This is a genomic window from Weissella paramesenteroides (assembly GCF_051903945.1).
Classification (GTDB): Bacteria; Bacillota; Bacilli; order Lactobacillales; family Lactobacillaceae; genus Weissella; species Weissella paramesenteroides_A.
Genome location: NZ_CP192268.1, coordinates 170443 through 285785 on the forward strand (window position 1 = coordinate 170443; position 115343 = coordinate 285785).

Here is a 115343-nt window from a genome sequence, read left to right on the forward strand (position 1 = left end):
CTTTATTCATATTCTAAATTAATTTTGGTGCCACGCTTGGGTTTTCATTATTAAATAATTCGTCCTAGCATGGTCATCCATGTTGGTAGTATAAAGTTAATACAGCTAATCAATGATAAATTACGTAGGATTATTCGCCAATTTTTTGGTTGCACTGTTTCAACTGTCGTTTTAATGAGTCGCTGGCCAATCGTACTTGATGTTAATGCAGGTATCATTCCCCATATCAGTAAATTGGCGAAAAAATTAATGGTTGCTAAGTGATTTGGGAAAATACTATGTAGCAAGATGCAAATAAGGACGTTCAATATGATATTGAGTGTAAAAGATAGTACCTGATGAACAAAGGTCATACGATCTTTGTTACTGATAACTAAACGTTCCATTCGCTCACGGGAAGGAATTAATTTATCAAGTATTGGTACAAAGATCCAACCGAGCATACCACCTAGGGTGTTTAAAATTAAATCATCAACATCGAATAAGCGATATGGACGAGCATAGATATGATATAAGCCAGTTAGTTGAGTTATTTCAAAGAAAGAGGTTAGCAAGATAGTGAGCAGTAATGTGGTTTTAAATGATTTTTTGTAGTAAAAGCGTAGATAAATACCAAATGGAACGGTTAGAAAAATATTGAGAACAACTTGACTAACAGTAGCATCACGCAGACCGGCAACTAAACTACCGCCATGCATGATCGGATTACTTGAAATAAATGACTTAATTATCTTTAGTGGGTCAAGATTCATGGTTGGGTAGTTAATAGCGATTAAATGTTGGATATATCGTTCAGAAGGTAACGGTAGGTTAACGACGAAAAAAGCGCTTGTTAAGTAGAAAATAAAGCTAAATGTCATAATAGTATGCCAAATCGTCACACGCTCATATCTACGATATTGATAAAACATAAATGGTAGATATAATATTAGGCAGATAATTGGGAAAACGATAATGGCATCTAAAATTGGTTGTTCAAACACGCTCATAAGCAGGGACCTCCTTGTTCAATTTTTTAAGTAATGATTGGTGAGTTATTTTAGTCGCTAAACTTAAAAAATAAATTAAGAAAGTTGATTATGTCAGTGTATGCAGCATTTTTTAAATGAGCTAAAAGAAAGATTATTAGAATAAGATTAAAATAAAGTGTTGACATTCAAATTTTTAGGTGCATAATAAAGAACATCAAATAAAAACGGAGATAAATCGTATGACAAAGACAATGATGAACAACACAAACAATGCGTTATTACGCGGCTTAATTTTAGACTTGATTATTATCAGCTAAAAGGGTCGTGCAATTTGTGTCGGCCTTAAAAGAGGCCGACTAGTTTATCACTGGATTGTTATTCGTGAACCGCTAGTTAGGATTTTTCTAACTAGCGGTTTTTTGTATCTTCAATCCCAAAAGAAAAAGGAGCAGGTATTATGGTGCAAGGACAAGAGCAAGAAAAGAAATTGACAACCAAGGATTATGTTTTCCTTGTTTCACAAGGTGTTTCAAATACGGTGTTGGTATTTTTAGGAATTGGCCTGTTAGTTAATACAGTTGGTACAACCATTCATTGGGACGCACTGGTACAAGTTGGGAATATTGCACAGAAGTTATTAGCACCTGCTTTGGGGATGGCTATTGCGGTGATGATGCGCACGTCAACATTGGTTATTGGGGCAACAATGATTGCTTCTACTGTTGGTGCGAACAGTGTTTACTTTACATCGGGTGTCGCAACTCATACGATGACAGCTACTGGCTGGGTTGCAACACAAGCTGCTGGTTCACAAATTATGACGTCAGGGCAACCAGTATCAGCTGTGTTAGCAGGTGTCATTGCAGCAATGTTGGGAAAATGGATGACTGGGAAGACACCATTGGATATGGTTTTGGTACCATTTGCAGTAACTATGGTTGGTTCAATTGCTGGTTTGGCATTGGCATCTGTGACAACACCAGCACTAAATTGGGTGAGTGGTGCACTAGGACATACCATGCAAGTTAATCCAGTTCTTGGATCATTAGTTGTTTCATTTGCTTGGTTCGTTTTCTTGATGACTCCGGCTTCATCAGCTGCTTTGGCAATCGCCGTTCAGTTGGATCCAATGTCATCCGGTGCGGCACTGATTGGAACGACCGTCGCCTTTGTTTCATTCACAGCCATGTCATATAACCAAAACACAATTGGTGGTAATATTGCGCAAGGCTTGGTAACGCCTAAGGTACAGTTTGCTAATTTGCTAAAGCGTCCGATTCTAGCAGTTGGTCCAGCAGCAATTGCGATGGTGACGGCAGTGATTGCAGTTGTTGGATTTGGGTTTAAAGTACCATATGCTTTGGCTGGATTGGGATTAAATTCATTGATTGCACCACTTTGGTTGGCAGCACATAATGTGCAAGGGTTGATTTTGTTGATTGTCTTCGGGGTTGCGATTCCAGCGGTGCTCGCTTGGTTCTATTACCGTTTTCTACGTGTTATTGGGCAAACACGAGTACAAGACCTGCAGTTGCGTGAGGTTTAGTGATTTAAATTGGTTGCGAATTAGGGGTTAATCGTTCATACTCAAAGAAGCTATCATTGACTAATGAATAGATAGTTGATATTCTTACTATAAATAAGTGAAAGAGAGCATGAACATGGAATTTTATCAACCAGAGTTAAATGATGATGAAACAATTCGCCAAGAAATCGCAAAGCCTGGTAAGCAAGTGATGTTCTTGCAAGCTGATTGGTGTGGTGACTGCAAAGCTATCAAGCCGTTCGTTAAAGATATTAAAAAAAGTGTCACTTCTGCAGGCATTAACTGGTTTGATGCCGACCGTGATGCAAACCTAGCCATTGCACAAGAACAAGGATTGATGGGTATTCCTGCTTTTGTTCTTTTTGAGGATGGCAAACAAGTTGACCATATTGGTAATGGTGAGCGTTTGAATCCACAACAAGTAATGGATTGGCTAGCACAGTCTGTATAAAATTAAAGAATTCTCATAAAATGATTGACAAGTAGTCAGGTACTTTATATGATATTGTCAATTGAATTTTTAAAATTCTATGATGAGAAGAGTAATGTTATTTGACCAATATAGAAAGCACTTGGCTGATGGAAAAGTGTTTGGTAAGTGACATGAAGATGAACTCTGAGAATGATGATCAGTGAAAGCTGTTATCACGGTAGGAACCGTTATCTTCCCAGTTTTAATCAAACGGCAGAGGTCTATTTGGTATCAGATAGATGAAATTGGGTGGTAACACGAGACATCGTCCCTAATAAGAACAAGAGTTCTTATTAGGGACTTTTTTAATTTGGAGGATAAAGATATGACAGAACAAACAACAGCAACACCATTACTTTCACAGTTATTGACATCGTGGATTACAGGTGAGGAATCTGAAGGATTTCCGCTAGCAAATTTGGCGAATGCTGCAGCGATTTTATATGAAAACTTAGCTACCGTAAATTGGGCGGGATTTTACTTATATGATCATGAACAGGATGAACTTATCTTAGGACCATTCCTAGGAAAACCAGCAGTTGTTCGCATTAAACCAGGTTCAGGTGTTGTGGGACAAGCGTATGAAAGTCAAGAAACAATTGTTGTTGATGATGTACATCAACATGCAGGGCATATTGCTTGTGATTCAGCATCAAATGCGGAAATTGTTGTACCATTAACACGAGAAAATGGTGAAAAAATCGGCGTGATTGATATTGATTCCATAACGTTTAATCGATTTACTGACCAAGATAAAGTTGACTTGGAACACTTTGCCCAAACATTATTACCCTACATCTAATAAAAATTTGCGATAATAGTATCGAATAATGTTTTATGAAGGGATGGTATGAAACCAGTGAGTGAAACAAAACAGTATGATGTTGCAATTATTGGTGCGGGTCCTGCGGGATTAGCAGCTGCTCATCAATTACACGATGCGGGTAAACAAGTTGTCGTCATTGAAAAATACCTTTGGGGTGGGACATGTCCAAATTATGGTTGTGATCCCAAGAAAATTTTATTGGGAGCGGTTGAAGCGAAGGAATCAACTGAATTTTTGTCTGGTTCAGGAATTGATGGTCAAGTTAATATTAACTGGCCAGATTTAATGGCTCGTAAGAATCAGTATACAAAGGGAATTTCGACAGGGACTGAGCAATCATTAACGGCAAGTGATATTGATCATATTGCTGGAGAAGCGACATTTATCGATGAACAAACAGCAATAATTAACCAGAATGGCCAAGGGGATGTGACGGTCTCGGCAACAGATTGGATTATTGCTGTAGGACAACGCCCAGCAAAGTTATCATTTCCGGGTTCTGAATTAACAATCGACTCTGAAAAATTTTTAAGCTTACCAGAATTACCAGATGAAGTTGTCATCATTGGTGGTGGTTTTGTTGCGATTGAGTTTGCTTCTATCGCTGCTGCAGCTGGTGCAAAGGTCAGTTTGATTGTTCGTGGTGAGCGATTGCTTAAATCATTCGATGAAACCATGGTTGATTCTTTGATGGATCAACTAGATGATCGTGGTGTACAAATGTATTTTGGTACGGAAGTTACTGAAATTACATCAACTGATAATGGATTAGAAGCAACGCTAAGTTTTGGTAATACATTGTCGGCTGGACTAATTGTTCGAGCAGCTGGTCGTGTTGGTAATCATGATACGTTAGATTTAGATAAGGCACATGTACAATTTTCAGAGAAGGGTGTTTTAGTTGATCAGCACTTACGTACAAGCAATGCGCATATCTATGCAGTCGGGGATGTTGCTAACTCACCCGTTCCTAAAATTACACCACTTGCGTCATTTGAATCGAAGCATGCAACTAATGAAATTTTAGGTCAGTCACAACCTATTACTTATCCGGCGGTGCCAGTCGTTGTATACGGTACACCAAAATTAGCACAAACAGGTGTGACAACTGAAACAGCCAGCCAGGATGGTTATACCGTGCATGATTTGGACATTTCTAGTTGGTACACATCATATCGAACAGGTGAACCTGCAGCACGCGTGAAAACTGTTTTGAATCATGACGGGCAACTTATTGGTGCATCTGTATTAAGTAGTCATGCTGATGAATTAATTAACTACCTAACTTTAGCAATTAACCAAGGCCTAACGAAGGAGACGGTATCCAAGCAATTGTATGCTTATCCATCAGTCGCTTCAGATTTATCTTATTTCTTTTAACAAAAAATAAAGACGGTTACCCAAATCAATTGAGTAGCCGTCTTTTTGTGATTCTTAGTAAATTCAAAATATGCTTAATAAACAGTTTGCTTTGTCGCGTTGACTTTATTTAACATAATCGTTGAAATTAAGGCAAATGCGGTGAAAATTGCGCCACCAATACCAACATTATTGAGGCCGAAGTTTGAAACAACCAGACCACCAGCTGCGGATCCCAATGAGATACCTAAATTTGAGAAAATTGAATTGATTGAAGAAGCTAATACTAATGAGTGTGGATAATCACTTTCAGCCACGCCCATAATATGCAATTGTAAGGGTGAATTAACAAGATACATCAAGACACCAACTAACATAATATCAATAGTGCCGAACCAGACATTACCAAGAAGCATCGGCATGGTGATGAGGACGATAAATTCAATCAGGTAAAGTACTGGCATCAAACGTAGCCCTTTGTTATCAGCAATACGACCACTAGCCTGGTTACTGATTAGAGACATAACACCAAAAATGGTTAGTAAGATAGTAATCAAACCAGGATCAAACGATAATGTTTTTGAAAAAATTGGTCGTAGGTAAGTATAAAAAACATACACACCTGCTAAACTACATGTTTGAATGAAAACACTTAGATAAATTCTCGGATCCCTAAACATAACAAACTGTTGCAGAATATGTCCTTGTTTCTTCTGCATCAAATTATGAGGTAGTGTTTTGATAATTAATAATACGGTAATAATGCTTAGTAGGGTAATGGTAATAAAAGTCAAACGCCAGCCGAACGTTGTACTGATCCATGTTCCTAAGGGGACACCAAAAACAGATGCGACGCTAAACCCAGAAAAAATCCAACTGACTAACCAGGCTCGTTTTGCCATAGGCGCAATAACGGTTGCAAAGGTCATTGATAATGACACGAGTGCCCCAGAAACAATGGCGACAATAATCCGTGAAATGACGAGTACCGTATAATTTGGAGCTATGATTGTTAGAGCATTCCCAAATGTAAAGACCAGCGCCAAAACAAGCATGGCATGATACAGGTTACTCCGTAAGGTAGACGTAATAATGGGTGTACTTATAGCATAAACCAAGGCGAAAATTGTCACTAGATAGCCCGTTGTGGCGACACTCACCGAAAACTCCCTTGATAAATCATCAAGGATACCAATAATAATAAATTCACTAAAACCTAAAATAAAAGAGATTAAAATCAGCACAAAACTTTGAATCTTAAATTCTTTCACACGCATCCTCCTTAATTGTTAGACAACAATGAAACCCACAATATATTTCCACTCACGCTAAAATATAAAACATTCCCCCACATTGTCAATGCTTTTTACTGATAAAATATAAGAAATCTAAACGAAGTGTCTATTTTGTCAAACTTTGATATGTGCAAAAACCAGCTAATGACGAATATTATTGTTTTCAAATGGTAGAATGTCTGTTATATTTAAGTACATAATAATTAAAACGTAATCACTGTCGGTATAATTGTTGGAGAATGGCCAACGAGTTCCTACCCTTCTCCCAAGAGATGGACTACCGATAGTGTTTTGATATTTTGATGCACCCATTCTGCATGCTTTTTGCGTGTTAGGGTGTTTTTTTATTGCCAAATATCTATAGGGATAGTGGTTACGTGTGTTTCTATATTGGAGGAGAGTTTAGTTATGGAGTCGAGCACACGAACATCGACAGGACGTTTTGGTAAATTACGTAATCTTATTTTAGGATTACAACATGTTCTGGCAATGTATTCTGGTGGTATTTTAGTGCCATTGTTAATTGGAGCAGCATTACATTTTAATGCCCAACAAATGGCTTATTTAATTTCAGCTGATATTTTTATGACAGCGATTGGAACGTTATTCCAAATCAAAGGCACACGGTATACAGGAATTGCGATGCCGGTTGTGATTGGATCAGCTGTACAGACAGTTTCACCCTTAATCAATATCGGTAGTACATTAGGTATTGGTGCCATGTATGGTGCTACGATTGCTGCAGGTGTTTTTGTCTTTCTAATCAGTGGTTTGTTCGCACGTCTGCGTGAATTTTTCCCACCAGTTGTGACAGGCTCATTAATTACAGTTATCGGATTTACTCTAATTCCAGTAGGTTTCCAAAATTGGGGTGGCGGAGATACTGCTGCGAAAAGTTTTGGAAGTTTAACTAATCTATCAATTGGATTAGTAACCATTCTTATTATTTTATTATTTACTATTTTTGCTAAGGGATTCATAAAGTCCATTGCTATTTTACTAGGTATTATTCTTGGAACAATTTTTGCGGGACTATTAGGACAGGTATCGTTGCAACCAGTTGCTGAGGCATCTTGGTTCCATATGCCAACGCCATTTTTCCTAGCAACACCAACCTTCCACTGGTCAGCAATGATTACGATGATGATTGTTGCTTTGACATCAATGATGGAATCAACAGGTGTGTACTTCGCACTAGCTGATTTAACTGGTCGTAAACTAACGAATGAAGATATGGCTAAAGGATATCGTGCTGAAGGATTGGCCGTTATTTTGTCAGGCTTGTTTAATACTTTCCCATATTCAACATTCTCACAAAATGTTGGTGTTGTACGTTTGTCAGGTGTCAAGACGCGCCAACCAATCTATTATGCGGTATTAATTTTGCTATTGATTGGTTTGTTACCAAAGTTTGGCGCCTTGGCAACAATTATTCCATCATCTGTTTTGGGTGGTGCAATGATTATTCTATTTGGTACAATCGGTGTGCAGGGGATTACTATTCTGAAACAAGTTGATTTTAATGCTGAACGAAACTTGATGATTGCTGGAATTTCAATCGGTGCAGCCATTGGTGTTACGGTTTATCCACAAATTTTTCAACACTTACCAGAGATAGTAAAATTAGTTATTCAAAATTCAGTTGTTATAACGTCAGTGTTAGCAGTGTTGTTAAACATTTTGCTACCAGGACGTGAGAAAGAGGTTAATTAGCAGACATGAAAATTTTAGAAGATCGCATCAAGCAAGACGGCCGTGTTTTAGGTGAAGACGTATTAAAGGTTGATAATTTCTTGAACCATCAAGTTGATCCTGAGTTAATGCAAGCTTTGGGTGAAGAATTTGCCCGCTTATTTGCTGATGAAAAGGTAGATAAGGTATTAACTGTTGAGTCATCAGGTATTGCACCAGCTGTTTTTGCAGCATTAGCACTACATGTACCGATGGTTTTTGCACGTAAGAAGAAGTCAATTACGTTATCAGCCGAATCATATGTTGCTGATGTTTACTCATTTACAAAGCAAGAAACAAATCACGTGATGATCGATAAGCGTTTCTTACACGAAGGTGAGCGAGTTCTTCTAATAGATGATTTCTTGGCAAACGGACAGGCAGTGACTGGTTTGATGGAAATTGCTGAAGCTGCTCAAGCAGAAGTAGTTGGTGTCGGTATTGTCGTTGAAAAGACATTCCAAAAGGGTCGCGCGATGTTAGATGATCAAGGTGTTCATGTTGAGTCATTAGCACGCATTGCTGCTTTTGAAAATGGTCAAGTTGTATTTGCGGATTAACTTTTTGAGAGCGAGACAAAAGTTGTTTTGAAGCTGGTATGTAACGTGATTTGCGTAATTTTTGGCCGTAGCAAAGCGAATGACAGGGATTGCGTAAATTGCGTTACATTGAGGCTTCAGACCTTTGGAACGCGTTTATGCTGTAAAATTTACATGCTTATAATTAAAATATTATGGGTTAAAGGGGTTGGAACATTTTCTTTTGTGCCAATCTCTTTTTTTATAGTATATAAATATTTTTAGTAATAGCCTTTTTATTTTTTAAGTCAGTCAAGGTAAAATAGAAGCAATATAACAAACAGGGGGCGTTTGAGATGAAAATTGGCTTTATCGGTACAGGTGTCATGGGAAGTGGCATTATCAATAATTTATTGCAAGCAAACTATGAAGTCTATGTTTATAACCGTACGAAGGCACATGCACAAACAGTAATTGATCATGGTGCAATTTGGCAAGATTCACCACGTCAAATTGCTCAAGTTGCAGACGTTGTTATGATAATGGTTGGCTATCCCAAAGATGTTGAAAGTCAATTTTATGGTGAGAATGGTATTTTTGCAGGTGCCCATGCTGGTCAAATCGTTGTCGACATGACAACTTCAACACCCACTTTGGCCACAGAACTTGCTAAAGCAGGTGTCAAGCAACAGGTAACGGTCCTGGATGCACCTGTTTCGGGTGGGGATACTGGCGCGAAAAATGGCACCTTAACAATCATGGTTGGTGGCGAAAAATCAGCCTTTGATGAGTTGCAATCAATCTTCCAAGTTATCTCAAAAGCCGCTACATTATTTGGTAGTGCTGGTCGTGGCCAACATGCAAAAATGGCTAATCAAATTATGGTGGCGGGGACAATGTTAGGAATGGCGGAAACTATGAGTTATGCTCGGGCGGCGGATCTTGATGTTGAACAAGTCTTGCAAACGCTAGGTGGTGGTGCTGCACAAAATTGGTCGTTAGATAACTACGGGCCACGTATTTTGGCTGGTGATTATGCCCCAGGATTTTATGTGAAACATTTTATTAAGGATTTACGCATTGCACTAGATGAGGCGCAAAAAATGCAGCTCGATCTACCAATGACAACATTAGCTGAGCAGCTCTATTCCAAGTTGGCAGATGAAAATAAGTCAGCCGATGCTGGTACACAAGCCATTGTGCGATTGTGGTCACAGTTTGCGTAATGAATAAATGAAGGAGAGCGAGACAAAAGTTGTTTGGAAGCCGGTGTGACAAGTGGTTTGCGCTATTTTTAGCCCTAGCAGAGGACGCCCATGGCGTAAATTGCGTTACGTTACATTGAGACTTCAGACTTTTGGAACGCGTTTATGCTATCAAACTGACATGCTTTTAATTAAGATATTTTTAGCAAAAAAGGTTGGAACATTTTCTTTTGTCCCAACTTCTGAAAGGCGAAACAAATGAATTTTTTTATTAATGCAACCATGCCGAAACAAAAGTCAGGTATTGAGCATGCTGAATTGAAACGATTGGATTTATTTAATAAAAATAAAGAACCAGTCATGGTGGTCTTACGTGATTGGGATCCGAATGCACATATTAATGCTAATAATGCAGGCATTGCTGACGATCAGTTGATTAATATGTTTGATTATTTTCAAGAGGCAACGCAAATTGCAGCGAAAAAAGTACAAGTACAAGATATCGAGTTTGGTGTTTTAAATATCAAAATGACTGATGATGCAGAAAAGTCACGTTACTTAGTGCAATCAAATGAACAATTAGTCGCACGTGTGAACTATAATGTTGACGCTGATCGTCAAGTGAAATCTGTTGAGTGGTTTGACGGTTTTAATAATCTTTATCGTGTTGACCATTATGATTCACGAGGATTTATTTCGCTACAACAATGGTATACACCAGATAATAAAATAGGTACTGAAACTTGGCAAACGCCATCTGGTCGTACAGTAATAGAAGCATTTCATAAAAAGACTATGCGTGGTGAAATCATTAAAACAGGATGGCGATTGATTGATCGTAATGACCAAGTTTACCAATTTGATACTTTAGCAGAATTAACGAAGTATTTCTTTGACTGCCTGAATGATGATTATTGGTCACTTGATCAGCCGAATGTTTTCATTGCAGATCGTGCACACTTAGGAGACTGGGGACTACTGCATCTTAAAAAGCCAGCGTATACAGTATTTCATTTGCATAATGCTCATACCGCAGATGCACAAAATCCGGCGGCACCATTATTGAATAACAATTACGAGTTCTCATTAAATAACATTGATGGATATGATGCAGTTGTGTCAGCTACATACAAGCAAACGGCTGATGTTCGAGCACGTTTTCAGCCGAAGACAAAGTTGTTTACCATTCCAGTTGGCATTGTACCTGAACGCCTGTTGCGTGCTCCACGAGTACCAATTGCAGAACGACAATTCGGTAAAATGGTTGTCTTTGCACGGATTGCTTGGGAAAAGCATTTAGACGATTTAGTACGCGCAGTTGGCATCGTGCATCAAGAATTTCCACAAGTCACTTTAGACTTATATGGTTATCCCGATCCGAATGATAATTACAAGGCACGTCGTGAAGTGGAACAAGTGGTTGAAGAATATCATTTGTCAGATGTCGTCTCCCTAAAAGGATACACAACAGATATTGATCAGGTTCAGAATAATGCTATGATGTATGGTTTGACTTCGCGCATGGAAGGTTTTAATTTGGCGATCATGGAGGCGATTTCGCATGGTTTAATTGCGTTTTCATATGATGTTAATTATGGGCCAAATGAAATAGTTGAAGATGGTGTTAACGGTTCAGTTGTGCCATATGGTGATTATCAGTCATTGGCTCAAGCGATTTTACAAGTGCTTCGTGATCCGAAGTTAGCTGATAAATATATGACGGGTGCCTACGACTCAGCAGAACGATATTCAGAAGCATCTGTTTGGGCAGCATGGCAATCATTATTGGCAGATGCTAAAGAAAGTTGGCCAGTGAAACTTGCAGCAATGCCAGGTTATCAGGGAGGACAACAATAATGTATTACTTTGTTAGTGAAAATATATTTGCCTATAATTCAGGAACTGAACATGCACAAGCGCAACGTGTGAAGTTTTTTAATCGAATAACGCAACAAGGTATGTTGGGTAAGGCAGCTTATGTTACGCGAGACTATAATCGCTTTTTAAGTCGTGATGCGAACACTGTCGGATTGCATGCGACTGAAGTATTAAACATGTATGATTATTTTCAAGGGACAACAGATGTACCACGACAAGAACAGCCACTGCGTTTATTAGCACAAATTCCACTTGATAAGTACCATATTGTTGGTCATGGCCCAAACTATTCAACCCTTGAAGATGCTGGTCGTGTCGTGGCAAAAATAAATGTGATGCCAGCGACAGTCGGATTAGTTAATGATATTTTGTACTATGATCGCGCTGATAACTTAACGGTGCGGGAAAACTTTGATTGGCGTGGTTTTAAGTCATCAGTTGATTACTTTCATCCAGATGGTCAATTAGCAGTGCAAAAATTTTTGAATTTGGCTGGTGAATCAGTTCTTGAGATTACCCACATGAATATAAATGGTCAATTATTACCAAGCATGTATAAATTGATTAATTATTTAGGTCATGATTATCGTTTTAATACAGAAGAACAACTATTCTTATTCTTTTTAAACGAAATTACTCGTCAACAATCAGAGACAACGTTAATTTCAGACCGACGGGGCCTAGATCATGTTATTGCTGGTGTTCAGGGAACAAATCACAAATTTGCCTATTTACATGATATTCATACCAATGATACGAAACATCCAGTACGAGGCAAATTATATCCGGCGTATCTTAATGTCTTAGAACGATATGGTCAAGCATTTACAGCCATTTTGGTACCCACGATGGCACAGCAAAGAGATTTGCAGACTCGTTATCCGCAACTAAATATTAAAGTTGCCCCGGATGTTGTTGTTGACGAAAAAACATTAGCACAACCGCGTGTCACGTTGTCTGAGCGTCAGCCGCATCAATTGCTTTATGTTGGTCGTTTATCTCCTGAAAAGCGTCCAGAACAGGCAATACGAGTTTTAGCGCGTGTTGTTAAAACTGTACCAGATGCCACATTGACTTATTACGGATATGCAGCAACACAAGAAATTATGCATGAGCTACAAGATCTAGCAACCAAGTTAAATGTTGCTGATCAGGTTACTTTTGGTGGTTATGTGTCAGAACCAGCTTTGCAAAATGCTTACCAACAGGCCCAAGTGATTTTACAAACATCGGTTGGTGAAGGCTTGGGGATGAATTTGGTTGAAGCAATGAGTTATGGTGTACCAAGTGTTAGTTTTGATGTGCCATATGGTGCGCATGCGTTGATTGAAGATAGTGTTAATGGCTACATTGTACCAGATGGTTCAAATCTTACGATGGCTCAAAAAGTTACGGAATTATTGCTTGATGATGATGAATGGACGCAAATGTCTGTTGCAGCATATGATAAAGCCAAAGCATTTTCGGATGAAAAAATGGCAACCATTTGGCAACAAGTGCTAAATTCATGATAGATAAAACAAAAAGGACAAATTGACGCGACACTGTCAATTTGTCCTTTTCTATAAGGTAGTGGCGGGAATCGAACCCGTGATGACGGTTTTGCAGACCGTTGCCTTACCACTTGGCTACACTACCATTTTGTATGTTATGTATTAATATAATTACCACCACGATTACATATTATAGGGGAAATGACGCAAAGTTGCAATTACCTAATTGATTTGTGTGTTAAGTTATAGAAATTTCGTTGGAAAGAGGACATAAGTAGTTGTCACACTCTCTCAAATATATAAGCTTTTCATCTAAAAATATGTTAGATAGTATATTTAATTAAAATCATATGCGGTTTAGGGTTGCAAAGGTTGAAAAATATCGGTATAATAATTTCTGTTGTTGAGTTTATAGCAACAGAAAATGGACGTTTAGCTCAGCTGGGAGAGCACCTGCCTTACAAGCAGGGGGTCACAGGTTCGATCCCTGTAACGTCCATTGGTCGCATGGTCTAGTTGGTTATGACGTTCGCCTGTCACGCGAAAGATCACGGGTTCGAATCCCGTTGTGACCGTTTATAATGGCGCGGTAGCTCAGTTGGTAGAGCATACGATTGAAGCTCGTAGTGTCGACGGTTCGATTCCGCCCCGCGCCATTTGATAATACATCGTATTATCAATAATAACCATCTCAAAATAGGGGTATAGTTTAATGGTAGAACAACGGTCTCCAAAACCGTCGGTGGGGGTTCGACTCCCTCTACCCCTGTTTATCTGATGATGGCGGTAGTGGTGAAGTGGTTAACACACCGGTTTGTGGTTCCGGCACGCGTGGGTTCGATCCCCATCTACCGCCCTTAGAGTGAGAATAATTCACTTTTTATATAATAATAATTAAATATGCCGTTGTGGCGGAATTGGCAGACGCGCTGGACTCAAAATCCAGTTCTCGCAAGGGAGTATGGGTTCGACCCCCATCGACGGCATTCGGTTATACCGCTTATTAGACTTATTTAATTATTACATGCCGTTGTGGCGGAATTGGCAGACGCGCTGGACTCAAAATCCAGTTCCCGCAAGGGAGTATGGGTTCGACCCCCATCGACGGCATATTTTAGGTTCTATAGACTTAGTAAAAGCTAGGTTTATAGAATTTTTTTTATGTGACTGAAATTTAAGATTAAGAGAACTTATTGCAATTCGCTTAAGAAAATTATTTGAAAGCGGTTACCTTGAATGAAATAATAGGTAATGGTTTGAATTTCATTAACTTTATTAGATACTAGGGTAGAGGACATTACCAACAAGACATTATGGGAGAAAAGGACTGATGGTAGAGAGAACGACGACACCAGAATCAGATAATCAAAGCCTTGCTGAAATCAATGGTTCTGTTGAGGTGCCAACAACAGGTGGATTTTTACGTAAATTAATGGCTTGGAGTGGACCAGGAGCACTTGTTGCGGTTGGTTACATGGATCCAGGAAATTGGATTACGTCAATTGTCGGTGGTGCACAATACCACTACTTATTGTTATCAGTTGTTTTGATTTCAAGTTTAATTGCGATGCTGTTGCAATACATGGCTGCTAAGTTAGGGATTGTGGCGCAAAAAGATTTGGCGCAAATGACTAGAGATAGTACGAACAAAGCGGTGGGGTGGTTGCTTTGGATCATGACTGAGTTGGCCATTATGGCAACTGATATGGCTGAAGTAATTGGTGCAGCCATTGCCATTCATTTATTATTTGGTTTACCACTGTTGTGGGGTGTTTTGATTACCGCAGCAGATGTATTGCTGTTGCTATTATTAATGAAGCTAGGCTTCCGTAAAATTGAGGCAATTGTCGCCACATTGATTCTGGTTATTTTGGGAATCTTTTTGTACATGGCGATTTTGGCAAAGCCTGATATGGGTGCAGCAGCAATCAACTTAGTACCACACAAGGAAGTGTTGCATCATAGTCAATTGATGTTAGCGCTAGGGATTGTCGGCGCCACAGTTATGCCACACAACCTTTATTTACACTCATCAATTTCACAAACACGTCAAGTAAAGCGTGATAAGAAGAGTATTAAGGAAGCATTGAAATTTACGGCTTGGGATTCAAACATTCAATTGACAGGTGCCTTTGTTGTTAATGCTCTGTTGTTGATTGTTGGAGCGGCACTTTTCTTCGGTCATGGTTCTGATTTAGAAGCCTTTGGTGATTTGTTCAATGCTCTTAACAATCGCGAGATTGTCGGTGCGATTGCTAGTCCATTTTTGAGTATGTTGTTTGCCATTGCTTTGCTAGCATCAGGACAAAATTCAACAATCACAGGAACTTTGACAGCACAGATTATCATGGAAGGTTATACAACTTTGCGGATGCCAATGTGGTTACAACGTTTAGTAACTCGTGGTTTAGCTTTGGTTCCTATTATCATCTTCACGATTATCTTTGGGGCAACTGAAGGTGCATTAGATCAACTACTGGTTTATTCACAGGTCTTCTTGTCAGTGGCCTTGCCATTTTCAATGTTCCCACTGATCTACTTCACATCTTCAGCAAAGTTTATGGGTGAATTTAAGAACAATGCTTGGGCTAAGTGGACAGGTTATACAGTTGCGATTGTATTGACTATTTTGAATATCAAATTAATTATTGATACGTTAGCACCATTATTTTAAGTGCTTGACAGTAGTATCGTGATACAGGTACACTGGTGTCAATAAATCTAGTGGAGGGTCATTATGAATCAAACAATGCTGAATTTAACGGTTTGTTTTTGTCGAACAACGCGCTTAATGCGATGTTCGGCCGATTAGTATTGGGCAATTTTTGAGGAATAATCACCTTAAGAAGTTCGATACCCACTTGGCTGGGGTTGAACTGCGGGCGCGAAGTCTCTGATGAAAATCAGAATTTCGCGCTCTTTTTTATTAGATAAAATGAGATATTAATAAACAGGGGTAAGAATAATGGAATTTGATACAAAGTTAATTCATGGTGGTATTAGTGAAGATAAGTTTACTGGGGCAACATCGATACCGATTTATATGGCATCTACTTTTCATCAAAAGAAAATTGGCGAGAGTAAATATGAATACTCACGTTCTGGGAATCCAACACGTGAAGCAGTTGAAAGACTAATTGCTGATTTGGAGGGTGGTACAGCTGGCTTTGCATTTGCTTCAGGATCGGCGGCTATTAACACAGTGTTTTCACTTTTTTCAGCAGGTGATCACTTCATTGTTGGTAACGATGTTTACGGGGGAACATTTCGTTTGATTGATGCGGTATTAAAGCGTTTTGGTATGACATTTACCATCGTTGATACACGTGATTTAGAAGCTGTTAAACACGCAATAACGCCGCAGACCAAGGCGATTTATCTGGAAACGCCAACTAATCCGTTACTACGTGTGACGGACATTGCAGCAGTTGCTGATATCGCAAAACAGTATCATGTGTTAAGTATTATTGACAATACGTTTGCATCTCCATATGTCCAGCGCCCACTTGAACTAGGTGTTGATATTGTGTTGCATAGTGCTTCGAAATATTTAGGTGGTCATAGCGATGTCATTGCTGGTTTGGTAGTAACTAAAGATCCTGATTTGGGGCAAAAAATCGGCTATTTGCAAAATGCAATTGGTGGTATTTTAGCACCACAAGAAAGTTGGTTGCTACAACGAGGAATGAAAACATTATCGTTACGTATGCAGGCACACTTAAAGAATGCACAGACAATTTTTGAGTACTTAAATAGCCAGCCAATGGTAAGCAAAATTTATTATCCAGGCGATCCGGAAAATCCGGACTATGAAGTTGCTAAGAAACAAATGCATGGCTTTGGTGCCATGATTTCTTTCGAATTACAACCGGGATTAAATGCGAAAGCATTTGTTGAACAACTACGCGTCATTACATTGGCTGAAAGTCTAGGGGCTCTTGAAAGTTTAATTGAAGTACCAGCAATTATGACACATGGCGCAATTCCTCGCGACATTCGTTTGCAAAATGGTATTAAAGATGAATTGATTCGTTTGTCAGTTGGTGTTGAAGATCAAGTGGACTTATTAGCAGATTTGGCTCGTGGTTTTCAATATTTAGCAGATTAAATATGCAATGGTGTCGAAACCAAAACCAGGGTAAAAATGATAAGAGTGATATAATTAGTATATGTTGAATGTTGTCGGATATATCTATCCGTAAGTATGAAATTGGGGGATTTTATATGTCAATTAAGAACGTTACTATCGCTGGTGGTGGTGTCTTAGGAAGTCAAATTGCATTTCAAACAGCATTTACAGGGTTTAATGTCACACTTTATGACATCAACGATGAGGCCATAGACCATGTAAAGCAATTACTCGCAAGTTATGTACCTGAATATGAAGCATTTTATGATGACGGTGATAAAGCTGCATCAGTAATTGATCATATGTCATTCAGTACAAGCTTGGCAGAAGCGGTTGCTGATGCAGACTTAGTCATTGAAGCCATTCCAGAGAGTGTCAAAATTAAGGTGAGCTACTATCAAGAATTGTCATCAGTAGCACCTGAAAAGACGATTTTTGCAACAAATTCATCGACATTTGTGCCATCACAGTTTGCTGAATATGTTGATCGACCTGAAAAATTCTTAGCAATTCATTTTGCTAATCAAATTTGGAAGAATAATAATGCTGAGATTATGGGTCATCCAGGAACTGAGGGGAAGTACTTGGATGAAGTTGTTCAATTTGCTAAGGACATTCGAATGGTACCATTCCGCTTGTATAAGGAACAACATGGTTATATCCTAAATTCATTGCTAGTGCCCCTACTAGATGCTGCGCAAAAGCTCTGGGTCAATGGGGTTGCTGATCCCGAAACAATTGACAAGTCATGGATGATTGCTACTGGTGCACCACAAGGTCCGTTCGCGATTTTAGATGTGGTTGGTCTAAATACACCTTACAATCTATCGTTGGCACAAGCTGAAACTGATGCAGAAGCTGCAGAAATTGCCAAGGCATTAAAGGCAATGATTGATGCAGGAAAGACGGGAGCTGCTTCAGGTGAAGGATTCTATAAGTATCCAAATCCAGCATTTTTGGATCCAAATTTCTTGAAATAAAACATAAAAATTTTTAGTATGGAAGAGGTTGGGACAAAAGAAAATGTTCCAATCTCTTCTTGCTATAATAGTATCAATTATCAACATGTAAGCTTGATAGCATAAACGCGTTCCAAAAGTCTGAAGCCTCAATGTAACGCAATTTACGCCATTCCTGTCCTTCGCTTTGCTACGGTCAAAAATGACGCAAACCACGTGTCACATCGGCTTCAAAACGACTTTTGTCTCGCTTTCTTTTAAGAGATCATGAAAAATTTTGGAGAAAGTGAATGACGAAATATAAAAATATCTTGGTGACAGGTGGTGCTGGCTTTATTGGCACTAATTTTGTTCGCTACGTAGTCACTGAACATCCAGATGTAAAATTAACGGTGTTAGACAAATTAACATATGCAGGCAATTCTGAAAATTTAGCTGATTTACCAAATGATCGTGTGACATTGGTTGTTGGGGATATCAATGATGCACAGTTGGTAGATAAATTGATGCGAGAGACTGATGCTGTCGTTCATTTTGCAGCGGAAAGTCATAATGATAATTCACTAACTGACCCATCCCCGTTTATGCAAACGAATTTAATGGGTACTTTTACGCTTATTGAGGCGGCTCGGCGCTATGATGTCCGCTTCCATCACGTCTCAACGGATGAGGTTTATGGGGATTTGCCATTAGATGAAACTAGTCGAGATGAAAAGTTTACGCCAGTGTCTAGGTATAATCCATCTTCACCATATTCAGCAACGAAGGCTGGATCAGATTTACTGGTTCGGGCGTGGGTGCGTTCTTTTGGATTAAAAGCAACCATTTCTAATACATCGAATAATTATGGTCCCTATCAACATATTGAAAAATTTATACCACGCCAAATTACTAATGTGATGAGTGACATTAAACCAAAAATATATGGCGATGGGCGTAATGTTCGAGATTGGATTCATGTTACTGATCATGTCACTGGTATTTGGAAAATTTTAATGCACGGTACTATCGGTGAGACCTATCTTCTTGGTGCAAACGGTGAACAAGATAATCTCACTGTTTTAAAGAAAATTTTACAGGCAATGGGAAAACCTGTAGATGATTTTGAATTTGTTAAGGATCGTGCCGGTCATGATTTGCGATACGCAATTGATGCAACGAGAACGCAGGAAACGTTAAATTGGCAACCAAAGTATCTGGATTTTGATGCGGGGTTAAAGCAAACCATTGACTGGTATCAGCAAAATCAAGCATGGTGGGAAAAAGACAAAGCAAAAATTGAAGCCAATTATGCGAAAAATAAACAATAAATCAAACAAAATTTATTCATAATGTCAACACTGTTTCTCAGTAGAAAAAAGTGTAAAATGTACCCTGGAAAGGGAGGAATGCAAAATATGTCACAAATTAATTTAGGTGGTTCTGGTTTGATGGTACCAACGGTTGCGTTGGGTGCCATGCGCATGGGGGATAAAACAGATGCGCAAGCACAAGAAGTCGTGGAGACAGTACTATCAAAAGGTGTTAATTTTTTTGATACAGCTGATATTTATGGTAATGGTCAATCAACTTCAAAGTTGGCGGATGCACTAAAAGCAGCTGGCGTTCAACGTGAAGATATCATTCTACAATCAAAGGGTGGTATTTTATCGGATAAAGGACCAGTTGCCGAAGATGGTATTTTGGGACCACGGTACGAATTTTCTAAGGAGCATCTGATTGCCTCAGTTGATGCAGAATTATCACGCTTAAAGACAGATTATTTGGATGTTTTTTTATTACATCGACCAGATGTCTTAATGCAACCTGAAGAAATTGCGGGGGCGTTTGACGCATTATCAGCAGCAGGTAAAGTGAAGCACTTTGGTGTTTCAAACATGAATCCTTGGCAAATTGAATTGTTACAATCAGTTTTGGATCAAAAATTGGTTGCTAATCAACTGCAATTTGGTGTGATGCATACGGGGATGGTTGATGCAGGTTTGCACGTTAACATGGCAGACAGTCGTTCAATCGATCATGATGGTGGTATCTTACCATATTCACAATTAAAGAATATGACAATTCAAGCATGGTCACCATTCCAATATGGGATGTTTGAAGGTCACTTTATTGACAATGATAAGTTCCCAGAGTTGAATGAGAAGTTACAAGAAATTGCCGACAAGCACCATTCAACGAAGAATGGGATTGCAGTCGCATTCATTCTGACACATCCAGCAAATATGCAGGTCATCCTTGGTTCAATGACGCCAAGTCGTTTGACTGAGATGATTGATGGCCGTGATGTGCAGTTATCACATCAGGAATGGTACGACATTTATTTTGCGGCAGGTAATGATTTACCATAACAATACGAATTATGAAAAATGGTTGACTGCTAATAAAAGCAGCCAACCATTTTTATTGATGTGTTACCTAGTCGTGGTTTGTTAAGTAAATTGGTTATTAAAATTATTCACTATAATCAATTGCTTGTATTCAGCTTATTAAAACGGCTCTTTTGTAAATCCATAATGTAGGCTTTTAACTGTTGCCAATCACATTTTTTAGGCATTGCAGGCCAAATGATTTGTTGTTTAGTGTACGACGGATTAAAAGTATCGGTTAAATAGATATCCGTCAGTTTGCTAAGGTGCTGATCGATTTTAATATTTAAACCAGTAATACTTTGAAGTCCGCTAGTAATATAATCATTGAATAAATTGCCTTCAGAAAAATCAACGACAATATGAATTGGCAAAATTAGATTGTAAATTGATAATTTAGGTAAAATAATCAGGGCGTAATCTTTTTGTATTTGAGCAATTTCTTGTTTATTGAAAGGAGTAGAATTAACGCTACCAATTAAGGTAGTAAATTCATCGATCAAGTTCTCAACGGCACCATTCCGCAATAAATTGGCATAATACCAGTGTTGTTCCGTGAAAAATAAATTAGTTTTAAAGAAAGGGCTTAGTATTCTGGCATTCGCTTTTAATAATTTATTCTGACAATCTATTATGTCAGTATCAACCAGTGATGTGCCAGCTAAATCTTTAATAATGTCTATTTGTTGATTTGTTACAGATTGAATTTCACCAAAATTCTTTAAAAATCCTAACTGCGATACAGGTAAATTATTGGTGCTAATAAGAAAAGTTAGCGCATAGCGAGTAACTAATAAAGCATTTTTTTCAAGCATGTACCAGTCTTTAGATAAGTGTTTCATGAACAATAACACTTGTTCCTGCGAAAGTACTTCTACTAAATATTTATTGTCGTTTTCGGGGATATGATGTTGATTTTTCGATCGTAAGATACCGATAGTGACAAAATAATTAATTTGCTTTCGTTGGCTTTCAGTTGGTGTAATTTTCCAGATTAATGTGCAGTAAGCAATGGAATTTTTCATTTTAATAAATTTTTTATTGTCTTTTATGCATTTTGGAAAATAGTCAAAATATGAAAAATAAACTAGCACTTGATAAATATAGTATCGTGCAAAAACCTCACTCTTTCTCATGCATTCAATTTTACTTGAACCAATATCCTGTGAAAGTCCTTTTTTTAAACGAAAGTAAGTGGATGGACTAATCCCGACATTGCGCTGAAACTCTGTGTCAGACTCACTGTAAATGTTTAAGGTCGTGTGCAAAAATATGCGGAAACGCAGCGATTTATGAGCCTCAAAATCAATGATTTTATTTAATAAGGAGTTGTTGATATTAAAGGCAGATAAAATATCATTCTCAAATGTTAGTTTGAAGGTTGGAAAATCTTTTGAAAGGCTAATAGCATCATGAATAGTTATTTTCACTCGATATTGACTAACTTGTAGAGCTTCCTGGATTTCAAAAAATGTATGAACTGTCTTTTTTTGTGATGCTAGAAACTCAAACAGTTGAATAGTGAGGTAACGGTCTTTATCGATAAATGGAATAAATTCTTTTAGCATTTTAAATACCTCACATTAATTACATGGTTGATTGTTTAAGTTATGCTTAAGCAAATATATATCGATAATCATAGTTCGAAATTTATGTTAAATTTCTTAAAAAAAGAAGGCGAATTATCAAATTTTTGTGAATTTTTGAAAAATATGATAATTTTTTGACAAAGAAATTATGATTTGTTTTTGACAGTATTGACTCTAAAGTGAATTAACCTGTGTATCCTATATCCATAAATTTCAGCCACTCGATTGTAGAAATTTTTATTTCCTAATCAATAATTTCGAAACAAAATAGTAGTAAATGCTCATTCATAATTATAGGCGCACTATAATTTCAACTAAGATTGATAGTATAAATAAAAGCCATCCGTTTTGAGGCGTACCCAAAAAGTTAAAGTAAAATATTTTAGCTGATTAAGCGGCCATTTGTCGGTATTCTACCGGTGAGTGGCCGTTTAATTTTACTTGAATTCGTGTGTTGTTGTAATACAGTATCCAATTGTTAATTGCGTCAATCAACTCTTTTGCCGATGAATAATTGTTCAATGGGCCAATTTCGACCTTCAATTTATTAAAGAAACTTTCCATAACCGCATTGTCTAGAGCGGTCGCGCGACGCGACATGCTTTGGATGATGCGGTTTTTCTTCAGCGTCTTACGCCATGATCTGTGCCGATATTGCCAACCTTGATCAGTGTGAATGGTTGTTCGATAAGAAAGTTCTGGCATTCGCTCTACGAGCTGATTAAGCGGTTGTAGGGTAAATTCGAGATTCGGACGGGTGCTAATTGAATGTGTAAGAATCTCGTTGTTGTACATATCTAGGATTGGTTCTAAATATACTTTTTCTCCAGTGGCCGGAACTTTAAACTCCGTGACGTCACTAGATAGTTTTTGTAATGGTCGATCAGTCTTGAAACGACGGTGAATCTTGTTCTTCACTCGTTTCCCTTCAGGACCCTTAGATGAATCATACTTACGCGATTGCTTGTTATACCCAACGCCTTTTAACCCCATCTCATGCATGTGTCGTTGGATCTTCTTGTGATTTACCTTTGCGAACTCAGGTTGCTTTCGCAACTCTAAATAAACTCGACGCACACCATAGTGATTATCCGCTTCCCAAATCGTCCTGATAGCCACGCGAAGTGGCTCATCGGGGTCTTCCTTTTTAAACTTTCGTTTCCAGTAGTGTACTGTACTTTCTGCAATCGGAAGAACCTTTAGAATATCTACTAGTTTAAATTGCGCCTCGAGTCGGCAAGCTACTTCTGAGATTTGTCGGTTCGTTGCTGAATCGAGGCTAATAATTTTAACGCTTCATTTTCAATCTTCAATCGAAGAACTTCGTCTTCGAGTTGAGCGAGTTGATTTTCTTGATCCGTCAACGGTTTATCTGACTTAGGCTTCTTGTTAGGCATTTTAGGTTTTCGTCCTTTTTGTATAGACAATAACCCATTTGGCCCAAGTTTGGAATATATCTCTTTCCACTTTACTATTTGAGCGGTGCCTACATAGCCAAATTTAGCTGCAACTTCAGTATTCGAAGCGTTATTTCTGATTGCCCACGAAGCTAATTCAACTCGAAATTTTCCAGTTGGTTTTGGAGGATTAAATAACACGTCAGATCCGTGTGTTTTATACGCCTCTAACAGCATCTTGAAACTCGTATAGTGTATGCCATAACGTTTAGCAACTTCTTGTTTACTTTTGTTCCCTGAAAAATATTCCAGGATTGCCTCAAGTTTTGTTTGTTTTGATATCTTAGTCATAAAGAAAAACCCCGAAAGTTACTTTAACTTTCGGGGTACGCCTCATTTGACGGGTGGTTTTTATTTATGATTAAATGTCACATTTTTATACATAACAAAAAATATTGATATTTTTTTGAATAAATTAAAAATTTCACCTTACACAATTAGTCTATTGTATTAAATGTAACTTAAAGTAGAAAAAAGCAGGAGGGGAGAAGGTATGTGTTAACAAAAAAATGGCATTGGGTAATGGCACTTCTTATGGGAATATTTGCTATGGTATTCATGATCAATCATGTATATGCAGCGGATAACTCGTTATTAAATTACACAAATGATAGTAACGGCATTTATCCAACAGCAAGTTGGCAACCAACGGGACAAACGACGGTTATTAACCACCAAGGTGGCTTTGGTACACAAGTTGATGGTAATAAGTCGTGGAGTGGTGATCCGTCAGATACCAAAAATTCTTATTTAAAATTTGGCGCTGATCAAAATAAACCAGATTATGCAATTCGTAAATATGCTAAGGAAACCAGCACACAAGGTTTATATGATGTTTATTTGAATGTTAAGGGTTCTGCACAACAGGATATAAAACCAGTTGATATTGTTTTGGTTGTTGATATGTCTGGTTCGATGGAACAAGGAACTGGTCGAGCAGAAGCCGTTCGACAAGGTGTAAAAAATTTCATGTCGTCAATTAGCCAAGCTGGCGTGGGAAAGTACGTCAACGTTGGTTTAGTTGGCTATTCGAGTCCTGGCCGCGGATATCGAAATGAAGAAGTTGGTATGGCATCGCTTTCAGATGCTCATCAAAATCAAATAAATAATGCCCTGTCAGGTGCATTTAATGGTGGGACATATACACAGGACGGTATTCAACGCGGGGCCAACATGTTATCTAGTGATAATAGTGGCAACAGGAAAATGATGATTTTGCTGACTGATGGTGTGCCAACATTTTCTAATAAGGTCACATCAGCAACAACGATTGATGGCACTATATATGCAACTGGTTTTTCTACCGCAATGGATCAACCAGGAAATACTTCTAAGTTACAACGTAGTTATACTGTAGGTTCTGGTCAAAATAGGTTAACAATCAGTGATACTTTTCCAGCGACATTGGGGCAAGCAAAAATTGCCAAAGATAATGGGGCTGAAATTCATACATTAGGTATTCAATTATCCAATGATGGCAACTATCTTACAGCTGCTGAAGTTCGAAACCGTATTAGTAAAACTGCATCACCAGGCATGTATCAAGATGCCAATTCTGCAGATGATATCGTTACTTATTTAAAATCACAATCAGATAATATTATCAATAATTTTAATAATGTTGCTAATGGATCAATTGCGGATCCTCTGGGAAAACAATTCATATATGCTAATCCAAGTTCGGTTGATGTAACCAGTGTTGGTTCTAAATCAATTGATAATGATCATTTGCCTAAGGCTGTTATCTCAGGTAATCAATTGAATGTCTCAAATATCACTTTAGGTGATGATCAAGAAATTCAAGTACATTATCAAGTGCATATTAATACCGAAACGAATGATTTTAAACCGGATTATTGGTATCAAATGAATGGTAATACGACCTTTAAGCCCAAGGGTGATGAGGATACGACTGTTCAATTTGGAATTCCTTCAGCGAAGGCACCAAGTACAACATTAAATGTTAAAAAAGAATGGCATATATTAGGTGATGAAAAAGTACCTGATAGTATTACTTACACTGTTAGTCGTGATTCAGTAACTGATGCTAATAATTGGACGACTGCCACTGGCACGTTAACAAAGGCGGGCAATTGGCAACAAGAAAAAATTGATCATCTATCGGTCAATAATCAACAAGTTGCTCTACCAAAGTTTAACAATGCAGGTCAAAATTTCAACTATCAAGTAAAGTCAGAAGTAGATGTACCTGGTTTCGTATCAACTATCGATGGTCAAGATAATACGTATACGATTACCAATACTAATTTAGGTGTAACAGTTAAAAAATTTGCTGCAAATAGTCAAAATTCATTATCGGGGGCTAATTTTAAATTGACACGGTACACCGATAAATGGGCAGCAGTCGATACAAGTTTTACGCCAGTTGATTTTAATGGTATTGATACATTGAAATCAATTAAACCTGGTTACTATGAAGTTATTGAGGACAAGGCACCACAAGGTTATGACCTTAAAACTTCAAAAATTCGTTTCCAGATAACTGCTGATGGTAAATTTTTGAATGAAAATGATCAGGAAATAACAGCAACAACAACGCCGAATAATGATGGTTTTTATGTTTATAAAGATAAAAGTGGTGTACCAGTATTAACAATTGTGCAATATGATGCGTTGAAACTATTTGATTTATCAGTTGTGAAGGTAGATGCAAGTAGTGGTAAGCATTTAGCTAATGCTGAATTTCGTTTAACTGGTGATAATAACGTGAATGTTACTGGTAAGTCAGATGATGATGGTCACTTGACCTTCACCGATTTGCAGCCGGGCCAGTATGTTCTAGAAGAGACTAAGGCGCCGAGCGGATACCATATTATGGCTAAAAAGTTGAATATAACGATTGATAGTCAAGGAAAGGTATCATTCTCTGATAGTACTGTCGCAAATGAAGTAACGCTTTCACAAGATGACAAGCACAATCAAATTACTGTAACGATTAAAAATAGTGAGAATGGTGTATTACCTAAGACTGGCGGTACAGGCATTTGGCCATATATTCTAACTGGCATGATTGTTTTGCTTAGTTCATTAGCATTCGGTTACTATGGCTATCGTCATGTTGATGGGGAGGTGTAAATATGAAATTACGATTCTTATTTACATCATTCTTGTTAGTTATTGTTGGATTATTCGTAGAATCGTCGCCAACCGTTAATGCACAAGAAATTGTGCCAACTACCACTCAGCTGGTCATTCACAATGGGCAGTTGTTGGATATGGACGGTAGGACTGATGGTAAAGATACAACGTTCCAAGTTTATGATTTATCAAATCAATATCAAATTTCATCTGATCCAACTAGCTTGAAGCAACATTTAGCAGGTAAAGATGCCATGCAGATACAGTCTTATATTGGGGCAAATCATTTGTCATTGATAACAACTGTAAAAACAAATAATAATGGTCAAGCACCAAATGTTGTGCTGAATCAGGATGTCATAGCTGTTTTAATTGTGCAAACAGGTGATAGTTATAATCAGAATGGGGACAAGGTATTTGCGCAACCGACAGTTATTAATTTACCCGTTAAAGATGATACGGGTCATCAACAAGGGGTGGTCAATATCTTTATTAAAGCGACTGTTTTACCAGGTGATGTGTCACCGATTGTACCATCTCATCCTGAACAACCAGCAACTGTTACGCCATCTAAGAGTGGGTCAACAACATCAAGTAATCAACCACATAGTTGGTTACCTACAACCGGGCAAATGAAACGTCAGACGTTTTGGATTGGTATTTTTGTAATGCTAATCAGCGGTGTAATAATTATTTATCTCAGAAGGGAAAAGAAGACGAATGAAAACTAGGAGTGGGTTTTTCCATATTTTAGCAAGCATCATTTTAGTGGTACCGTTGGTATTTCAACTATTTGCTAGTGTGCAAACAGTTAACGCAGATACGACAAGTGATGCATTTAATGTGACATTACACAAACGTGTGTTTGATGAAGGGCAAGTACCTGCAGACAAGCAAAATACAGGTGATGTGATGAGTGATTTTGGTGGTACTGGATTAAACGGGGTCACATTTACCGTCTATGATGTCACTGATCATTACTTAAGTTTACGTGCTGCCGGTGATACAGCCGAACAAGCAACGACAGCTGTCCAAAAGGATGCTGTTGATGCTGCACCAGCTTACGCTAACAAAGTAGCAGATCAACTAACGACAACGACAAATCAGGAAGATGGTGTTGCAACATTTAGTAATTTGCCAATGAAAGATAGCAAGGGAAACTATAAGACATATTTATTTGTCGAAACAGATTCTCCTTCAAATATCACACAAAAGGCTGCACCCATTGTTTTGACTTTGCCAATTTTTAAGTCAGGATCAAATACGGAAATTAATAATGACGTACAAATTTATCCTAAGGATGAGCAGACAGAAGCAATCACAAAGGATTTAAATGATGATTCAAAGAAATCATTAGAAGTTACTTTACCTAATGGTGATAAGGTTTACAACGCGGAATATGGACAGACATTTGGGTACAACATTACTGTGGCTGTTCCTTGGAACATCAAAGATAAAGCAACTTTTGAAGTAGTGGATACACCTAACAAAGGTATCAAAGCTGATGTCAATAGTGTTGCCGTTACTGGGTTAACAAAAGGTACTGACTATACAGTTACTGCTAATGGTGATGGGTTTAAGGTAACGTTTGATACATCAAAGGCAGCTGTTCAAGCAGCAGCTGGCAAGAAGTTAGTTGTTAATTATGATGTGACATTGACTAATGATGCTGTGCCAGATGTTGCTATTGGGAACAAGGCAGAATTGACCATTGGTAATGGTAGTGATGTCACAACCACACCTGCAGAGGGTCCTAAGATTTATACTGGTGGTGCTAAATTTATTAAGCAAGATAAGGACAGCCACAAGACGTTGGCCAATGCTGAATTCCAATTAGTTAAGGTTGATAATTCAGGAAAGGTTGTTTCTTATGCAAATCAAGCTGCCGATGGCAAGTATACTTGGTCAGGTACGGATACTAATGCAACAACTTACACTTCAAATGCAACTGGTTTAGTTGAAGTAAAGGGTCTTCCTTATTCAAGTAAGTTAGAAGAAGGTCAAAGTTATGCTTTGATTGAAACAAAGGCACCTGAAGGTTATGCAAAGTTAACTGCTCCAGTTAAGTTTGTTGTAACACAAGGTTCTTATGCTGATGCACAAAAGGTTGAAATTGATAATATTACTAAGGGATTGTTACCTTCAACTGGTGGTAATGGTATTTATATTTACATTGCTGCAGGACTTGTTGTTGTTGTACTAGCAGCAATTGGTTACCGTATTGCAAAGCGTCGTGAAGAAGTCTAATTTTTGATTTCATAAATGAGGAGTTGACTTTAAACAAAGTCAGCCCCTTTTTTAATACATATCAATTTAATAAAGGAAATAAGATTATGCGTAGAAAAAGACCACGTCATTTTAATAAGTTATTACAAATATTGATGGTTATTATGGTGTTTATTGGACTGGGCATTGCGCTCTATCCATTTTATGTGAATGCTGCAAATAGTTTTATTGATGATTTTCGTCTTGCTCATTTAACGGGTATTAACAATCAGACTGCTGATAAGATGCGTAAGGAGAATGCGAGATTAGCTGGAGTGGGTATGACAGCTGGAAAAGATCCATTTTCAGGTAGTTCTAAAACTGAGCGAATTAACATTGATAAGCATTTAATTGGGAGTGTTTCAATTCCAAAAATTAAAGTAAATGTACCACTTTTTGATAAAACAACCCCACTGTTGTTAAATTATGGCGCAACTGTTGTTCAAGGGACTTCATATCCTGTAGGCGGTAAAAATACGCATACTGTCATTTCAGCACACCGTGGTTTAGCAAGCCGTAAATTATTTACTGATTTAAATCATGTCAAAAAAGGAAACGTTTTTGTACTGACAGTTAATCATAAAAAGATGGCATATAAGGTGTATAAAATTCAGGTTGTTAAACCAACAAATACGGCTGTCCTTAAAATCACAGCAAATCAGGATTTAGCAACGTTATTAACTTGTACACCATATATGATCAATACCGATCGCTTATTGGTCACAGGACATCGAGTGCCATACACGAAAGGAATTGCTAAACAAATTAAGCGAGCTAATCAACAAAATATAATTAATCAATTATTGATTTTAGTAGCAATTGCTGTATTGGCAATATCATTGTTAATCCTACTAGCGAGATTGATTCATAGGTATCTATTAAAGGGCTATTCTTACGATTTTATCTTTAAAGTAGTTGACCAAAGTAATCAACCAGTATCTGGTGTGCAATACCAGCTATATAACCAGAATGGAAGAAAGAAAATTTTTAGACACCAAGAACCATATATTGTTATGACAGATAAAGAAGGGTTAGCACAATTCAATGACTTACCAGGAGGTTTGTATTGTATGAAAACAATGGATCCGATACAGAATATGTCAATTTTATTTGGTACAAAGAAAATCAAACAACTGTATATGAAGAGTTATCCATCAAGGAAGACAACGATAATGAATGAGGATAATGGTCAGTGGTCAGTAAAAATTTAATATGAAAAAAGCAAAAATATTATTGCAGATCCTTTTATCTATTATCATTTTATGTAGCATTAGTTACATTTGCTACCAACAAAATTGGTTTGATGTTCATAATAAAATCGTGCAAGAAATACGTTCACATAGGATCGTAGTTGATGATAACAAGAAGATGAGTTTGGTTGATCGTAATAGAATTAGACAACGCCTAATGCGTGAAACGCAAACTGGTCTAAAAAAGCAAGGATTTGTTAGTATACCTGTTGTGGGTATTCTTGAGCCTATTTTTAATGATGCTTATTCAGAAAAAGGTCTGCAAGCAGGTGCAAATTATGCAAATCGTAGCTCGGTAGATCCAACTGGTAAGCAAGTACCAGTAATGGGGCAAGGTAATTATGGACTGGCTAGTCATAATTTTGATGATGGTTTAACGGGGTTTAGTGGTTTGCAGCAAAATTATCAAAAGGATTCACCTTACCTTGTGAATGGGCAGAGACAAAAAAGTAATTGGTTGAATAATCAAGCCATTTACCTAGCTAATAGTGACGGTATTTTTGAATATCGTATTAAACAACAACGGCTGGTTAAGGCTGATGACGTGAGTGTGCTTGATCCCAGTCAAAATGCACAGGTAACAATTATTACTTGTTTATTTCCAAGTACAGCATATCGTATTACAACAATTGGGCAGTTGAAGAAAAGCTATACGTGGGCCAAAGCACCTGGTCCTATTATTAACTATTTTGATTTAACGAAACAAAAAACGAATGCTCACGTCGATTGGTATAACCCAGGTGTAGAAGAGGGAGTTAACGGTGATGCTGGTGGTACAAAGACTGTAAAATAATGAAACTATGTACACCTTCAACTAATTTTTTCAACACTTACAACTTAACAACAACAAAGTAAATATGTTATGGTGTGGATATGGTAGATGATAGGTCTACTAACCACGGGAGGTTATTAACAATGAAAAAGAAAGTTGCAGTTCTTGTTACTGATTTTGTAGAAGATGTTGAGTATACTGATCCGGTTAAAGCAATTGAAGATGCTGGTCATGAGGTGACCACAATTGGTTTTGAAAAAGGAACCGTCACAGGAAAACATGGGACAAAGATTACCATTGACCAGGCGATTTCTGAAGTAAAGCCAGAGGACTTTGATGCATTATTTATTCCTGGTGGCTTCTCACCTGATCAACTACGTGCTGATCAACGATTTGTTGATTTCGTTAAATATTTCTTGGCAAAGAACAAGTTAACAGCAAGTATTTGCCATGGTCCACAACTGATGATTCAAACGGGCTTGGTTCATGGACGCACGATGACATCTTATCTGACGGTCCAGCCTGATTTGTATTATGCTGGGGCACGTATTGAAGATAAGCCGGTTGTAATTGATGGTAATTTAATTACAAGTCGCGAACCTAAGGATTTGCCAGTGTTTAACGATGCAGTCGTTGCGGCGCTGGGTTAATTGCTATTAAGACGTTTTGCTTTTTATTACGAATTCGTTCTGTTAGAATGACGTCATAGCCTACAAGGATTGATTAGTTTTATTCACCAAGGAGGGGTTTATTTAATGACTGAAAAAGATAACAAACCAGAAGAAGTAGAAAAAGATTCTCAAGAAGAGGAATCAACTCCATTTAGTCCACAAAAAGAAGTTAAGGGTAGACCAGCACCGGCCGATTATAAAAAGGCTGATTAACGGTCTGATAATCAATTTTGAATAAAGTAATTTAAATTTTGTTCTGGAAGGAATCATGAAAACGATTCTTTCCAGAACTTTTTTGTTTGTCGTTTTAAATGAAAATAAAATAAGTGGGTCAAAGTTGTTAGTAATTTCAAATAATTTATTAAAAACTAGTTTGTGAAAAAAAGTTTTTTAAAATTTTATTTGTTAATGACTTTCATTATACAAAATACATAAACGATAAAAATGTAAAACAATTTCACACGTCAGTATAATGAATGTTCAATGGCATGCGTCATAACAATGATTTACTTGTTTAATTGTGAAATGTATTCAAGAATTAATTGATAAATTACTGCTTTGTGAATTTTTTAATGATTTAAATTGAATTAAAAATGAACATTGTGAAATTTATTGTTTCGTTGTACGCTGGATGAGTTGTTAGAAAACGCTTACACCATCAATGACATGAAAAGTCGTCTGTGTGGTTGAGTCATCCAATGGGGGTATTAATATGCAAAAGTATGTACTATCAATTGACGAGGGGACAACAAGCACTCGTGCCGTGATTTATGATAAGCAAGGCAAGATTATTGCATCAGCACAACGTGAAATCACAATGTTCTATCCAGAACCAGGATGGGTTGAGCAAGATGCTAATGAAATCTGGATTGCTGTTCAAGCAGTAATTGCTACAGCCCTGATTCAATCAGGGATTCATCCTAATGATATTGCGGGAGTTGGTATTACTAACCAACGAGAGACGACCATTGTCTGGGATAAGGAAACCGGATTACCAATTTACAATGCAGTGGTTTGGCAATCACGTCAAACGGCACCGATTGCTGAAAAATTGATTGCTGATGGTTACCAAGAAATGATTCAAGAGAAAACAGGATTGGTGCCAGATGCTTATTTCTCGGCAACTAAGATTCGTTTTATTTTGGACCAAGTCAGTGGTGCTCAAAGTCGAGCAGAACATGGCGAATTATTGTTTGGTACGATCGATACTTGGTTGGTATGGAAATTAACGGGTGGTAAGGTGCACATTACTGACTACACCAATGCTTCCCGTACCATGATGTTTGATATTAAAAACTTAAAATGGGATCAAGAATTATTAGACTTGTTGAATATTCCAGCGAAGATGTTGCCAGAAGTTCGCCAGTCTTCAGAAGTTTATGGGACAGCCATTCCGGTCCACTTCTTTGGTGCTGAGGTACCAATTGCGGGGATTGCAGGTGATCAACAGGCATCATTGTTTGGTCAACTGGCTCTTAATAAGGGGGATGTTAAGAATACATACGGTACCGGAGCTTTCGTTGTCATGAATACAGGTGCTGAAGCAAAGATTTCAAAGAATGGGTTATTAACAACAATTGCCTACGGTATTGACGGTAAGGTAACTTACGCGCTTGAAGGTTCAGTCTTTGTTGCTGGCTCAGCATTGCAGTGGTTACGTGATGGAATGCGAGTGATTAAGCAAAGTCCTGAAAGTGAAGATATGGCCAATGTTTCAGCTGATGAAGATGAAGTTTATGTTGTACCAGCCTTTACAGGATTTGGTGCACCTTATTGGGATTCAGAGGCTCGTGGTTCAGTCTTTGGTTTGACTCGTGGAACGACGCGTGAAGATTTTGTGAAGGCAACCTTGCAATCATTGGCTTACCAAAGTCGTGACGTTGTTGATGTTATGCGTAAGGATACTGGTCTGGATATTGCTAAGTTGCACGTTGACGGTGGTGCATCGATGAATAATTACCTCATGCAATTCCAATCAGATTTGTTACAAACAGAAGTATCACGTCCTGCCAATGTTGAAACAACTGCCATGGGATCAGCATTCTTAGCTGGTTTAGCTGTTGGTTTCTGGAAAGACATTGATGAATTAAAGACCATGACCCAACAAGCAACGGAATTTAAACCAGAAATGTCCGTAGAAGATGCTGAAGAACTGTATGAAGGATGGCAATTGGCTGTTAAAGCTACGCGGGTCTTCAAACCTAAGAAGCGAGGCACAAAATAATGCGATTTAAGAGTGAACAACGTATCGCAGCCATTCAAAAATTAAAAGATGAAGATTTTGATGTCATCATTATTGGTGCTGGTATTACAGGTGCTGGTATTGCGCTTCAAGTAGCTGCGTCAGGATTACGCACAGCAATTATTGATATGCAAGATTTTGCTGAAGGAACAAGTAGTCGTTCAACAAAACTTGTGCATGGTGGGATTCGTTACCTAAAGACATTTGATGTTGATGTGGTTGCTGATACCGTTTCAGAACGTGCCCGGGTGCAACAAGTGGCACCACATATTCCACGTCCATCACATATGTTAATGCCACTTTATGATGAACCTGAAGCAACGTTCACACCGATGGGTGCTGAAATTGCCATGGAAATTTATGATAAGTTGGCCAATGTACCTAATGATAGTCCGTATGTTCATCAGTTGTTGTCAGCTGAAGAAGCCCATGACTATTTACCAATGTTGGATAATGAAAACTTGGTTGGATTAGCAATTTACCTTGATTATCAGAATAATGATGCACGCTTAACCATTGAAAATATTAAACAAGCTGTGAGCGATGGTGCTGTCGCAGTTAGTCATTTAAAAGCTACCGCGGTTGTGGCTGATGGAACAGAAAAACGAATTAGTGTGGTAGATACTTTTACCAAAGAATTATTTGATATTAAAGGAAAAGTTGTGGTGAATGCGGCAGGTCCTTGGCATGATACGATTACAAAATTTGCGGATGAAACCACCAGTGATGCGATTCGTCCGACAAAGGGTGTTCATTTAGTTATTAATCAGGATCGTTTACCAGTGCCGAATACGGTGTACTTTGATTCTGGTTTCCATGATGGTCGAATGTTATTCGTTATTCCACGCGCTAATAAGACCTACTTTGGAACAACTGATACTGATTATACTGGGGATTATATGCATCCAAAGGTAGAAAAAGCAGATGTTGCTTACCTATTAACGGCAATCAATCGTCGGTTCCCTAATGCGCATATTACCATTGATGATGTGCAAGCAAGTTGGGCTGGTTTGCGCCCGTTGATCAGTGGTGTTGGTGATTATAACGGCAATACTGCCAAGAAGGTGGCATCGGATGAAAGTTTGCATGCCTTAGATGAAAAGCTTGATCAGTATTTTAATCATGAAGTTGAACGTCAGGTAGTAGATGAACAATTAGATCATTTGACAGGCTTTAAAAAGAGTACATCAAGTGTTTCACGTGGTTTTCAAATTAATGTAGAGAACGGTATTGTTAATGTATCAGGTGGTAAATTAACGGATTATCGGTTGATGGCAACAGAAACAATGACTGAATTAACAAAAATCTTTACTGACAAATTTGCTAAAACAGTGACACCAATTGATTCAACCAAATATCCAGTATCAGGTGGTCATTTTGATCCAAATGATGTTGCGGGTGAACTTGCGAAGTATGCGGAAGAATTAGAAAAGCATGATGTGAATGAAGTGAAGGCGATGGAGATTGCTAATTTGTATGGATCTAATACGCCTGAAATCATAGCATACATTAAATCAGGTGTTTCAGCACCTAAATTATCTGTCGCTGAAACAAGTATGCTGCATTATGCCATAGATAAAGAATTTGTCCTGCGACCAATTGATTATTTCTTGCGTCGTACGAACTACCTATTGTTTAAATCAGAAGACTTAGTGCGCATTGAAGAACCTGTAATTGATGAAATGGCTAAGATATTGGATTGGTCTGATGAGACAAAGCAAGCTATGACAGCAGAATATGTACATTTACGTGATGAAGCGCAATTAAAAGCGCTAAAAGAGGAGTTAAATTAATGACAGGGAGAGTTCCTTTAATTGTTGCAAATTGGAAGACCAACAAAAAGGTTGCTGAAGTTTATGATTTTCTACAAGAAATCCAAGGAAAACTGCCAGATCCTAAAAGAGTAAGGGTGGGGATTGCAGCACAAGATATTTATTTACATGAAATGGTTAAACAGAGTCAAGAGCTGGACATACCAGTCGCTGTGATTTCTGAAAATTTGCACTGGGCTGATGAAGGTTCATATACCGGTGAAACATCACCGGCTGCCTTGGCTGATATTGGTGTGTCAGGATCGATTGTTGGTCACTATGAGCGACGTAAAATGTTTAAGGAAACCAATGGATCAGTGGGACTAAAGGTTACCGCAGCATTACGTAACGAGTTGATACCAATTGTTGCGATTGCTGAAGATACGACACGCTACAACCCAGACGATGAGGATATGGCGCCGTTGACAGAGATTGCAGTGGGGTTAGCAGGTGTTGATAAACAAAGAGCAGAAAATATTGTGATTGCTTATGAGCCAGCTTGGGCGATTGGCGCAAGTGAGACGCCATCACTAGAAGTCATCGAACATTCTGCCAAGGTCATTCGTCAATCATTAGCCATCTTGTTTACACAAGAAGTCGCTGATAAAATTCGCATCCAATATGGTGGGTCAGCCACGCCAGAAAATTCGAAAGAAATTCTTGGTTTAGCAGATATTGATGGGTTGTTAATTGGTCGCGCATCACTAGAACCAGCTGCATTCTTGCAGATGGTCAATGATGCAATTGAGGGGTAAAAAAGTGAAAAAGAAGATTTTTGGGGAAGTTTTTGGAACAGCATTGTTAGTGTTTTTCGGACCTGCTTTAGTCGTTATGGGTGGATATAATGACTTATTAGGACCTTCAATTGGTTGGGGTGTTTCACTAGCTGTCTTGGTTTATGCTTTTGGACCATTGTCTGGCGCACACTTTAATCCAGCTGTGACATTGATGATGTTTTTAACAAAGCAAATGAAGGCAGCTGAAGCAGTTGTCTATGTTATTGCACAATTAGTCGGTGGTCTTATTGGTGGATTGTTTTTGACTTTAACTTACAAAGCTTATCTCAAAGGGGCTGGCTTAAGTTGGACAACAGAAGTAGCTAAGAATAATCTGAATGGTACGGTATTTCCTAATATATCTGCCGGTATGGCTTTTCTGGTCGAAGTAGTTTTGACCACAGTATTGTTAGTTGTTATCTTGGTATTGAACAATGAGAAGACGAAATCATATAACTTGCAAGCACCAATTGCAGTGGGGCTAACAATTGCTATTTTGGTCTTTGCTGCGGGTAACTTAACTGGCGCATCAATGAATCCAGTTCGTTCGTTATACCCAGCGTTATTTGCTGGTGGTTTGCCAATGCAAGATTTATGGGTCTACCTTACAGCGCCATTTGTCGGATCAATTGTTGGGGCGTTGATTGATCGGTTTATTATGAACGACTAGTGGATTGTGTTTTGAAGTATTAAAAAATTAGATATTTAAATATATTTTGCTTATTAAAAGCCTGTTTCTGATTTGTACTCGGAAACAGGCTTTTTAGTTAGTGTTTGATTAGAATCTATAATGGAAAATATTATCATTAATAATGTACATGATGTTGAGGTGTACATATAAAGAGCGTAGGCAGTAAAGTAATCAAAAGAATGAAAAATGAGCGCCATGAAATCGTCTTCTTTAGATGCTTTTTTTTTCTGACATAAAAGTACCCTTTAAGGATTGGATTATCAAACATGTGGCCACATAAAAAGTTCAAAATCCCTAAGATCTAAAATATAAAATGATATATACGTTCAAGGCATGATCTCAAACAAATTGTTAGTACTAATCATTTGTACCTTTCCATAAGAGTTCATATGCTACTTGTTGGGTTTCATTTTCAGTATACTTTGATTTAAATACAAAGCCATTCTGCTTATAAAATCTCACTGCTTTTTGGTTTTTTTCGTAAACCGACAAGATCAATTCATTCTTTTCTTTTTTGGCCCTATCTAATAACTCTTTACCGACGCCATTATTACGTGCTTTTTTCTTTACAAAAATACCTGCAATATAACTTTTATCTAGGCCTAAAAAACCAATTATTTCACTTTTTTGATAGGAAACATAAATGTCGGCTTTAGGTAAGGTATTTTTAACGAAATCATAGTTATTCAACCAGTAATTTCTGGAAATAAAATTATGAGCTTCAATATTACTATTCAACCAAATATCTAGTATTTGATCCAATTGTTGCTTATTTATCTTGGTTAATTTTTTAATCAATTTAATACTATTCCTCTCAATTAAGGTTAAACAGTTTAAATCATTATAATTTAAAAAATAACTTTCTTAAATATTTAAAAAAGATTGCTTCCATTTTTTTGATAAAACAATAAAAAAGCTAATGATAATTTATTCGATGGATTGTATTAATGCGTAACAAAAACGTTGTCTATTATGTAACAGACAACGTGTAGGGCTGAGTAATAAATTATGACTTTATATTGTTAGTATTATTTTTTTGGTGCTTTTAAAGGATACTAATCCAGAAACAATTGCAATTCCACCGAACAGAATGCTAATGAAATTAAGCCAAAAGTCTATAGAATTTGGTGAAAAGTTAAAAGAAACAATTGCAGGAATTACTAACCTAGCCCAATTAATAAAGAGAAAGTGCCACTAAATATCTTGTAACTTTTTTTCTTTTTTTCATAATAGAACCTCAATTAATGAATGCAGCGTAAGTATGTTTTATATTACATAAGAAACGTACTCGTGTAAGAAATTAAATTATTAATAATATGTATTACTATTGTTAATGATAATATTCCGGTTTTTTTATAAGTAAATGATAGAATTATTCCAAAAAAACGTAATATAATAATTCAATAAAATTACCAGAAGCATGAAGCAAACCAAAGAATAAGCCACTAGTTATAATAGGCGCCCAGAAGGTATTTCGTTCGAAGAGCATATTAATAAATAGACCTCGACAGATTAATTCTTCTATTATGGGACCAATAATAATAAATAGTAATGCGCCCATAACAATAGTTTTATTATTAATTAAGCTTATTATTATGTTTTGATTTTTTGTAGTGGGAAAAATGCAATCAAATAAGGTGTTATAAAGTAACATCATGGCAAATGAATATGTTATTAATTTCCAATTACAATCTTTTTTAAAGAATTGTTTTTTGTATAGATTTTTATTAAAAATATTATAAGCAGTCCACCAAATATCAATATATACATGCTTCCCAATATTATAAATATTAAAGATTTGCTTTCTATATAATTATTTAAAGTAATTGGTAATTGAATAAATGAATACCATATAAGGGAAAATATAAGTGTAAATATTGCTATAGGGAGTTGGTCTATTTTTAAAAATTTTGATAAATACACGACATTTCCTCTCAAGTAGCGAGGCAAGCTATTATATGATTAATAGCTTGCCTCTTATACAAACATTTTATTAATTATAGTTCATATGTTGTTAGTGCTTATAATATCTGCTGACTTTCTTTTTTCTCACCAGTAATTGTTTTCAACATTTAATTGTTAATAGCAGAAAAAATGGCATTCATATTTTTTAATCCATCAGAATTTTGTATGTATGTCATAAAAAATCGTCTCTATAGTCCAGTTGAATCATAATCATTTTAGGGTAATTATAATTTTTTGCAGTATCAGAACCAAGGTGAATCAACAGCCCTTTGAAGATTTAGGGGACCATACTTTGGTTCTATCTGAGCTTGTGTAGTATCTAATCCGGTAATTTTCCGAAATTCATTTTCGAAAGTAATTGAATCGGCCAATTTATCTTCGGTAGGGTTGATTGTTACCAAATAATGACAACTATCGGTGTTAGACCAAATTCCCATGAACTGTACTTTATCTAAATTAAGCACTTCTTCTGACGAAAGAGTTATTTTGTACTGGCGTTGATGTAAATTGTAAGCGTTTACTTTAAAAAGTTCAATAATCGTCTATTGCTCATTATTGTAATATCTACAAGGAGTTGAGTGTTCAAATATTATTTAGTAAACTATGCTACTGTTAAGAAGTTTTGATACACATATATATAATAATTTTGAGATTATACTTTATGAAAAATTGGTAACCTTTATTTCTGGTCTTATCTGTACTTTAAATTACTATTCATTCTTAAATATTTGGCCCTTAACATAGTTACGACTCTCCCAGAACCGTATTTAATTGAGACTTCAGTCATACCATATAAAACCATCCGTTAAACGGGTGGTTTTTATTTATCACGGTTCTATCAAGTGCATTTTATGATGTAAATTCAAATTAAATTAGTCAAAAAATTAAAAATGTTGTTATATGTTTACATTTATCATTAATAATGTTAATTTATAATAAACAATATTTAAAAAGGAGGGAGAGAGTATGAATTGGTTTTTAGCATTAGATCAAGTTGACCAAGAGTTTGTTAAACAGTTCGTGCATGCTTCGGGGTCTCTAAAACAATTAGCAAAGGTGTATCAAGTAAGCTATCCGACTGTCAGAATGCGTTTGAATAAAATTATTCAAAAAATTGATTTAATTGAACAAAATGATAAAAGTACCTTTGAAACCAAAATCATGCAATTGGTGATCGATGAAAAATTATCGTTAGATTTAGCAAAACAAATTATTAGAGATTTTAAGGAGGAAAAACATGAGTGATTTTAAAGGAGTTTTAATGGGTATGTTGGTTGTGGCAATCCTTTATGTTTTAGATAGGTATTTACCAAAATGGTTTGGAGCAATTCCAGGAATTGCTTTCCTGTTATTGATGGTTTATATCATTTTCACTAAAGATCAATCATTACTAACAAAACTAACAGTGTTGATTGTGGGGGAAGCAATTTTAAACAGTATTTGGTTTGAGACACTGGAAGGGCGGAAAAAGAAAGCTAGTAAAGAAATTGAAAAAATGAAAGCTAAAGATTTGTCATGAAAATAATAACCCATTTAAGGGGGCAATCTAAAATCATAAATTGAATATAATGCAAAAACTCCCAAAGAAGTGGTGTTCTTAGGGAGTGATTTTTAGATAATAGGTCTATTTTAAATAGATACTCATTGCTTGTTCCTTGATTTCTCCTAGCTTTGACTTATCTATTCTAGGATTTCCAATTGTTTTGAATCTCATTTTTTCATAGAAGCATATAGCGGGCATATTATTATAAAGCACCCATAGAAAAACAGAATGGTAACCATATTGCCTTAAGTTATTTAATGCCTGTTTTAGAAGTTGTGAACCAGCTCCTATATGTTGGTATTCAGGATCGATATATATTGAATATACCTCACCGTAGTTCGAGAACATATCGGATCTTGATGGTCCAAAGCTACAAACACCAATTATCTTTAAATCGTTTTCTGCAATAAGGGTATTTTGCCATCTTGTTTGTGGTGACCAAGTATGTTCGTTTAATTGCGTAAGTAAATTTTGTGGCAATAAATTTTTATAAGCACTTTTCCAAGTTTTTAAATATAGCTTGGAAATTTCAGAAAAGTTTTCGTTTTTTCGACATGGTCTAATAGTTATGCTTTTAGTCATTGAAACTCACCTCATTCGCCATAAAAACACAGCTAATTTGTTTTCAGAATAATTTTATCTATTGTTTTTTGAGTCAATTAAATTCATGATCAAGCTCATCATTGCGGCTATGAAAATGGCTACGGCACCAGTAACAATGAAAGACGTATAATTAACATAGCTACCATCAAAGAACATTTCAACTGAAAGATAGGTAAATATTACTAGAAAGGCTGCAAAAAATCTGACATACTTAGAGTGAAATAACTTGGTTATTATCCAAGAAATCAAGTAGAATCCGGCAACAAAAAATACTGAATCAATGTCATTAAATATTGGATGATGTTGAATGACATTTAGAAGTATTTTAAACAGAGCTATCAAAACTGTTATAAAAATTAAAAAATACGAGGGATTATTTTTCAATAAATCATCAAATTTTTTCATTCATGTTCACCCTCTTTCCACGTTTTAACATAATTACTTTGATATTAAGTATCATAAAAAATGACTAATTATGCAAAGAATGTGTTTGTGTGGGATACTGGTGAGATTTAGAAACCAGTATCCGTTTATTGGAACAACGGTTAATAAAATTTGTTATTAATCTTGATAACAAACAAATTCACCCATTAACTTCTGTATGGTTAATGGGTGAATTTTTATCAAGGATTGAAAAGGTCAAGTACTAGTTAACCCAATCCATGTATAACTTGCTATGAAACTACTTTGCAATGACTATGATTGACGAGATAATCCCCACCAATTTGGTATTAATTTTTCTAAAGTAGTGGTCTCTTTATTTTCATAATCGACTAATATTTCAGTGTCTTTATTTTTTGAATCCAGTTGCATTAGAAATTCGCGACATGCGCCACAAGGTAAGCTGTTATTTTCATCTGCAACCGGTGCCTCATCTCTAAAAGCGATTAGGCGTTTGATATGAGTTTGGCCACTGTTAGTGTACATATTAAGTGCTGCTACTCGTTCTGCACATAAGTTACATACACCACTACAACTTTCGATACAAAAGCCGGTAAAAATTTGACCATTTTCGGCTTCAATGGCACTAACAACGTTATGTGCGTAAATAAAGGGTGTGACATCCTCTGGATGGTATTCTTTCTTTGCTGCTGTATACATTTGTTCCCATATATCCATTACTATTTCCCCACGACATTAAAATATTTCTAACAACTCAAATGATTCTTTTATCATGTTAGTTAACCATGATTTTATCATAATAAAAAATATATAGTTCCACATGGTATCAATACTAAGAAATTTTTTGCCTGCATAATCTTTCTTAGTTAATCATTCGGTTATAAAGGTAACCAAGCAAAAACTTTTTTAATTTCATCATCCCAGAAAAACCAATCATGATCGCCAAGTGTGACTGAATATGTTTCATTGATGTCTAATGAATTCATGAAATTAGTGAAATCATCATTGGCAGCACGCATAAAATCTTGATCACCAATTGATCGATACCACTGCATCGCTTGTAATTGCTCTTTTGGTGCAGCCAGTGCTAAATCTTCTAGATAGCTTTCCGGTAATTTTGGACCAAACACACGTGAAATATCAGACATAATCGGAATGATATCACGCAAATTAACAGCAGGAGATAGTGCTGCAACTGCACTAAACCACTCGGGATGACTGAAAGCCATCTTTAATGCGCCAAAACCACCCATAGAATTTCCCACCACAAAGTTTTGCTTGCGTGAAGTGCTTAGTGGGAACATATGCCGTATTTCCGGCATAAATTCTTCAGTTAAATAAGTCCAATATGGTAAACCATTGGCTTCATCCATGTAAAAACTACGATTAACATTTGGCATAATCACCGCCACTTGATATTGCATGGCGAGATTTTCAATACTTGTAAAACGTTCCCAACACGTACCGTTTTCCCCTAGTCCATGTAGTAACCAAATGGTAGGTAATGGCTTGTTCGGTAAGACATCTGGCAAGATAACGCTAGCCTTTAAGTGTTCTTGTAAAGTTGTTGAAAAGTGTGTGATGTGAATTAAAGTCATTATTTCCCCCCTAAAATACTTTAATTATATTTAAAAATAAATGATAGTTCGATTTACTCAGAATAATAGACGTTAGCTTTGATATTTTGACGATGATTACCAAAGTGTTCACCGAAAAGGGTTAAACCACCATAAGTATCTTTTTCGATTGGCAAAACGGACATTTTTAAAGCTAGTCGATTACTGTCAGATAAATGTAAATCACTGATTTTAACATCTGAAATACTCTTACTGTCAACAGAAGTATCTAGTTCGCCAATCCGAAGATGTTTGAGTAGGCCATACTGACTAAATTTTTCTGGCCACCAGTCAGGCGTGTAGTTTCCTTGCACATCAGAATAATTACCCGGCAACTCAGTCTCACCAACAAAGGTATCGTTAATCCAAAATCCGATTTTCGAATGCCAATTATTATTAGATAGTGGGAATTCACTCGCCATTTCTAACTCAAATTCAATCATCTCAATTTTACCGTCCGCAGGTAACTCGTTTGGAATGATATATTCAATTGTTCCTTGTGTGAACCACAAGATTTGTGAACGAAAGCGTTCGACTGAAAAAAAGGCATTAACGTCATCCATGCTCGCAATCAGTGCGTTTTCAGATGCTAAACCACAAGAGGGCATGACTTGGTTAATGGCAAAGTAATTACCAATAGGAATATCATAAGTTTTTTTATAATACTCAGGGAATATTTTTTGTGGAAAATGAATATTAATCTGATCAATGTTCATAGTTGGGTAGCTTTTTCGATTATCAGCATCCTTCTTAAAGCTAATAATATTGGCTTTTTCTAAAATATGTAAATTTTTAGAGATAGCCGCTTTACTGATGTTCATTCTTTGAGCTAATTCTGTAGCGGTAATTGTTTCGCTAGAAATGATTTCGAGAATTTCTAGTCTGACCTCAGAATCTAAGGCTTGATATACACGCAAAGAATTTGGACTAATATCGATGTCCATGTAATTACCTCCGTTATAAAATCCGTTAACTTTTGCGTTAATTATTATAAAGCCGATTATCCGTCTAAAGGTGATAGTTGTCAATATAATTAACCGCTTTCAATACTGTTTCAATAGCATTGACAGCGCTTTCATAAAGAGTGATAATTCAGTCATTGGGATGGTTAATAATAATGTTAATCATTTAACAATGTAGATTTATTAAGAGGGGTTATTTATGAAAAAGGCACAAATTTTTGGGGCAACAATTGCGTCATTTTGCCTATCATTTGGGCTAACAGAAGTGTTTAATCCAGTAATTCATGCAGATTCCAACAAAGAAATTGTTTTTTGGAATCCATTCACTGGGCCGGATGGTACAAGTATGCAAAAGTTAGTGAATCAATATAATAAGACGAATCCTGAGTATAAAGTGAAGAATGTTTCACTGACTGAGTCAGATATGTATTCAAAGATTCCTACTATTGTTAATTCTAAGAAGGGGGTTCCCGATTTACAAATTGTGCACGTAGAGCGTATTAAGGATTATGTGCATAATGGGTTACTCGATGACTACAATCCTTACTTAGGTGATTTTTCTGATATTAATAAATCAAATTATGTACCTGAAGCGTGGAAAAACGGTGCCTACCAAGGCAAACGATATGGCGTACCACTAGACATACATACAACCTTCATGTATTACAACAAAAGTTTAGTTAAAAAGTATGCACCACATGCACTTGATGACAATATTGTGACTTTTGATGAAATTAAAGTGGCTGGTGAGAAGTCACAAAAAGATGGCATCACTGGTCTGGGGTTAACATGGTGGAAGCCAAGTTTCTTATCATTGTACGGGCAGTTAGGTGGTGAACTAACAAAGGATGGCAAGAATCCAAATTTAGATAATAAAAAGTCTCGACAGGTTATCCAATTATACAAGGGGTTACATGATCAAAAAGTGACATCTCAAGACGGTCAAGATCCAATGCAATTGTTCTTAACGAATAAAGAAATCTTTTTCCCAGAAGGTATTTGGATGAATAATCAAATTAAAGAATCTGATGTCAAATACGGGGTAACGAATGCACCACAATTATCAGATGATCCTGACAAAATGGTCAACTGGTCATCAAGTCACCAATTTGTGTTATTAAAGCAACCTAAGCGTGATAAAGCAAAGACTGAAGCAACGTTACAGTTTATTAGCTGGGTGCGTACACATTCATTAGAGTGGGCAAAGGCTGGACAAAATCCAGCAACATTGGCCATTACTAAGGATAAAGAATATCAAAAGATGCAACAATCATTCTTGTTGACTGATAAGACTGAACAAAAATCATTACGGATATTTAATTATCGTTATAACGGTTACTTAGCTGATTACTTAGATCGATATGCCTATGATGCAGTCTTTGGCAAGACAAGTATTTCAAGTTATTTGAATAAGCTACAAAATACTGTACAAGACGAAGTTGATGCACAAATGGCAGATTAGTCAAAATATATTGATAGGAGTGAAACACAAATGGCAGATATTCCTTTTAAGTCGGGAAGTACTAGTACGGATCGAAAAAAGTCGCGGCGCTCTCATGGGAAAAGCCTTCCGATATTGTATTTGCTACCGCATTTAGTTATTTTCACAATATTCTTTTTTGTTCCACTGATTTTTGGAATCTACGTTGCGTTTACAAAATGGGACTTGGTTCGGGCACCTGTATTTGTCGGTTTTGATAATTTCAAAACGATATTGTTCTCAAATTCAATATTTCATGACCAATTAACTAGTGGTTTATGGCACACGATATTGTTCGTGTTGATTTCGGTCCCATTCTGTATTTTAGTACCACTGCTATTGGCGGTTGTGCTAAATACAAAACCAGCGTTCGCAAAATTTTTCCAAGGATTGTTCTACTTACCAAGTCTATTTTCAATCTCAGCGGTTGTGATTGTTTGGTCACTAATCTTCAACCCTAACTATGGTCCATTGAATACATTATTCCATTTGAATCAAGTTTGGACAGGAACGCAACCATGGGCATGGATGACGATTGTTATTTTGACCGTTTGGTGGACAATTGGTGGCAATATGATTATCTACCAAGCGGCCTTAAATGGTATTCCACAAGACTACTACGAAGCAGCAGATATTGATGGTGCTTCACGTTGGAAGAAATTTATTCACATTACGTTACCAAGTATTCGTGGACAATTGTTATTTACGATTGTGACAACGACTATTGCGCAATTTAACATTTATGGACAACCACTAATGATGACAAATGGTGGACCAAACGGATCAACGACTGTATTGATGATGAATGTGCAACAAAACGCCTTTGGATCTGGACAATCGTTGGCTGGTATCTCATCAGCGATGGCGGTCATCTTAGGTATCTGTATAACAATCGTTTCAATGGTTCAATTATTTCTTCTAAGAAATAAAGATTAATGCGGGAAGGTGAGAAGATCATGAAAAATAAGAAACAAGGGTCAGTTCAGTGGTTATCGCTCATTTTCCTAATTGTATTAGGAATTGTTTGGGTGACACCATTATTGTATGGTGTCATGTCATCATTCAAGAGTAACCTTGAAATGCAATCAGTTGGGTTTAAGTTCTTACCTATTCATTGGATATTTACTAATTACACACGTTTACTAGAAAACACGGCTAATACACCAGTCTTTCGCTGGTTCCTAAACTCAATCGTTATTTCTGGTGGGTCAACGATTTTGGTATTAGTCGTCACATCGCTTTCAGCATTTGCGTTTTCACGCTTACGCTTTCGTGGTCGCAATGCCTTGTTCATGTTCCTGCTATCAACAATGATGTTCCCAGCAGTGATGAACATTATTCCACTCTATAAAATTATGACAACACTAGGTTGGGCAAACACACCATGGGCGATGATTTTCCCAGCAGCGACAGGGGTATTTAATATTTTCCTAATTCGACAATTTATGGATAACATCCCCATTGCGTATGATGAAGCCGCACGAATTGATGGTGCCAGTGATTGGCAGATCTTTAGAATTGTTATTCTACCATTGATTAAGCCAGTTTTGTTCGTGGTTGCGCTATTTACCTTTACGGGAACATGGAATGACTTTCTGTGGCCATCAATTGTGTTCTCAGATATTAACAAGATGCCAATTACGCCAGGGCTAAAGTTATTGCAAGGTATGTATGTTGCGGATATTCCAACATTAATGGCAGGTGCTATTATTGCAATTATTCCAACATTCATCCTATACCTGGTTGCGCAGAAGTACTTCTTGCAATCAATGTCCTTGTCAGTAGGTGTGAAAGGATAGTCGTTGAATATGTTAGATAAGAAATGGGATAAAAGATTATTGATTATTTGTGCAGCTTGGCAATTTATCGATGGTGCACTCACAATTGTTTTAGGCTTTTTGAATATGACAAAAATGAATGACATCGGTAAATTGGTACCAATTAGTTCATTTAATGGCCTAATTGGCACGATGTTCATCTTAGCTGGATTAACGAATTTATTAATTGCCTATTATTTCTTGTCACAAAAAGAAATTAACAAGTGGATCATGCCAATTTTAGTGACTGAAATTATTATTTCGTACTTCTGTATGGATATCATTGCAGTCGGTACCTTGGTGCCAGCCACAATTATCATTAGTTTAAAGAAAAAAAGACAAAAATTAGCAAATATGCAGTAAAAGAAAGTGAGAAAAAGTATGTACCGTACAGAATACCCTGAACCGCAATTTCAAAGAGAACATTGGTTAAATCTAAATGGCACTTGGCAGTTTGACTTTGATGACCAAGATTTAGGTGTTAAAGAAGATTGGTATCAACAACATGATTTTAACCAGACAATTGAAGTGCCATTTGTTTATCAAACTAAATTGAGTGGTATCGATGATCAAAGTGAACATGGTGTTGTCTGGTACCAACGTCACTTTACCGTAGATGCTTCAGCTGATGAAGCAACAATCTTGCATTTTGGAGCCGTTGATTTTGAAACAGATGTTTGGGTTGATGAGCAACACATTGGTACGCATGTGGGTGGACATACTAGTTTCTCTTTTGACATCACTGACCATGTTAAGGCTGGTGAAGATCATGTCTTAACGGTTCGTGCTAAAGATTCGGTTCGTGATGAAGAGCTCACGCGCGGCAAGCAAAATTGGACAGGCGAAAGTGCGGGTATTTGGTATACCAATACTACTGGTATTTGGCAAACCGTTTGGTTAGAAATGAAGCCACTAACTAGTTTAGCAACGGTTAAATATGTAACAGATATTGATAAAGGCAATGTCAAAATGACTGGTGAAATTGCTAACTTTATCCCTGGTACACAAGTTGTTGCTGATATTAAATTTAAAGACCAACAATTAGCTAAAGTTGCCATTTATCCGGAAGAAAGTTCATTTGAGTTAAGTGTTAATGTGTTAGGAAAACATATATTCCGAATGGGATATCACAACGAAGGCTGGTTATGGTCACCGGAACACCCTAATCTATTTACCGTTGATTTTGAAACGACAGCACCAGATGCACAAACGGACCATGTATCATCATACTTTGGTATGCGTAAGATCCATACTTCAAAGGGGATGGTTTACTTAAACAACCGCCCTTATTATCAAAAATTAGTTTTGGACCAAGGGTATTGGCCAGACGGTTTGTTAACTGCACCGAATGATGAAGCATTTAAAAAGGACATTACATTAGCGAAGGAAATGGGCTTTAATGGTGCAAGATTACATCAAAAAGTTGAAGATCCTCGTTTCCTATACTGGGCAGATCAACTAGGATTTATTACTTGGGGCGAATGTGCAGCAGCACCGGTCTTTACGCCTAAAGCTGAGACAACCTTGTATCAAGAATGGCTAGAGATTATCGAAAGAGATTATAACCATCCATCAATTTTGACGTGGGTACCAGTTAATGAAAGTTGGGGTGTGCCACAGGTACACATTGATCGACAACAACAACACTTTACACAAGCTTTGTACCATATGATTCATTCATTGGATTCTACCAGACTTGTACAATCTAATGATGGTTGGGCACAAACGGAAACTGATATTTGCGCCGTTCATAATTATGCGCATGGTACGAAAGATGACTTGGAAACATATGATTATTACACTGAAACATTAAGTTCATGGGAGAAAATCATTCGTAACCCGCCAGTATGGGATATTTTCGCTGATGGTTTCACTTATAAAGGGCAGCCAATCCTACTCACTGAATTTGGGGGCATTGGTTATAATAAGCAAGCACCTTCAGAAGGCTGGGGTTACACAGGGGCAAAGTCTGATGAAGAGTTCGTGAGTGAGTATCAAAGAATTATGAAGGCTGTCAGCCAATCTCATTGCTTGTATGGCATTGTCTATACGCAACTGGCCGATACAGAACAAGAAGTTAACGGACTACTAACAGTTGATCACGAACCGAAAGTCGATCCAGCAATCATCAAAAAAGCAAATGACTTTTTCATTCGTTCGTTTGTTGAAACACCACAAAAGGATCAAGAAATTGTGGATATTCTAGAAGACAACTTAGACTAGGACAACGGGTTTAATAAGAAAATTTAAAGAAGGATAGGGTGACGTTCTAATGGCTCAAATAGCACTGGATCACATTTATAAAAAATACGAGAATGCTTCAGATTATTCGGTGACTGATTTTAATTTGCAGATTAAGGATCGTGAATTTATTGTTTTCGTTGGTCCGTCAGGATGTGGTAAATCAACGACACTACGAATGATTGCTGGTTTGGAAGATATTTCAGAGGGTGAGTTGAAAATTGATGACAAAGTTGTCAATGATGAATCGCCAAAAGATCGTGATATTGCGATGGTATTCCAAAATTATGCTTTGTATCCACACATGACGGTATACGATAATATGGCATTTGGTCTTAAGATTCGTAAATATGACAAAGCTGAAATCGATAAGCGTGTGAAGGATGCGGCTGAAATTCTTGGATTAAGTGATTATCTAAAACGAAAGCCAGCCGCTTTGTCTGGTGGTCAACGGCAACGTGTTGCTTTGGGACGTTCAATTGTTCGCGACGCACCCATCTTCTTAATGGATGAGCCACTATCTAATTTGGATGCTAAGTTACGTGTATCAATGCGTGCCGAAATTGCAAAATTACATCAACGATTGAATACAACAACCATTTATGTGACTCATGATCAAACTGAAGCGATGACGATGGCTGATCGCATTGTGATTATGAAAGACGGTAAGATCCAACAAGTTGGTACACCAAAAGAAGTTTATGATAATCCAGCAAATGTATTTGTGGGTGGATTTATTGGATCACCAGCGATGAACTTCTTTAACGTTACTTTGAAGGACGATAAAATTACTGATGAAGGTGGTAATTTTGAACTAGAAGTGCCACAAGGTTGTGCCAAAGTTCTTAATGACAAGGGTTACCAAGGTAAAAAGCTAATCTTTGGTATTCGTCCTGAAGATTTACACACAGAAAATGCCTTTTTGGAAACGTTCCCTAATGCAGTTGTCTCAGCTAAAATTGTGGTTTCAGAGTTGCTTGGCGCAGAGTCACAACTATATAGCAAAATTGGTAATACAGAAGTTGTTGCCAAGGTAGACGGACGTGATTTTAAAGAAACAGGATCAGAATTGAAGCTTGGTTTTGATTTGAACCGTTCACATTTCTTCGACCCTGAAAGTGAAATAGCAGTTTATTAATTTAATAAATTATTGATTGCTTTATATAAAAGTAGCACCATGAACTTCCAATTTGATTTGGAGGACATGGTGCTACTTTTTTGTATAGGGTTATTCATGCTTTTTGAAACTGTCACGATAAATCAAAGTTGGTGTAATCAAAGTTGTTGTTTGCATTGTGCGGTTAAAGGAAATCATATCATCAAGTTTATCAAAACCAGCGGTCACTAGTTGTTTTATATCGATATGAAACGTTGTTAGTGCAGGTTGAGTATATGCAGCACTAGCGCTGTCATTGATACTGATAATTGCTAGCTTTTGAGCTAAATTAGCGTCTATTTCATTTAGTGCATTAAGTACGCCGATTGCTAGTGAATCAGAACTGATGAACAAGGCATCTAGTGGTAGGCCATTTTGCATTGCATCACCAATTATTCGACCAATTGCTAAACCACTAGACATTGTAAAATCATGGGATTGAAATAATAAATCAGCATTATATAAAGTAGCATCCGTCATAATATTTTTAAAATAATTCAAGCGACTGTCAAGCCGAACGACTTGATTATTTGGGATGTTCGTCGACCAATATTGTCCAGTGACAATACCAATATCTGTAAATTTCCGATTAATAAATAAATTTACTGCTTTTGTCGTGGCATATTCCAAATCGGGTTGGACAGAACTAAAGTATTCAGGCTCAGGATTGCCATCAATGAATATGATGTGGGAAAAATTTTGATGTAATTGTTGTAATTGAAGGGTGTCAAAGTAACCAACAGCTATAGCACCGTCATAATCTTTAGCATCTGTCGTATCCGGATTGTTCATAAATGTAATATCAATATATTCCTGATTCGCATATTCAACAATGCAGCGACGTAAATCATAATAATAAACGTCTTCGATTTCATGCTGTGGATTTAAACTGAAAAAAACTGCAATTTTATATTTCTTTTTAAGCTCTTGTGGTCGTAATGGGTAGTGTAATTTTTTGGCCGTTTCCAATATCTTGATACGTGTGCTTTCTGACACGGATAATGTTTCGTCGTGGTTTAATAACCGTGAAACGGTGCTTTGAGAAAAGCCTGCAACTAGTGCAATTTCTTTAATTGATGTCATGGCTGCATTCCTTTATAAATTATTGGTAAATAATTTTACTAACTAACACTATATCAGTTTAAGAAAACGCTTACAATAAAAGTTGTCATTGAAATTGTTAAAAAGATACTAGAGGTTAAAGATGAAAGAAAGAACATCGTTCGGACATGGTGGCGATTATAATCCTGAACAATGGCTAGACCATCCGGAAATTATTGCACAAGATTTTGAATATTTTAAGAAAGCACATATCAATACCATAACGGTTGGCATTTTTTCATGGGCACAATTGGAGCCAAGTGAAGGAATTTACCAATTCGATTGGTTGGATGATGTTTTTGATCGGGCAGAAAAGCAAGATATAAATGTGATTTTAGCAACGCCAAGTGGTGCACGTCCACGTTGGATAGCTGAGAATTATCCGGAAGTACTCCGAGTTGATGAAAATGGGCAACGAAATTTATTTGGTGAACGGCATAATCATTGTTATACCAGTCCGGCTTATCGAGAAAAAGTTCAAACAATCGATAATAAATTAGCGGAGCGATATGGAAAGCGTAAGAACTTAGTACTATGGCACGTTTCTAATGAATTTGGTGGGGCATGTTATTGTGATCTGTGCCAGAATGCTTTTCGTACTTGGCTAAAACAGAAGTATCAGACATTAGAAAATTTGAATAAAGCTTATTGGGCAACATTTTGGAGTCACACATATACGAGTTGGAATCAAGTCGTTGCACCATCTCCTCGTGGCGATCAAAACTTATTGGGCTTGAATTTAGACTGGCATCGTTTTGTTTCAGATCAAACGATTAATTTTTATGAAGTTGAGGCAAAGGTACTCCGAGAAGTAACCCCGAATATTAAAATCACAACAAACTTTATGGGTGGTAACCCTGATGATGAGCATGTTTTCTTTGATTTAAACTATCAAGATTTTGCTAAGCATGTGGATGTTGTTAGCTGGGATTCGTATCCAAGTTGGGGAACGGATGCAAAAAGTTCAGTTGAGTTGGCCATGAATACAGCAGCGATGAATGATGTCATGCGTAGTTTAAAGCACGATAATTACATGATTATGGAGAGTACACCGTCACAAGTGAACTGGCATCCTTTTAACCGTCCCAAAGCACCAGGTATGCATCGCATGGGGGCTTTACAAGAAGTGTCTCATGGGGCCAATGCAATTAATTATTTCCAGTTGCACCAATCACGTGGTTCATCGGAAATGTTCCATGGTGCCGTAATTGGCCATGATTTACGTGATGATACACGTATTTTTAAAGAAGTTTCGCAAGTTGGTGAGAATTTAAACCAGTTGCAACCAGCTTTAAATACGAAGGCTCATCAACCGAAAGTGGCTATTGTGTATGATTATGACAATATGTGGGCATTAAATGATGTTCGTAATTATGCTGCTGAAACAATTAAATATTGGCGAACAATTCAGGAACATTATCGATATTTCTGGGAACAAGATGTACCAGTTGAATTTATTAGCACAACTGATGATTTAACAGCCTATAAGTTGGTGATTGATCCGATGCACTTTATGATGACTGAGGAATTTGCTAACAAATTACGAGCGTATGTAGCGCAGGGGGGAACCATTGTTGGTACTTATATTACGGGTCAAGTTGATGAACGGTATCTTGCCTATCTAGGTGGTTGGCCAAAAGCGCTACGTGATGTTTATGGTGTTGATCCGCTTGAAACAGATACATTATATCCAACGCAACAAGTAGTAGTAGCAGATGGACAGAAAAAATTCCAAGCACACGATTACGCAACCGTATTGTCAGTTGATCATGCAATAGCAATTGCTAACTATGCGAGTGAATGGTACGCTGAAACGCCTGCAATAACACAAAATCAATATGGGAATGGTCAAGCATATTATATTGGTACACGTTTTGACAGTGATTTTATGGTAGCTTTTTATGACACATTGGTGACGCAATTAGACTTGAAAGAAGCAAATCTTATCCATAAAACGGATGCAGCGATTCATATTAATGTGCGTCTTAATGAACAAAAAATTTATTATTTTGTTACTAACTTCAGTGATGAAGAAAAAACAATTACGGTTAATACACCGATGCGGGATTTGCTAACAGGCATGGTTATTAGCATTGGAACATATGATGTGGCAGCGTATGACACGAAAGTATTGGTTGAAGAAGGTTAATAGAGGAAATTATTATGAGTAAGATTAGTTATAAGGAGCGCATTGGGTTTGCGTTAGGTAACCTAGGGCATTCAGCTTTTTATGGGGCATTGAGTACATATTTTATTGTGTATGTGACGTCAGGAATGTTTGCGGGTGTTGAAAAGTCAATTGCTAATAAGCTGATTGGTTTAATTACGACGCTTGTTGTTATTATTCGTTTAGCAGAAGTCGTTTTAGATCCAATTTTAGGTAACATTGTTGATAATACACGAACTAAATATGGTAAGTTCAAGCCTTGGCTTTTAATTGGTACGATTGTTAGTGCAATTTTGTTGGTTATTTGTTTTACTGGTATATTTGGATTATCAAAGGTTAATTGGCTATTGTTTGCAATTGCCTTTGTCATTATTTTCGTTGCTTTAGATATTTTCTATTCGTTTAGTGATGTGGCTTATTGGGGGATGGTACCAGCTATTTCCGAAAACAGTCAAGAACGTGGCGTTTTCACTGTTCTAGGTAGTTTTACTGGAACAATTGGTTGGAATGGTTTAACCATCATTGTTGTGCCAATTACAACCTACTTTACTTACCTAGCAACTGGTAAGCATGAACAAGGAAGTGCCGGTTGGCTAGCGTTTGCCATTATCATTTCTGTATTGGCTGTCCTTTGCGCACTTGCTACAGCATGGGGAACCAGAGAGAAAAATAATATTATCCGTGATTCAGCCAACCAAGATAAGACATCAATTAAGGATGTCTTTGTGGGAATTGCTAAGAATGATCAGATGCTCTGGACGTCATTGGCTTATCTGATGTACTCTGTTGCTTACGTTGCCACTAATGGTGTATTATTCTACTACTTTAAATTTGTTCTTGATAAACCAAATCAATTTTGGATTGCTGGTGTCGTAGCCACAATTGTCAGTTTCTTCACAGCACCACTTTATGGTGTTCTAAATAAATTTATTCCACGTAAAGTGTTGTATTCTGTGGGTCAGATTGCAATGATTTTGTCATATATTATCTTCTTAACGGCACATGACAATCCAACGTTAATTACAATTGGACTAGTATTATTTAACTTTAACTATGCACAATTAGTGACTGTGTTAACGTTGACTGATGCGATTGAATACGGACAATTACGTAATGGTATCCGAAATGAAGCGGTGACATTGTCAATTCGACCATTGTTGGATAAAATTTCAGGTGCATTCTCTAATGGTATTGTTGGTTTTATTGCTGTGGCAGCAGGTATGACAGGTTCTGCAACTGCTAAGGATATGACATCAAGTAATGTCCATACTTTTGAGTTGTTCTCATTTTACACACCATTAACATTGGCAGCATTAGCTTTAATTATTTTTTTGTGGAAAGTAAAGCTATCTGAAAAAGTGCATGCTGAAGTTGTTGATCAGCTGGAAGCAAAACTAGCAACTGAAAATATTGATATGCCTGTGGATACAAACGCAATTCAACATCAAGCCATTATTGCACCAGCTGATGGACATTTAACAGCATTGAAAACATTAAAGCAAACAAATCAAGATTTGTCTTTGTTCCATGGTATCGGCTATGCAATTGAACCAACAAAGGGCGAAGTTTATGCACCATTTGATGGTAAAGTTCGTTTTACTTTCTCGACGCAACATGCATTTGGTATTGAATCTGATAATGGTTTGTCAGCTATTATTCATGTGGGTATTGGTACTGTTAACTTGCGGGGTGAAGGATTTAATTTGCACTTTGTTGATGGACAAGAAATTCATCGAGGTGACTTGTTAATGACCTTTGATCGAGATATTATTCGTGATAATGGATATGATGACACAATTATTATGTTCTTTGTTGATCCTAAACGAATTGAAAAGTTCGAAGTAAATAGTGGCACCATTAAACATGGTGATGACTTGCAGCCAGTTACATTTAAATAAACTAATTTCAAAAAGTGAAGCTAATTCTTAAGAACAAGCTTCACTTTTTTTGAAATAAAGCAAAGCTAATTTTTTAACCTTTGTATAATTTTGTGTCATGAAAAATATTGTTTTTCGAAACGAAACAAAGTAACATTTGACTATAATTATCTGATGAAAGGTTACTTTATGAAACTTAATAAACAACACATAACAGAGAAGAAAGAGCAAGTAGTCACTGATATAAAGAGCTTTGAGAGTTTTGTAAAAAAGATTTATACCGGTGATAGTTTATTATCCCGCCAGCAATTGATTAAATTGACCCAAAACAGTCAAATCATGCTAAGACCCTTACAATCACAATTGGATGATAAATTACCTACGCGACCATTTAATTTAAGTTTAATTCGCTATAAAAATGATTTACGGGTACGACAATTGCAGGTCGTTTTGCCAACTGGTGAAGTAACCAACATTCAAAAATTTTTAAAGCAATTGAATTTATTATTATTAGGTCAAATTGTGGAAAGTGATTTCTATCAAAATATTGAAGTAACTGTGGTTTCCAATGTGAAGGTAGAAACAGCTGACAAAATAAAACGAGCCAATCAATCGTTGAAACAACGTATTCGACAATTAACTGATGTAAAAATACAATTGACGGAGCAATATGACTGTACCCAAGTAAAGTTGGAACAGCAATCAAAACAATTGATTATTAGAGAAAAACAGAATGAGGAATTACAAACAAAGATTAAACAGCTTGAACAGACAATTCGGGATTGTCAATTTGAATTTGAAAAGCAAAAAACAGAGATGAGAGCTCTTCGTGAACAAATTAGAATTAAACAGACAAAACAAAATCGTCAAAAAGTAGTCAAGCAGATTTCAAATGTTAAACATGTTTGTCCAAAATTAGATGATAAATCTTTCAAAGAAGAAATTGCATCCTTAAAACAAAAATTCTCAGAAGTGCAGCAGGAATTACGTTTGTATAAGAAACGACGTCATCATGAGTTGCCACTTAGCCGTTCAGAGAGAATTCGACAGTTAACAAGTGAATTAAATTTTGCATGTGTTGAAGATTATCACCCACTACTTCGACTGGTGCATAAGTATAATGAATTAATTGCGGAAGATTTAACCTTATGGCAGCAAATACAAGGTCATTTTGAAAAAAATAATGAACTCTGGCGATTTATTGATCAAAACGGGCAAAAGTATGCATTGTCTGATATATCTTTAAATGGCATTACACAAGATTCGCTGACAACAAACTATTATTACTCTGCTCGACAACGTTCTGATACGGGATATGTGATGATGATTCGTCAGCTAAACAAGCGTGTCATTGATCATCAACCGACACAGGAGGAAACCGAAACTATTAGTCCAATACTATGCTTAAAGAAGCAGGTGTTGATTATTTCTTGGTGGGGTGAGACCGTTAAAAATGCTACAAAAAAGTTAAATCATTTAGGTATCAATGTTGTCTGGTTAGATCCATCAGATGTTAGTAATGATAAAATTATGCATGAAATGCAAAAAACGTACTATGATTTTGTACTAATTGTCATGCGTGGTGCGCATCATGAAACAGTTACTGCAGCGCATCGTCTGCGACGCTTGGGTAGACAAATTAAGGTTGCAAATAATCCTGGGGCAAGTGCAATGTTTGATTATGTGAGTGGTGCATTGGGACTAGCTGATGAATTATAGCTAGGGACACTTACTAAAAATAACTTGCAGAATAATAAAAAAATCAGTATTATAGGTTAAGTATTAAAAAGTAAATAACTCGACATCCTATCAAGAGTCAGGGAGGGACTAGACCCCATGAGCTGACACCAACTACCGTAACGGTGATGTGGTAATTTCTAGCAGATAGGCGCATATCGACTAAACCCCGACGTGCCGCCTATGTGTGGTCGTCGGGGTTATTTATTTTGATTTTCGTTACGTAAAGGAGATATTTAATAAATCATGTCAGAAAAGCGTTTATTTACGTCAGAATCCGTTTCAGAAGGTCACCCAGATAAAGTGTCTGATCAAATTTCAGATGCCATTTTGGATGCCGTTCTAAAAGAAGATCCACAAGCACGAACAGCCGTTGAAACATCTGTTACGACCGGATACGTTAATGTATTTGGTGAGGTATCAACGACCGCATATGTGAATATTAATGATATTGTACGTAAGACCTTGAAGCGCATTGGGTATGATGATCCTGATGCTGGTTTCTTGGCTGATGACATTCATGTGGGGATTACAATTGATGAGCAATCACCAGATATTGCCCAAGGTGTTGATTCAGCTATTGAGCAACGTGAGGATGGTGGTGTTGATCCGCTTGACCAAATTGGTGCTGGTGATCAAGGTTTGATGTTTGGTTTTGCAACCAACGAAACTGATGAATATCTACCACTATCAGTTGTTTTGTCGCATAAGTTAGTTAAGAAACAAGCTGATGTTCGACGTGCAGGTATTTTGGATTACCTATTGCCTGATGCAAAGGCGCAAGTAACTGTTGAACTTGATGAAAATGATAAGCCAATTCGTATTGATACGGTTGTTTTGTCAACACAGCACCGTGCATCAGTATCATTGGAACAATTACGTCGTGACGTACGTGAGTTAATTATCAAGCCAATCCTTCCTGCAGATATGGTTGATGATGAGACACGTTATTTGATCAACCCAACTGGTCGTTTCGTTATTGGTGGACCTAAGGGTGATGCTGGTATGACGGGTCGTAAGGTAATCGTTGATACATACGGTGGTTATGCACGTCATGGTGGTGGGGCTTTCTCTGGAAAAGACGCTACCAAGGTTGACCGTTCAGCTGCTTATGCAACGCGCCATATTGCCAAGAACATCGTTGCCGCTGGCTTAGCTGAAAAGGTCGAAATTCAGGTTGCCTATGCCATTGGTGTTGCTGCCCCAGTTTCAGTGAACGTTGAGACGTTTGGTACTGGTAAGGTATCTGATGATGACTTGGTTGCTGCCATTCGTGATTTGTTTGAATTGCGTCCAGCTGGAATTATTGAAGACTTAGATTTGCGTAAGCCACGTTATGAAGCAACTGCTGCCTACGGTCACTTTGGTCGTCCTGAATTGGATTTGCCTTGGGAGCGTTTGGACAAGGTTGATGCATTGAAGGCATATTTTAATAAATAAATTATGATAAAAAGAGCTGTGAAAATTGATTTCACGGCTCTTTTTCTATAATTAGCATTAGTTTTAATGCTAAAATAATTTAAAGAGTATACAACATATTAGCAAAAAAGGTAGGTGAATTTAATGCAAATTACAGTTTTTGGCGCAAGTGGTAAAACTGGTAGGCAAGTTGTTCAGCAAGCTTTGAATCGTGGTTATCAGGTGGTTGCTTATGTTAGAGAAGCAGCAAAATTAACTTTGACCGATTCGAATTTAAAAGTTATCGAAGGACAGTTAGATGATTTAAATATGGTTAAACAAGCAATTTCAGGCAGTCAAGCTGTTGTCAGTGCCTTGGGTCCCACAGGCAAGCCAGAGAGTGATCAACAAATCAGTTTGGGAATCGCAAATATTTTAACTGCACTAGAAGAACTTGGTATCAAACGTTTTGTGGCGTTATCAACAACTAGTGCACAGGATGCACTTGATATTGATAGCACAAAATTTAAATTAAGACGGACAATGATTCGAAAAGGTAGTCCGAGTTCTTATGAATCAATTGTTAAATATACGGAGTTAGTACGTCAATCTGACTGTGATTGGACGCTACTTAGAATTGCATCGCTATTAACTAATAAACCATTAAATAAAAGCGTGCACGTTGGATATTTGGGCAAGGATAAATTACAGTCTAAACTATCGCGAGCTAACCTAGCTTGGTACATGTTAGAACAGTTAGATAGCACAGAATTTGTGCATCAGGCACCAGCAATTAGTGACTAAATTCAAGTGATGGTGTAGATAACAAATACCAGTAAAAAGCATCAAGTTAATAGTTGAAGTGCCGGAAAAAGTTAGACATTTAAATAAACCGAGACCTGTTTCCAATATGTAACTGGAGCAGATCCTTTTGTTTTGGGATAAATTTCACTAGTTAATGATTATATATTTTGGGCAATTTTACATAATTTCAGAGATTGTGAAAAAAATTAAGATGAAACTTCATGAACATTGTTTTAACAATATTTGAATGTTTTGTGAAGTTGTTCATTAATTATTAGTCATAAATTTATGAAATAAATTTGAAGATAAAAAGGAATTTTTTTATAAATTAAACATTTTTTCTAACATAATAATATAATACGAAATAATTATAATATATTGTATTTGGTTAGAATTAGTTTACAATAGTGTTTAATTTGAAAGAATCTCTGTATATGCTTTTATATTATATTGATTTATTTTATAAAAATAAGCTTGACATTATACTACTACTTAAAATATAATTTTATTTGGTAAAAGTAAGAAAGCGTTTCCAAAACGCAAACATGTAGGGAGATATGTTGAAATGTCAGAGAACAAAACAACTGCTGGTTTAGCAGCTTTGAAGGTTATGGAAGGTTGGGGTGTTCACACTGTATACGGTGTGCCATCCGGAACATTGAGTGGATTCATGGATGCGATGGGAAATCCTGAAAACAACATCAAGTTCTTGCAAGTTAAGCACGAAGAAGTTGGTGCCATGGCCGCAGTTATGCAATGGAAGTTTGGCGGTAAGATCGGTGTTACTGTTGGATCAGGTGGACCTGGTGCAACTCACTTGATTAACGGTTTGTACGATGCAGCAATGGATAACGTTCCTGTATTGGCAATCTTGGGTTCAAAGCCAGTTCGTGAATTGAACATGGACTCATTCCAAGAATTGAACCAAAACCCAATGTATGAAAACATTGCGGTTTATAACCGTCGTGTTGCTACTGCAGAGCAACTACCTCACTTGATTGATGATGCCATCCGTACTGCCATCGCTAAGCATGGTGTAGCAGTTCTTGAAGTTCCTGCTGACTTTGGATTTGCAGAGTTAGATGCAGATTCAATCTATTCAACACCATTGTATTCTTCAGGACTAAAGTTCAAGAACTACAAGTCAGCACCAGTTGATGCAGCAGATATTGACGAAGCTGTAGAACTATTGAACCAAGCAAAGCGTCCAGTTATTTATGCTGGTGTTGGTACTATGGGACATGGTCCAGCTGTTCAAGAATTGGCTCGTAAGATCAAGGCACCTGTTATTACAACAGGAAAGAACTTTGAAACTTTCGACTGGGACTTCGAAGCTTTGACTGGATCAACATTCCGTGTTGGTTGGAAGCCAGCTAACGAATCTGTTCTTGAAGCAGATACTGTATTGTTCGTTGGAACAAACTTCCCATTCTCAGAAGTTGAAGGTACATTCCGTAACGTTGAAAAGTTCATCCAAATTGATAACAACCCAGCTATGCTAGGAAAGCGTCACCAAACTGACGTTGCTATCCTTGGCGATGCCGGTGAAGCAATTGATGCAATCATTGCAAAGGTTGCACCTGTTGAAGAATCAGCTTGGTGGAACGCTAACATTAAGAACGTTCAAAACTGGCGTGACTACATGAACAAACTTGAGCAAAAGACTGAAGGTGATCTTCAAGCTTACCAAATTTACAATGCTATTAACAAGTACGCTGCAGAAGATGCTATCTTCTCGACTGATGTTGGTAACGTTACACAAATGTCAATCCGTCACTTGCACATGACACCAAAGAACATGTGGCGTACTTCACCATTGTTCGCCACAATGGGTATTGGTTTGCCAGGTGGTATTGGTGCCAAGAACACTTACCCAGATCGTCAAGTTTGGAACTTGATGGGTGATGGTGCCTTCTCAATGACTTACCCAGATGTTGTGACAAACGTTCGCTACAACATGCCAGTTATCAACGTTGTGTTCACAAACACTGAGTACGGTTTCATCAAGAACAAGTATGAGGATACTAATACTTACAACTTCGGTGTTGACTTTACTGATGTTGATTACGCTAAGATCGGTGAGGCACAAGGTGCTGTTGGTTTGACGGTTAGCCGTATCGAAGATATCGATCGTGTCATGAAGGAAGCTGTTGATTACTACAACCAAGGTCGTGTTGTTGTTATCGATGCTAAGATCACTAAGGATCGTCCAATTCCTGTTGAGACATTGAAGCTTGATACTAACTTGTACAGCGAAGATATTGTTAAGTCTTACAAGGAAAAGTACGAAGCTGAAGAGCTTGTACCATTCCGCGAGTTCCTTGAAGCTGAAGGTCTAACTTCAAAGTACATCAAAGAAGACAATGGTAACAAGTTTAGTTTCTAATTAAATGAATGCAAAAAGTACCATTAGCACTATGCTGATGGTACTTTTTTTCTGGCATAAAATTCATTAGTCTTTTTATAGTTAATAAAATTATAAGCAAGGTATAATAAATTTATTGATATAAAAATAAATTTAGCCGATGAAGTGGCTAAATAGATAGCTGGTAGAAAATTTGAAAAATCTAGTGAAAAGCTATAGCCTGACTGTCAGGAAACAGTTAAAAGCACAAGGGTTGAATGATAACTTCATTTTGCAAACTGATGAACGATGGGCTAATGAAACTTATGGCTGGGGAAAAGATGCGACTGTCGGTAACAACGCATGCGCTATTGCTTCATTAGCAATGATTAATGCTTATTGGCAACATACACCATTAACGATTAATCAAGTGCTTAATTGGGCGGGAAACGACTATTTTACAGATGCAGGCACCTTGTGGTCTATTTTTCCTGCTTTTGCAGAAAAGTATGGTTATAAGTATAAGAATCTTGGGACGAACGTTAAGGATGCATTACCATACCTAAAAAACAACGTGCCAGTGCTCATTTCTGTGAAACCTGGTCGATTTACAACAGTTGGGCACATCATGGTTCTAACGCACGCAGATGATGAATATATTCGGCTGTTGGACCCTAATGATAATGAAAACAAGAATCATGCCTTAACGTCATTTTCAAAGGAAGCAGTTCAAAAGGAATTACGGCATATTTGGGTGTTTATAGGGGAATAAAAAAACTTGTGCAGTTGTATAGCTGCACAAGTTTTTTTAGAATGCTCATAGCGTTTATATTTTAAAACTTTATCTCTGAAACATACGTTAGTTTCCTATGATAATCTAACTCAATGAAATCGGTTGGTTGCACATGACCAGGTTCTTTATCAAAATAGGTCGCATCAGCAATTTGCAACATGGTATAAACAAATTGTGAGCAAAACATGATGTTACGACGCATCGAATGTTTTGTTACTAAGCCCAGTATGTTATAGGCGCTACCCGTCTGATTAATTTGTTTAATGGTATCGATGACTTTTCGTTTTTGAGCAACTGACACTGGGAGACGATAAATTAACACTGATGCATCAGCTTTTTTATGGAAGGCATGAATCATTTCAGGATTTAAGCCAGGCGGATAGACACGTTCACCACCATTGTAGCTAATGATAGTTGTTAAGTCGGCATCGAAGCTAAGTGAAGCGTGATTAAATTGCTTTTGTGTGAATAAACCAATCAGTTCACTGGCAGCACTACCTGTGTTTGAAATGATGATGTAAAGACCGGGGTCTGTTAGAGATTGTTCAGCCTTTTGAAAATAATCATTGTCTAAAGACCCATTATTCACATATCGGATGGCACTGTGACGGTTTAAATCACTAAAAATTTCTTGGAGATTATGCATCGACAGCGTATGCCGGAATTTCCCAAATGTATTAACTGATTGGTGAATACGTTTTTGATGACGCTTCATCTGTGAAAAAGTAATTGTGCTAACTTCTTCAACTGAAGGCAAATAAAAAGATGTATTTTTTGCGTAAATAACAATATCTTCCAGTAAAAATGGCAGTGGTAATGTTGCTGCTGCAATAAAGTGCAGTAGCGGTTGATGTGTTCCTTGATTTGAGAAAACAACACTAGTATAAAAAACAAGCTGCAGAATTAGTGTAATGGTGTAACTAATTAATAGGATGATTTTCAGACCGAGTGAATAGGGCACCATTGTAAATAGTTTAATCACTAGGAATACGAAAATAAAAATGGCAGTGAGAATAAATAAAGGTAGGGTACCAAATAGTGTGATTATCAACAGTAGGCAGGTCGTTATAACCCAAAGGAATCGTTGATAATTAAGAATGTTATTCATAGAGATGAGTTGTCCTTTTAATTTGGTGTGATGCCTGAAACTAACTAAACAATATACTACCTTAGCTAGTCGTAAAATAGTAGATTTAATTATGTTGATCCGCAAAAAAACAAGCTATCTTACTGGCAAATTTTTAGTCAGTGGTAGCTTGTTTAACTGCTAGTATTTTATTGACTAGGCGTGGTTAGCGCTGCCAAACACAGCGATGCGATCTACTAGCGCATTCTCAATGGCTTTGACACCAGTTGCAAGTAACTTACGTGGGTCGTAGTTCTTACCTTCTAAGTCATGATCAGCCAGAATGAAATCACGCAATGCTTGATGGAAAGCTAATTGGGCTTCGGTATTAACATTAACCTTTGAAACACCCATCGAAATTGCTGTTCGAATTTGATCATCAGGGACGCCTGAACCACCATGCAAGACTACGGGTACTTTATAACCAGCAGCTTTATCAATGGCCGTTGTAATCTTTTGCAAATGATCAAGGTGAAGACCTTGCCAAGTATCTGGGTAAGGTCCATGAATGTTACCGATACCAGCTGCTAAGAAGTCAATACCAGTTTCTACCATAGCAATTGTTTCTTCAACTGGTGCAATTTCACCATTGCCGATAATACCATCTTCTTCGCCACCAATCGTACCAACTTCGGCTTCTACCGAGATACCTTTAGCATGCGCCAAGGCAACGATTTCACGTGTCTTGGCTAGGTTTTCCTCTAATGGTAGATGAGAGCCATCAAACATTACGGATGTAAATCCGGCAGCGATGGCAGATTTTGCAGCTTCATAGTCACCATGATCAAGATGAATCGCAATTGGTACGGTGATGTTTAACTCATGGTCCAAATTACGGATTAAGTCAGCAACAGTTTTGAAACCGCCCATATACTTAATGGCACCCATTGAAGCAGCGACAATTGTTGGTGCTTGTTGTGCTTGTGCAACACGTAAAATGGCTTCTGTCCACTCAAGATTGTTGGTGTTAAATGCACCGACAGCATATCCTGATAAACGAGCTTTTGAAACAACATCTTTTCCTGAAACAATAGTCATTTTTTATTCCCAACTTTCTTTTTTAAATTCTGTGGTTGCATGACGCAATGCGTATTGGTTTTGTTTATTCGCATATGCGATATCGTCACGCAGAGAACCCTTGTTTGAATTGGCGATACTAATCAAAAAAGGAACCAGTTCTGCGGTCCATACAAGTCGATTATCGTAGCCGTATTGTAGCCAAAAACTATCTATTTTGGCATCATCCCAATCACTGGCACCATGATAAGGACGATCGTCTAATAATAGGCTATCTGGCATTTTTACTAAATTCTTTTGATGCGTTAAGACAACCTTTTTGTAAAAAGGACTGTCTGCATCATTACCGAAGTACTCGGTTAGCCAGTTGATTTTATCTTGCCAAGAACTAGGGTTTTCCCAAGGCGCAGTGGAAAGAATATATAAATCAAAGTAATTGGCTAATTCTTTGACACCTTCTATTGCACCAGGTAATGGTTTTAGGTGGCGGAAGATGCCAGGAACTTGGTCTGGTTTTTTAACGTTATATTTTTGGACATTTTGACTTTCAGCATTTAATACAGGCAAAGTATCAACAAGTGTATTGTCCATATCGATAAATAATTTTTTGATAAAAGCCCCTCTTTTCTGCGTGATATGTAATGACATGACGCAAGATGAGTATACAGCCAAAATATGAGTAATACAAGGCGATTTTTTACAATGGTATATATTCACAAATGCAATGAAAATTATTTTCAAATATTTATTTAAAGAAACTTTTAACACTTGATGTGATAGAAAAAGTATATAATCGCATATTATCAATCTTTAAAACGTTTGTGCATTTCAATGTGATAAAGATTTTCTTTAAAAACAAGCATGTGAATGACTATATTGGTATATGAAATTATTTTGATGACTAGAAAAAATAAAAATTATTTTCATTATTCAATCATTCGTCATTTTTAGTCAGAGCAAAAGAAATATTCGCGTGACTCACCTATTGTATGGGATAATGGAAAGAAGAAATAAATCTCATTAGGTTATTGGAGGATTTAAACGATGACCGATAAAGAAAGATTGCGCCAGTACCAAGATTTATTGGAAGCTGGTGCTATTACAGAAGATGAATTTAATGATATGACGAAACACTTGCGTGAGAGAATTCAGGCAGATGAGCAGTTATCTGACGAGGAATCAGCAGCTGAGTCTGAAACATCAGCACCTTCTGTAGCAGAGAATCCTATTAGCGAGGATAAAACTGATTCAACGGCGGATGAAGTACAATCCGGGGATGATGTGGCGGATGAACCTTCTATTGAAGAGTCGGCTGAGGTAAATCAGCCTGAGAATGTTGAAGATGAACAAGCTACTTCTATCGAAAATGATAGTGTTGAAGATCAGGAACCCTTGGATTCAGATGATTTGACTGAAGAGCAACCGTTGGAAACAGCTGAAGAGTTACAGCCAACAAAGAATAAGAAGCCAAAATATAATTATGATCTGATTATTGCAGCGGCCGTTGTGCTAATCGTATTAATTGGTGGTGGGGTTGTTGTGGTAAGACACAATCAACAAAATGCCCAAATTGGTACGGAAACAACCCAAAAAGATACAAGCAAGTCAAAAGCAAGCTCGGCAAAAACATCAAAGAAAACAAAAACAGATAGCAAGAAAAATAGTAGTGAAAAAAAGAAGTCAAGTAGTGAGAAAAAAACACCAGAAAAGGTAGCTGCCCAGTGGTCAGATAACCAAATGAAAGAGTTAGCTGATTACATGGGAGTCTGGCAACAGGCAGTCGGTCAAACTTATGTTGGTACTTATGATGGTGGGACACCACAGCACTTAACCTATAAGTTCCCCGAAGCATTGCAAAAGGGTAAGCTAGACGGTCATCTAAAACTTGATAATAAAGATGTATCATTTACCTGGTCGCCTAAGGCAGATAAAAAGGCTGACTATCAAGTTGTTGCCGTTGCGACTGGTTCACGACAAGGTTCGGATGCGCCAACGACTTATTTCTTCGTGATTCATGATGGTCAAGGTACTGTCTATGCAACGGAAACGGCAAGTGGTGAGGATCTAGCCTTATCTCCAACGCAAAATGCTGATTTACAGAATAATTTTGCTAGCATTGTTAACGAACAAGCTGAAAGTTCATCGGCAACTTCAGAATCACAAGCAAATATTACTTTCAATGACGGGACAACTGTGTCTGAATCATAATTAATTGAGACGACAGCAGACAAAAATACATTTTTAGAACAAGATTAAGAATCGCTCATCTACCAAATTTATCAGGCTCTATGTCAAATAGCGTGAAAAATCGTAAAATCGATCTAAAGAGTTTGTGAAATATAGCTTGTGAATCTGATGATTTTGTCAGACTCGCAAGCTTTTTTTAGTTAGTAGGTTCATAAAACTAGCGTTTATATGTTTGCGATTGAATAGTTGTAGACGTATTCTGAAAAAATAATTCAATGAATTACCATAGCCATATGCCGTACGGCCAATTTGTTTAATGCGACGATTAATGCCTTCAATACGTCCGTTAGAAGGTGTTTGTAAAAAGGCATTTCTGATACTTTTTAGATTTTTCTTGTAGGTTAAAATCACCTGGTCCATTGCTGAGTGATTGGGCTTGTATTGCGATAAAATTACTGAAAATTCATCAAACGAACGAGATCGTTGCGCACGTAAGACGGCTTGGTATATTTTATAATCTTGTTTGAATTTTGGTGATAGACCAAAGATAAGTTGTAGAGCATCTTGTGGATATAGGTACTCATTAATTCCTTTGAACCATCGTGGTTGCGTTGTGTCTATCTTTGACTGGTCTGTAATAAAGAATTGCCAGTTAGATTTTAGTAGTTTATATACACGACTACGCTTATTATTAATTGTTCGTTGTAGTGTGATACGTGTGGATTGTACAGCCTTCATGGCTAATTGAATGATATGAAAACGATCAATGATAATTTGAGCGTTAGGAAACATCACCCGTAAGGGTGCGCTATAATTAGCGTTCATATCAGTAACGACGTATTGTACACGTTGACGATTAGATAGGTCGTAGTTAGATAAATACCTACGAATATCTATACTGGTACGGGTTGGAAAAATCTCAATTAAATCACTCGTCGTGCCATTTATCATTTCAAAACCGTAATGATGCTTTGCATAGAGTACTTCATCAACACAAATGACCGTAGGTAATGATTTTGTATAATTCGTACGATATGCTTTAGCGGCATGATGCAGTAGTCGATTAACTTTGCTGTGTGATATATGCAAAATGTAAGCAATATCTTTTTCGGAAATATCACGTTTTGCTAAATCAATAATTTGATGTAACAATGGCCGTGAGATAGTTGAATTGGACATAAAATCTTTTGATTGTGCTATAAATGTGTTTTTACAACGTAGACATTGATAACGTTGCTTGGTTAACAATAAAATTTGTTGATAACCGTTTGCTGTGGGTAATTTGTATGATGCAGTATCGGTACCAGCCAGATAAAAATGTCCCGACAATAAGAAACCACATTGCGGACAATGCTCTGGAACTGTCGTTAACGTTGCGCGATAGCGTAAGATTTGGTGTTGATCATGACCTATGGTCATTAATTCATTAAAATCACCGTTATCAGAAATTAAAAATTTAATGTTTTTGTCTGTTAAACCAACTGAATTTAGGATAGAATCATTAATGGACATCAATAAATACCTCGTATCTGTTTTTTTCGTCGATTACATTTTACGCCGGTATATTATTGGTGTCTTTTTATATTTGTGAAAAAGGCGAAATAAAAAGCGTGAAATTTTTAGTTTCACGCTAGAAAGTATAGAGCCATTTATCAATGAGGTAGATGGGCGATTTTTTTTAATCCGTTATAAGTAATTTGTGATACACTTACTTTTAGTAGGTAAAACAAAGAAAGAGATGTGACAAATGAAAACGGCAAGATATGATATTCATCATTTAACAATGCGTGTTGTAGATGAAGAACGAACACGTGTCTTTTATGAAAAGGTTTTGGGTTTAGTTGATGTCTCATCAGATGAAAACCATATTGATTATGCATTCCGAGCAGGTGAAACACCGTTTCTAACAATGTTATTAAATGGTAAAGCACAAACTGTTGCTCAAACAGGACTGTATCATGTTGCGTTATTATTTCCAAACGCAGCAGAATTAGCTTCGTTGTTACATCGTTTGCTAACGTTACAGATTCCGGTTGGCGCAGGTGATCATACAGTCAGTGAGGCACTGTATATTAATGACTTTGAAGGAAATGGTATTGAACTTTATCATGATCGGGATGCAGCAGGTTGGCAGTGGACAGATGGACAGGTAAAAATGGGCACTGATGAAGTTGATGCTGATGCGCTACTAGCTAAAAAAACACATGGATGGTCAGAATTTCCGGTGGGGATGAAAATTGGTCACTTGCATTTTATGGGTAATGACTTAGATGTAGCTGATCATTTCTTTTTAGATTTTTTACAGATGGATTTAGTGACTGATATGCGGCCGGGTGCTAATTTTTATTCGAATAATCATTATCACCACCATCATGCGGTTAATCTATGGCAAAGTCGCCATAGTGAGCGCCGACATCTCGATGAGGCTGGCCTAGTTGGTTGGCAGGTGATTGTCGACGAAAAGTACTTTGCGCTGTTAACACAACGTGCAGAACAGATGCCAGGTTTAATTGAAAATTCTCATGATCAAATCGTCATTGTTGATCCAATGGGTTCGACATTAACCATCAGCCATGAATAGTAGAGATTACCCACACTTCTCACGACTACAGTGATGAGTGTGGGATTTTTAATTAGAAAATTTGGCGATAACATCAGAAACTAGTTATTTGTGTATTAAAATGGTATAAAATATATTATCATGCATTTTTAATTTAATGTTCAAGGAGGTGATAATGTGAGTATTTTCAGAAAGTTGAGTTGGTATTTTAAAAAGGAATGGCGAATTTATGTCGTTGGTGTACTAGGGTTAGTACTAACGGCTGTCTTTGGTATTTTTCCACCTTGGATTATCGGACATCTTGTTGATTTAATTCGTGAAGAAAAGCTGACGGCTGATTATTTATTTCTACTATTAGGTGGGCTGGTAGCAGTTGCGATTATCCAGTACATCGCACGTTATATGTGGCGTAATGCAATTTGGGGTGAAGCGGCAAAATTAGAGTCATTATTACGACACCGTATTTTTTGGCATTATATGCAAATGGATACAGCTTTTTTCCAGCGATATCGTACAGGTGATTTGATGGCACATGCGACAAATGATTTATCAGCTATTCAACGAGTTGCTGGTGGCGGTATTCTGCAATTTGCAGACTCATTGATAACGGGTGGCACAACTTTGATTGCTATGATGTTAGTTGTTGACTGGCGGCTGACCTTGATTGCTATCTTACCATTGCCATTATTGGCAGTTATGGCGCGTACACTTGGTAACAAGATGCATATTGCTTTTAAAAAATCACAAGCAGCATTTTCACGATTGAATAATAAAGCACAGGAAAGCATTAGTGGTGTCAAAGTTATCAAAAGCTTTGGGCAAGAAACGGAAGATATACAAGATTTTAATCAACAGATTGATGACACGATTACGATTAATCAACACGTGAATAAACTAGATGCCTTATTTGATCCGATTACAACGATGATTATGGCTATTTCATATGTTGTTACCATTATTTATGGTGGTCATTTAGTAAATACTTCGGTGATTACTTTAGGCGCATTGGTTTCTTTTGTTTCTTATTTATCAATGCTTGTTTGGCCAATGTTTGCTTTGGGTATGTTATTTAATACTTTAGAACGTGGTAATGCAAGCTATGACCGAATTGAAGCGATTATGGCAGAAAAAAGTAGCATTATTGAGCCTGAAGATGCTGTGAATAAAACGCCGGAAGGAAATGTCAATTATCAAGTTGCATCATTCACCTTTCCGGGGGCAATAGCCCCGGCGTTAACAAATATTAATTTCAATATTTCAGCTGGTAAAACGTTAGGTTTGGTTGGGTCAGTTGGATCTGGAAAAAGTACGATTATTCGTTTGTTATTACGAGAATTTGATAATTATCAAGGTGCCATAACGTTTAATACATTAGACATTCGCCAGTATCAGCTGGATGCCTATATGCCGGCAATTGGGTACGTCCCCCAGGAAACGTATTTGTTTTCTGACACCGTTCGTGAGAATATTCGTTTTGCACGTCCAAATGCAACGCAAGCTGAAGTTGAGGAATCTGCTTATAAAAGCGATTTAGCAGAACAGGTAGATAATATGCCGGAAGGTTATGATACACCAGTTGGTGAAGAAGGTATTTCATTGTCGGGTGGTCAACGACAACGACTAGCCATTGCCCGTGCATTATTGATTGACCCTGAGCTACTGATTTTGGATGATGCATTGTCAGCGGTGGATGCTGAAACGGAAACAGCAATTTTACAGACACTACGTCAGGAGCGGCAAAATAAGACGACCATTATTGCTTCACATCGTTTAAGTTCGGTGATGGGTGCTGATGAGATATTGGTTATGCAAGATGGTCAAATTATTGAAAGAGGAACGCATGATTCATTGATCTCACAAAATGGTTGGTATGCAAAAACATTTGCTTTGCAAGCTTTAGCAGTTGAAGGGGAGGTATGAGATGGCGAAAAAAAGTGAATCTGTCTGGGCACATAGCATCCCTCTAAAACAACAAGTACACATTATCAAGCGCTTATTTTTGTTTGCCAAGCCGTTTAAATGGTACTTTTACTGGTCAATTATTTTTTCAGCAGTTGTTAGTGTTATTAATATTTTGTTGCCTAAAATTATCCAAATATACTTTGATAATTATTTGGCCAAACATCAAGCAACAATGGGAATCATTTGGTTCTTTGCTGGATTATATTTATTTGGGATGATTGTTCGAGCAATCACTGAATTTGGTGAAACGTACTTGTATAGTATGGGTGCTGAATATATGTTGGAAGATACACGACGAATTTTATTCAAAAAATTACATCAGTTGGGGATGCGTTACTTTGATCAAGTACCAAGCGGATCGATTTTATCACGATTAACAAACGATACCATGGCATTTCAGAATTTTTGGCAATTATTTAGCAGTTTGATTATTGCTGTATTTTCGATGGTTACAGCATTCTTCGCAATGTTTACCACGGACAAAGAAATTGCCCTATGGTTAACTATTTTTTGGCCGTTTTTAGGCCTTATTATTTGGTATTACCAAAAATACAGTTCAAGGGTCTATCGTCGCATGCGTGAAAAATTGAGCGCACTTAATAATAAATTGGCTGAATCAATTAATGGTATCAGTGTTATTCAAGAATTTCGACAAGAGACGCGAGTTGATGATGAATTTCAAGCGGTAAACAATGAGTATTTGGCGACTCGAAAGGCAATGATACGTGTTAATTCTCTATTGTTAGGACCGATCATCAACTTGTTTTATGCCTTGGGAACAGTGGTTGTATTAGGTGTTTTTGGTGTTCATGGGTTACATTCTTATGTTGCTGCCGGTGTGGTCTATGCATTTGTCACATATCTAGAGAATTTTTATAATCCAATGGGACAAGTTATGGAGGGGTTTAGTGACTTTCAAGATGGTATCGTGGCTGGAGCCAGAGTATTAAGAATCGTTGATGAACAAACTTTTGCACCACAACAGCATGAACAAGCTAACGCAACTTTAACATTGGGAAAAATTGAGTTTCGGCACGTCACTTTTTCTTATGATGGTAAACAGCCAATTTTAAAGGATGTGTCATTTATCGCTGAACCAGGTCAAACGATTGCTTTAGTTGGTCAGACAGGAAGTGGTAAGACGTCGATTATTAATATATTAATGCGCTTCTATGAATTTGGCTCTGGTGAAATTTTATTGGATGACCGAGATATCAGAGATTATCCAATGACGGAATTGCGTTCTAAAATGGGACTAGTGTTGCAGGAGCCGTTTATGTTTTATGGCACGATTAAATCAAATATTAGGTTATTTAACGAACAAATAACCGATGAACAAATAAAAGAAGCGGCTAAATTTGTTAGTGCAGATACATTCATCGATAAATTGCCGGCCAAATATGATGAGAAAGTGATTGAACGAGGAGCGAGTTACTCAACTGGCGAAAAACAATTGATTGCTTTTGCTCGGACGATTGCAGCAAATCCGAAAATTTTAATTTTGGATGAGGCAACTGCCAATATTGATACAGAAACTGAACAGTTGATTCAACAAAGTCTGGCGAGAATGCAGGATGGACGAACAACAATCGCTATTGCGCACCGTTTATCAACCATTCAGCATGCTGATACCATATTGGTTTTGCATCAAGGAGAAATTGTTGAGCGTGGCACAAATGATGAACTCATGAAACAGCGCGGCGTATATTATGACATGATTCAAAAACAAAATATGGCTCATTAGTTGTGAAAGACGCTACCATTCGCTTACTTTTAATTAGGTTTAATCATTAGACTTTATAATGAAAGTTATGATAGGCTTTGAGCGTAGAACGATTATCCAATTTAGAAAAAACTTTTAAGAGTAATGACGATCAGGTTCTATTCAGTAGTGTGCAAGTTATCGCTTAAATACTTTTGTTTGTAGGAAGAAGGATATTATGACATCAATTTATGATTTTACGGAAACTGAAATGAACGGGAAAGAAATCAATTTAAAAGATTATGCTGACAAAGTTGTCATTATTGTTAATACCGCAAGTAAGTGTGGTTTAGCGCCTCAGCTTGAAGGATTGGAAGAATTATACAAGAAATATCAGGAGGATGGACTAGTTGTATTAGGTTTGCCTTCAAATCAATTTAAACAAGAGTTAGATACAGATGAGGAAACTAGTGATTACTGCCAAGTGCATTATGGGGTCACGTTTCCAATGACAAAACGGGTTATGGTTAATGGCAAAGATGAAGATGAATTATTTGCGTATTTAAAAAATATGTCAGGTAATGGTTCAATCAAATGGAATTACACAAAGTTTTTGATTGGACGTGATGGTCAACTAATTCATCGTTATGCACCGATTACTACCCCTGAAAAAATGGAAAAGGATATCGTTACCGCATTGGGTGTGCAAGTGTAAGTGGTACATTGTGATTTTTAAAACAAACACACTCCCTTTTTATAAAATATAATTTAAAATATGTAAGCGTTTTTATGTTAATTAATTCACATTTAACCTTGTTGTAATCACGTTTCCTAAAAAGTGGACTTTTATTGTTTCACTTTTAGGGATACTTACTATTGCACAGTTTTAAATTTGGGAATAAAATGTAGTTATTCATGAGAGATATATTTCATGAAATGATGATTTTAGTATTTATTTTAAATGATTTATGTTTTTGGGGGTATTAACATGAAGGCAGCAGTATGGCATGGCGTAAAGGATATTCGTGTTGAAGATGTAGACTTGAAGCCAGCAAAGAACAATGAAGTCGTTATTCGTGTTGCATATGCAGGAATCTGTGGTAGTGACTTGCATGAATACTTAGAGGGACCAGTTTTTATTCCAGTTGATAAGGTTGACGAATTGACTGGTGGTGAAGCACCACTAACAATGGGACATGAATTCTCAGGTGTCATTGAATCAGTTGGTAAGGATGTTAAGAACTACAAAGTTGGTGATCATGTATCTGTTAACCCAACTGTGACACATGGTGAATCACCAGATGATGTGGATGTTTATGATGGCTACAGTTTCATCGGTCTAAGTTGCGACGGTGGTTTTGCTGCCCATGTTAACGTACCAGAAGGTAACCTATATGCATTACCAGAAGAATTCCCACTAAAGTTAGCTGCAACAATTGAGCCAACTGCCGTTGCTGTACAAGCGGTTAAAGAGGGTGGCTTGAAGTTTGGTCAAAAGGTTGCCATCTTCGGTGCCGGACCAATCGGTGTGTTAGTTGCCGCAGCTGCAAAGGCTGCCGGTGCTACCAAGATCGTTGCTATTGATCTATCAGCTGTTCGATTGGAAAAGGCATTAGCCATGGGAGCAACTGATGTTGTGAACCCTGGTGAAGTTGATGATGCCGTTGCAGCTGTCCGCGAAATCTTGGGTGGTGGTGCAGATGTATCATTTGAAGTTGCTGGTGTACAACCAACCTTTGAGCAAGCAATCGATGTAACAAAGGCTCGTGGAACGGCAGTAATCGTTTCAATCTTTGCTCACCCAATCTCATTTGACCCAATGCAATTAATGAATGCTGGTGTTAAGTTGACATCAACGATTGCATACTCACGTGAGACCTTCCAACAAACAGTTGATCTTGTTAGCTCAGGTCAAATTAATGTTGAGCCAGTTATTACGGATATTATTGGTTTGGATGACGTCGTTGAAAAGGGATTTGATCGCCTATCAACAGATAAGTCACAAGCTAAGATTTTGATTGACCTAACTAAGGAAGATTAATCAGATTAAATTTTAAGTAAAAGTAAGTACGTATCGACCTGATACGTACTTTTTTGCTAACCAATTAACTTATTAAAAATAAGCATTTACAACTTTCAAAAAGTAAGCTAAACTAGTATTAATGAATTAATTGTTGTACATACGAAAGAAATTTAAGGGGAATTAATATGACAAAATATGGTGTAATTGTTGGATCACTTCGTAAGAACTCATACTCATTGGGTGTTGCAGAAGCATTGGTTGCTGGTTTGCCTGAAGATGCTGAAGTAACATACTTGGACATTTCAAAGTTACCTTTGTATAACCAAGATTATGATGAAGCTTCACCTGCTGAATACACGGAATTCCGTGAAGCAGTTAAGGCTCAAGATGCATTTATTATTGTCACGCCAGAACACAACCGTAGTGTTCCAGCTGCATTGAAGAATGCATTGGATGTTGCATCACGTCCATGGGGACAAAGCGTTTGGGCAGGTAAGCCAGTATTGCCAGCTTCACAATCAATTTCTGGCATTGCTGGTGTGGCTGCACACCACGTATTGCGTAACTCATTGGACTTCTTGGATATGAAGATCATGCACCAACCTGAGTTGTTCATTGGTAACACAATGGAACTTGCTGATGAAAACGGTAAGATCACTAACGAGGGTACTAAGGAATTCTTGGCTGGTGTTGGGGCACAATTTGCTGATTTTGCAACAAAGTAAGCGACTAAGTTTTCAAATATAAACGATTAAGCCAGTTATATTTAAAGTAACTGGCTTTTTATTTTGCTTATTTTATTATATGGTTGTGAGTAGAACTTATTTGAAGGAGCAGAAAATGAAGAAAAAGTGGTTATTTACACTGAGTATTGTGTTATTAGGTGTTGTGATGCGATCAACATTTACAACCATACCAGTGGTTATTGATAATGTTGCGCATTCATTTGGGCTACCTGTCAGTCAACTTGGTATACTGACAACCTTGCCATTATTAACTTTTGCGATTTTTTCGCCAACAACAAGTTATTTCACGCGTCGTTTTGGCATGGAAAAGACCTTGTTAGTTGCTTTGTTACTTGTACTATTTGGATCGCTGCTACGTGTTGCTAGTGCATCAATGTTATTTGTCGGCACAATTTTAGTTGGTTCGGGAATTGCCTTTATCAACGTTTTGTTGCCAGCGACATTGGTTAAATTTACTCCTAATAAAATTGGTGCTTACACGTCATTATATAGTACAACCATGACATTAATGACCGCAATTTTTCAAATCATTGCAGTACCAATTACCAAGGCATTTAGTTGGCAAATGTTGGTATTATTCTTGTCGGTCATTGTTTTCTTAGTGGTGGTAACTTGGGTGTTACATATGGCTATAAATGTTGACACATCTGTTAATCAACGGATCCATACGGTTAACAATAAGCCAGATCAGGTGCATCCATGGCGTAATAAATATGCATGGGCGATGTTAGTCATGGCTGGTATTCAGTCAGCAGTTTTTTATACAAGTATTGCTTGGATACCAACGGTTGCACAACGTACCGGATTAACAGCAACGCAGTCAGGTTGGGTCATTGGGGTCATGTCACTAATTGGTATTCCAGCATCAATGTGGGTACCAAGTTTCTTAGAACGGGCAAACTATAAGCAACGTGTGCGCTTTATGACTGGTGCGACAGTATTGTGGTTAATTGCAATCATTATGATGTATAACACGCAGGCAGGTCTAGTTTGGTGGTTAATTGTGACTAGCTTTATCGGGTTAGGCGGAACGGCTGTCTTTGTCTACATGGTAACATCATACGCAATCAGAACTCGCAATCCATTGGAAAGTTCAGCGTTATCAGGTATGGCACAAACGGGTGGTTATTTAATTGCTGCGGGAGCCCCTTGGGCGTATGGCGTGTTGTTTGCGCAACTTAACAGTTGGTTCTTACAAACAACGGTTATGGTTATTGCAATTTTGATTTTTATTGGTCTTATGTGGTTTGTCGAACGGAATCAAACTATTTTTGAATAGTTATTTAGGAGCGCGTTACACACCGGCTTCAAACTTTTGGAGCGCGTTTATGCTATATGAGCTACAGGATTATAATTTATATAATTTTAGTAAACAAGGTTGGGACATTTTTTGTTCCAACTTCTTTTTTTAAAAACGAATAAAACCTCGTCTAAGTTTTGGAAAAGTTATTGATATAATAAGCTCTACCAGTAATGAAATGGGGATAAATATGGTGGCAACGAATTTAGAAGTACACAACTTAATGACAGTAGATGATTTCATGTCGTTTAAAAATAATGATTTTAAGCATTTACAACAAGATTTTAAGCATTTGCAACAAGATGTTGCCTCTTTAAAACATGAAAGTATGCATTATAATGATGAGATTTCTGATTTAAAAAGTGATGTACAACTTTTAAAAGGTAGCGTAACAGAATTACAGGTGGACGTTCGTTATTTAAAACGCGATGTCAGTGATCTGAAACAAGATGTTCAAGAATTAAAATTAGATATGGCGGAAGTCAAAGTGGGGCTGAAAACAATCGTTGCAGATATGCGATTTTTTAAATGGTTAATTGGGGTTAGCGTAGCGCTGCCAAGTATAATCTGGATGGTTCAACAGTTGTGCCGTCTTATTGGGTGCCCGATTGATTGATTGCCTACAATTAATAAACTAGTATAATAGGAATCAGAATGCTAAAGATAATGAGAGAAATAATATGAGTCATACAATCATGCCTGTTCGTTTGGGACAAAAACTGACGGGTCAGGTAATCGATGTTCTCTATAATGGTTTTGGTGTTGTGATGTTGGATGATTATGCGATTCACATGGCAAATGCTTTTCCTGATGAGACAGTCACTTTTGAAATAACACAAGTTAATCGAAAGTTTGCCCGTGCAGAGGTGATTGATGTCGTAGACCCATCACCAGACCGTTTGGAAGCTGGTAAGGATTATCTACTAGATGTCGGAATTGCGCCATACATTAACTTACGTTATGAAGCACAACTAAAGTTAAAGCAATTCCAAGTGGAAAAATTTTATGCAGCAGCGGGTATTGATGCAAATATTGCACCAACAATAGGTATGGAGAATCCAACGCATTACCGCAATAAAACTGTGGTACCCATCAAACGTGATGGCGATAAGCTAGTGACAGGGTTCATTAAACGACGAACACCAGGAGAAATTCTTCCTTTAAGTGATTACTATGTTAATGATCCTGTTATTGATCAAACAATTGGAACAGTTCGCGACATTTTAAATGCACACCATATTTCCGTATTTAGCGATGAGACACAGCAGGGTGAAATGCGCTACATCATGGTGCGCCGTGGTTATTATAGTCATGAATTAATGGTTGTTTTAGTCGCGCAAACGGCAACTATTAAAGATGAAATGGCTATCGCAAACGAAATTGCAGCAATTGTGCCGGGAATTCGTAGCGTTGTTTTGAATCACAATCCAAGAGCCTTGCATTTGTTAATGTCTGGTGATAATCGGACATTATGGGGGTCAGATGCTATTCATGATACCTTGCTTGGCATTGAATTTGAAATTGGGCCAAACTCGTTTTATCAAGTAAATCCACAAACAACAGAAGTGCTGTATGCCTTAGCTGCTAGAAAAGCAGAACTAAAGTCAACGGATACAGTCATTGATGCTTATTCAGGTATAGGAACGATTGGGTTAACAGTTGCTAGTCAAGTAAAGCAGGTGTTAGGGGTTGAGGTAATTGAACGTGCGGTGATTGATGCGCAGAAAAATGTGATGAATAATCAAGTAAAAAATGCCACGTTTATTACCGCAGATGCGCCAGCACAGATGCATCGATGGCAGCAGGAAGGGTTACATGCTAATGTTATTTTTGTTGATCCACCTCGTCGAGGGTTGACCAATGAATTACTCGATGCAGTAACTGAAATGCGACCAGATCGTTTTGTTTATGTGTCATGCAATCCAGCAACAATGGCAAGAGATGCGAAGTACTTAATTGAACAAGGCTTTCATATTAAAGGGGATGTTCAACCATTGGATCAATTCCCACAAACTGCCCATGTTGAAGTTGTGACCGTTTTTGAACCGAATAATTAAAAGAGAGCGCGCGATAAATTGCGTTACATTGAGACTACATACTGTTGGAACGCGTTTATGCTATCAAACTAAATTGATACACTTATAATTAAGCTACTTTTAGCAGAAAAGGTTGGAACATTTTCTTGTGTTCCAACCTTTTTGTGTTAAAAGTATATTAATTGATGTATTTTTAATGGCGTTGTACGATCAAGGCGCTATTTTGTGCTAAAACATCTTGGTAATAGGCAACGCTATAAGAATTTTCTGGTAATTTTGCTAGGTAATTTTTGATTGGAGATAATAACGTATCATCTTCACTAAGTAGACATAATAGTCCATCTGTTTTTAGGACCATTAGTAGTGATTTAACAACTGCTTCAACATCAGTAGTTGGCATTTTTTCATCTAATTGAAAAATAGCTGCACCAACAGGGCGTGTTGGATCTAGGTAGGTGGGAATATTGGCAAAGTTTTTGCTGATTAAATCAACACGTTCGTTTAAACCACTCAAAAATAAAGAAGCTGCCACATCATCAATTTCAGCTTTTGCATCTGAAAAAGCTAGTACTTTGCCAGTATCTCCAATGCGACTAGCTAAGAATCGTGTAATGTCACCATGACGAATTGTTGCATCGATGGCTAAATCACCAGGAGTGAGATATTCATTGAGTGATATTTGAACTAGATTTTGGATTGAGCGCATTTTCGAAAACCTCTCGTGTACGATATTTAAAAATTACTTCTTTTGACATGATTAATAAGAAAGTTCCTAGACCAAAACCTGCCAGAACATCTGAAAAATAGTGGACACCCAAGTAGACGCGACTAACGGGGATGGCAATGACTAGTCCAGATAATAATGTCATAAAGGCATAGCGTAGGTTGTCTTCAGATTTTAGATAGTAGTGGACTAAAACGATTAAAGAACCATATAAAAGAATGGCGTTTAGTGCATGACCCGACGGAAACGAGTAACCTGATTGTTCAATCACATGATAAATTGCCGGACGTGGTCGGTGAAAAATATGTTTAAATAGTGACATCACACCTAAGCCAAAGACGCCAACATTAACCACCATAAACACAGCGACATCTACTTTTCGAATTAACAAAGCAATAATTGTCGTTACCACCATCACTAAAGCTGTCCACTTTGTATTGCCAGCACGGGTGATATTCCGAAAAAACCAAGATCTTTCTGGTGTTAATGGTTCACGAAGGTAACGGAATCCAAATTGATCTAGCCAGTGAATATAACCATAGTCGTTTACATAGCCAATAGCCAGGACAATAAAAATGATTAACCCAGTAAAAGCTATAGCTAATTGTAGATAATCAAATTTTCTGAGATGTCTCATTTGAATTCCTCCTTCTTAATTCTTTCTCATTTAATTAGTTTAGCACAAAATGTTCCGAAAATATGAATAATAATTGATGGTCTTAATCCTTGCTGAATATTGAAAGCTCGGTCTTTTTTTGATAAAGTAAGACTATTAAAGTGAGGTTATCAATCATGGCATATCAACACAAATTAGTAGAGAAAAAATGGCAACATTTTTGGGATGAACATCAGACATTTAAAACATCAAATGTCTCTGATAAAGAAAAGTTTTTTGCAATGGACATGTTTCCGTTTCCATCTGGTCAAGGGCTACACGTTGGTCATCCAGAAGGTTATACTGCAACAGACATTGTGTCACGTATGAAACGTATGCAGGGCTACAATGTCTTACATCCGATGGGATTTGATGCTTTTGGTTTGCCAACTGAGGAATATGCCATTAAAACTGGTGAAGATCCAAAGACAGTGACGGCCAAGAATGTTAAGACATTCCGTCATCAAATGAAGTCACTTGGCTTGTCTTACGATTGGTCACGTGAAGTTAATACAACTGATCCAAAATACTATAAATGGACCCAGTGGATTTTCGAACAATTGTACAAAAAAGGTTTAGCTTATGAAGATGAAATCATGGTTAACTGGGCACCAGACTACAATGGTGGTACCGTTGTTGCTAATGAGGAAATCATTGATGGTAAGACTGAGCGTGGCGGTTATCCAGTATATCGTGTGCCAATGCGCCAATGGGCATTGAAGATTACGGCTTATGCAGATCGTTTAATTGATGATTTGGATGATTTGGACTGGCCAGAGGCGATTAAGGAACAACAACGTCATTGGATCGGACGTTCAATTGGTGCATCAGCCAAGTTTAAAGTTCAAGATTTTGATGATGAGATAGAAGTTTTTACAACACGTGCGGACACTTTGTTTGGTGCAACGTATCTTGTATTGGCTCCTGAGCACAAATTAGTTGATAAGATTGTCAGTGCAGATCAAAAAGCTGCTGTTGATGCCTTTAAGAAGGAAATTGCTTCTAAGTCAGATTTGGAACGTACAGATTTGAATAAAGACAAGGCTGGTGTATTCACTGGTGCCTATGCAATCAATCCGGTCAATGGTGAGGCACTGCCTATCTGGATTGGTGATTATGTCTTGGCTTCATATGGAACAGGTGCCATTATGGCGGTTGCTGCACATGATACTCGTGACTATGATTTTGCTACGAAGTATGACCTACCAATTCGTCCAGTTATTGAAGGTGGAGATGTTACTAAAGAAGCTTATACTGGCGATGGTAAGCATATCAATTCTGATTTCCTAGATGGCTTGGGTAAAGAAGAAGCTATTACGAAGATGATCGATTGGCTTGAAGAACACCATGCTGGTCATAAGAAGGTTAACTATCGTTTGCGGGATTGGATTTTCTCACGTCAACGTTATTGGGGTGAACCTATTCCAGTCATTCATTGGGAAGATGGTGAGCAAACACTAGTTCCTGAATCAGAATTACCATTACGTTTACCAGAAGTTGATAACATCATGCCTTCTGGTACAGGTGAGTCACCGTTGGTCAATGTTGATGATTGGGTCAATGTTGTTGATGAAAATGGTCGTAAAGGTAAGCGTGAGACTAACACGATGCCACAGTGGGCTGGGTCATCATGGTACTACCTACGTTACATGGATCCACATAATGATCAAGAAATTGTTTCTCCAGAAGCTGAAGCATACTGGCGGAATGTTGACTTGTACATCGGTGGTGCAGAACATGCAGTGCTACATTTGTTGTATGCACGTTTCTGGCACAAAGTATTGTATGACCTTGGTGTTGTGCACACGAAAGAACCTTTCCAAAGATTGGCTAATCAAGGGATGATTCTTGGTGAAAACCATGAAAAGATGTCAAAGTCAAAGGGAAACGTTGTTAATCCAGATGATGTGGTTGAAGAGTATGGTGCCGATACATTGCGTTTGTATGAAATGTTTATGGGGCCTTTGGATCAATCAATTGCCTGGTCTGAAGAAGGTCTGGCTGGGTCACGTCGTTGGCTAGAACGTGTTTGGCGCTTGTTCATTGATGATGATGATAAACTACGTGATCACATTACAACCATTAACGATCATAAGCTAGATAAAATCTATAACGAAACTGTTAAGAAGGTCACTGAAGATTATGAGAACTTGCGCTTTAATACAGCAATTTCTCAAATGATGATTTTCGTCAATGAAGCCTATAAGCAAGATAGTTTGTCAGTGCAATATGTCGAAGGATTTATTAAATTACTTAACCCAATTGCACCTCATATGACAGAAGAATTGTGGAGCTTCTTGCATGCGGATGAATCAGTTGCCTATGCAGAGTGGCCAACTTATGATGAGTCAGCACTAGTTGCTGATGAAATTGAACTTATTCTCCAAGTGAATGGTAAGTTACGTGGTCATGTGACTGTTGCCGCTGATGCTGATCGTGATGCAATTACTGCTGCAGCAATGCAAAATGAAAATGTGCAAAAGCAACTAGACGGCTCAGAGCCTAAAAAGGTTATTGTTGTACCTGGTAAGTTAGTTAACTTTGTGGTATAAAAACAAGCAAAGAAAATTAATCCGTTAAATTAGAATAAGCGATACTATAGGTACGTTTTAGTCTGAGCATATGGTAGTCAGTTGAAACATAAGTGTCTATTGTATACAAATAAGGCCGCTGATCTAATCATTTTAATTTGATAGATTGGCGGTCTTATTTATGTTCTCAAAAAACTGAAGGGAGAATTAGCATGACAAAAAAAGTGTTAATGACTGTCGAAAATTTGAGTATGGGTGGCTTGAAGCGTGCAGCAACTGTTGTTGGTAATGCAATTTCAGATTTTGCTGATGTTGCATTTTATCAATTGGCGGATGTACCAAGTTACTATGATCTCAAAGGAGAGTTAATTCCGGCTGTGCATCCAGTTATGCCAGAAAATGGTGCTAAGCCTTTGGAAAAATATGCGCAACAAATGTCAGACTTAGCGGATGTTATCTTACAACATGATATTGATGTGCTGATTTTAAATGCGGGTATTTTAGCAAGTTTTATTCCTTATTTAAAGGAACGTGCGCCAAGAGTCAAAATGATTGCGTGGATGCATAATAACATTCAAACTTATTTTAACCAGTATTATCGAGAGATGCGGCCGGAATTTGTTGCAGGTATTAAGGCTGCAGATGCCGTTGTTGCTTTGACTGAGTCTGATCTACAAGGTTTTCAAACGGTGACCGATAAAGCACTAAAAATTTGGAATCCGGTGACGATGCCAATTCAAGGACGTGCAAATCTAACGAAAAAGGTGATTGCTTTTACTGGGCGCATCGCGATTCAACATAAGGGAATTGATATCTTGCTACATTTAGCGAAACGGTTACCTGATGATTGGCATATCGCCATTGCTGGTGAAGGATTGCCTAAGGATATGGCAGCGTTTAAACGGTTGATTAAAGTTAACGATGTTGCAGATAAGATTGTTTATCGTGGTGGTTTACGTGATGAAGCACTGTCGGATCATTATCGTGAGGCATCTATTTTCTTAGCCACATCACGATGGGAAGGTTTGCCATTAGTTTTGGTAGAAGCGATGTCTTTCGGGCTACCGATTGTTTCAACGGACAATACGGGAGCTGTGGAAATTTTAGATGGTGGCATCTATGGTGAACTAGCAAAACAAGATGTTGATTCATTGTGGTATCGCTTAGAACCAGTCATTCAAAGTATTGAAATGCGTGAAACCTTAGCAACAAAATCATTAGAACGAGCACAAAGTTTTGCGATAGCGCCAATCTTAAAACAGTGGGCAGCGCTAATAAATTAACAGTTGACCCATTATTTGTAGATGGTGTGTGAAAAACATCTACAAACAATGGGTTTTCTTGTGTATAATAATGTATTAGGTTGTCATTGGCGCTATAGTTCAACAGGATAGAACAAGGACCTCCTAAGTCTTAGATCACAGTTCGAGTCTGTGTAGCGTCATCGAATTATTAGGAAGGGGAAGTAGCATGGCTGACGATAAATCACACCAATCACAAAATGGCTCGTCAACGTCGCCATTTCGGCGTGATATTAGTTTCGAAGAATTAAATCAATTACTGAATGGTAAAAAAATTGATGAAATTTTTGAAGAACGCCATGATAAAACATCCTCTGAGGATAGTATCACGGAAGATAACGTTCTCTCTGATCAGAAAGTGACAGAGGTGAAGGTTCGACCAAATGGTGTTTCGACATTTAAGGTACATGAAGTGCCAGACACGGTCATAGAAAAAACGAATATGGTAACACCTACAGTTGTAGATGCTACTAATACAGCACAAACACCAACTGCTATTCCTGCGCAAGAACTGGTTGAGAGCGAAGAGCCAACAGCGGATATTGAAACTGAAGAAACGGAGATGGCTGCTAAGTCTCGTATGCTTCGCGGTTCAGCTTGGATGACTATTGGTAATCTTGCATCGAGGTTGTTGGGTGCATTGTACATTATTCCGTGGATTGCGATGATTGGTAATGTTTATTATAATCTTGCCAATTCGTTGTTCTCACAAGGTTATCAAATATACAGTGTTGCTTTGTTAATATCAACAGCTGGACTACCAAATGTCTTAGCTCGTTTAGTGGCAGAGTATAGTGCCTCCAAGCAATATGATGCTGTCCGACATGTCTTTAGACAAGCCATTAATTTGGGGGTGATTCTAGGAATTGGTGTCGGTGCCATTCTCTATTTATTGGCAGGCCTTTTGTCTCAAGGTGATCCAAATGTCGTACGCGTGATTCATGCGTTGTCTGCGGCCGTGGTAATTATTCCAATTCTATCTATGTTACGAGGCTACGTACAGGGATTTGAATTTATGGGTCTATCAGCTTGGTCGCAGTTTGTTGAACAATTAGTGCGTGTTATCTATATGTTAGCAATGACCTATTGGATTATGATTGGACACCATGGAAATTGGATAGATGCAACTGTTCAGTCAACGTTTGCAGCATTTTGGGGTGCATTAGCCGGTATCCTAGTGCTGTTATTAGGCATTGTCATGCGACGTCGTTTCTTTGCAGAACAACGTAAACATGCTGTTAGAACACGTCATTTTGATGCACGAGCTGTCTTGATGAAAATGGCTCGTCAGTCTGTACCAGTTATTTTTGCGGGATCTGCCATTTCACTAGTGCAAGTGTTTGATCAGTACACATTCTTTAGAATTATACGGGCCTTTACGGATATTTCTAACGGCGCAATGCAAGCAATGTATGCGCAATTCGCCTTTAATTCTAATAAGTTAGTGATGTTGGTTGTCTCATTAGCGGTTGGTATGGCGGAAACGGCTTTGCCAATGTTAGCTCGAGCAAGGGAAATAGGTGACCGTGAAAATATTGGTCGGCAAATTCAATTCGCATTAAAGTTGTTAGCGTTTGTTATGGTGCCTGCAGTTTTGGGAATGGTTGCGATTGCGCGCCCACTGTATGTGTTGTTCTATCGCACATCAGATTTGACGAATGGTACCTTGATTTTGCAGTTTGCTAGTTATTCAGCAATTTTCCTGAGTTTGTATATGGTCGTATTAGCCATTTATCAAGGATTGGGTCGGTTGCGTTACACAGTGAGATTGCTGATTTTTATATTTGCAGTTAAGATTGTTTTGCAAGTACCATTAACAATTTGGTTACAGGGGATGGGACCATTGGTATCAACGACGATTGCTTTCTTATTGGGTATGATCGTTGCTATTCGTCACTTAGCAAGTTTGTATCATATTGACTGGGCATCATTTAATGACACCTTTGTAATTATTTTATTCTGGAGCTTATTGATGTATGCTGTGGTTGCGCCAATTTCATATACAATCGGATTGTTTACGCCAGATACTAAGTTATGGCAGTTACTGAATTTAGCTATTTCTGGTGGTGTTGGTGCGGCGATTTATGGCATTGCAGTACTTAAAACACATGTTGGAGAAGCCGTATTAGGTCCACGTGCGACCTGGCTAGCGCATAAATTACATTTAAAGTAATATAATGATTAGGATAAAGTTGAACTCAATGATTGAGCTCAACTTTTTTTAAATTAAGAATGTGGATAAGTCTGTGCAAAACCCTGAATTTCTGTGGATAAATGGTGGAAAAAGGTGGAAATACTGTGGCTTTTTCCACTGGTACGGTCTAATTTAACATAAAATAAACAGCATTTTTTTACAAAAGACGGAAAAATCGCATGATAGAGATTGTTTTATAAGTCATTCTGATATTTTTAAATGTGGAAAACTATATTATTCAGTACTTTTTCAAAATTTAAGTTGGATAGCGTATAATTCAAAGTAATAGATAAGAAGATAAGGAAATGGGTTAACTATGACACGTTCATTTAAAGAATTAACAACAGAACAATTTGAGTCATTTGCACAAACACACCCTGCTGGTAGTTATCTGCAAACAGCAGCACAATCGCGTTTATTGGCTCGTCGTGGCTGGCAAACAAGTTTGGTCGGTTTAGTTGAAGAAAATCAAGTGGTTGCAGCTGCTGTGTTAGCATGGATACCTGTTCGAATGGGAAACATGTTCCAAATTGATGGTGGCATGCTAATTGATTTTAGTGATCAAGATTTGGTGGCGGCGTTTGTGGATGGCGTGATGGCATTTGCGAAAGAGCACCGTGGTTTATTTTTGCGGATAATGCCAAATGCGATTTACCGACGTTTTGACGATGAAGGCCAGCAAATTGGGGATACAGAAAGTACAGTGATCGATGCCTTAACAAGAATTGGTTTTGAGCATACGCCTGCTACCAAAGGGTGGACAACAAATTCTTCACCATCATGGCAATATGTTAAGTCATTACAACCAATCCTAGACGCTCAAGATACGACAAAAGCTTTACGGGCATCTTTTGGTAAAGATGGCAAGTACTACTTAAAGAAAACCGATCAATTTGGCATCAAAGTTCGTCGCCTAGAAAAAGCTGATTTACTTGACTTCAAAGCATTGACGCAAGATACAGCTAATCGGCTAAATTATCATGATAAAGATTTAGATTTTTATCAAACTGTTTTTGATGAATATGGTGATGATGCCTATTTTGTATTTGCAGAAATGAATTTTCCTGCGTATATTAAGGGACAGCAGCAGGCACGTGATCACTTAGCTGAAGTTGTGGCTAATCTTGATGCACGAATTGCTGAGAAACCTAACTATAAAAAATTAAAGCGTCAACGTGCAGAATATGCAGATCAGCATAAGCAACATGAAAAGCGTATCACGCAGGCAAAAATGGCGCATGAACAGGCAGGTAAAGATGTGGTAACCATTGCGGGTGCTTTGTTCTTAGCGACTGCTAATGAAATGATTTATTTGTACTCAGGTACGTATGATGAATACAAGAATTTTTATGGACCATACGCAGTGCAAGAGTATGCCTTTGAACAAGCACTAAAACGCCAAATTCCACATTATAATTTTTATGGTATTTCAGGTGTGTTCGATGGTTCTGATGGTGTCTTAGGCTTCAAGCGAGGGTTTGCAGGTCATGCAGAAGAAAAGGTCGGTACATTCGTTCGCCCAATTAATGGTCCTAAGTATGCTATCTATCATTTCTTGAAAAAGATTTTAGCACGCGGTTAATTGAGAATTAGCATTATAGTAATTAAAAAGCCGTCATCGTCCGATTTTTGGATGATGACGGCTTTTGTGTTTCGCTATTCTATAGCGATTAAATGGACATTACTTGCTCCAGATATTGTTTGGATTTTCTGCATTAAGAAGGTCAAAGTTTTTGTCATTTGACTAATATCTAGTGAAATAACAATGCTGGCAACATTGTGGATGGGCATATTTTGATTGATTGTTAGTATACTAGCGCCAGATTCAGAAGTTAGTTGTAACACTTGTGCCAATAAACCACTTTTGTCTTCAAGTAAGAACGAGATAACAGCTTTACGATGGCCAATATTTTCATCAGGTAAAAATACTAAATCCTTATATTTGTAAAATGTTCCTCGACTGATGCTGACTTTTTTTACCGCTTCACTGACTTGTGTGACAACCCCTTTTTCTAATAATTGGCGTGCCTCAATGACTTTGCCAAAAGAATCTGGCAAGATTGAACTGTCAACGATATAATACTTCTCCACGGGATGTTACCTCACTTTGTAGTCCACTTTTATCAATTTTCACTGGTAAAATTTGCCATTGTGGGAATGTTTTTTGGGCTTTGGCTACCAGTGTGTTTGCGGATTGTTTATTTGGCATAATGGCCATCAACGTTGATCCGCTGCCACTAATATACATCGTACCATAGTTACTTTCGGTTAGCTGCTTGGCTTGTTCATATTCAGGAATTAGTTTTGCTCGATAAGGCTCATGAATGAGGTCATGACACGTTTGTTGCAATAAGTTCGCATCGCCGATTTCTAATGCTTTGGTCATCATTGCACAACGACTGATCTGATGAATTGCGGTTGCGTAGCTCATTGTTTTTGGTAAAACTGAACGTGCTTCATGTGTACTAATAGGATAGTTTGGTACGAAAGCGATAAATTGTAGTTCATCAGAGACCTCATATTGGCTAATGACAGGTTCGCCATAATCATCCAAAAATGACATACAGAGCCCACCATAGACTGAGGGTGTCACGTTATCTGGGTGACCTTCCATTTCAATGGCTAATTTTAATAGTTGTTCTGTTGAGATAGCATCGTCAAACCAAATACTTGCTGCTTTAAGTCCAGCAACAATACAAACAGCAGAACTACCTAATCCACGAGCAACTGGTACTTGACTAGCAATGGTTATTTTTAGATTAGGGAATGGTTCTTGAAGAAATTCACAACCTTTAAGAAATGCTTGATAGACTAGATTGTTTTCATTTTGATATTCAACTTCACAGCCGCTGATTTCTAGAGGTTTGTTACTTTCTTCAAAATAAAATTCTGAATATAAAGAAATTGCTAATCCCATACAGTCAAAACCAACACCAAGGTTTGCGCTAGTAGCAGGTACTTTGATTTTAAACATGAAAAATTACCTCCGCTTGTTGTTTAACATAAGCTTGCATTTTTTCTGATGAGACAATATTTTTGTAACGTATTGGTAAATCATGTAATTGTGCAATATTTTGGGGAATTGGTGTGTTTGTATATTCGGCAAGTCGTTGCACGAGTTCGAAACTGTCGGTTATACCTTCAATATCTGGTAGAACCGCTGGCGCAGTCGTTTCGATAAATTTATACGGACTTGCCGTTGATAATAAGACCATCGGTGTCTGATCTTGTTGCTGATATTTGCGCATCACATGATAACCAGCAGCTGTATGAGGGTCCATTAAATAGCCTTGTTCTTCATAAACATTTTTGATTGCTGTTTGGATATCGTTATCACTACTGAATCCACAGTAGAAATCATTTTGTAAGTTTTGTAAAAGCTCATCCGAAATTTGGTAGCGTCCTGTTGTTTCTAGTTGAGTCATTAGCTGGCTAATGTAGGTACTATCAAGTCCTGATTTGTAATACAGTAGACGTTCTAAATTACTAGATACTTGAATATCCATACTAGGTGCGACAGTATGTAAAAATGGTCGCTGCCGGTCATAAATTCCAGTTTCAAAAAAATCTGTCAAAACATTATTCGCATTAGAAGCGACAATTAATTTTTTAATAGGTAACCCTAATAACTTTGCGTAGTAGCCAGCCAAAACATCACCAAAATTTCCAGTAGGAACCGTAAAATTGACCGAGTCACCTAGCGTAATATGCCCTTGGGTGACTAGTTGCTGATAGGCAGAAAAATAGTAGACAACTTGGGGTGCTAAGCGTCCAATATTGATTGAATTTGCGCTAGAGAGGTGCAGGTTACTATCTAAACTTTCTTTAAATGATGTGTTGCTAAAAATAGCTTTGACCTGACGTTGGGCATCATCAAAGTTACCAGTGATAGCGGCAACCTTTGTGTTTGTACCAGTGGTTGTTAACATTTGTTTTTCTTGGATAGCGCTAACGCCCCCATTAGGATAAAAAACCGCAATGCCAATATTATCAGTATTTTTAAAACCTTCTAGGGCAGCCTTGCCCGTGTCACCACTTGTGGCGGTTAACACGAGACTGTGTTCATTGTCTCCTAAGGAAAACTTCATCAAATGAGGTAAAAGTTGCAGCCCAATATCTTTAAATGCGCTGGTTGGTCCATGCCAAAGTTCTAAAATATGCCAATCGTTAATTGTATGAAGTGGTGTAATTTTGGCAGTATCGAACTTTTGATTGTAGGCGTTTTTAATGGCTAGAATAAGTTCCGTTGTGGTGAAGTCTGGTAGTAGTAGTTGTAGTATTTCCTTAGCAAGGTCTCGATAATCTAGCAACAATAACTTAGAAAGGTTTATTTTTTTCTGGCCAAGTTTTGGATCCACGAATAGTCCATAATCATCAGCAAGTCCTTGCTTTACAGCAGTTTTAACTGAAACTGGTTGCTGATGGCCTCTAGTACTAACAAATCTTTTTTTCATTTGATTTCTCTCCTTGCCTTTTTGTACCTATCATGATAATATGTTCACCATTAAAAGACAAGTGTTTACTTAAAATAAACAAATTCTTGGAGGTGGGTTAGTTTGAATATTGCAATTTTAGGATTTGGTACAGTTGGAACAGGTGTATTTAATATTATTAAAAAGGTATATCATCTAACCGAAAATCTTCATGTGAAATATGTTTTTGTCAGAGAAAATAAAAAAGATCAGTTGGCGGAAACAACTGCGAGTTTTGATGAAATTGTTAATGACCCAGAGATTGAGGTGGTAGTTGAAGTCTTAGGTGGTCTAGAACCTGCGCATCAGTACATTTTATCTGCGTTGCAACACCATAAACATGTCATTACTGCTAATAAAGCTGTGATTGCCTGCTATTTGGAGGAGTTCACTAAAGTTGCTACTGAAAATCAGGTGCATTTTTATTTTGAATCAAGTGTGGGTGGTGGTACGCCTTGGATTTCAGAAATAGAGCGTGCTGCGCGTGTCGATGATGTTGATCGTATCCAAGGTATCTTCAACGGAACGAGTAATTTTATTCTTGACCGAATGAAGCAAAGTGGAGCTACATTTGATGATGTACTTGGACAAGCGCAAGAGCTTGGTTATGCTGAAGCTGACCCTAGTGCGGATATTGATGGGTGGGACATCGCTAATAAACTATGTATAAGTTGTGATATTGCTTATGATTGTTTTGTGTCACCACGTCAGGATTTGCCTGTGTTTGGGATTCGAAATATTACGGCGGCGGATATTAGTACATTTGCTCGTCAGGGATACACAGTGAAGTTAATGGGTAAGAGTCATCAAATAGGGACTGCTTTTGATTATGTAGTCGAGCCAACCTTGTATCCAAGTTATACTTTTGAAGCTAATACGCATGAAAATTATAATTTAATTTCCTTGCATGGCCAAACGGTTGGTGAATTAAGGTTCATTGGTCAGGGGGCAGGCCAGTTACCAACTGCAAATGCTATTATTCAAGATGTTTTGGATATTATGCAGCATCGAGATCATTTAGAACGTGGTTTTGAACGTCGTTTAACGCTTCAGGCCAACCTGAGTAAGGGTGACTATTTGCTTAGATCAACGATTAATTTTCAGTGGTTGTTTAGTAATTATGATATGCGTAAAGTTGGTGAGTATGTGTTAATTCATCAAATTCCGGTTGGTCTAATGCATAGTTTGATGAAAAATATCCAGGAAAAAGATCCACATGCTTGGATGGTTAGTGTAGCTGCCATTTCTAATGAAGGTGTCGTACAAAATGCGATTTTAAATTAAAAAATGGTTTGGGCGTAACTGTTGTAGACTCAAAAAGTCATCAATCTACCGATTTAAAGTCGGTGAATTGATGACCTTGCTGTAATGAAATACTGTTTGAGTAGATTGTGTACTTATTTTTTAAAAAAGCCAAAATGCCAAAGAATCATTGTAATGATTACCATCAAAATGATTGTAATAATAACGGTATAAAGCCAACCACCAGCAGCATGCGTGAAAGGTAAAGCAACGTTTTGACCAAAGAAGCCGGAAACAATGGTGGGCATCGTTAAAACGATTGAGGAAACCGTTAATAATTTCATGGTCCAATTTAAGTTCGCATTTGCAACGTTATCAAATGCGTTCGCGACACTACTCGTTACCTCTTGAGACAATTTTCCGGTATCTAAAGCTTGCTGCAGTTCAACTGCAACATCATCGATACGTTCAAGTTGTTTTGTGTTTAAATGTTGACGATCATGTATTTGCAGTGCGTTTAATAAGGCATGATCTGTTTGTAATGAATTGATAAGATAAATTAAATCAGTCTGTAGCGACATGAGTTGATTAATTGCTGGTTGGGTTGGCTTGGTTGATTTAATCGTACTTTGAATAGATAATCGTTTACGATTGATGGTCAAAATTGACTTCATAAATTCACTAGACAATGATTCTGTGAGACCTAAGATAACATCAATTGGTTGTGCAAGCTGTGTTTCAGCTAATTTCATTAAGTGATTGGTGGCATAGTTGGTCTCTTTACGTGTGAATAAATAAAGAACAGATTGGTCGATTGTGTATAAAAAACTAATTGGTTCAGTGGTTGCTCGGTTTGACGTAGGTGTCACAATATCAAATATCATTAAATTGTATCGATTGATATCATCATATTCCATTCTGGCACTTTCATAAGGATCGATGGCATAGTCGATTAATTCGTTAGGGATGCCATGCTTATCAACTAGCATGGCTCGATCTTCAGGTGTCATTTCACCAACTTGGTACACTGTGAATTTAGAAAATAATTTTTGCTCTTTTATCATAGAATCTACTTTCTCACTAGAATATATGTATAGTTAATTATAATAAGTATAACGAAATAATTAATACAATTTTAGCAAAAAAAGATTGGAACATTTTCTTTTGTTCCAATCTTTTATTAGTCAATATTAATTTTAAGAAATCTGTGTGCCGGCCTCTAGGGTGTTATCTAATTTAAAAATGCTTTCAATATCGATGATGACATATGCAGCGCGAGGGAAACGTTCATAAAGACTAGCGGGAATATTCTCCTTAGCCAAGGCATCATCTTGATGAATATGAACCGGTCCTTCAAATCGGAATCCTTTTTGTGCTGGACGATCAGCAACAGCAACGGCTGCACGACCATTAACAGTTAAGTTATGGAAAGCATGACGGAATGTGTGCTCAAAATAGGCTAAATGAGAATCATCCAAAACATGGAGGGATCCCTTTGGGCCGACTTTAGGCATCCCGTTTTCATCGGCGGTAGCTAAGAAAGGTAACTGTTCGCTAAGCATTTGTTTCATTTCTTCTGTTAATTTAGCCATGTTAAATCCTCTTTTCAATTATTACTTACTAATTATAAGAGTAATGATTTTTAAAATCAAATTTCTTGACCTATAAATAATGATGGTTGACGAATAGTATAAATATCGGTATACTTGAAAAGTTATCGATAACAAAAATGGAGGAAATAATTATGGCAGTTAGATCACCATATAATTCATGGGCCCGTCGTCGTCCAGTTTCACACGACTACTCAAAGAAAGTTCGTAGTGCTGAAATTGTTAACATTCAACAATGGGCTAAAGGTAAAGCTGAATTAGAATCAAAGTAATTTGGCATTATTTAGTTATGAAATGAGAGCGTTCCAAAAGTCTTAAGCCTTTTGGAACGCGTTTAAGAAGACTAGCGTAGATATACGTTAGTCTTTTTTTATGTAGAATTTCTCATGGGTTGTTATAATGAAAGCAATTGATAAGTAAATGAGGTGGCGTGTGATATGGCAAGTAAGTATCCAACAGCAGAATTAATTGGGATCGTCATGGTTCAAAATAATAGTGGTCAATATGAACCCAAAGAAAGCCAACTTGATGCCAATGCATTTCATAGCTGGCGGATTGGTAAACATACAAAAGGCAAATTGGGAGCTCCGGGGCAGTTATTTCTCACCGAAAATAATTTAATTGTGATGTTAGTTGCAATTGAATCACTGGCTTTCAAAAATCGTCATGATATAACACCGATGGCACGCTTTTTAACAACTCTAGTTCCCGATAAAGTAAAAATGCAAGTGTTAACAAGCTATCAACATGATAAAAAGTCAGTGAATTAAGGTAATGCTTTTTTAAGATTTTCAGGGTACACTGATAGCTACAGAATGTTTTTTGTCAATTTATAGGGGGAATATTAATATGACAACAGCAGAGTTTGGTGTCGTTGGCTTAGCCGTTATGGGCCGTAATTTAGCTTTAAATGTGGCTTCACGAGGTTATAAGGTGGCTTTGTATAATCGAACATCCGGACGTACAGATGATTTGGTTGAGAAACATCCTGATTCAGGATTTGTGCCAAGTTATTCAATTGAGGAATTTGTGGCTTCTATCCAAAAACCACGACGGATTTTATTGATGGTAAAGGCTGGTGCCGGAACCGATGCGGTCATCGAAGAACTGTTACCCTATCTAGATAAGGGTGATATTTTAATCGATGGTGGTAATACTTTCTTTGAGGATACCATTCGTCGTTCTAATAAATTAGAAAAGTCAGGCATTAATTTCATTGGTATGGGTGTTTCTGGTGGTGAGCTAGGTGCTTTACAGGGACCATCAATGATGCCTGGTGGTCAACGTGAGGCTTACGATTTGGTAGAACCGATTTTGAAAGAAATTGCCGCCAAGGCCCCAGAAGATGGCAAGCCAACCGTAACCTACATTGGGCCAAATGGTGCCGGTCACTACGTAAAAATGGTACACAATGGTATCGAGTATGGTGATATGCAACTAATTGCTGAATCATATGACATTTTAAAGCGTGTGCTAAAGTTAGACAAAGATGGATTGGCTAAGACATTTGCAGACTGGAATAAGGGCGAGCTAGACTCATATCTTATTGAAATTACTGCGGATATTTTGACGCGTGATGATGATCTCGGTTCAGGTAAGCCAATGGTTGATATGATTTTAGATCGTGCAGGCAATAAGGGAACTGGTAAGTGGTCATCACAATCAGCTTTGGAAGTTGGTGCGCCACAGTCTTTGATTACAGAATCCGTCTATGCTCGTTATATTTCAGCATTAAAGACAGATCGTTTAGCAGCAGCTGATGTCCTAGTTGGTCCAGATTATGACTTTGATGGTGATGTTGCGGCTACTGTTGAGGACATTCGTCAGGCACTTTATTTTGGTAAGGTCATGTCATATGCACAGGGATTTGACCAATTACGCATGGCATCAGATCATTACGATTGGTCACTGCCATTTGGCGAATTAGCACAGTTATGGCGTGCAGGAGCAATCATTCGTGCACAGTTCTTGCAACGCATCACCGATGCTTACGATGAAAAGCCAGACTTACACAACTTGTTATTAGCACCTTACTTTAAGCAAATTGCCGAATCATATCAAGCATCTGCTCGTCGTGTGATTGCTCTGGCGACAGCAGCTGGGGTACCAGTACCATCATTATCAGCTGCAGTAGCGTACTATGATTCATATCGTTCACCAGTTTTGCCAGCTAACCTTATTCAGGCACAGCGTGACTATTTCGGGGCACATACTTATGAGCGTGTTGATAAGCCAGCAGGCGAAATGTACCATTATTCATGGTATGACGAAGCATAAATTAATAAACAATAAGAAACGATATTGTTTTGCAGTTTAAAGTATGCTAGTATTTATCTAGCGAAAGTAAAAAACGTACATTAATTGAGGAGAGTCCATAAAATGTTTGATTTTATTAACAATAATAATAATAATCGTTTGAACTCAACACAATTAGTGATTGGGCGTTTTTACAACGCTTAAACTGTGAGAACATACGAAGCAGTCAACCAATTACTAAATTGGATGACTGCTTTTTTTGTTGAAATTTTGAATTAGGAGAATATTTATGCCGCAGAAAGTTGAATTAAAACGCTCGATGGGAATTTGGTCTGGGTTGTCATTGGTGATTGGAACAGTCATTGGATCAGGAATCTTCTTTAAACAAGCTGGTGTCCTGCAAACGGCTGGCTCATCAACATTGGGGCTGTTAGCCTGGCTGACTGGCGGTATTATTACATTAGCTGCCGGATTAACAATTGCTGAAATTGGTGCCCGTTTACCGAAGACAGGTGGCTTATATAGCTATATTGAGTCACTATATGGACCGGTTGCTGGATTTTTAACTGGTTGGATGCAGGTGGTTATTTATGCTCCGGCCGTTATTGCTTCGATTGCAGGTTATGCAGCATTTCTGACAGCTAACTTTCTTGGTCTACCAACAAGTTCAGCAACTTGGATCGCCGTTATTTATGTTGCTTTTATTGCGGGTATTAACCTTTTTGAGAATCGTGTTGCTGCGAGTTTCCAAGTCATTACAACATCGATTAAACTAATTCCTATTGCTATTTTAATTATTTATGGTTTATTCTTTGGCAAGGTTAATGCACTAGGTCAAACCGTTTCAGACACTGTTTCGCATGGTGGCGGTTTTGGTATGGCGATTCTTGCAACTTTGTTTGCTTATGATGGTTGGATCCTCTTGGCAAATATTGCTGGTGAATTAAAAAATCCACGTCGTGATTTGCCACGATCAATTGTTGGCGGTGTTAGTTTGATTGTGGTTGCTTATGTCGGTGTTTCATTTGGTGTTTATCATGCTTTACCATCTGATCGAATCGTGGCATTACAGAATAATGCGACATTCGCGGTTGTTCGAGCAGCCTTTGGTGATTTTGGTGGTCGTGCCCTAAGTATTGCTATTATTATCTCGATGTTAGGTACGTTGAATGGTAAGATGATTTCCTTTCCGCGAATGGCCTATGCCATGTCACTTGATGGATTGTTCCCGAAATATTTATCGAAACTAACTCGTAAAACACAAGAACCAACAAACGCCATTTTAACGGTTGCGTTAATGACGATTGCTTTAGCAATTGTTTACACGAATGGTGTTGATCGCTTATCAGATATTGCTATTTTTACAATTTGGATTTTTTATACTGCAGCGTTCTTTGGTGTCTTTATTTTACGGCATAAGACACTTGATAAAAGTGTTGACCCGGCAACGCTATTCAAAACACCGTTATTCCCAATTACGCCATTAGTGGCCATTGTTGGTGCACTATTTGTGATTGGTTCAACGGTTATCAATGATTTTTCAGGGGCAGTCATTTCAATTATTTTAGTTCTTATTGGATTGCCTGTGTTCTACTATTACCATCATAAGCGACAACAACAGTAGTGCGCTATATTGTCACTTCTCATAAAACGCGGTACACTGGCTTTATTAGATTTTGATTAGAGGTCGAGTGATATGTCGTGGACAATGCAAGCAAAGCAGTATGAGACGGATTTAATTAATGATTTAAATCAAATTATCCGAATCCCTTCAGTTTTGGATTCGAAAACACAAACACCACAAACGCCTTTCGGAATTGATATGGTTCGGGCACTATCTAAAATGGAAGAACTAGCTAATCGAGATGGGTTCCGCTATGGACGAGTTGACAATATGGTGACGTGGATTGAATTTGGACCCGCTGATGCGTCAGAAACATTAGGGATATTAACGCACATTGATGTTGTGCCAGCTGGTGATGGCTGGTTACGTCAGCCATTTAATCCGGAAATTTTAGATGGTTTATATTTTGGGCGTGGTGCGGCAGATATGAAAGCGGATTTGATGTCTGCCTATTACGCCTTAAAGATGCTTGCTGATCAAGGGCGAAAGTTGCAACGAAAAGTTCGATTAATTATTGGTACTGATGAAGAAAATGGGTGGCGTGATATGCCACGTTATCTTGCGCAAGAAGGTGAACCAACATTTGGCTTTTCGCCGGATGGTGCTTTTCCGGTCGTTAATGGTGAAAAAGCGTTTCAGACTGTGCAACTACGGTTTCCCAGTGTTTCGGAAGGACCATATATTCTTGAGCGTTTCATGTCAGGCAACCGAGCAAATGTTGTGCCCGGAGAAGCAAAGGCTAGAATCAATGTACCTCAGGGAATGGTGATTGCCGAAGATTTTGCGAATTTCTTAAATCAATTGCCATTCTTAGAGGGTAATGTGCAGCAGGCTGGTGAAACAGTACGGTTAACATTATTTGGTGTGCAAGCCCATGGTGCATATCCAGCTGATGGCAAAAATGCAGGTACTTATTTAGCCCAATTTTTACAACAATATCCATTTGGTGGGGATGCTCATGCTTTTTTGAACTTTTTGGGGACAACAGTTCATCAGGATATTTATGCAAAAAATTTGGGACTCGCTTATCATGATAAAGAAATGGGTGATTTAACATTAAATGTTGGGGTAATGCGATACAGTCATCATGGTCAGGGAGTGATACTGCTAAACTTCCGGTATCCCAAAGGTGTTAACATCCAAGCGATTGTTACACAAGTACAACGACATTTGGGGGACCTAATGGCTGATGTCACGGTTGTTCAAGCTGGTATGCCACCGCATCTGGTTGCCGCTGATGATGAGTTGGTAAAGACACTTTCGGATGTCTATGCTGAACAAACGGGACAATATTTACCACCTAGAACTTCAAATGGGGGATCGTATGCTAGGTTATTAAAGCGAGGCGTGGCATTTGGTGGTCAATTCCCCGATGTTAAAGTTACCAGTCATCAAGCCAATGAATTTACGCCGGTGGCTAATTTAACGCGCGCCATGGCAATATTTGCTGAGTCGATCTGGCGTCTTTGTCGATAATATTAATATATTTTTAGTTAAAAGGTTGGCGCATTTTTTGTGCCAACTTTTTTAGCGAATAACAGTTAAGACAAAAATATTTGGTGATAACTGGTAAAATAGTAGCAAGAACTAGTGATATTGGAGGCAACAAATGGCGTTAGAATTATTATTTGGCCGATCAAGCGCCGATCATGAATTGGCATTATTGCAGCGAGTTCAGCAGGTTTTAGCGGCAGATGAACAAGCGCAAGTATTTTATATTGTCCCAAATCATATCAAATTTGAAACAGAAATAAATGTTCTAACAAGATTAGCAACATTATCAGGACGCCATGGTGCGGCGATTGCTGTACCTAATGTGTCGGTTTTTTCATTAAGTCGTTTAGCATGGTACTACATGCAAAATGATCCAATTTATCAACAAGCTAATCTATCACAAAACGGATTAACAATGTTGGTGCAAACATTATTACAACAACATAAGACAGAATTGAAGTTGTATGGTAATTTATTAACCAAACAGGGATTTATTGGACAATTTACGACACAATTATTGGAGTTAAAACAATCTGGTTTATCATGGGATGATGTGACAGATATTGCTGATAAATTAACAAGTCAAGAGACTTTACAGATGAAGTTATATGATTTAGCAACTATTGGTCAGTCATTGGAAGATGAATTAGCGCAACGTGGTCAGTATTTAAGTAGCGATTTATTATTGGCGTTAAAAGTGTATCTGGCGACAGAAAAAACAGACATTTCACACCATTATTTCTTTATCAATGATTATTCACAAATGACATCCCCTGAGCGCGGGTTGGTTGAAGCATTGATTACTTACGCAGGCGGTGTCACTATTGCCTTACCAGCAGATGATGGGTCAGCTAGTTTGACGGAAACAGCAATTTCTGAAAATGATTTATTTTATCGACCTAAGATTCTTGGGCGACAATTACGTGATGCTGCGGTGATGCACCAGATACCCGTGATAGCAAATACAATTGAGACGCAGCGTAAAATGAGCCCAGGTATGTTAGCTATTGAAGATTTCTGGATTAAATATGAGCAGCAAGGAATTATCCGTGATGCTTATGATGCGCATAAGGCAATTGAAATTTGGCAAACACACACCCGTTACCAGGAAGTAGAACAGATGGCGCGTTTGATTCGTCAAGAAGTCGCTGCCGGTAAACATCGATATCGTGATTATTTACTAATGACCCGTGATTTGGGTCAGTATGAAAATATCATGCCAGCAGTTTTTGCGCGTTATGAAATTCCGATGTTTATGGATTTGGACCGATCGATGTCAGCACATCCATTGGTTGCCTTTTTGGATAAACTATTACATTTAGCCCCAGCATACACAATGACTGATATTATGGGTCTCTTAAAAACGGAATTGTTAATACCAGATGGTGTCTTATTGGCGGATTACCGTGAAGCCCTTGCGGAAACTGAGAATTATGTGTTGGCAAAAAACGTTGCTGGTTGGCAGTGGACTGATAAAACCCCTTGGCAATATGATCGTCAAGCATTAACAAGCGATGATGAGGTGACTCGTGAACGTGTTGCTGGTAAAGATGCGCAGTTAGCCATGATTCATGATCAAATTAGTCAGATAGTTGCACCATTTTTACATCGTTTGCAGCAAGCACCAACTGCTCGTGACATGGCACGTGAATTATATAATTTTATAACGCAAATCGGCATTCAAAAGCGCCTAATTAACTGGCGAGATAATGCTATTGAACACGGTGATTTATGGTCTGCACAACAACCGGAACAAGTTTGGCGCGTTTTTATTAGCATTTTGGATGATTTTGTCCAGGTATTTGATTCAGAAGTCATGACACTGGAGACGCTCCAAGATGTTTTTACGTCTGCTTTTGATAGTGCCAAGTATGCTGGCATTCCAGCAACGATGGATCAAGTACACATTTCTGAGAGTGGTATTGTGCAACGGACGGGGTACGAAACAGTTATTGTATTCGGTGCGACAAATCACAATTTACCAGCTGTCACCCGTATTAAAGCAATCTTGCATGATGGTGACCGAGCAATACTACAACCAGCTTTGCCAGATAATGTTTTTTTGAAAGAAACTTCAGAACAACAAATGGCCCAAGAGTCTTTGTTGATGTATCGTGCAATGATGGTAGCGGACCAAAGGTTAATATGGACTTATGCAACAAGTGATGGGGATGGATCACAGCAACCATCAACCTATGTGACTCGTATCCAAAAGCAGTTCCAACTACCGTTAGTGCAATTTGACGCCTTACCAGATCCAATGAGTCATCGCGTTGATGATTATGTTGGGACACCAACAAGTACGATTGCACAAATTATTATCGCTAATCGGCAAGCGAAACAACGTGGGACGGTTGATGGACAGTTGAGCGGTGCTTGGCGAAACTTGATGGAACAAGTACAAAAAATAGCACCATATCAATTACAGCATTTGTTGGGTAGCTTACATTATCAAAATGAACCAGAAAAGTTACAACCAGTACTAGTAAATACGCTCTTTGGACATGACCTAAAGGCATCAATTTCACGTTTAGAAAGTTATTCACGTAACCCTTACGAATTTTTCTTACAATACGGGTTGCGACTACAGGAACGACAAGTATTACAATTAACGCCTGCTGAAAAAGGTACCTTGATGCATGCCATGTTGGAGCAACTTTTCCAAACATTGGTAACAAAACAACAAGTATTAGGAGCATTAACAGACGACCAATTACACCATCTAGAACAGGATATGTTACAAGGACTTCTGACAAGTGATGATCCAACATATGATATTTTTAATAGTTCATCACGGATGCGTTTCTTGACGCAACAACTGGCTATACAGGTTCATGAGACGATGATTAGTATGAAACGTGGGCAACTGCTTGACGGTGGAGTTTATACAATTGGTGTGGAAGCCGGGTTTGGTCTGCCACAAAGTCAATTAAAACCAGTCGAATATGATATGCCATTTGGTCGTGTTAAAGTCCGAGGAAAAGTTGATCGTTATGATTTAGTTGAAACGAATGCGGGCAACTTTTTGACGATTGTCGATTACAAATCAAGTAAACGTGTGTTTGATTATAGTAAAGCGTATGCCGGTCTAGAGTTGCAATTGATGACCTATTGGACAGCAATGTTAATGAATAAAGATGTTTTACCAACTGGTGAAATGGGTGGTGCGCTATTCTGGACGCTTCAGAATCCATGGATCAGCATGAATGATTTGACAGGTGATACATTACAACAGTTGCAATCGGCAGCTGATAAACAAGCCATTGAACAAGGTCGTTATCGGGGTGTTTTACGTACAAATGACGACTATATTTCTCGCTTAGAAAGTACACCCGATATTGTTGCACCATACGCTATTGATCGGAAAAAAGATAACTCGTTCAAGAAGACAGCGGATGTTGTTTCGGATGATACATTAGAGACTTTGCTACAATTCAATGAATACAAAATCAAAGATATTGCTGAACGAATTTTAGAAGGAACTTTTCCGCTATACCCATTCCGAGATGGTGCAGCAAGTACAGGATTAATGTATTCACCTTATAAACCAATTATGATGTTTGATGCCATGATGGGTAATCGTTATAACAATCTCGAAAAGTTATCGGTAAATGCAGCATTAGAGGCAATGTCACGATTTATTCAAAAACATCATCAGGAACCAGAGGAGGGTCAAAAATAATGAAATTTACTGATTCTCAATCAGCAGCCATTAAAACAAAGGGACGTAATGTGTTGGTATCAGCTTCTGCAGGTTCTGGGAAAACCCGTGTTTTGGTTGAGCGTGTGATGCAGCGACTATTGGCTGGTGAAAATGTTAATGAGTTTTTGATTGTTACGTTTACGGAAGCAGCCGCCAGTGAAATGAAAGACCGTTTAGAAAGTGCCATTCGTTCAGAACTTATAGCGAGCGTTGGTGAACAGCGACAACATCTTTTAAAACAGCTACGGTTATTAAATATTGCTAATATTTCAACCTTGCATGCGTTTGCGCTACGGTTAATTGAACAATATCACTATACAATTGACTTAGATCCACAGTTTCGATTGATGGATGATGCAGAACGTACTTTGGTTATGTTAGAGGTATACAATACTTTATTAGAAGAACAGTATGCTAATGATAATGAACAACATGCTTTCGCAACGTTCGCAGCGCAATTTACGACGAGTACAACAGATGATAGGGCGTTACAAGAAGCAACTTTCTCTCTGTATGATTTTGCGACTGCTCGTCCAGATACAGTTAACTGGCTGGATCATTTATCGGATTTATATCAGGTTGATCAGGACGATTTTACAAGCAGCCAATTTTATCAAGCGCAGTTAAAACCACAAATTTTAAAAGAATTACAGGGCATTGTTGATAGGTCTGCAATGTTGGTTGCACAAGCCCCAGATACGATGGATGAGGCGCCGGCAATTAATCGGTTATTAAATTTACAGGCTGATGAAACTGCCTATCAACAGGCATTAACATTGGTACAAAATGAAGCCAATGATTGGAATACTGTGCAACAAACTATCAGAAGCATTGATTTGATGAGTTGGGGAGTTGATACGCAGGGGAAACGCAAAAATTTCACAAAGAAACATGATCCTGCACTAAAAATTGCTTGGGATAGAGTTAAAGATGAACGTGAAGCGCTAAAGAAAAAATTTACAATACTACTGGAAAAATATTTTGTATTAGACCAAGCGGGTTTGGTGTTAGCGATTCAAGGTGCTGGTATGGTGATCGATCGTTTGGTGAGGTTAACGAAAGACTTTAGCACAGACTTCTTAACTGAAAAATTACGACGAAAAGTATTGGATTTTAATGATTTAGAGCATTTTGCCTTGCAGATTGTTAGTCAGGATAAGGTAAGGGCTGAATTGCAGGAACGTTACACTGAAATTATGGTTGACGAATACCAGGATACGAATCAATTACAGGAAGCGATTTTGCATGAGATTACTTCGGGTGACAACCTGTTCCAGGTTGGTGATATTAAGCAATCTATTTATAAATTTCGGCAAGCTGATCCAACGTTATTTGCTGGTAAACTTACAACATACCCGTCGGACGCAATTAGTGAGGTGATTACACTTCAAGAAAATTTCCGTTCACAACCCAATGTGACGAATTTTATTAATTATATTTTCGCGCAAGCTATGAGTCGTTCATTAGGAGACATTGAATATACTGGTGAAGCCGAACTGGTTGCCGGTGCAGATTATTATCCTGAGGAACTACCCAAAAAGGCAGAATTGTTGCTTTATTTAGATGATGCAAATCAAGATGAGTCACCCGTTGAGGAAGCAGTAGATGATGAAGCGGACACACTAGCTTTCGATGCACCTTATACCAAAGCAACTGGGCAAATTCGACTGACAGCATTGAAAATTCAAGAATTGATTCAATCAAAATTTGAAATTTTCGATCGTCAAGCGCAAAAGAAACGACCCGTCAATTACGGCGACATGACCATATTGGTACCAACGAAGGGACAAAATTTGGATGTCTTAGATATCTTTCGTGAAATGAATATTCCTATCATGATTGATGGAACTGAGAATTATTTCCAAACCACTGAAATTTCAGTGATTATGAGTTTCCTACAAGTAATTGATAATCCGCATCAGGATATTCCATTGGTAGCTGTATTACGTTCGCCATTGTATGATATTGGGGAAAACGGCTTGGCGCTTATTCGTGCACAAACACCAGAAGAAGATTTTTATACTGCAGTCAAGAATTTATCAAGTAACGAAGAAATCAATACGATTGTTGATATTTCACCAGCATTAGTGAAAAATACGCACACACAAGTACAACGTTTCCTAGCAGATTTAGCAGTATTTCGTGATTTGGCAGTGCAAAATCAAATTGTCACATTATTATGGGCTATCTATAATCGGACGGGTTGGTTGGATTATGTTGGTGGTTTGCCTTCAGGTGCGCAACGACAAGCAAATTTGCATGCACTATATGATCGTGCAGCAGCGTATCAAAAGAGTAGTTTTGTTGGTTTATATCAGTTTATTAATTACGTGACACAGTTGCAAAGCCATGATAAAGATTTAGGTGAAGCAGATGCCAATGTGGCGCAGGACAGTGTGTCCTTAATGACGATTCATCATTCTAAGGGATTGGAATTTCCAATTGTATTTCTATTAAATGCGACCCGTACAATGATCAGTCAAAGGGAAACGCAAGGAAGTATTATTCTCGATGCGCAAGCTGGCGGTGGGATGAATTATGTTGATTTACAACATCACTTGAAATTAATCACACCGCAACATGAGTATATTGCGCAAGTGAAACGGCAAAATGCATATGCTGAACAATTACGTGTCTTGTATGTTGCTTTAACCCGTGCTGAGCAACAATTATTTATCGTTGGTGCTTATGATAACATCGATAAATTATGGCAAACTTGGCAACAAAGTGCTGGTGTAACAGAGTGGATGTTACCAGATACAATTCGTCTCGCCGGTAAATCATTTATGGACTTGTTGGGGATGACCTTGATTCGTCATCCCCAAGCACCAAAACAATTTGCACCATTACGTGTTTATGATGTAAATGATGCCATGCAATTTGATGAGATACGGACAAAGGCACCTAAAAATGCGTTTGCATTTGAACTAGAAGTTATTAACACGCAGGATCTAATTAACCGTGTAGCAAATTATCAGCCACTTAGCGATGATATGAAATATACGCAGGATGTGACGGAAATGCCAGCAGAAGAAAATACTGATTGGCACTCTGTTCTCCAATTTACGTATCCCTATGAAACTGCGACACGAGCAACGGCCTATCAGTCTGTATCAGAAATTAAACGATTATTTGAAGATCCTGATTTGGTTGAAGGTCGGCAATTGCTGGACCGGCGTTTGGTGACGGATGATCTAGCTGGTTTACGTATGACTGATGAGGAATTACCTGAGCCAGATTTCATGCAAGAATCTGCGACTCGATTATCTTCGGCTGCCATTGGAACTGCAACTCATTTAGTGATGCAGCGCCTTGATCTCACCACAGGTCTCCCAACAGAAACAGTCATTAGAGCGCTCATTCAACAGCTAGTGAATGAAAAATTGATTGATGATAAAATTGCACCATTAATTTCGGTTGCTAAAATTGGTAGATTCTTTAATGACTCACCACTTGGGAAACAAATGATTCAACATGCGGATTCGTTACGACGAGAAGTCCCATTTTCATTGCTATTAGATGCTAAGCGGTTATATCGTGCATTTGATGGTGATGATAAAGTGTTGGTGCATGGAATTATTGACGGTTATTTTCAAGTAGATGATGAAATTTGGCTATTTGATTATAAAACAGATCATGTATCTCAACAGGCAGCAACGAATATTTTAACGAAACGCTATGCTGGACAATTAAATATCTATGCGCAAGCATTGGTAGCAATGGGGCTACCAATGCCTAAACGATTCATTTACGCAATTAATGCCGAAAAGTTAATTCGGTTATCATAAATGAATAATTGTTGTTACAGTGAGACTTCGGTCTTTTGGAACATGTTTAAAAGGCCAGCAGTCTACCAATTTGAAATTGGTAAACTGCTGGCCTTTAAAAATGCTCTAAATTATTTTTTTAAATGAAACGTATTTAATATTAAAGTCAAGCTGACAAAGAACATCATGATAACAAATACTGATGCAAAGAGGATTTTATAAGAACCGCTATCAATTAGTAGACCGCCATAAAGTGGGCCGATAGCTCGGCCTAAGGAAACAATCATTGTTAATAATCCTTGGGCATGTCCTTTGGCATTTGGATCACTAAGTTTGTCAATCCATGCCGGAATTTGTGGGCTAGCAAAAATTTCACCGATGGTTAAAATTATAAAACTAGCAATAAACATTGGATATGTTTTTGCTTGAATTAAGACTAAAAAGGATATGGCAAATAAAGTAGACCCACCTAAAACGGTCAATCGTAATGGCAGGTATACAATGATACGATTTAATAGACCTTGACCAAAAATGATGATAATACCGTTTAATGTCCATAAGAATGAATAATCTTTGGTTGTCATTCCCAAATCGGTCATGTGAGTTGCAATCACTGTTTCCCATAAAATATATGACATATAAAAAGCAAAGGCTAGACCTAAAATGGCATAGATAACAATTGGCGTTTTGAATGTACTTTTAGCAGCTCGTGCAGCTGCCCGTGCGCTTTGTTTGGCTAGCCCTTTTATATTGAAGTATTTAACAACTAGGGCAAAAAATACCAGATACATGATGGATGCACCACCAAACACATATTTAACACCGTAATCAAAAAGAAAACCAACAATTGCAGTGCCAGCAACGACACCGATATTCATGAATAAATACTGAAAATTAAAAATTTTTCGAGTATCGACAGATTGAATGGTTGCGGCGTAGGCATTCAATAGTGTATAAATCAGTCCATCGGCAAAGCCAAGTATTAGCATAAAAATCGCGAAGACTGGCCAACTATGCCAAAATGTGAGCATGAGTAAAGTGGCTAATGCGACACCGACAGAGAGGGTCATGGCCTTATATGGACTCCAGTGGTCAAAAAGGCGGCCGCCTAACCAATTACCAATCATCATCGTAACTGACAGACCCATGATAACCATACCAGATATGGTCATGCTTTGATGTAGTATGTTATGCATATAAAGCGTGGTGATGGGCCAAATTAGTGAGGCGCCAGTAGATTGAAAAAATGTTGTTATGTATAAAACGATTGCTTTAATTTCGATGTGCTGCGGTTTGAGCACATCGCCGTCTGTTGACGACTGCGTTATCATAAATCCTCCATAGATTGTGTAAATTAGTACAAATAAAAATTTTGACACCATATACTTTCAGGGGTACCTTTTGTATATGGTATTATGCGTGGAAATCGCATGCTTATCTGTTTTATCCTTAGAAAAGTTTAGCATAAATCGTGGGAATTGGTATACTTAAGGGAGATGAGTTTCAAATCTATACAGAATTATTGGGGAATAAAAAATGGCGATTAAGAAACCAGAATATATTTTAGCAATCGATCAAGGAACGACTGGTACACGAGCAATTGTGTTTAATCATAATGCACGGCGGGTGACATCGGTCGCGGTTCCAATGACGCCAGTTGTACCCAGCACTGGTTGGTTAGAGCAGCGTCCGTTAGATATTTGGCATGCCACGCAAACAGCTGTTGCTGATGCTTTGATCAATGCCGGTATTCGAGGGGACGAAATTAAGGCGTTGGGGATTGCAAACCAGCGTGAAACGACGATTATTTGGCATCGTAAAACAGGGCAACCAATTTATAATGCAATTAGTTGGTCATCAACGCAATCACAGGATATTGCACAGGAAATTGCCGATGATGCAAATAAGACGGAATTGATTCGCCAAAAAACGGGATTACCAGTGAGTGCTTATTTTTCAGCAACCAAAATTCGTTGGATTTTAGATAAAGTACCAGGGGCACAAGCGGCTGCAGAAAATGGTGACTTGGTATTTGGAACAGTTGATACGTGGTTAACTTGGCAGCTGACAGATGGTGCCGTTCATGCGACTGATGCGACGAATGCTGCCCGCACGATGCTATATAATATTCACACACAAGTTTGGGATGAAGAGTTATTAGCTATGTTCAACATTCCGCTAAGTATGTTACCTGAAGTTCACAATAGTAGTGAAGTTATTGGACAAACTAGTCCAATGGCATTCTTTGGTGGCCAAGTACCAATTGCTAGTGTGATTGGTGATCAAAACGCTTCGATGGTGGGACAACTAGCCCTTGAGAAAGGGATGGTAAAAAATACGTATGGTGCTGGGGCGTTCATGATTATGAATACGGGCGAAAAGCCAGTGATGTCAAACAATCGATTGGTAACGACCATTGCTTATCAGGTTGATGATCAACCGGTGTACGCGCTAGAAGGATCTATTTTCTCTGCTGGAACAGCCATCCAATGGTTACATGACCGCTTAGGATTAATTGAAACCCAATTAGATACCTGGACATTAGCAGAAGAGTCTACAAATCAAAATGAAATTTATGTCATTCCGGCCTTTAATGGTTTAGGTGCTCCTTATTGGGACCCGAATGCACGGGGGACTGTTTTTGGTATGACAAGAGGCACAAATAAGGCCGATTTTGTGAAGGCAACTTTGCAATCAATTGCCTATCAAACAGCTGACATTCTATCAACAATGAAGAAAGATTCTGGCTATGAATTAGCCACAATGAAAGCAGATGGTTCTGTTTCACGTAATCCATACCTGATGCAGTTTCAGGCGGATATTGCGCATGTTGAAATTGAACGATCATTAGATGAGGATGCAACGCCCCTTGGTGCTGCCTTCTTGGCAGGGTTAGCAGTTGGTTATTGGCAAGACTTATCTGATTTGCAACGTTATGTACAAGCAGGCCGACAGTTTAAACCAAGATTGGCTGAGGAACAACGACAACATTTGCGCCAAGGCTGGCGTAATGCAATCAAAGCGACACAATTTTTTGGTGAAATTTAAAATTGTAAGCGATTTACATTTTTATAGAAAAAATATGAAAAAAAGTTTATAATTACTTGTGAATGAAATGATGAACTTAAAGAAATTGTTTTTAAGAACTAACTAGTAAAGGAGCATTCATCGTGCCTAAAGAAATTACAACATTGTTGACGTTTTTTGGTGGGACTGGAGATTTAGCAAAGCGTAAGCTATATCCATCTACCTATAACCTTTTTAAGAAAGGTTTCTTACAAGAACATTTTGCGATTATTGGAACTGCTCGTCAGGAGTTAACAACAGATGAATTCCGTGAACTAGTTCGCACATCTATTGCTGACTTTATTGAAGATCAAGCTAATGCTGAAGAATTTATTTCACACTTTTACTACATTCAGTTAGACATTACAGATCAAGCGGGCTATGCAGACATGCTTTCATTAAATAATGAATTGGATGCTAAGTATAGTTTGAAGGGCAACCGTATTTTCTATATGTCAGTTGCACCACGCTTCTTTGGCACAGTAGCAAAGTATTTGAAGTCAGAGAATTTGCTAACTAAGAACGGTGAATTTAACCGTTTGATGATTGAAAAGCCATTTGGTTCATCATATGATACAGCCGAAGCACTTCAAAATGAACTATCAGAAGCGTTTGATGAAAACCAAATTTATCGTATTGATCACTATCTTGGTAAAGAGATGGTGCAAAATATTGCAGCGGTCCGTTTTGGAAACCCACTATTTGATGCTGCTTGGAACAAAGATTATATCGAAAACATTCAAGTCACTTTGTCAGAAGTTTTGGGTGTTGAGGAACGTGCTGGATATTATGATACAGCAGGTGCATTACGTGATATGATTCAAAATCACACGATGCAAGTTATTGGTTGGTTAGCCATGGAAAAGCCAGCATCATTTACGGATAAGGAAATTCGAGCTGCTAAGAACGCAGCATTTAATTCTTTGAAGATTTACAATACACCAGAAGAAGTAGCTGCTAACTTTGTACGTGGTCAGTATGGTGAATCAGCAGATGGTTCACAAAAGAAATATTTGGATGAATTAGATGTACCAGCAGATTCACAAAATAATACTTATGTAGCTGGTAAGTTGCAATTTGATATGCCACGTTGGGAAGGCGTACCATTCTATATTCGTTCAGGTAAGCGTCTAGCTGCAAAGTCAACTCGTGTTGATGTGGTCTTTAAGAAGGGCTTGAACATCTTTGGCGAAGGGGTCTCACTAGACAACCCGGTTCTATCAATTTTGATTGATCCTAAGGGCGGTATTGAGTTTAAAATTAACGCCAAAGACATTACGTCATCGTTTGCAACACGTACCATTGACTTAGATTGGCAAGTTTCTGATGAAGATAAGGCGGTCACACCTGAACCATACGAACGTATGATTCATGATGCGATGAACGGTGATGGTTCAAACTTCGCTGATTGGAATGGTGTTGGCACTGCTTGGCGCTTCGTTGATGCTATTCAAGCTGCTTGGGATGCAAAGAAAGAATCATTCCCTAATTATGTCTCAGGCTCAATGGGACCAGTTGCAGCTGATGAATTGCTAGCTAAAGATGGTAACGAGTGGATTTTTAAGGGTTAAACTTGTTTTGTAAAACTAAATAAGCTGTTGATCCTTCGAGATTGAGACAAAAGACGGTTTCGATCTTTTGGAACACGTTTAAGGTCATCAATCTACTGACTTCAAATCGGTGGATTGATGGCTTTTTCAGTTTATGATAACGGTATTTTAAAAATAATAAGGAGCGATTATGTCCAGATATACACCAATTGAATTGACTAATATGATTATGATTGAAAATCCTGAAACGAATGAAATCTTGGTTGAGAATCGACGGAATCCAATATGGCCCGGCGTGACCTTCCCTGGTGGACATGTGGAAGTGGGAGAAACGGTGACACAATCAGTCTATCGCGAAGCATATGAAGAAACGGGACTAATCATTGAAGAACCGAAAATGGTTGGTATTAAGGAGTGGCCTTTAGAAAATGGGGCTCGCTATATTGTCTTTTTATATAAAACAAATCAGTATCATGGTCAAATTCAAACAGGGCGTGAGGGTGAAATATTTTGGACAACACGCGAACAATTATTGAATGGCCAATTTAAGTTGCCAAACACATTTGCAGAAATGTTACCCGTTTTTGATAATCCTGAAATAAATGAGTTAGCGTTACATGCAACGGTTGATCAGGTGATCCAAGATATTAGCTGGCAATAAAGTTACAAAACACGAACGTCCGAAAAAATTTAATTTTTTTAAAGGAAATGCCCTTTGGTTTCGGATTTTATCAGTGTTTTTAAACTTAAAATGAACGAATATGTTATAATATTAGTATTAAATTAAAAATTACCGAACGTTCGAGGTTATAAAAATATGAAAACACGTCGAAGCGATCGTTTAGTAGATATGACACGTTATCTATTAGAACGACCACGTACTCTAGTCTCATTAACACATTTTGCTGAAGAATATGAAAGTGCCAAGTCATCGATTTCAGAAGACTTGACTATTTTAAAGCGGACTTTCCGTGAACGTGGTATTGGTCTTTTGGAGACCATTCCTGGTGCTGCTGGTGGTGCCCGATTTACACCATACATGACAAAAGCGGATGCTAAGGAGTTTGTGGATTCTTTGGTTAATGCCATTGATGATGAAACCCGGGTTCTACCTGGTGGTTATGTCTATCTTTCAGATATTTTGGGTCAACCATGGTTCTTGCAACGCATTGGTCGTTTGATTGCAACGCAATATTTGCGTGAACCAATTGATGCCGTGATGACAGCGGCAACAAAGGGAGTGCCTGTTGCACAAGCAGTTGCTGAGCAATTGAATGTGCCATTTGTGATTGTACGTAATGATACAAAGGTTACCGAAGGACCGACAATGTCCGTTAATTATGTGACTGGTCAATCACAACGCTTAGAAAAGCTTGAACTATCTCGACGTTCTTTGCCAATGGGGTCACGAGTTTTGATCGTTGATGATTTTATGAAAGCTGGTGGAACAATTCGTGGTATGGCCTCTTTGGTTAAAGAATTTGAGGGTCAAGTTGTTGGTGCTGCCGTTGTTGCTGAAGGTCGGGTCGAGCATCGGGTGATTGATGAATATACGTCATTGATTCATGTTGATACAAACAAGGATGATGGTATTATTAACGTCACATCTGGAAATTATGCAGATGAAATTTATACCAAGTTTGAAGAAGAATTAGAAAGTAAATAGTATTAGATTAAGGTGGAAGTCATGCAAAGATTTGTCATTGTTTTAGCAGCAGGAAAAGGGACACGAATGAAGTCTGATTTACCAAAGGTGCTGCATAAAGTTGGTGGTAAGCCAATGGTGCAGTTGGTGGTGGATACAGTAAAGCAAGCAGGTGTTGCTAAGACGGTTACCATCATTGGTAATGGTGCTGAACAGGTGAAAGATGCTTTAGGTGATTCTTCTGAGTTTGCAGTACAAACTCAGCAATTGGGGACAGGTCATGCGATTCAAATGGCTGCCCCTTTGTTAGCGGCTGAACAAGGTATGACGTTGATTGCTTCAGGTGATGCCCCCATGTTTACAGCAACTACTTATCAAGATCTATTTAGTTATCATGAGCAATCTAACAATGCCGTCACTGTGCTGACGGCAAAAGCACCAGATCCCACTGGTTATGGTCGAATTATTCGTGACGAACAAGGTAATGTATTACGAATTGTTGAGCAAAAAGATGCTAATGATGATGAGAAAAAGGTTGACGAAGTTAATACTGGTGTCTATGTTTTTGATAATCAACTGCTATTTGAAAGCTTGCAACATGTCACAAATGATAATGCGCAAGGGGAATATTACCTCCCAGATACGTTAGAAATTTTGCGTGAGTCTGGTCAAACTGTTGGTGCCTTTCAAATTAGTGATTTTGGTGAGTCAATGGGTGTCAATGACCGCGTTGCACTAGCCAAAGCAAACCAAATTATGCGCCAACGAATTAATGAAGCACATATGCGAGCTGGCGTTACTTTGATTGATCCAGCCAATACTTATATTGATGTGGATGTGCAAATTGGTGCGGACACGTTGATCGAGCCCAATGTCTATCTAAAAGGGCAAACCCAAATTGGGCGTCGTGTTGTGTTGACATCAGGGTCAACAATTGTTGACTCCATAGTTGCTGATGACGCTCAAATCGATGCTAGTCATCTGGAAGAAGCCGAAGTACGTGAGGCAGCAACGGTTGGACCATTCGCCCACCTACGTCCAGCAGCATTCTTGGATCGAGAAGCACATGCGGGTAACTTTGTTGAGGTAAAAAAGGCAACATTAGGTGTTCGTTCAAAAATGGGTCACTTGTCTTACCTAGGAGATGCGACGATTGGGACTGATGTAAATATTGGTGCTGGGACGGTATTTGTTAACTATGATGGCATGAATAAATGGCATTCAAATGTTGGTGATCGGGCCTTTATTGGATCTGGATCTAAAATTATTAGTCCAGTAGAAATTGCAGATGAGTCTTTTGTAGCAGCTGGATCAATCATTACTGATGATGTACCTGAACATGCAATGGGTATTGCTCGTGCACGTCAAACAGTTAAAGCTGATTTTTGGCAGCGGACACCTTTGTTTAAAAAATTTAATAAGTAGTCATCGAATTAGTTTGTCTGTAACACCGGTTAGTCAATAATAGAT

91 protein-coding genes, 9 tRNA genes, 1 pseudogene, 2 riboswitches and 1 other annotated feature are annotated in these 115343 nt (G+C 37.8%); of the genes and pseudogenes, 75 read left to right on the forward strand and 26 right to left on the reverse strand.

Translation table 11 applies throughout. The annotated features are described in order from the left end of the window. Window positions 1–50: 50 nt before the first annotated feature. Entirely contained in the window at window positions 51–989 is a 939-nt protein-coding gene (locus ACQ4QH_RS00830; protein ID WP_439818922.1) for a VanZ family protein, read from the reverse strand. 439 nt (window positions 990–1428) lie between these two features. On the opposite strand from ACQ4QH_RS00830, the gene ACQ4QH_RS00835 reads away from it, so the two are divergent. The 4 genes from ACQ4QH_RS00835 (at window position 1429) to ACQ4QH_RS00850 (ending at window position 5195) form a co-directional block, all read left to right on the forward strand. Beyond that, window positions 1429–2517 (forward strand): PTS transporter subunit IIC, encoded by a 1089-nt coding sequence (locus ACQ4QH_RS00835; RefSeq protein WP_439818923.1) that lies wholly within the window; start codon window positions 1429–1431, stop codon window positions 2515–2517. 115 nt (window positions 2518–2632) lie between these two features. Next, window positions 2633–2968 (forward strand): thioredoxin family protein, encoded by a 336-nt coding sequence (locus tag ACQ4QH_RS00840; RefSeq protein ID WP_040761032.1) that lies wholly within the window; start codon window positions 2633–2635, stop codon window positions 2966–2968. 70 nt (window positions 2969–3038) lie between these two features. Further along, window positions 3039–3265 (forward strand) — a binding site (T-box leader). 49 nt (window positions 3266–3314) lie between these two features. After that, a complete protein-coding gene (locus tag ACQ4QH_RS00845; RefSeq protein WP_439818924.1) occupies window positions 3315–3791 on the forward strand; it encodes a GAF domain-containing protein in 477 nt (158 codons plus the stop codon). Between the two features lie 48 nt (window positions 3792–3839). Further along, entirely contained in the window at window positions 3840–5195 is a 1356-nt protein-coding gene (locus ACQ4QH_RS00850; RefSeq protein WP_439818925.1) for a dihydrolipoyl dehydrogenase family protein, read from the forward strand. A 74-nt stretch (window positions 5196–5269) separates the two neighbouring features. Here the strand turns inward: ACQ4QH_RS00850 and ACQ4QH_RS00855 are convergent, their stop codons facing one another. Then, complete coding sequence (locus tag ACQ4QH_RS00855; RefSeq protein ID WP_439818926.1) at window positions 5270–6445, reverse strand: MFS transporter; 1176 nt, start codon at window positions 6443–6445, stop codon at window positions 5270–5272. A 225-nt stretch (window positions 6446–6670) separates the two neighbouring features. Then, window positions 6671–6769: riboswitch (purine riboswitch) on the forward strand. A gap of 108 nt (window positions 6770–6877) precedes the next feature. Between ACQ4QH_RS00855 and ACQ4QH_RS00860 the strand changes: the two genes are divergently transcribed. The 5 genes and pseudogenes from ACQ4QH_RS00860 (at window position 6878) to ACQ4QH_RS00880 (ending at window position 13312) form a co-directional block, all read left to right on the forward strand. Continuing rightward, window positions 6878–8182 carry a nucleobase:cation symporter-2 family protein gene (locus tag ACQ4QH_RS00860; protein ID WP_439818927.1) on the forward strand — a complete coding sequence of 435 codons (1305 nt, stop codon included), beginning with the start codon at window positions 6878–6880 and terminating at the stop codon, window positions 8180–8182. A 5-nt stretch (window positions 8183–8187) separates the two neighbouring features. Next, window positions 8188–8760 carry a xanthine phosphoribosyltransferase gene (locus tag ACQ4QH_RS00865; RefSeq protein WP_150191619.1) on the forward strand — a complete coding sequence of 191 codons (573 nt, stop codon included), beginning with the start codon at window positions 8188–8190 and terminating at the stop codon, window positions 8758–8760. Between the two features lie 311 nt (window positions 8761–9071). Continuing rightward, window positions 9072–9944 (forward strand): annotated as a pseudogene (locus ACQ4QH_RS00870) (NAD(P)-dependent oxidoreductase); the annotation flags it as partial. A gap of 237 nt (window positions 9945–10181) precedes the next feature. Then, window positions 10182–11780 (forward strand): glycosyltransferase, encoded by a 1599-nt coding sequence (locus ACQ4QH_RS00875; protein WP_439818928.1) that lies wholly within the window; start codon window positions 10182–10184, stop codon window positions 11778–11780. Next, entirely contained in the window at window positions 11780–13312 is a 1533-nt protein-coding gene (locus tag ACQ4QH_RS00880) for a glycosyltransferase (protein WP_439818929.1), read from the forward strand. Before ACQ4QH_RS00875 ends, ACQ4QH_RS00880 begins: the two co-directional genes overlap by 1 nt. 56 nt (window positions 13313–13368) lie before the next feature. Here ACQ4QH_RS00880 and ACQ4QH_RS00885 read toward each other — a convergent pair. Next, window positions 13369–13439: transfer RNA gene (locus tag ACQ4QH_RS00885), tRNA-Cys, on the reverse strand. Between the two features lie 281 nt (window positions 13440–13720). Between ACQ4QH_RS00885 and ACQ4QH_RS00890 the strand changes: the two genes are divergently transcribed. The 12 genes from ACQ4QH_RS00890 to ACQ4QH_RS00945 all read left to right on the forward strand — a co-directional run bounded on the left by ACQ4QH_RS00890 (window position 13721) and on the right by ACQ4QH_RS00945 (window position 20733). After that, window positions 13721–13793: transfer RNA gene (locus tag ACQ4QH_RS00890), tRNA-Val, on the forward strand. A 2-nt stretch (window positions 13794–13795) separates the two neighbouring features. Continuing rightward, window positions 13796–13869, forward strand: a tRNA-Asp gene (locus ACQ4QH_RS00895). Window positions 13870–13877: 8 nt separating this feature from the next. Next, a tRNA-Phe gene (locus ACQ4QH_RS00900) sits at window positions 13878–13950 on the forward strand. 42 nt (window positions 13951–13992) lie between these two features. After that, a tRNA-Trp gene (locus ACQ4QH_RS00905) sits at window positions 13993–14063 on the forward strand. Window positions 14064–14077: 14 nt separating this feature from the next. Beyond that, window positions 14078–14150 (forward strand) — tRNA-His (locus ACQ4QH_RS00910). Between the two features lie 46 nt (window positions 14151–14196). Beyond that, a tRNA-Leu gene (locus ACQ4QH_RS00915) sits at window positions 14197–14280 on the forward strand. Window positions 14281–14320: 40 nt separating this feature from the next. After that, a tRNA-Leu gene (locus ACQ4QH_RS00920) sits at window positions 14321–14404 on the forward strand. A 220-nt stretch (window positions 14405–14624) separates the two neighbouring features. Further along, window positions 14625–15968: an Nramp family divalent metal transporter gene (locus ACQ4QH_RS00925; protein ID WP_439818930.1), complete on the forward strand. Its 1344-nt coding sequence runs from the start codon at window positions 14625–14627 to the stop codon at window positions 15966–15968. Window positions 15969–16259: 291 nt separating this feature from the next. Beyond that, entirely contained in the window at window positions 16260–17402 is a 1143-nt protein-coding gene (locus ACQ4QH_RS00930; RefSeq protein WP_439818931.1) for a trans-sulfuration enzyme family protein, read from the forward strand. Between the two features lie 116 nt (window positions 17403–17518). Next, window positions 17519–18403: a 3-hydroxyacyl-CoA dehydrogenase gene (locus ACQ4QH_RS00935; protein WP_439818932.1), complete on the forward strand. Its 885-nt coding sequence runs from the start codon at window positions 17519–17521 to the stop codon at window positions 18401–18403. Window positions 18404–18672: 269 nt separating this feature from the next. After that, complete coding sequence (gene rfbB, locus ACQ4QH_RS00940; protein WP_439818933.1) at window positions 18673–19692, forward strand: dTDP-glucose 4,6-dehydratase; 1020 nt, start codon at window positions 18673–18675, stop codon at window positions 19690–19692. An 87-nt stretch (window positions 19693–19779) separates the two neighbouring features. Beyond that, window positions 19780–20733 (forward strand): aldo/keto reductase, encoded by a 954-nt coding sequence (locus ACQ4QH_RS00945; RefSeq protein WP_439818934.1) that lies wholly within the window; start codon window positions 19780–19782, stop codon window positions 20731–20733. Between the two features lie 116 nt (window positions 20734–20849). On the opposite strand, the gene ACQ4QH_RS00950 is transcribed toward ACQ4QH_RS00945, so the two are convergent. The 3 genes from ACQ4QH_RS00950 to ACQ4QH_RS00960 form a co-directional block, all read right to left on the reverse strand. After that, entirely contained in the window at window positions 20850–22319 is a 1470-nt protein-coding gene (locus tag ACQ4QH_RS00950) for a hypothetical protein (protein WP_439818935.1), read from the reverse strand. A gap of 411 nt (window positions 22320–22730) precedes the next feature. Further along, window positions 22731–23627, reverse strand: coding sequence for an IS3 family transposase (locus ACQ4QH_RS00955; protein ID WP_439819491.1), 897 nt, complete (start codon window positions 23625–23627; stop codon window positions 22731–22733). Beyond that, window positions 23582–24088 (reverse strand): helix-turn-helix domain-containing protein, encoded by a 507-nt coding sequence (locus ACQ4QH_RS00960; RefSeq protein ID WP_439818706.1) that lies wholly within the window; start codon window positions 24086–24088, stop codon window positions 23582–23584. Before ACQ4QH_RS00960 ends, ACQ4QH_RS00955 begins: the two co-directional genes overlap by 46 nt. Before the next feature lie 204 nt (window positions 24089–24292). On the opposite strand from ACQ4QH_RS00960, the gene ACQ4QH_RS00965 reads away from it, so the two are divergent. The 11 genes from ACQ4QH_RS00965 to ACQ4QH_RS01015 all read left to right on the forward strand — a co-directional run bounded on the left by ACQ4QH_RS00965 (window position 24293) and on the right by ACQ4QH_RS01015 (window position 37353). Next, the gene (locus tag ACQ4QH_RS00965) at window positions 24293–26893 is read left to right on the forward strand and encodes a SpaA isopeptide-forming pilin-related protein (protein WP_439818936.1); all 2601 of its coding nucleotides are present in this window, start codon (window positions 24293–24295) and stop codon (window positions 26891–26893) included. A gap of 2 nt (window positions 26894–26895) precedes the next feature. Further along, window positions 26896–27627 (forward strand): pilin N-terminal domain-containing protein, encoded by a 732-nt coding sequence (locus ACQ4QH_RS00970; protein ID WP_439818937.1) that lies wholly within the window; start codon window positions 26896–26898, stop codon window positions 27625–27627. Then, window positions 27617–29143 (forward strand): SpaH/EbpB family LPXTG-anchored major pilin, encoded by a 1527-nt coding sequence (locus ACQ4QH_RS00975; RefSeq protein WP_330155604.1) that lies wholly within the window; start codon window positions 27617–27619, stop codon window positions 29141–29143. The genes ACQ4QH_RS00970 and ACQ4QH_RS00975 overlap by 11 nt, the downstream gene beginning before the upstream one ends. A gap of 86 nt (window positions 29144–29229) precedes the next feature. After that, window positions 29230–30372 (forward strand): class C sortase, encoded by a 1143-nt coding sequence (locus tag ACQ4QH_RS00980; RefSeq protein WP_439818938.1) that lies wholly within the window; start codon window positions 29230–29232, stop codon window positions 30370–30372. Window positions 30373–30529: 157 nt separating this feature from the next. Next, window positions 30530–31204: a class A sortase gene (locus ACQ4QH_RS00985; protein ID WP_439818939.1), complete on the forward strand. Its 675-nt coding sequence runs from the start codon at window positions 30530–30532 to the stop codon at window positions 31202–31204. Between the two features lie 122 nt (window positions 31205–31326). Beyond that, a complete protein-coding gene (locus ACQ4QH_RS00990) occupies window positions 31327–31833 on the forward strand; it encodes a type 1 glutamine amidotransferase domain-containing protein (protein WP_439818940.1) in 507 nt (168 codons plus the stop codon). 105 nt (window positions 31834–31938) lie between these two features. Next, window positions 31939–32067 carry a hypothetical protein gene (locus tag ACQ4QH_RS00995; protein WP_002828812.1) on the forward strand — a complete coding sequence of 43 codons (129 nt, stop codon included), beginning with the start codon at window positions 31939–31941 and terminating at the stop codon, window positions 32065–32067. A 499-nt stretch (window positions 32068–32566) separates the two neighbouring features. Next, complete coding sequence (glpK, locus tag ACQ4QH_RS01000) at window positions 32567–34078, forward strand: glycerol kinase GlpK (protein WP_439818941.1); 1512 nt, start codon at window positions 32567–32569, stop codon at window positions 34076–34078. Then, complete coding sequence (locus ACQ4QH_RS01005; protein ID WP_439818942.1) at window positions 34078–35889, forward strand: FAD-dependent oxidoreductase; 1812 nt, start codon at window positions 34078–34080, stop codon at window positions 35887–35889. The genes glpK (ACQ4QH_RS01000) and ACQ4QH_RS01005 overlap by 1 nt, the downstream gene beginning before the upstream one ends. Further along, window positions 35889–36662: a triose-phosphate isomerase gene (gene tpiA / locus ACQ4QH_RS01010; protein ID WP_439818943.1), complete on the forward strand. Its 774-nt coding sequence runs from the start codon at window positions 35889–35891 to the stop codon at window positions 36660–36662. Before ACQ4QH_RS01005 ends, tpiA begins: the two co-directional genes overlap by 1 nt. A gap of 4 nt (window positions 36663–36666) precedes the next feature. Next, the gene (locus ACQ4QH_RS01015; RefSeq protein ID WP_439818944.1) at window positions 36667–37353 is read left to right on the forward strand and encodes an MIP/aquaporin family protein; all 687 of its coding nucleotides are present in this window, start codon (window positions 36667–36669) and stop codon (window positions 37351–37353) included. Window positions 37354–37731: 378 nt separating this feature from the next. Here ACQ4QH_RS01015 and ACQ4QH_RS01020 read toward each other — a convergent pair whose 3' ends face one another. Both ACQ4QH_RS01020 and ACQ4QH_RS01025 read right to left on the reverse strand, forming a co-directional pair. Further along, entirely contained in the window at window positions 37732–38172 is a 441-nt protein-coding gene (locus ACQ4QH_RS01020) for a GNAT family N-acetyltransferase (protein ID WP_439818945.1), read from the reverse strand. A gap of 574 nt (window positions 38173–38746) precedes the next feature. Then, entirely contained in the window at window positions 38747–39031 is a 285-nt protein-coding gene (locus ACQ4QH_RS01025) for a CPBP family intramembrane glutamic endopeptidase (protein ID WP_439818946.1), read from the reverse strand. 1274 nt (window positions 39032–40305) lie between these two features. On the opposite strand from ACQ4QH_RS01025, the gene ACQ4QH_RS01030 reads away from it, so the two are divergent. Then, window positions 40306–40584 carry a DUF2089 family protein gene (locus ACQ4QH_RS01030; protein WP_439818947.1) on the forward strand — a complete coding sequence of 93 codons (279 nt, stop codon included), beginning with the start codon at window positions 40306–40308 and terminating at the stop codon, window positions 40582–40584. Next, window positions 40577–40858 (forward strand): hypothetical protein, encoded by a 282-nt coding sequence (locus ACQ4QH_RS01035; protein WP_439818948.1) that lies wholly within the window; start codon window positions 40577–40579, stop codon window positions 40856–40858. Before ACQ4QH_RS01030 ends, ACQ4QH_RS01035 begins: the two co-directional genes overlap by 8 nt. 105 nt (window positions 40859–40963) lie before the next feature. Here ACQ4QH_RS01035 and ACQ4QH_RS01040 read toward each other — a convergent pair whose 3' ends face one another. The 5 genes from ACQ4QH_RS01040 to ACQ4QH_RS01060 form a co-directional block, all read right to left on the reverse strand. Continuing rightward, window positions 40964–41464 (reverse strand): GNAT family N-acetyltransferase, encoded by a 501-nt coding sequence (locus ACQ4QH_RS01040; protein WP_439818949.1) that lies wholly within the window; start codon window positions 41462–41464, stop codon window positions 40964–40966. Window positions 41465–41518: 54 nt separating this feature from the next. Continuing rightward, the gene (locus ACQ4QH_RS01045) at window positions 41519–41890 is read right to left on the reverse strand and encodes a hypothetical protein (RefSeq protein WP_439818950.1); all 372 of its coding nucleotides are present in this window, start codon (window positions 41888–41890) and stop codon (window positions 41519–41521) included. Between the two features lie 291 nt (window positions 41891–42181). Then, on the reverse strand, window positions 42182–42604 hold the full coding sequence (locus tag ACQ4QH_RS01050) for a cytidine deaminase family protein (RefSeq protein ID WP_439818951.1): 423 nt from the start codon (window positions 42602–42604) through the stop codon (window positions 42182–42184). A 161-nt stretch (window positions 42605–42765) separates the two neighbouring features. After that, window positions 42766–43485, reverse strand: a complete 720-nt coding sequence (locus tag ACQ4QH_RS01055; RefSeq protein ID WP_439818952.1) for an alpha/beta hydrolase — start codon at window positions 43483–43485, stop codon at window positions 42766–42768. 53 nt (window positions 43486–43538) lie between these two features. After that, on the reverse strand, window positions 43539–44447 hold the full coding sequence (locus ACQ4QH_RS01060) for an ArsR/SmtB family transcription factor (protein ID WP_439818953.1): 909 nt from the start codon (window positions 44445–44447) through the stop codon (window positions 43539–43541). A 217-nt stretch (window positions 44448–44664) separates the two neighbouring features. Here ACQ4QH_RS01060 and ACQ4QH_RS01065 point away from each other — a divergent pair, with 217 nt between their 5' ends. From ACQ4QH_RS01065 to ACQ4QH_RS01090, 6 genes are read left to right on the forward strand one after another with little or no spacing between them, the layout of a single operon-like run. Then, complete coding sequence (locus ACQ4QH_RS01065) at window positions 44665–45927, forward strand: extracellular solute-binding protein (protein ID WP_439818954.1); 1263 nt, start codon at window positions 44665–44667, stop codon at window positions 45925–45927. A gap of 30 nt (window positions 45928–45957) precedes the next feature. After that, entirely contained in the window at window positions 45958–46881 is a 924-nt protein-coding gene (locus ACQ4QH_RS01070) for a carbohydrate ABC transporter permease (RefSeq protein WP_439818955.1), read from the forward strand. 20 nt (window positions 46882–46901) lie between these two features. Further along, on the forward strand, window positions 46902–47744 hold the full coding sequence (locus ACQ4QH_RS01075; protein WP_040761081.1) for a carbohydrate ABC transporter permease: 843 nt from the start codon (window positions 46902–46904) through the stop codon (window positions 47742–47744). Between the two features lie 9 nt (window positions 47745–47753). Next, complete coding sequence (locus ACQ4QH_RS01080; protein ID WP_439818956.1) at window positions 47754–48125, forward strand: hypothetical protein; 372 nt, start codon at window positions 47754–47756, stop codon at window positions 48123–48125. 18 nt (window positions 48126–48143) lie between these two features. Continuing rightward, window positions 48144–49985 (forward strand): glycoside hydrolase family 2 protein, encoded by a 1842-nt coding sequence (locus ACQ4QH_RS01085; RefSeq protein ID WP_439818957.1) that lies wholly within the window; start codon window positions 48144–48146, stop codon window positions 49983–49985. Between the two features lie 49 nt (window positions 49986–50034). Continuing rightward, window positions 50035–51141: an ABC transporter ATP-binding protein gene (locus tag ACQ4QH_RS01090; RefSeq protein WP_277380163.1), complete on the forward strand. Its 1107-nt coding sequence runs from the start codon at window positions 50035–50037 to the stop codon at window positions 51139–51141. Between the two features lie 90 nt (window positions 51142–51231). Here the strand turns inward: ACQ4QH_RS01090 and ACQ4QH_RS01095 are convergent, their stop codons facing one another. After that, on the reverse strand, window positions 51232–52242 hold the full coding sequence (locus tag ACQ4QH_RS01095; RefSeq protein WP_439818958.1) for a LacI family DNA-binding transcriptional regulator: 1011 nt from the start codon (window positions 52240–52242) through the stop codon (window positions 51232–51234). Between the two features lie 121 nt (window positions 52243–52363). On the opposite strand from ACQ4QH_RS01095, the gene ACQ4QH_RS01100 reads away from it, so the two are divergent. The 7 genes from ACQ4QH_RS01100 to ACQ4QH_RS01130 all read left to right on the forward strand — a co-directional run bounded on the left by ACQ4QH_RS01100 (window position 52364) and on the right by ACQ4QH_RS01130 (window position 63359). Then, entirely contained in the window at window positions 52364–54409 is a 2046-nt protein-coding gene (locus ACQ4QH_RS01100; protein WP_439818959.1) for a beta-galactosidase, read from the forward strand. A 14-nt stretch (window positions 54410–54423) separates the two neighbouring features. After that, the gene (locus ACQ4QH_RS01105; RefSeq protein ID WP_439818960.1) at window positions 54424–56325 is read left to right on the forward strand and encodes a glycoside-pentoside-hexuronide (GPH):cation symporter; all 1902 of its coding nucleotides are present in this window, start codon (window positions 54424–54426) and stop codon (window positions 56323–56325) included. A 168-nt stretch (window positions 56326–56493) separates the two neighbouring features. Then, a complete protein-coding gene (locus tag ACQ4QH_RS01110) occupies window positions 56494–58023 on the forward strand; it encodes a hypothetical protein (RefSeq protein ID WP_439818961.1) in 1530 nt (509 codons plus the stop codon). 84 nt (window positions 58024–58107) lie between these two features. Continuing rightward, window positions 58108–58195, forward strand: a riboswitch (SAM riboswitch). Window positions 58196–58287: 92 nt separating this feature from the next. Next, window positions 58288–59481, forward strand: a complete 1194-nt coding sequence (gene metK, locus ACQ4QH_RS01115; RefSeq protein WP_439818962.1) for a methionine adenosyltransferase — start codon at window positions 58288–58290, stop codon at window positions 59479–59481. Between the two features lie 123 nt (window positions 59482–59604). Continuing rightward, window positions 59605–60243, forward strand: a complete 639-nt coding sequence (locus ACQ4QH_RS01120) for an NAD(P)-dependent oxidoreductase (protein WP_439818963.1) — start codon at window positions 59605–59607, stop codon at window positions 60241–60243. Between the two features lie 565 nt (window positions 60244–60808). Further along, complete coding sequence (gene spxB / locus ACQ4QH_RS01125; protein WP_439818964.1) at window positions 60809–62629, forward strand: pyruvate oxidase; 1821 nt, start codon at window positions 60809–60811, stop codon at window positions 62627–62629. A gap of 184 nt (window positions 62630–62813) precedes the next feature. Next, on the forward strand, window positions 62814–63359 hold the full coding sequence (locus tag ACQ4QH_RS01130; RefSeq protein WP_439818965.1) for a C39 family peptidase: 546 nt from the start codon (window positions 62814–62816) through the stop codon (window positions 63357–63359). A 61-nt stretch (window positions 63360–63420) separates the two neighbouring features. Here the strand turns inward: ACQ4QH_RS01130 and ACQ4QH_RS01135 are convergent, their stop codons facing one another. From ACQ4QH_RS01135 to ACQ4QH_RS01145, 3 genes are all read right to left on the reverse strand, one after another. After that, window positions 63421–64488, reverse strand: coding sequence for a hypothetical protein (locus ACQ4QH_RS01135; RefSeq protein WP_439818966.1), 1068 nt, complete (start codon window positions 64486–64488; stop codon window positions 63421–63423). 174 nt (window positions 64489–64662) lie between these two features. Then, entirely contained in the window at window positions 64663–65544 is an 882-nt protein-coding gene (locus ACQ4QH_RS01140; protein WP_439818967.1) for a class II fructose-bisphosphate aldolase, read from the reverse strand. A 3-nt stretch (window positions 65545–65547) separates the two neighbouring features. Beyond that, on the reverse strand, window positions 65548–66114 hold the full coding sequence (locus ACQ4QH_RS01145) for a 5' nucleotidase, NT5C type (RefSeq protein WP_439818968.1): 567 nt from the start codon (window positions 66112–66114) through the stop codon (window positions 65548–65550). Window positions 66115–66567: 453 nt separating this feature from the next. Here ACQ4QH_RS01145 and ACQ4QH_RS01150 point away from each other — a divergent pair, with 453 nt between their 5' ends. Continuing rightward, window positions 66568–67731 (forward strand): DUF4767 domain-containing protein, encoded by a 1164-nt coding sequence (locus tag ACQ4QH_RS01150; protein WP_439818969.1) that lies wholly within the window; start codon window positions 66568–66570, stop codon window positions 67729–67731. A gap of 156 nt (window positions 67732–67887) precedes the next feature. On the opposite strand, the gene ACQ4QH_RS01155 is transcribed toward ACQ4QH_RS01150, so the two are convergent. Next, window positions 67888–69222 carry an ISL3 family transposase gene (locus ACQ4QH_RS01155; protein ID WP_439818095.1) on the reverse strand — a complete coding sequence of 445 codons (1335 nt, stop codon included), beginning with the start codon at window positions 69220–69222 and terminating at the stop codon, window positions 67888–67890. A gap of 235 nt (window positions 69223–69457) precedes the next feature. Here ACQ4QH_RS01155 and ACQ4QH_RS01160 point away from each other — a divergent pair, with 235 nt between their 5' ends. From ACQ4QH_RS01160 to rlmD, 9 genes are all read left to right on the forward strand, one after another. Then, window positions 69458–70291, forward strand: a complete 834-nt coding sequence (locus tag ACQ4QH_RS01160; protein WP_439818970.1) for a VOC family protein — start codon at window positions 69458–69460, stop codon at window positions 70289–70291. Window positions 70292–70447: 156 nt separating this feature from the next. After that, entirely contained in the window at window positions 70448–72190 is a 1743-nt protein-coding gene (locus ACQ4QH_RS01165) for an ABC transporter ATP-binding protein (protein ID WP_439818971.1), read from the forward strand. A 1-nt stretch (window position 72191) separates the two neighbouring features. After that, window positions 72192–73976 carry an ABC transporter ATP-binding protein gene (locus ACQ4QH_RS01170; protein ID WP_439818972.1) on the forward strand — a complete coding sequence of 595 codons (1785 nt, stop codon included), beginning with the start codon at window positions 72192–72194 and terminating at the stop codon, window positions 73974–73976. 196 nt (window positions 73977–74172) lie between these two features. Then, window positions 74173–74649 (forward strand): glutathione peroxidase, encoded by a 477-nt coding sequence (locus ACQ4QH_RS01175; protein ID WP_439818973.1) that lies wholly within the window; start codon window positions 74173–74175, stop codon window positions 74647–74649. A gap of 273 nt (window positions 74650–74922) precedes the next feature. After that, entirely contained in the window at window positions 74923–75975 is a 1053-nt protein-coding gene (locus tag ACQ4QH_RS01180) for a 2,3-butanediol dehydrogenase (RefSeq protein WP_439818974.1), read from the forward strand. Window positions 75976–76142: 167 nt separating this feature from the next. Then, window positions 76143–76682 carry an NADPH-dependent FMN reductase gene (locus tag ACQ4QH_RS01185; RefSeq protein ID WP_439818975.1) on the forward strand — a complete coding sequence of 180 codons (540 nt, stop codon included), beginning with the start codon at window positions 76143–76145 and terminating at the stop codon, window positions 76680–76682. A gap of 115 nt (window positions 76683–76797) precedes the next feature. Further along, window positions 76798–77982: an MFS transporter gene (locus tag ACQ4QH_RS01190; RefSeq protein ID WP_439818976.1), complete on the forward strand. Its 1185-nt coding sequence runs from the start codon at window positions 76798–76800 to the stop codon at window positions 77980–77982. A 211-nt stretch (window positions 77983–78193) separates the two neighbouring features. Continuing rightward, the gene (locus tag ACQ4QH_RS01195) at window positions 78194–78619 is read left to right on the forward strand and encodes a hypothetical protein (protein WP_439818977.1); all 426 of its coding nucleotides are present in this window, start codon (window positions 78194–78196) and stop codon (window positions 78617–78619) included. A 64-nt stretch (window positions 78620–78683) separates the two neighbouring features. Beyond that, window positions 78684–80060 carry a 23S rRNA (uracil(1939)-C(5))-methyltransferase RlmD gene (gene rlmD, locus ACQ4QH_RS01200; RefSeq protein ID WP_439818978.1) on the forward strand — a complete coding sequence of 459 codons (1377 nt, stop codon included), beginning with the start codon at window positions 78684–78686 and terminating at the stop codon, window positions 80058–80060. A gap of 172 nt (window positions 80061–80232) precedes the next feature. Here the strand turns inward: rlmD and ACQ4QH_RS01205 are convergent, their stop codons facing one another. Next, window positions 80233–80745: an rRNA methyltransferase gene (locus ACQ4QH_RS01205; protein ID WP_439818979.1), complete on the reverse strand. Its 513-nt coding sequence runs from the start codon at window positions 80743–80745 to the stop codon at window positions 80233–80235. Then, window positions 80705–81400, reverse strand: a complete 696-nt coding sequence (locus tag ACQ4QH_RS01210; protein ID WP_439818980.1) for a phosphatase PAP2 family protein — start codon at window positions 81398–81400, stop codon at window positions 80705–80707. Before ACQ4QH_RS01210 ends, ACQ4QH_RS01205 begins: the two co-directional genes overlap by 41 nt. Before the next feature lie 155 nt (window positions 81401–81555). Here ACQ4QH_RS01210 and leuS point away from each other — a divergent pair, with 155 nt between their 5' ends. The 5 genes from leuS (at window position 81556) to ACQ4QH_RS01235 (ending at window position 89026) form a co-directional block, all read left to right on the forward strand. After that, entirely contained in the window at window positions 81556–83970 is a 2415-nt protein-coding gene (leuS, locus tag ACQ4QH_RS01215; protein WP_439818981.1) for a leucine--tRNA ligase, read from the forward strand. Window positions 83971–84161: 191 nt separating this feature from the next. Beyond that, the gene (locus ACQ4QH_RS01220; RefSeq protein WP_439818982.1) at window positions 84162–85232 is read left to right on the forward strand and encodes a glycosyltransferase; all 1071 of its coding nucleotides are present in this window, start codon (window positions 84162–84164) and stop codon (window positions 85230–85232) included. Window positions 85233–85320: 88 nt separating this feature from the next. Further along, window positions 85321–85393: transfer RNA gene (locus ACQ4QH_RS01225), tRNA-Arg, on the forward strand. Window positions 85394–85419: 26 nt separating this feature from the next. After that, a complete protein-coding gene (locus ACQ4QH_RS01230) occupies window positions 85420–87423 on the forward strand; it encodes a putative polysaccharide biosynthesis protein (protein ID WP_439818983.1) in 2004 nt (667 codons plus the stop codon). 337 nt (window positions 87424–87760) lie between these two features. Next, window positions 87761–89026, forward strand: coding sequence for an aminoacyltransferase (locus tag ACQ4QH_RS01235; protein ID WP_439818984.1), 1266 nt, complete (start codon window positions 87761–87763; stop codon window positions 89024–89026). 74 nt (window positions 89027–89100) lie between these two features. Here ACQ4QH_RS01235 and ACQ4QH_RS01240 read toward each other — a convergent pair whose 3' ends face one another. From ACQ4QH_RS01240 to thrC, 3 genes are read right to left on the reverse strand one after another with little or no spacing between them, the layout of a single operon-like run. Then, window positions 89101–89535, reverse strand: a complete 435-nt coding sequence (locus ACQ4QH_RS01240; protein WP_439818985.1) for an ACT domain-containing protein — start codon at window positions 89533–89535, stop codon at window positions 89101–89103. Next, a complete protein-coding gene (thrB, locus tag ACQ4QH_RS01245) occupies window positions 89513–90418 on the reverse strand; it encodes a homoserine kinase (RefSeq protein WP_439818986.1) in 906 nt (301 codons plus the stop codon). The genes ACQ4QH_RS01240 and thrB overlap by 23 nt, the downstream gene beginning before the upstream one ends. Beyond that, a complete protein-coding gene (thrC, locus tag ACQ4QH_RS01250; protein WP_439818987.1) occupies window positions 90411–91898 on the reverse strand; it encodes a threonine synthase in 1488 nt (495 codons plus the stop codon). The genes thrB and thrC overlap by 8 nt, the downstream gene beginning before the upstream one ends. 102 nt (window positions 91899–92000) lie before the next feature. Between thrC and ACQ4QH_RS01255 the strand changes: the two genes are divergently transcribed. Continuing rightward, the gene (locus tag ACQ4QH_RS01255) at window positions 92001–93200 is read left to right on the forward strand and encodes a homoserine dehydrogenase (RefSeq protein WP_439818988.1); all 1200 of its coding nucleotides are present in this window, start codon (window positions 92001–92003) and stop codon (window positions 93198–93200) included. A gap of 113 nt (window positions 93201–93313) precedes the next feature. Here the strand turns inward: ACQ4QH_RS01255 and ACQ4QH_RS01260 are convergent, their stop codons facing one another. Beyond that, the gene (locus tag ACQ4QH_RS01260) at window positions 93314–94222 is read right to left on the reverse strand and encodes a magnesium transporter CorA family protein (protein WP_439818989.1); all 909 of its coding nucleotides are present in this window, start codon (window positions 94220–94222) and stop codon (window positions 93314–93316) included. A 132-nt stretch (window positions 94223–94354) separates the two neighbouring features. Continuing rightward, window positions 94355–94750: a pyridoxamine 5'-phosphate oxidase family protein gene (locus ACQ4QH_RS01265; protein WP_439818990.1), complete on the reverse strand. Its 396-nt coding sequence runs from the start codon at window positions 94748–94750 to the stop codon at window positions 94355–94357. A 152-nt stretch (window positions 94751–94902) separates the two neighbouring features. Here ACQ4QH_RS01265 and ACQ4QH_RS01270 point away from each other — a divergent pair, with 152 nt between their 5' ends. The 7 genes from ACQ4QH_RS01270 (at window position 94903) to addA (ending at window position 107633) form a co-directional block, all read left to right on the forward strand. Beyond that, window positions 94903–95040, forward strand: coding sequence for a hypothetical protein (locus ACQ4QH_RS01270; protein ID WP_439818991.1), 138 nt, complete (start codon window positions 94903–94905; stop codon window positions 95038–95040). A gap of 165 nt (window positions 95041–95205) precedes the next feature. Further along, window positions 95206–95538 (forward strand): DUF7671 family protein, encoded by a 333-nt coding sequence (locus ACQ4QH_RS01275; protein ID WP_439818992.1) that lies wholly within the window; start codon window positions 95206–95208, stop codon window positions 95536–95538. A gap of 79 nt (window positions 95539–95617) precedes the next feature. After that, entirely contained in the window at window positions 95618–97045 is a 1428-nt protein-coding gene (gene gndA, locus ACQ4QH_RS01280; RefSeq protein ID WP_439818993.1) for an NADP-dependent phosphogluconate dehydrogenase, read from the forward strand. Window positions 97046–97313: 268 nt separating this feature from the next. Next, window positions 97314–98648, forward strand: coding sequence for an APC family permease (locus ACQ4QH_RS01285; protein ID WP_439818994.1), 1335 nt, complete (start codon window positions 97314–97316; stop codon window positions 98646–98648). Between the two features lie 72 nt (window positions 98649–98720). Then, on the forward strand, window positions 98721–100124 hold the full coding sequence (gene pepV, locus ACQ4QH_RS01290; RefSeq protein ID WP_439818995.1) for a dipeptidase PepV: 1404 nt from the start codon (window positions 98721–98723) through the stop codon (window positions 100122–100124). A gap of 133 nt (window positions 100125–100257) precedes the next feature. Continuing rightward, window positions 100258–103824, forward strand: a complete 3567-nt coding sequence (locus tag ACQ4QH_RS01295; RefSeq protein WP_439818996.1) for a PD-(D/E)XK nuclease family protein — start codon at window positions 100258–100260, stop codon at window positions 103822–103824. Beyond that, window positions 103824–107633, forward strand: coding sequence for a helicase-exonuclease AddAB subunit AddA (gene addA / locus ACQ4QH_RS01300; protein WP_439818997.1), 3810 nt, complete (start codon window positions 103824–103826; stop codon window positions 107631–107633). The genes ACQ4QH_RS01295 and addA overlap by 1 nt, the downstream gene beginning before the upstream one ends. A 110-nt stretch (window positions 107634–107743) precedes the next feature. Here the strand turns inward: addA and ACQ4QH_RS01305 are convergent, their stop codons facing one another. Then, complete coding sequence (locus tag ACQ4QH_RS01305; protein ID WP_439818998.1) at window positions 107744–108943, reverse strand: MFS transporter; 1200 nt, start codon at window positions 108941–108943, stop codon at window positions 107744–107746. 205 nt (window positions 108944–109148) lie between these two features. Here ACQ4QH_RS01305 and glpK (ACQ4QH_RS01310) point away from each other — a divergent pair, with 205 nt between their 5' ends. The 5 genes from glpK (ACQ4QH_RS01310) (at window position 109149) to glmU (ending at window position 115298) form a co-directional block, all read left to right on the forward strand. Next, the gene (glpK, locus tag ACQ4QH_RS01310) at window positions 109149–110660 is read left to right on the forward strand and encodes a glycerol kinase GlpK (protein ID WP_439818999.1); all 1512 of its coding nucleotides are present in this window, start codon (window positions 109149–109151) and stop codon (window positions 110658–110660) included. A gap of 122 nt (window positions 110661–110782) precedes the next feature. Next, window positions 110783–112249: a glucose-6-phosphate dehydrogenase gene (zwf, locus tag ACQ4QH_RS01315; RefSeq protein ID WP_439819000.1), complete on the forward strand. Its 1467-nt coding sequence runs from the start codon at window positions 110783–110785 to the stop codon at window positions 112247–112249. Window positions 112250–112418: 169 nt separating this feature from the next. Beyond that, entirely contained in the window at window positions 112419–112889 is a 471-nt protein-coding gene (locus ACQ4QH_RS01320; RefSeq protein WP_439819001.1) for an 8-oxo-dGTP diphosphatase, read from the forward strand. A 156-nt stretch (window positions 112890–113045) separates the two neighbouring features. Continuing rightward, window positions 113046–113894, forward strand: coding sequence for a pur operon repressor (gene purR, locus ACQ4QH_RS01325; protein WP_439819002.1), 849 nt, complete (start codon window positions 113046–113048; stop codon window positions 113892–113894). Window positions 113895–113915: 21 nt separating this feature from the next. Then, the gene (gene glmU / locus ACQ4QH_RS01330) at window positions 113916–115298 is read left to right on the forward strand and encodes a bifunctional UDP-N-acetylglucosamine diphosphorylase/glucosamine-1-phosphate N-acetyltransferase GlmU (protein WP_439819003.1); all 1383 of its coding nucleotides are present in this window, start codon (window positions 113916–113918) and stop codon (window positions 115296–115298) included. Window positions 115299–115343: the final 45 nt, after the last annotated feature.

What these genes read in the sequence shown, in the direction of transcription:
- ACQ4QH_RS00830 (WP_439818922.1), bottom strand. Translation starts at nt 989, where the DNA reads ATGAGCGTGTTTGAACAACCAATTTTAGATGCCATTATCGTTTTCCCA.
- ACQ4QH_RS00835 (WP_439818923.1), top strand. Translation starts at nt 1,429, where the DNA reads ATGGTGCAAGGACAAGAGCAAGAAAAGAAATTGACAACCAAGGATTAT.
- ACQ4QH_RS00840 (WP_040761032.1), top strand. Translation starts at nt 2,633, where the DNA reads ATGGAATTTTATCAACCAGAGTTAAATGATGATGAAACAATTCGCCAA.
- ACQ4QH_RS00845 (WP_439818924.1), top strand. Translation starts at nt 3,315, where the DNA reads ATGACAGAACAAACAACAGCAACACCATTACTTTCACAGTTATTGACA.
- ACQ4QH_RS00850 (WP_439818925.1), top strand. Translation starts at nt 3,840, where the DNA reads ATGAAACCAGTGAGTGAAACAAAACAGTATGATGTTGCAATTATTGGT.
- ACQ4QH_RS00860 (WP_439818927.1), top strand. Translation starts at nt 6,878, where the DNA reads ATGGAGTCGAGCACACGAACATCGACAGGACGTTTTGGTAAATTACGT.
- ACQ4QH_RS00865 (WP_150191619.1), top strand. Translation starts at nt 8,188, where the DNA reads ATGAAAATTTTAGAAGATCGCATCAAGCAAGACGGCCGTGTTTTAGGT.
- ACQ4QH_RS00875 (WP_439818928.1), top strand. Translation starts at nt 10,182, where the DNA reads ATGAATTTTTTTATTAATGCAACCATGCCGAAACAAAAGTCAGGTATT.
- ACQ4QH_RS00880 (WP_439818929.1), top strand. Translation starts at nt 11,780, where the DNA reads ATGTATTACTTTGTTAGTGAAAATATATTTGCCTATAATTCAGGAACT.
- ACQ4QH_RS00925 (WP_439818930.1), top strand. Translation starts at nt 14,625, where the DNA reads ATGGTAGAGAGAACGACGACACCAGAATCAGATAATCAAAGCCTTGCT.
- ACQ4QH_RS00930 (WP_439818931.1), top strand. Translation starts at nt 16,260, where the DNA reads ATGGAATTTGATACAAAGTTAATTCATGGTGGTATTAGTGAAGATAAG.
- ACQ4QH_RS00935 (WP_439818932.1), top strand. Translation starts at nt 17,519, where the DNA reads ATGTCAATTAAGAACGTTACTATCGCTGGTGGTGGTGTCTTAGGAAGT.
- rfbB (WP_439818933.1), top strand. Translation starts at nt 18,673, where the DNA reads ATGACGAAATATAAAAATATCTTGGTGACAGGTGGTGCTGGCTTTATT.
- ACQ4QH_RS00945 (WP_439818934.1), top strand. Translation starts at nt 19,780, where the DNA reads ATGTCACAAATTAATTTAGGTGGTTCTGGTTTGATGGTACCAACGGTT.
- ACQ4QH_RS00950 (WP_439818935.1), bottom strand. Translation starts at nt 22,319, where the DNA reads ATGCTAAAAGAATTTATTCCATTTATCGATAAAGACCGTTACCTCACT.
- ACQ4QH_RS00960 (WP_439818706.1), bottom strand. Translation starts at nt 24,088, where the DNA reads ATGACTAAGATATCAAAACAAACAAAACTTGAGGCAATCCTGGAATAT.
- ACQ4QH_RS00970 (WP_439818937.1), top strand. Translation starts at nt 26,896, where the DNA reads ATGAAATTACGATTCTTATTTACATCATTCTTGTTAGTTATTGTTGGA.
- ACQ4QH_RS00975 (WP_330155604.1), top strand. Translation starts at nt 27,617, where the DNA reads ATGAAAACTAGGAGTGGGTTTTTCCATATTTTAGCAAGCATCATTTTA.
- ACQ4QH_RS00980 (WP_439818938.1), top strand. Translation starts at nt 29,230, where the DNA reads ATGCGTAGAAAAAGACCACGTCATTTTAATAAGTTATTACAAATATTG.
- ACQ4QH_RS00985 (WP_439818939.1), top strand. Translation starts at nt 30,530, where the DNA reads ATGAGTTTGGTTGATCGTAATAGAATTAGACAACGCCTAATGCGTGAA.
- ACQ4QH_RS00990 (WP_439818940.1), top strand. Translation starts at nt 31,327, where the DNA reads ATGAAAAAGAAAGTTGCAGTTCTTGTTACTGATTTTGTAGAAGATGTT.
- ACQ4QH_RS00995 (WP_002828812.1), top strand. Translation starts at nt 31,939, where the DNA reads ATGACTGAAAAAGATAACAAACCAGAAGAAGTAGAAAAAGATTCTCAA.
- glpK (WP_439818941.1), top strand. Translation starts at nt 32,567, where the DNA reads ATGCAAAAGTATGTACTATCAATTGACGAGGGGACAACAAGCACTCGT.
- ACQ4QH_RS01005 (WP_439818942.1), top strand. Translation starts at nt 34,078, where the DNA reads ATGCGATTTAAGAGTGAACAACGTATCGCAGCCATTCAAAAATTAAAA.
- tpiA (WP_439818943.1), top strand. Translation starts at nt 35,889, where the DNA reads ATGACAGGGAGAGTTCCTTTAATTGTTGCAAATTGGAAGACCAACAAA.
- ACQ4QH_RS01025 (WP_439818946.1), bottom strand. Translation starts at nt 39,031, where the DNA reads ATGATGTTACTTTATAACACCTTATTTGATTGCATTTTTCCCACTACA.
- ACQ4QH_RS01030 (WP_439818947.1), top strand. Translation starts at nt 40,306, where the DNA reads ATGAATTGGTTTTTAGCATTAGATCAAGTTGACCAAGAGTTTGTTAAA.
- ACQ4QH_RS01035 (WP_439818948.1), top strand. Translation starts at nt 40,577, where the DNA reads ATGAGTGATTTTAAAGGAGTTTTAATGGGTATGTTGGTTGTGGCAATC.
- ACQ4QH_RS01040 (WP_439818949.1), bottom strand. Translation starts at nt 41,464, where the DNA reads ATGACTAAAAGCATAACTATTAGACCATGTCGAAAAAACGAAAACTTT.
- ACQ4QH_RS01045 (WP_439818950.1), bottom strand. Translation starts at nt 41,890, where the DNA reads ATGAAAAAATTTGATGATTTATTGAAAAATAATCCCTCGTATTTTTTA.
- ACQ4QH_RS01050 (WP_439818951.1), bottom strand. Translation starts at nt 42,604, where the DNA reads ATGGATATATGGGAACAAATGTATACAGCAGCAAAGAAAGAATACCAT.
- ACQ4QH_RS01055 (WP_439818952.1), bottom strand. Translation starts at nt 43,485, where the DNA reads ATGACTTTAATTCACATCACACACTTTTCAACAACTTTACAAGAACAC.
- ACQ4QH_RS01060 (WP_439818953.1), bottom strand. Translation starts at nt 44,447, where the DNA reads ATGGACATCGATATTAGTCCAAATTCTTTGCGTGTATATCAAGCCTTA.
- ACQ4QH_RS01065 (WP_439818954.1), top strand. Translation starts at nt 44,665, where the DNA reads ATGAAAAAGGCACAAATTTTTGGGGCAACAATTGCGTCATTTTGCCTA.
- ACQ4QH_RS01070 (WP_439818955.1), top strand. Translation starts at nt 45,958, where the DNA reads ATGGCAGATATTCCTTTTAAGTCGGGAAGTACTAGTACGGATCGAAAA.
- ACQ4QH_RS01075 (WP_040761081.1), top strand. Translation starts at nt 46,902, where the DNA reads ATGAAAAATAAGAAACAAGGGTCAGTTCAGTGGTTATCGCTCATTTTC.
- ACQ4QH_RS01080 (WP_439818956.1), top strand. Translation starts at nt 47,754, where the DNA reads ATGTTAGATAAGAAATGGGATAAAAGATTATTGATTATTTGTGCAGCT.
- ACQ4QH_RS01085 (WP_439818957.1), top strand. Translation starts at nt 48,144, where the DNA reads ATGTACCGTACAGAATACCCTGAACCGCAATTTCAAAGAGAACATTGG.
- ACQ4QH_RS01090 (WP_277380163.1), top strand. Translation starts at nt 50,035, where the DNA reads ATGGCTCAAATAGCACTGGATCACATTTATAAAAAATACGAGAATGCT.
- ACQ4QH_RS01095 (WP_439818958.1), bottom strand. Translation starts at nt 52,242, where the DNA reads ATGACATCAATTAAAGAAATTGCACTAGTTGCAGGCTTTTCTCAAAGC.
- ACQ4QH_RS01100 (WP_439818959.1), top strand. Translation starts at nt 52,364, where the DNA reads ATGAAAGAAAGAACATCGTTCGGACATGGTGGCGATTATAATCCTGAA.
- ACQ4QH_RS01105 (WP_439818960.1), top strand. Translation starts at nt 54,424, where the DNA reads ATGAGTAAGATTAGTTATAAGGAGCGCATTGGGTTTGCGTTAGGTAAC.
- ACQ4QH_RS01110 (WP_439818961.1), top strand. Translation starts at nt 56,494, where the DNA reads ATGAAACTTAATAAACAACACATAACAGAGAAGAAAGAGCAAGTAGTC.
- metK (WP_439818962.1), top strand. Translation starts at nt 58,288, where the DNA reads ATGTCAGAAAAGCGTTTATTTACGTCAGAATCCGTTTCAGAAGGTCAC.
- ACQ4QH_RS01120 (WP_439818963.1), top strand. Translation starts at nt 59,605, where the DNA reads ATGCAAATTACAGTTTTTGGCGCAAGTGGTAAAACTGGTAGGCAAGTT.
- spxB (WP_439818964.1), top strand. Translation starts at nt 60,809, where the DNA reads ATGTCAGAGAACAAAACAACTGCTGGTTTAGCAGCTTTGAAGGTTATG.
- ACQ4QH_RS01135 (WP_439818966.1), bottom strand. Translation starts at nt 64,488, where the DNA reads ATGAATAACATTCTTAATTATCAACGATTCCTTTGGGTTATAACGACC.
- ACQ4QH_RS01140 (WP_439818967.1), bottom strand. Translation starts at nt 65,544, where the DNA reads ATGACTATTGTTTCAGGAAAAGATGTTGTTTCAAAAGCTCGTTTATCA.
- ACQ4QH_RS01145 (WP_439818968.1), bottom strand. Translation starts at nt 66,114, where the DNA reads ATGGACAATACACTTGTTGATACTTTGCCTGTATTAAATGCTGAAAGT.
- ACQ4QH_RS01150 (WP_439818969.1), top strand. Translation starts at nt 66,568, where the DNA reads ATGACCGATAAAGAAAGATTGCGCCAGTACCAAGATTTATTGGAAGCT.
- ACQ4QH_RS01155 (WP_439818095.1), bottom strand. Translation starts at nt 69,222, where the DNA reads ATGTCCATTAATGATTCTATCCTAAATTCAGTTGGTTTAACAGACAAA.
- ACQ4QH_RS01160 (WP_439818970.1), top strand. Translation starts at nt 69,458, where the DNA reads ATGAAAACGGCAAGATATGATATTCATCATTTAACAATGCGTGTTGTA.
- ACQ4QH_RS01170 (WP_439818972.1), top strand. Translation starts at nt 72,192, where the DNA reads ATGGCGAAAAAAAGTGAATCTGTCTGGGCACATAGCATCCCTCTAAAA.
- ACQ4QH_RS01175 (WP_439818973.1), top strand. Translation starts at nt 74,173, where the DNA reads ATGACATCAATTTATGATTTTACGGAAACTGAAATGAACGGGAAAGAA.
- ACQ4QH_RS01180 (WP_439818974.1), top strand. Translation starts at nt 74,923, where the DNA reads ATGAAGGCAGCAGTATGGCATGGCGTAAAGGATATTCGTGTTGAAGAT.
- ACQ4QH_RS01185 (WP_439818975.1), top strand. Translation starts at nt 76,143, where the DNA reads ATGACAAAATATGGTGTAATTGTTGGATCACTTCGTAAGAACTCATAC.
- ACQ4QH_RS01190 (WP_439818976.1), top strand. Translation starts at nt 76,798, where the DNA reads ATGAAGAAAAAGTGGTTATTTACACTGAGTATTGTGTTATTAGGTGTT.
- ACQ4QH_RS01195 (WP_439818977.1), top strand. Translation starts at nt 78,194, where the DNA reads ATGGTGGCAACGAATTTAGAAGTACACAACTTAATGACAGTAGATGAT.
- rlmD (WP_439818978.1), top strand. Translation starts at nt 78,684, where the DNA reads ATGAGTCATACAATCATGCCTGTTCGTTTGGGACAAAAACTGACGGGT.
- ACQ4QH_RS01205 (WP_439818979.1), bottom strand. Translation starts at nt 80,745, where the DNA reads ATGCGCTCAATCCAAAATCTAGTTCAAATATCACTCAATGAATATCTC.
- ACQ4QH_RS01210 (WP_439818980.1), bottom strand. Translation starts at nt 81,400, where the DNA reads ATGAGACATCTCAGAAAATTTGATTATCTACAATTAGCTATAGCTTTT.
- leuS (WP_439818981.1), top strand. Translation starts at nt 81,556, where the DNA reads ATGGCATATCAACACAAATTAGTAGAGAAAAAATGGCAACATTTTTGG.
- ACQ4QH_RS01220 (WP_439818982.1), top strand. Translation starts at nt 84,162, where the DNA reads ATGACAAAAAAAGTGTTAATGACTGTCGAAAATTTGAGTATGGGTGGC.
- ACQ4QH_RS01230 (WP_439818983.1), top strand. Translation starts at nt 85,420, where the DNA reads ATGGCTGACGATAAATCACACCAATCACAAAATGGCTCGTCAACGTCG.
- ACQ4QH_RS01235 (WP_439818984.1), top strand. Translation starts at nt 87,761, where the DNA reads ATGACACGTTCATTTAAAGAATTAACAACAGAACAATTTGAGTCATTT.
- thrB (WP_439818986.1), bottom strand. Translation starts at nt 90,418, where the DNA reads ATGTTTAAAATCAAAGTACCTGCTACTAGCGCAAACCTTGGTGTTGGT.
- thrC (WP_439818987.1), bottom strand. Translation starts at nt 91,898, where the DNA reads ATGAAAAAAAGATTTGTTAGTACTAGAGGCCATCAGCAACCAGTTTCA.
- ACQ4QH_RS01260 (WP_439818989.1), bottom strand. Translation starts at nt 94,222, where the DNA reads ATGATAAAAGAGCAAAAATTATTTTCTAAATTCACAGTGTACCAAGTT.
- ACQ4QH_RS01265 (WP_439818990.1), bottom strand. Translation starts at nt 94,750, where the DNA reads ATGGCTAAATTAACAGAAGAAATGAAACAAATGCTTAGCGAACAGTTA.
- ACQ4QH_RS01270 (WP_439818991.1), top strand. Translation starts at nt 94,903, where the DNA reads ATGGCAGTTAGATCACCATATAATTCATGGGCCCGTCGTCGTCCAGTT.
- ACQ4QH_RS01275 (WP_439818992.1), top strand. Translation starts at nt 95,206, where the DNA reads ATGGCAAGTAAGTATCCAACAGCAGAATTAATTGGGATCGTCATGGTT.
- gndA (WP_439818993.1), top strand. Translation starts at nt 95,618, where the DNA reads ATGACAACAGCAGAGTTTGGTGTCGTTGGCTTAGCCGTTATGGGCCGT.
- ACQ4QH_RS01285 (WP_439818994.1), top strand. Translation starts at nt 97,314, where the DNA reads ATGCCGCAGAAAGTTGAATTAAAACGCTCGATGGGAATTTGGTCTGGG.
- pepV (WP_439818995.1), top strand. Translation starts at nt 98,721, where the DNA reads ATGTCGTGGACAATGCAAGCAAAGCAGTATGAGACGGATTTAATTAAT.
- ACQ4QH_RS01295 (WP_439818996.1), top strand. Translation starts at nt 100,258, where the DNA reads ATGGCGTTAGAATTATTATTTGGCCGATCAAGCGCCGATCATGAATTG.
- addA (WP_439818997.1), top strand. Translation starts at nt 103,824, where the DNA reads ATGAAATTTACTGATTCTCAATCAGCAGCCATTAAAACAAAGGGACGT.
- ACQ4QH_RS01305 (WP_439818998.1), bottom strand. Translation starts at nt 108,943, where the DNA reads ATGATAACGCAGTCGTCAACAGACGGCGATGTGCTCAAACCGCAGCAC.
- glpK (WP_439818999.1), top strand. Translation starts at nt 109,149, where the DNA reads ATGGCGATTAAGAAACCAGAATATATTTTAGCAATCGATCAAGGAACG.
- ACQ4QH_RS01320 (WP_439819001.1), top strand. Translation starts at nt 112,419, where the DNA reads ATGTCCAGATATACACCAATTGAATTGACTAATATGATTATGATTGAA.
- purR (WP_439819002.1), top strand. Translation starts at nt 113,046, where the DNA reads ATGAAAACACGTCGAAGCGATCGTTTAGTAGATATGACACGTTATCTA.
- glmU (WP_439819003.1), top strand. Translation starts at nt 113,916, where the DNA reads ATGCAAAGATTTGTCATTGTTTTAGCAGCAGGAAAAGGGACACGAATG.